A 114246-nucleotide genomic window follows, 5' to 3' on the forward strand; every position below is an offset into this window, starting at 1 on the left:
GAGCGTCGGGATCCACGGGCGCAGCCCCAGCCCGTCGGCCCGCTCGACATCGGCGGAGCGGTCCAGCGGGTGCGCGCGGCCGCGCACGATGACGCTCCACGCGTCGGTGTCGGTGTGGTCGTCGACCTCGAACAGCACTTCGTCGTTGACCGTCAGCTCGAACAGCTTGCTCCCCTGCGCGGTCCGGAACAGCACGCTCTCGCCGTCGACCACGTAGTTGACCGGAAAGATGTCGAGCACCTCTCCGACGTGGGTCACGAGCCGTCCGAGCTCCTGCGTGTGCAGTCTCTCCCAGCACTGCTCGTCCGACAGGGCGACGACGGGGTCGGATGTGTCAGCCATGGCTCCATCCTCGCCCTCCGCGGCGTCGCGCGACACCCCCGGACGGCGGGTCTAGCATTCCGCCATGACTCTCTCGCAGCAGCTGCTCGACGAGCTCTGGGACTTCGCCGATCCGGTCGCGTCCGAGGCCCGACTGCGGCGGGCCGCCGGCGAGGCGGTGGATGCCGGCGGCCGGGCCGAGCTGCAGACGCAGGTCGCGCGCGCCCTGGGTCTGCAGGTCAGGTTCGACGAGGCGGACGCCGTGCTCGACGCCGTGTCGATCGAGGACTCCGCCGTCGCCGCCCGCGCCGCACTCGAGCGTGGACGCGTGCGCAACTCGGCCGGCGACCCGCAGGCCGCGATCCCCTACTTCACGGCGGCGCTGGACGCGGCCTCGCCGCCCGAGCTGGTGTTCGTGCGGGTCGACGCGCTGCACATGCTCGCGATCGCAGACGCCGACCAGGCAGACGAGTGGACCGGGGCCGCGCTTGCGGCGCTCGAGACCGTCGACGATCCGCGCACGCTGCGCTGGCGCGTCGCACTGCACAACAACACCGGGTGGCGGCACCTGGACGCCGGACGCGTCGCGGACGCCGTCACGTCGTTCGAGGCGGCGAGGGATGCCGCCGTCCGGTGGGGCACGCCGCAGCAGGTGCAGTGGGCCGACGAGGCCCTTGTCGAGGCGCGGTTCCGGCTCTGAACCCTCGGCCCCGGCCTCGCCTGCACAACATCGGATCCGCAGGTGAGGATCTCGACGACGACACGCCGGTTCGAGGCATCCCGAACCGGCGTGTCGGCCGCGAACTCCGCAGGTGCGGATCCGATTCCGTGCAGAGCCGCGCGATGGCGGCAGAGGTCGGCGTCAGACCCCGACGCGGATCAGCTTCTTGTTGACGAACTCGTCGGCGGCCAGGAAGCCCATCTCGCGGGCCGTGCCCGAGCGCTTCACGCCGCCGAAGGGCAGCGCGGGCTCGTCGGCCAGCACGACGTTGACGTAGACCATGCCGGCGTCGATCTTGTCGGCGATGCGCGCGGCCTGCTCCTCATCGGTGGTGAACACGTACGAGCCGAGGCCGAAGCTGGTGTCGTTCGCGAGTGCGACCGCGGCGTCCTCGTCGGCCACCTTGTACACGACGCCGACCGGGCCGAAGAACTCCTCGCGGTACGCGTCCATGTCGCTCGTCACGCCGGTGAGCACAGTGCCCGGGTAGTACGCGCCGTCACGGTTGCCGCCGGCCACGAGCGTCGCGCCCTGCGCGACCGCCTTGTCGACCTGCGCGGCGAGGCGCTCCGCGGCCGTCAGCGACGACAGCGGTCCCAGCACGGTGTCGTCGGCGAACGGGTCGCCGACCTTCGCTCCCGCCATCGCGGCCGTGAACTTCTCGAGGAACGCGTCGTAGAGGCCCTCGACCACGATGAAGCGCTTGGCGGCGTTGCACGACTGGCCGTTGTTGTCCAGCCGCGCGGCCACGGCCGCCTCGACGGTCGCATCGAGGTCGTCCGTCGACAGCAGGATGAACGGGTCGGATCCGCCGAGCTCGAGCGCCACCTTCTTGAGGTTGCGGCCCGCGATCTCGGCGACGGCCGCACCGGCGCGCTCCGAGCCCGTCACCGACACGCCCTGCACGCGGCGGTCGGCGATCACGGCGGCCGCCTGGTCGTTCGTCGCGTAGATGTTCGTGTACTCGGCGCCCAGGCCCGCGTCCGCGTAGAGCTGCTCGATGGCCGCGGCCGACTCAGGGCACTGCGGGGCGTGCTTCAGGAGGATGGTGTTGCCCACCACCAGGTTCGGCGCCGCGAAGCGGGCGACCTGGTAGTACGGGAAGTTCCACGGCATGATGCCCAGCAGCACGCCCAGCGGCGAGCGGCGGATCACCGCGGTGCCCTCGCCGTCGATCTCCAGCGGCTGGTCGCCGGTGATGCGATCGGCGTGGTCGGCGTAGTACTGCGTGATGTCGGCGGCGAAGTCGACCTCGCCGAGCGCGGCCTCCAGCGGCTTGCCCATCTCGCGCACGATGATCGCGGCCAGCTCGTCGCGGCGCTCGCGGTGCAGGTCGGCGACCTTGCGGATGCGCGCCGCCCGCTCGGCGACCGAGGTCGTCCGCCACGTGCGGTAGGCGGCATCCGCTCCCGCGATGGCGGCCTCGAGGGCCTCGTCGGTGATGGTCGGATAGGTGGCCAGGGTCTCGCCCGTGGCCGGGTTGACGACGGCGTAGTCGCTCATGGGTGCTTCTCCGATCGAAGGGATGGGGTCAGTCTGCCGGTCAGGGGCGAGCGCGTCGAAGGCTTTCGGGCGCGTCGATACTGAGTGTCTCACCGCGGAAGAACGCCGGACGCTTGATCGCCTGCCAGATCATGATCACGATGCCGACGACGATGATGCCGACGCCGAGCACGAACACCAGGCCCACGCCGCCGATGCTCGACCCGCTGCCGTAGGCCGGGTCCATCGAATCGATGAGCGTGGTGACGAACAGGACCGCGAGGATCGCGCCGCCGACCAGCGGGAACAGGAACGTGAAGAAGAAGCTCCGCGCCGAGTCGAACCACTGCTTGCGGAAGTACCACACGCACGCGAACGCGGTGAGCCCGTAGTAGAAGCAGATCATCATGCCGAGCGAGAGGATCGTGTCGGTGAGGACGTTCTCGCTCACGATGCGCATCACCGCGTAGAACACCGACGCGACGATCGCCGAGACGACGGTGGCGTAGCCGGGCGTGAAGAACCGCGGGCTCACCTTGGCGAACTTCTGCGGCAGCGCGCCGTAGTGGCCCATCGCGAGCAGCGTGCGGGCCGGGCCGACGGCCGTCGACTGCAGCGAGGCCGCCGAGCTCGACAGCACCGCGAGCGACACCAGGAACGCCAGCGGGCCGAGGATCGGGTCCGACAGCGCGAAGAACACGTTCGCCGAGATCTCTTCGTTGGCCAGGCCCAGGCCCTCCGAGCCGACGCCCGCGAACATGATGAGACCGATCGAGAGCAGGAGGTACAGCGAGACCACCACGACGACCGTGACCATGGCGGCGCGGCCGGGAGTCTTGGCCGGGTTCTTCGTCTCTTCGTTCATGGTCAGGACGACGTCCCAGCCCCAGAAGATGAAGATCGACAGCGACAGGCCGGCGGCGAAGGCGCTGAACGACGACACCTCGAACGGGTTGAACCACGTCCACGAGAACGCGGTGGGATCCGGTGCCTCGCCGTCCACGGCCTTCACGATCGCGACGACCGCGAACAGCACGAGCACCACGACCTGGAAGCCGACCAGCACGTACTGGAACTTCTGCGTCGTCTGCATATCGCGGTACGAGATGAGCGTGGCACCCAGCATGAACAGCAGGCACACGACCACGTTGATGATCGGGTTGAACGCCAGTTCGGCGATGTCGGGGTTGCCGCTCAGCTGCGCGATCAGCAGGAAGAGGAACTCCACAGCGATCCCGGCGAGGTTCGACAGCACGATGACGGTGGCGGCGATCAGGCCCCACCCCGTCATCCAGCCGATCCACGGGCCGAACGCGCGCACGCCCCACGTGAACGACGTGCCGGAGTCGGGCATGGCACGGTTGAGCTCGCGGTAGCCGAACGCGGTCAGCAGCATGGGGATGAAGCCGACCAGGATGATCGCGGGCACCTGGGTGCCCACGACTGCGACGGTCGGGCCGAGCGACGCGGTGAGCGTGTACGCCGGGGCGATCGTCGAGACGCCGATGACGACGGCGCCGAGAACGCCCACGGCGCCGGCGCTCAGGCCCTTCTTCGACAGCTCGCCGGCGTGGGCGCCGGAAGAGGGGGCGAGCGGCGCCGCGGCGCCGGTGTCTTGAGCGCTCATCGTGACGCGCCTTCCTGGCGGGTGCGGGGCACCACGACCATCGGTACGGGCAGCTCGTGCAGCATCTTCGCCGCGGTCGAGCCGAGGAACAGGCGCCGGGGCTGGGCCAGCCGGCTGGAGCCGACGACGGCGATCTCGCCCGGCTCCCACCCGAGGTGCGCGACAGCGTCCTCGATGCTGTCCCCGCGGGCGACCACCACGTCGGCCTCGACGCCGTCGGGAAGGGCGTCCAGCGCCTTGCCGAGCACGTCGTCGGCATGGGCGGCGCCCGCGATGCGGATCACGCCGGTGTCGACGCTCGCCGGCAGATCCACCGACACGAGCGACAGCAGCCGCAGCTCGGCGCCGGTCGCCACCGCGAGCGCGATGCTCGCGTCGAGGAGCGCCTCGGCGCCCGGCCGGGTGCCGATCGCGGCGGTGACGCGGGTGACGCCGGTGGCCTCCATGCGGCGCGACCCCTCGGGGGCGAGCACGACCGGCACATCCGACGAGTGCAGCAGCTCGTTCGCCACGGTGCCCAGGCGGTGGCGCCCGCGCAGGCCTCCGTTGGCGGCGCCGACGACGATGAGGGATGCTTCCAGCTCGTGTGCTGCGGCGACCAGGCCCTCGGCGAACGAATCGGCGAAGCGGACGTGCGACCGCGACGTGACGGCATCCGGGATCTTCGCCGTCGCCTCGGCGAGCCAGGTCTCGGCCTGACCCTGCAGGTAGCGGTCGTAGCTCGCGTCGGGCGGCGTGATGACGCTGCGGTCCTCGCCGGGGAGCACGAGCACGAGGTCGAGCTCTGCTCGCGCTGCCGCCGCGAGCCGCGTGCCGAGCGCGACCGCGTCGGCGCCGGCATCCGTCGCGGTGTACCCGACGACGATGCGCGCGGTCATCGACGCGCCGCTTCGAGGACGTTGGCCGCGGCGAAGCGGCCCATGCGGATGGCGCCGTCGACGTGCTGGTAGCCGGCGCCGGCCATGTCGCTGCACGCGAAGTGGATCGGGCCGACGGCGGCGCGCAGGTCTGCGCCGTAGCGGTGCAGGCCGCCCATGTCGAAGCTCGCGGCGTAGGCGCCGCGCGTCCACTCCTCTGAGCCCCAGTCGCTCTCGTAGTACACGACGGGGTTCTTCGCCTCGGGACCGTAGTAGTGCGACAGCGATTCGAGGATGCGCTCCTTGCGCTCCTCGGCCGAGAGGGTGAAGAGGTCGTCGGCGTTCTGGTCGCTGACGAAGCCCACCAGGGTGCCGCGCTCGTCGCCGTGGTTGGTGTTGTCGTAGGCCTCGTGCGACAGCTCGTAGGGGCTGAACGCCGTGCCCGACAGTCCCTGCTCACGCCAGAACGGGCGGTCGTAGACGGCGTGCACCTTGATGACGAAGCCCATCGACAGGTGCTGGTGCAGCTGGTGCTGACGGCGCGGAAGCGCCGGGACGAACGAGATGCGGTCGTAGAGCACGGGCGCGTGGGCGAGGATCGCGTACCGCGCGTTGACGTGCAGGTCTCCGTCGGCGTGGGCGACCACGCCGTCCTCCGACCATTCGAGGGTGCGCACCGCGTGGCCGAGCAGCACGTCGTCGCCGAGGCGCTCGGCGAGCAGGATCGGCACCTGCTGCAGGCCGCCGACCACGCGCTTGTCGAGGATGAAGTCGGCGTCGACGAGGTTGGAGTACGAGCCCGCCGAGGCCGCCATCAGCAGCGACTGCAGCAGCGAGAAGGCGTGGGTGGGCTTGGTCAGCATCGCCGAGCCGGTCGCGAACGCGAGATTGCGGACGGCCTCGTCGTCGTCGGTCTGCGCGCGCAGCCAGGCGTCCCACGTGATGGAGTCCCACTCGGCGGCGTTCGGGTGCTCCCACGGGCGGTCGGGGTCGATCTCGTCGACCATCGCGTCCAGGCGCTCGGTGATCTCGGCGATGACCTTCTCGGTCTCGGGCGAGACCGGGAACATCTCACCGGTGAAGCGGTGCAGCGTGCCGTCGGGGCCGACGTAGACGCTGTCGCCCTCGCGGTAGCGGCTGAAGGTCTCCAGGCCCAGCTCGGCGATGGTCTCTTTCAGCGCGTCCTGGTCGGGCGAGACCCACTGGCCGCCGATCTCGAGCATGGCGCCGTCGATGACGTCGGTCCACAGGCGCCCGCCCACGCGGTCGCGCGCCTCGAGCACGACGACCGAGAGGCCTGCCTTCTTCAGTTCGTTGGCTGCGGTCGTGCCGGCGGCGCCGGCGCCGATGATGACGACGTCACGGGTCAGCTCGGTCATTCGGACTCCTTTGTCGGGCGCGCCGGCGGGCGCGCGTCTTGCGGTTCTTTACGTCTGCGGGTGGATGCCGCGACCGCCGTGCTGCAGCGGTCGCGGCATCCCGGATCAGTTGTCGGCCAGCGCGGCCGCGACGACGTCCAGGCCCTCGTGGAGCAGGTCGTCGGTGATCGAGAGCGGCGGCAGGAAACGGATCACGTTCCCGTAGGTGCCGCACGTGAGCACGATGACGCCCTGTGCGATGGACGCCTTCGCGACCGCGGCGGTGAGCGCGGCATCCGGCTCTCCCGTCGCGGGGTCGACGAACTCGGCGGCGATCATTGCGCCGTGGCCGCGCACGTCGCCGACGCGCGGGTCGGCGGACTGCAGCGCTCCGAGCCGGGTCTTGAGGATCGCGCCGATCTCGCGGGCGCGCTCGACCATGCCGTCGTTCTCGAACACGTCGATCGCGGCCACCGCGGCCGCGCACGCGATCGGGTTGCCGCCGTAGGTGCCGCCGAGGCCGCCCGCGTGGGAGGCATCCATGATCTCGGCCCGGCCCGTCACGGCCGCCAGGGGCAGGCCCCCCGCGATGCCCTTGGCGGTCGTGATGAGGTCCGGCACGATGCCGAACACCTCGCTCGCGAACATCTCCCCCGTGCGAGCGAAGCCGGTCTGGATCTCGTCGGCGATGAACACCACGCCGTTGGCGCGACACCAGTCGACGAGCGCCGGCAGGAACCCGTCCGCCGGGACGATGAAGCCGCCCTCCCCCTGGATCGGCTCGATGATGACGGCGGCCAGGTTGTCGGCGCCGACCTGCTTCTCGATCATCGAGATGGCCTTCTTGGCGGCCAGTCCCCCGTCCAGGCCGTCGCGGTACGGGTACGACAGCGGCGCGCGGTAGATCTCCGACGCGAACGGACCGAAGCCGCTCTTGTACGGCATCGCCTTCGCGGTGAGCGCCATCGTGAGGTTCGTGCGGCCGTGGTAGCCGTGGTCGAAGGCGACGACGGCCTGCTTGCCCGTGTACTTGCGGGCGATCTTGACGGCGTTCTCGACCGCCTCGGCACCCGAGTTGAACAGCGCGCTCTTCTTGGCGTGGTCGCCCGGGGTGATGCGGTTGAGCGCCTCGGCGACGGTCACGTACGAGTCGTACGGCGAGATCATGAAGCACGTGTGGGTGAACTGCGCCACCTGCTCCTGCACGGCCTTGACGACCTTCGGGTGCGCGTTGCCGATCGTGGTGACCGCGATGCCCGAACCCAGGTCGATGAGCGAGTTGCCGTCGGCGTCGACGACGACTCCGCCACCGGCTGCCACGGCGTGCACGGGCGCGGTGTGCCCGACGCCGGCGGCGACGGCGTCGGCCTTGCGGTCCAGCAGCTCCTGCGAACGAGGACCGGGGATGCTGGTGACCAGGCGACGCTCCTGCGGAAGGGTCGGACCGCCGAGCGGGGTTTCGATGATGGTGTCGGCTGCGCTGCTCATGGTGGGGAGCGTATGTCGCCGCCTCCCGGGGCCGCACCCGCCGCCACGTATATTCTGCATCGCGTGCTGTACGGGTCGTACAGCACGGCACGTACACTCGCAGCATGGACGCCGACGACGCCCCCACGCTGCGCGCACTCCTGGCGCGCCGCGACCTGAGCCTCTCGCTGGCGGTCGACGACGTCGACCCGGCGGCGCTGGACCGCGCGATCCGCTGGGTGCACAGCTCGGACCTCGCCGACCCGACGCCGTTCCTGTCGGAAGGGCTCGTGCTGCTCACGACGGGCACGCAGTTCCCGGACGGGTCCGCCGACGATGCAGGGACGAGCGACGCGGCGGAGGTGTACCGCGCGTACGTGCACCGGCTGGCGGCTCGAGGCGTCGTCGGCCTGGGGTTCGGCACGGAAGTCGTGCGTGACGGCATCCCTCCCGCCCTCGTCGACGCGTGCCGCGACGAACGGATGCCCCTGTTCGAGGTTCCTTATCGCACCCCGTTCATCGCCGTCGCGCGGGCGAACGCCGAGGCGATCGCGGCCGAGGCCTACGCCCGGCGCAGCTGGGCGCTCGCGGCGCAGCGGGCGATCGCCCTCGCGGCGCTGCGGCCCGACGGCCTCGGCGCCACCGTCGCCGAGCTCGCCAAGCAGCTCGACACGTGGGTGGGAATGTTCGACGCGGCGGGCGAGCCGGCGCGCGAGCATCCGCTCGGCGGACTCGCCCCCGAGACCGCGGCGGCGCTGCAGCGCGAGGTCACCGCGGTGCTGCACCGAGGCGCCCGCGCCGGTTCGTCGCTGCGCATCGGCGACACCCCCTTCACGCTGCAGACGCTCGGCCGCGGCGGGCATCTGCGCGGCGTGATCGCGATCGCCGCGGGCGACCTCGACCAGGAGGGACGCGTCGTCGTGACCTCGGTCATCGCCATGGCCGGCCTCGCGCTGGAGCAGCAGCAGGGTCTCGTGCGAGCGCGCAGCGCGCTGCGCGCAGGGCTCGTGCAGTCGCTCCTGACCGGCGATCCGGCGCTCGCGCGGCGCACCTCGCGTGAGCTGTGGGGTCCGCTCCCGGCCGCGCCGGTGACCGTCGGATTGACGGATGCCGCGTCCGCCCGCGTCGACGGCATCGCCGAGCTGCTCGAGCTGTGGGCCGACGAGCGCCGCGGCGCCCTGTTCTTCGGGCGCGCCGACGACGGACTCGTTCTGGTCGTTCCCGCCGGCGACCTGTCGGCGCTGCGCGACCTCGCCGACCGGTTCGACCTGAGGATCGGCCTCTCCGACCCGACCGGGTACGACGGCTTCGCCGCGGCCGTCGGCCAGGCCCGCGTCGCCCGCGACCGCGGGATCGGCCCCCTCACCGCGTTCGCCGACGTGTCGCGCGCCGGCGTGCTGTCCGCCTTCACCGACGAGGCGCGCTCGCTCGCGCGCGCCGAACTCGCACCGCTGTACGAGCACGACGCTGGACAGGGCACGCACCTCGTCGACACCCTGCAGGTGTGGCTCGACGAGGACTGCTCCCACGAGGCCACCGCCCAGGCGCTGGGCGTGCACCGCCATACCGTGCGCACCCGGCTGGCGCTCGTCGAGCGCGTGCTGGGCCGCGACCTGTCGTCGTTCGCGACCCGCGCCGAGCTGTGGGCCGCGCTGCGCGCGCTCGACGCCTGACGATCCGCACGCACCCGTGCGCACTGGCGGCTGAGCGCATTCGGTCGCCTCGCCGGTGCCGGGCATGCCGAAAACCCAGATGAACTTCCCGTTCACAGAGCCCGAATGAACTTCCGTTCACACAGCCCTGGGCCGCTCTCAGGGCGTTCAGGTGGCGCAGATAGCTGCGTCCCGCCCGCCCAAGCGACCATCCGCGCCACCCGAACGCGAGACCCCCTCACGCCCCGAGGCTCAGGTGCCGCAAAGTGCGGCATCGAGGCCTCTGGTCATCGGCCAGACCCTGTGTGAACGGGAAGTTCACCGCCGACAGAGAGGGGGCGCGCACGGAGGGTCCGGCCGCGCCGACATTCGCAACACTCCGTGTCAGCGACCGCGCGAGCCGGCGCGGCAGGATGAGCGCATGACCGAAAGCACGGTGCCCAACGGCGACGTGTCGTGGTGGTGGCGCAGCCTCGGCGGCACGCCCGCGCCGCGCGACCCGCTGCCGGGTGACCTGGATGCGGACGTCGCGGTCGTCGGTGCGGGCTACACCGGACTGTGGACGGCGTACTACCTGAAGCGCGCACAGCCTGACCTGCGCGTCGTCGTGCTCGAGCAGCGCTTCGCAGGCTTCGGCGCCTCGGGACGCAACGGCGGCTGGCTCACCAACTCGGTCACCGGCGGACGCGAGGGGTACGCGGCCTCGCACGGCCGTGACGCGGCGATCGCGCAGCAGCGGGCGCTCAACGACGCCGTCGACGAGGTGATCGCCGTCGCCGCGCGCGAGGGCATCGACGCCGACATCGTGAAGGGCGGCGAGCTCGAGGTCGCGCGCAGGCCCGCACAGCTCGCGCGGCTGCAGGCCTTCGCTGCTGCCGAGCGGGCCTGGCCGCACACCGATGTGGAGACGATGGATGCCGGGGCCACCGCATCCAGGATCCGCATCGCCGGCGCACTCGGCGCCGTGTGGCACCCGCATTGCGCGCGGGTGCACCCGGCGAAGCTCGTACAGGGGCTCGCCCATGCGGTCGAGCGGATGGGCGTCACGATCCACGAGCAGACCCGGGTGATCGGGATCGCACCGGGGCGCGCGGTGACCGACCGCGGCACCGTGCACGCGACGCACGTGCTGCGCGCCACCGAGGGCTTCACCGCCGACCTGCGCGGCGAGCACCGCACGTGGCTGCCGATGAACTCGTCGATGATCGTCACCGAGCCGCTGCCCTCGGGATTCTGGGATGCCGTCGGCTGGGGCGCGCACGACACCCTGGGCGACTTCGCCCACGTGTACATGTACGCGCAGCGCACCGCCGACGACCGCATCGCCTTCGGCGGCCGCGGCGTGCCGTATCGCTACGGCTCGCACGTCGACACCGACGGCGCGACCCAGCAGCGCACGATCGCCTCGCTCACCGGGCTGCTGCGGGAGTTCTTTCCGGATGCCGCGGACGTGGCGATCGCCCATGCCTGGGCCGGCGTGCTCGGAGTGCCGCGCGACTGGTCCGCTGCCGTCGTCCACGACCGCGCGTCCGGACTCGGCTGGGCGGGCGGCTACGTCGGCACCGGCGTCACGGCGACGAACCTCGCCGGGCGCACGCTCGCCGACCTCGTCCTGGAGCGTGACACGGAGCTCACCCGCCTTCCCTGGGTCGGCCATCGCGCGAAGCGCTGGGAGGTCGAACCACTGCGGTGGACTGCCGTGAACGCGATCTACGCGGCGTACCGGATGGCCGACCGGGCCGAGGCATCCACCCGCTCCTCACGCACCGCGTGGCCCGCCCACATCGCCGACTGGGTCGCGGGGCGCCACTGAGGGTCGCACCCCGCCGAGACCAGGAGATCTGGGCGCGGTGCGCCACGGCGCGGTCCCGGGCGACGGGGCCTCACTCGCGGACGAGCGCCTCGATGAGTCCGGGGAACCGCTCGTCCAGCTCGGCCCGACGCAGCTGGATCGCGTGGGTGCGGCCGTTCACGATCGTCCGGGTGAGGCCCGCTTCGCGGAGTGTCTTGAAGTGGTGCGAGAGCGTCGACTTCTGGATGTCGAGACCCCAGACGTCGTAGCCCTTCGAGTGTGGCTCGCCGTCGGCGAGCACGCGCACGATGGCCAGGCGCGCCGGATCGGCGAGCGCTCGCAGCACTCCGACGAGGTCGACGTCGGCGATGTCGGGTGCCGGATACGGGTCGACAGCGGCGGCGGGCGGCTCGGCGGGCACTGCATCCTCCCACAATTGTTTGACGGTCATCGAACGATGCTCTACGGTGACCGTATGACCACGATCGAACAATCGTACCGCGGGGCCGTCGGCAGGCTCATCGTGCTCGCCGGCGCGACCTTCCTGGTGGGCACCAACGCCTTCGTCATCGCCGGACTGCTCCCCCGCATCGCCGGCTCGCTTCACACCACCGAGGGCGCGGTGAGCTACACCGTGACCGCCTACGCCCTCGTCGTCGCACTCGCCGCACCGGCTATCGCGATTCTGCTGCCCCGAGCCCCGCAGCGGGTGCTCATGGCGTGCGGTGCGCTGCTGTTCGCGGCGGGTGCCGCCATCACCGCCGTCGCCACGGGTATCGAGTGGTTCACCCTCGGGCGCATCGTCGCCGCGCTCGGCGGAGCGGCGCTCGTCCCGACCGCCACGGCCGTCGCCGCCCAGCTCGGGCCGGCGCAGCGCCGCGGCCGCTCGCTCGCGATCGTGGGTGCGGGCTTCACGCTCGCCACCGCGCTCGGCGCCCCGCTCGGCACAGCACTGGGCAGCGCCGTCGGGTGGCGCGCGCCCCTCGGGATCCTCGCCGCGGCCGGTCTGGTGTGGACGGCGCCCCTGTTCACGGCGTTCCGCCTGCCTGCCCGCGGCACGGCCGGAACCCTGCGCGAGCGCGTGGCGCCGCTCGCGGACTCCCGCGTCGTGCTCACGCTCGGCGCGGTGGTGCTCACCGTCGCCGCCTTCAACATCGTGTACATCTTCAGCGCCGCCGTCTCGGCGCCCGCCACCGGCGGCTCGGGCACGCAGCTGGCGACCCTTCTTCTCGTCTACGGCGCGGCAGGCGTGGTCGGCAACGCGCTCGCGGGCGGACTGACCGACCGGCTGGGCAGCCGCACGGGGGCGCTCGCCGCGCTGGCCGTGCAGCTCGTCTGCCTCATCGCGATCGCTCCGCTGGAGGGCTCGTACGTCGGGCTGCTCGTCGCCTTCGCCGTGTGGGGAGCCGCGGCCTTCGCCATCACGATCCCGATCCAGCACCGCCTGGTGTCGCTCGCGCCCGCGTCCGCCGGATTCACGATGTCGTGGTTCTCGACGGCGATGTACCTCGGCATCGCGATCGCGCCGCCGCTCGGCAACGCCGCGGACGCGGTGGGCGGCGCGGTGCTCATCCCCCTCGCCGGCGCACTCGCCACAGTCGCCGCGATCATCCTGTTCCTCGTGGCCTACCGCCGTCGCGCGACGCGCCCGGTGACCGCCGACGTGTCGCGCTCGGCGGCCTGACGCCGGCGCCCCGCTGACCGGGCCGGCGAACGGCCCGGGCCGCCGGTATCCGTCCCGAACGCCGGGCCGCTCGTTCGCCAGATCAGGAGATCTCGCGCACACAGGACGATCCCCGCGAAATCGTCCTGTGGTCGCGGGATCTCCTGTTCTCGGTGGCGGGCGAAGGCGATGGGCGCGGGCGGGGCCGCGAGGCTCAGCGGGGGGCGTGCGCCTCGAGGAACTCGTACAGGTCGGTCGTGTCGACGCCGGGGAACGAGCCGGTCGGCAGCGTCGCCAGCAGCGTGCGCGGCGTGCGGACGTTGGGCCACGACTGGTCGCGCCACGAGGATTCCAGGTCGGCGGGAGCGCGGCGGCAGCAGACCTCGACGGAGTGCTTGGAGACCCCGCGGTTCTGGGTGTCGCGGCCGAGGAACCACTTCGTGTCGTCGAAGCGCACGCCCACCGAGACCGAATGCGCGCCCTCGCTCGACATCTCGACGCGGGCGGTGCACCAGTACGTGCCGTTCCCGGTGTCGGTGTACTGGTAGTACGGGTTGAAGTGGTCGTCGACGTCGAACACGACCCGTGAGGTCCACTTGCGGCAGCACATCTGCCCCTCGATCGAGCCGAGGCGGTCGGTCGGGAAGTTCACGTCGTCGTTCTCGTAGACCTTCGTGATGACGCCCGACTCGTGCACCTTGAGGAAGTGCACCGGCAGCCCCAGGTGCACCGTCGCGAGGTTCGTGAACCGGTGCGCGGCGCTCTCGTACGACACGGAGTACGCGTCGCGCAGGTCCTCGATCGAGATGGCGCGGTCGTTCTTGGCGTCCTGGAGGAACGGCACCGCGTGCGCCTCGGGGATGAGCAGCGCGCCGGTCAGGTAGTTGGTCTCGACGCGCTGACGCAGGAAGTCGGCGTACGACGTCGGCTCGCGGTGCCCGAGGATGCGGCTCGACAGCGCCTGCAGCACGGCCGTGCGCGGGTCGCCCTTGGCGGTGAGCCGGCTGGACAGATAGAGGCGTCCGTTCTTGATGTCGGCGACCGACCGGGTCGTCTGCGGCAGATCGGGCACGTAGTGCAGCGTGAAGCCGAGATGGGCGGCGATGTCGGATGCCGTGCGCTGGGTGAGCGGTCCGCCCGGGTGATCCACGGCGTCCAGGATGCGGCGGGCCTGCTCCTCCAGCTCGGGGAAGTAGTTGTTCTGCGTGCGCATGAGCTTGCGCAGCGCCACGTTCGCCCGCCGCGCCTCTTCGGGGGTCGCCGCGCGCTCGTCGCGCAGCCGCTCGATCTCTCCCTGCAGCGCGATCATCGCCTTGAGCGCCTCGGTCGGCACGGTCTTGCCGATGCGGAACGGCGGGATGCCGAGCGCCTGGAACGTCTGCCCGCGCATCGCGCGCTCGAGCGAGATCTCCAGAGTCGCCCGCTCGTCCAGGGGCTCGGACTCGAGGATCGCCTCGATCGAGGAGCCGAGGGCGCGGGCGATGGCCTGCAGCAGCGAGAGCTTCGGCTCGCGACGGCCGTTCTCGATCATCGACAGCTGGCTGGGGGCACGATCGACGGCCGCCGCGAGCTCTTCGAGAGTCATGCCGCGGTCGGTGCGCAGCTGCCGGATGCGGCGGCCGATGGTGAGGGGGTCCACCTCTCCATCGTCGGGTTCTTCCGCTCGGCGATCCGCGGTCAACGTCGTCGTCATGGGTCGATTCTGTCACGAAAACAGAAATCTGCCGAAACTTCACAGTCCATTTGGCCAGTCGAGCCCCCGAACTTCACCGGATAGTGGACACACGAACAACCCCGATCGATCCAGAAACGCGGATCACGGGGATGCCAGGACCCGGACCACACGCCGGGACGAGGCATCCCTCCCCACTCGCAAAAGCAGTCGCTCACAGGAAGGCAGGGACATGACACCTGCAACCGCCACCCCGATGCGCATCCGCACCGGACCGATCCCCACCCAGACCCACCAGCCGATGCTCGAGATCGCCGGCCACCTGGGCCCGCGCTACGACGAGATCCTCACTCCTGAGGCCATCGTCTTCCTCACCGAGCTGCACCAGCGCTTCGGCGCCCGCCGCCACGACCGTCTCGCCGACCGCATGCGCCGTCGCTTCGAGATCGGCAACGGCCACGACCCGCAGTTCCGCGATGACACCCGCCACATCCGCGAGGACGCCACCTGGCAGGTCGCCGGCGCCGGTCCCGGCCTGGAAGACCGCCGCGTCGAGATCACCGGTCCGACGGACCCCAAGATGACGATCAACGCGCTGAACTCCGGCGCGAAGGTGTGGCTGGCCGACCAAGAGGACGCCACCAGCCCGACCTGGAAGAACGTCATCGAGGGCCAGCTGTCGCTGCGTGACGCGATCCGCGCCGAGCTCGAGTACACCAGCCCCGAAGGCAAGCGCTACGAGGTCACCGCGACCGAGACGCCCACGATCGTCATGCGCCCGCGCGGCTGGCACCTGCCCGAGCAGCACCTGCGGTTCACCGACCGCACCGGCCGGACGCTGGCCGCGTCGGGCTCGCTCGTGGACTTCGGGCTGTACTTCTTCCACAACGCCGAGCAGCTCATCGCGAACGGCCGCGGCCCCTACTTCTACATCGCCAAGCTCGAGTCCAGCGAAGAGGCGAAGCTGTGGGACGACGTCTTCACGTTCAGCGAGCAGTACATCGGCATCCCGCACGGCACCATCCGCGCGACCGTGCTCATCGAGACGCTGCCTGCCGCGTTCGAGATGGAGGAGATCCTCTTCGAGCTGCGCGATCACGCGGCGGGCCTGAACGCCGGCCGCTGGGACTACATCTTCTCGATCATCAAGAACTACCGCGGCCGCGGTGCCCGCTTCGTACTGCCGGACCGCAGCGAGGTGACGATGACAGTGCCGTTCATGCGGGCCTACACCGAGCTGCTCGTGCAGACCTGCCACAAGCGCGGCGCGTTCGCGATCGGCGGCATGAGCGCGTTCATCCCGAACCGCCGCGACCCCGAGGTGACCGCGCGGGCGTTCGAGAAGGTCGCCGCAGACAAGAAGCGCGAGGCCGGCGACGGCTTCGACGGCACCTGGGTGGCGCACCCCGACCTGATCCCCACCGCGCGCGCCGAGTTCGACGCCGTGCTGGGCGACCGCCCGAACCAGCTCGACCGCCAGCGACCCGAGGTGTCGGTGACGGCGGCCGACCTGATCGACGTGCACATCGGGCGCCCGATCACGGCGGCGGGCGTGCACGCCAACGTGTCGGTGGCGATCCGCTACCTCGAGGCGTGGCTGCGTGGCCTCGGCGCCGTCGCGATCGACAACCTCATGGAGGATGCCGCGACCGCCGAGATATCGCGGTCGCAGGTGTGGCAGTGGATCCACCAGGACCGCACCACAGACGACGGCACCCCGATCACCCGCGACTACGTCGAGGGCCTGATCGGCCAGGTGCTCGGCGAGGTCGAGCGCAACGACGGCGACCGGTTCGACGACGCGGCCGAGATCTTCCGCGAAGTCGCACTGGGCCAGGAGTTCCCGGCGTTCCTGACGCTCCCCGCATACACCCGCTACCTGGCCGAGTCCGAGTGACCGACCGCACGAGACTGCACCGACGCAACGAGCAAGGAAGAGACATGACCTCCTACCACGACGACATCGAAGCCATCCGCGACCTCAAGGAGCAGAACGGCCCGAGCTGGGATGCCATCGACCCCGAGTCGGTCGCTCGCATGCGCGCGCAGAACCGGTTCCGCACGGGACTGGAGATCGCCCAGTACACCGCCGACATCATGCGGGCTGACATGGCCGAGTACGACGCCGACTCGTCGGTCTACACCCAGTCGCTCGGCGTGTGGCACGGCTTCATCGGCCAGCAGAAGCTGATCTCGATCAAGAAGCACCTGAAGTCGACGAACAAGCGGTACCTGTACCTGTCGGGCTGGATGGTCGCCGCGCTCCGCTCGGAGTTCGGGCCGCTGCCCGACCAGTCGATGCACGAGAAGACCGCGGTGCCGGCGCTGATCGAAGAGCTCTACACCTTCCTGCGTCAGGCCGACGCCCGCGAGCTCGACCTGCTGTTCACGAAGCTCGATGCCGCCCGGGCCGCGGGCGACGAGACGGCGGTCGAGTTCATCCAGTCGCAGATCGACAACCACGAGACCCACGTGGTGCCGATCATCGCCGACATCGACGCCGGCTTCGGCAACCCCGAGGCCACGTACCTGCTCGCCAAGAAGATGATCGAGGCGGGCGCCTGCGCCATCCAGATCGAGAACCAGGTGTCGGACGAGAAGCAGTGCGGCCACCAGGACGGCAAGGTCACCGTCCCGCACGAGGACTTCATCGCCAAGCTGAACGCCGTCCGCTATGCCTTCCTCGAGCTCGGCATCGACAACGGCGTCATCGTGGCCCGCACCGACTCGCTCGGCGCCGGGCTCACGCAGAAGCTGGCCGTCACGCGCGAACCGGGCGACCTCGGCGATCAGTACAACGCCTTCCTCGACACCGAGGAGATCGACGGCGCCGACCTCGGCAACGGCGATGTCGTCATCAAGCGCGACGGCAAGCTGCTGCGCCCGAAGCGCCTGGCCAGCAACCTGTACCAGTTCCGTGCCGGGACCGGCGAGGAGCGTGTGGTGCTCGACTGCATCACCTCGCTGCGCAACGGCGCCGACCTGCTGTGGATCGAGACCGAGAAGCCGCACGTCGAGCAGATCGCGGGCATGGTCGACAGGATCCGGGAAGAGATCCCGAACGCCAAGCTGGTGTACAACAACAGCCCGTCGTTCAACTGGACGCTCAACTTCCGCCAGCAGGCGTACGACCAGCTGGTCGCGCAGGGCGAGGACGTCTCGGCCTACGACCGCGCCGACCTCATGAGCATCGCGTACGACGGCACCGAGCTGGCGAAGCTGGCCGACGAGAAGATCCGCACGTTCCAGCGCGACGGTTCGGCGCGGGCAGGCATCTTCCACCACCTCATCACCCTGCCGACCTATCACACGGCAGCGCTTTCGACCGATGACCTCGCCAAGGGCTACTTCGGCGACGAGGGCATGCTGGCGTACGTCAAGGGCGTGCAGCGCCGCGAGATCCGCGAGGGCATCGCCACCGTCAAGCACCAGAACATGGCAGGCAGCGACATCGGCGACAACCACAAGGAGTACTTCGCCGGTGAGGCCGCCCTCAAGGCCGGCGGTCAGCACAACACGATGAACCAGTTCTGAGGATGAGGTGGATGCCGGGGCCACAAGCCCCGGCATCCACTCGTCCTCACCCCAGCCGGGCCAGCGCCCAAGACCAGTCGATGCGTTCCTGCTCCAGACGCACCGACGGGCCGAACCGGTCCGTGACGAGGTCGTCGTAGACCGCCTGGTCGCCGGCATCCAGCCGCGACAGCGCGGCGTTCGTCGGCGTGCCCTCGACAACCCACCGCTCGCGGTGGGCGAGCAGGGTCTCGCGATCCATCAGCACCGACTCGACCTGCGGCAGCCACGCCTTGACACGGTTGAGGATGCCGAAACCGTGCGTGTCGAGGTCGCCCCAGTAGCTCACCGGCACGTCGGCCAGCCATTCCAGCGACGCCGGCTGATCGGCGTCGTAGCCCTTGCCCCACAGCACCACGCCACCGGGCGGCACGGGCACGCTGAGATAGGTGATCTCGTTCTCGACGACGAGCGCGCGCGACGGTCTTACACGCAGCGTCCGCAGTTCGTCGACGCGGAAGGATGCCTCACTGAGCACCGACGGAAAGCCGAACACCGCAGGGTCGAACCGCAGCCGCACCGTCTGCGGCTTGGCCGCGAGCCCGAGATCCCGCACGAACCTCGGCGCGGCGCTCGATACGCCGAGCATCTCGGCGAGCGGCTTGCGGTGACGCTCCACGAACTTGGTGTCGACGGACCGTGCGGTGATCTGCCGCAGGTACAGGCCCGATCCGCGGTGCGCATCCAGCCACCGGAACGCCGACAGCATCCGACCCCAGTCGTCCGCGAGCGCGATCGTCGCGGTCGGATGCGCGAGCGCCCAGGCGCGTGGAGCTTCGTCATCGTCCGACGCCTCCACGACCCGTCGAAACGTCTGTGCCTCCTGCGCGGCGCCCAGCAGCTCCCACGCCTGGTCGTGACTCTCCACGACGGCGCGAGCCGGGACCTCGGTGGCTCCGCTGATCCGTCCGCCGATCCGGTCCCGCTGTAGGCGGTAGGCGCGGCCGCCGCGCGAACCTCGGACGACGGCATCCACCCACGCCCTCGCCGCGTCGAAGTGCTCGGCCAGATCCGCAGCGGAGGGATGCCGCAACGCCACGTCGATCGGCGTGAACTCTTCACGCAGCGCGAACGCCCGCAGCAGCGACCCGTCGTCCCAACGGCGGCGCACCACGGCACGGACACCCTCGACACCGGTCCACCGGGACGGATCAGTCATGTCCGGGCCGCCGCTGCGACCGCGGCCGCTCGCTGCTGCTCGCGGAACTCCTCGATCGTGAGCGTCCGGACGCGGGACGCCGCACCGGTCGGGTTGTCGACGAACCCGATCGCGCTCACGTATGGCTCGATGACGTGCACCTTCTGCAGCGGCGTGACGATGAGCAGCTGCAGCCCGAGCTTCGCGAACAGCTCGAGCGCATACCGGGTCGAGGCGTCGGAGCCGCGGCCGAACGCCTCGTCGATCACGACGAAGCGGAAATCGCGCGACGCCGCGGCACCCCACTGCAGCTTGAACTGGTACGCGAGCGAGGCGGCCAGGATCGTGTACGCGAGCTTCTCCTTCTGCCCGCCGGACTTGCCGTCCGAGTCGGTGTAGTGCTCGAACTCTTCGCCGGTCTCGCGGTCCTGCTCGCTGGCGGCGAAGGTGAACCAGGTGCGCACGTCGGTGACGCGGCGCGTCCACACCCGGTCGCTGTCGGCGTGCCCGTCGCGGCCCTTGAAGCGTTCGATGATCGCGCGGATCTGCGCGAACTGCCGCTCGGGATCACCGCCGTCGGTCGCCAGCGCGTCCGAAGTCGCCTCCCGCAGATCGGAGCGGAACTGCCGCACCTCTTGGTTGACGGTCGGCTCGGCGTCGAGCACGATGATGCGGCCCGGGTTGTAGTCGATCGCCTGCAGCGCCTGGTTGATGGTCTCGATGCGCAGCTTGATCTCGTCGGCCTGCTTGCGCAGCCAGGCGTGGAAGCCGACCAGCTCGCGCACCGCGTTGGTGTTGAGCTGATGCCGGAACTCGCTCTCGAATCGCGGCAGGTCGTCGCGCTGCACCCGGTCGTGCAGGGCCCGGAACTCGCCGACCGCCCGGATGTCGGCATCCATCTCATCGCGCAGCGCCGGCCATTGCCGCAGGAAGTCGGCCATCTTGTTCTGGATGCTCGTGGTGTAGCCGAGCATCTCGCGCTGCGCCGCGTCGATGGCGCTGGTGAGCCCCGAGATGAGGGTCTGCGACAGCCGGTCACAGCCGTCGATGGTGCGCAGGTCACGGCGTCCGGCACGCTCAGACAGACTCGGGTACAGCGCGCGGGCGCGCGTCAGCACGTGTTCGTCGAGCGATGCCAGTGTCTCGGTCTCGCGCCGACGGCGGGCGTCGAGTCCGTCGCGGGTCGTGCGCAGGGCGCCGATGGCGCCGATCGTGTCGTCGTATTCGTCACGCAGGCGGGCGTCCTCGGCGTCGAGCCCGGCCAGCCGCTCGTCGATCGCCGCGAGCCGGCTGGAGCCGGCGATGAGCGTGCGGCGCTCTTCTTCGAGGCCGCCCAACAGTGCGGCTGCCGCGGTCACATCGAGCGCCTGCCAGCTCGGGTACTGCCCGAGCGCGGCCAGCGCCTGACCTCGCGCGGCAAGCGCCCCGGCATCCGTATCGATCGCCGCGAGCGCGCGCTCGATCTCGACGAGGGCATCGTCGTGACCGGCGACCTCGGCTTCGAGCGCGGCGACCTTGTCGGCCCGGCTGCCGCCGAGAACCCATGAACGCGGGTCGGTGACGGCGCGGCGGTCGTCCTTCTCGTGCCGGTCGCGGTCGCGGATCAGCCCCTGCACGGTGACGGCGCGGTCCTCGCGCTCAAGCTGATCGACGGATGATGCCAGCACATGATCTGCGCGGCGTTCGAGCTCGGCGCGCAAGAACTCTTCGAACGCACCGCGCTCGACGGCGACGGCATCCATCAGCCGCGGTTCGGAATGCGACACAGGGAGTGTCCGCACCCGGCGCTCGGGAACCCGCAGGTACACGAGGCGGGCGTTGAGCCGGTTGTCGTTGATCCATCGCGAGGCTGCCGCATAGTGTTCCTGCGGCACGAGCAGCGACAGTGCGAACCCGCGCAGCACGCGTTCGGCGGCGCCCCGCCACGGTGCGAACTCGTCACGGACGTCAAGCAGCTCGGCCGCGAACGGCAGGTCGGTCTCGTCGAGGCCGAGCGCTTCGCCGACCGCCCGGCGGACGCGGTCGAGGTCGGCGGGCAGGCTGTTGCGCCGCGTCGCGAGCGACTCGAGCTCGTTCGCGACGACACGGCGGGCGTGGCGCACCTCGGCGCGGCGGTCGAACAGCGGATCCTGCCGCTCGCGCAGGGCGGTGCGCTCGTCGTCGAGCCGAGCACGCAGCGCGCTCGCAGCTTCGGCGCGGGCGCGGAAGTCGATCTCGGTCTCGACGGGGTCGAGGCCGAGCACCTCGAGTTGCGCGCTGTACGCCCGGAACCGTTCGACGCGGTCGTCACGCGTCGACCGCGCTTGCGGGATCTCGACCTCGAGAGCCGCAAGGCGGTCGCCGCCCACGCCGGCGCGCTCGAGCACCAGGCGGTCGCGCTCGGGCACGAGCGCCTGCCGCGCGTCGGCGAGCTGCTGCTTGCGGGTCTCGGCTGCCCCCAGCTGTGCCTCGGCATCGTCGATCGCCGCCACGGCCAGCTCGGCCACGCGCTCGGCGATGAACGGCACGACGGCCGAGCGCTCATCGCCCAGTTCGGTATGGCGCGTGGCGGCAAGGCCGTACTTGTCGGCGGCCGCCACGAGAGGCCCGAGCACGGCCAGCTGCTCGGTCGCGGTACGAACGGCCTCGTGCGCGGTGACGAGGTTGTCGTAGTGATCGACGATCGCGCGCACCTTGCCCGAGGCGTCCATGGGCTCGAGCATGTGGTCGCGCACGAAATCGTTGAGATTGCCGACCGACTTCATCGACACGGTCTGGTGGAACAGCTCCATCGCCTGCTCGGAGGGGATGCCGAGCAGGCGGCGGAGGCGCCGGTGGTACTCGGGGAACGTGTTGTCGATGTCGGCCCCGCGCGAGCGCAGCTGCGCGCGAAGCGCCTTCAGGTCGGACCCGAAGCGGCTGAAATCGGGATCGATCTTCAGCGGCACGGAGGCGGTCACGAAGAAGCGCTCGGGCTGCCCCGTCCGGTCCTTCTGGTGGAACACCTGCGCGACGGTGACGGTCTCGCCGAACCCGACGTTCGTGAAGCGCCCGAGGATCACTGAGTACGCCGTGTGGTCGCGCAGACCCACGGGCCGCGACGCACCCGTCGCTTCGTTGCGCTCGGACTTGTAGTGCCCCTCGACGTAGCTGCGCAGTGTCCGCTCCTTGGCGTCGGCGCCGGCCGCCTTGTTGTACGCGATGCGGTGCGCGGGCAGCAGCAGCGTCGTGATCGCGTCGACGAGGGTCGACTTGCCGCTGCCGATGTCGCCGGTGAGCAGTGCGGTCTGTCCGTCGGGAGTGAGTGACCACACGCTGCGGTCGAAGGTGCCCCAGTTGTACACCTCGACCTGACTGAGGCGATAGCCGGCCCGCGCGATGGCAGGACCGTCCACCTCGAGGGCCGAGAACAGGGCGTCGCTCATGAGTCGCCCTCCGATTCAGAGGTGTCGGGTACGGTCGGGACGAGGGATGCCTCGGCCTGGCCGTTCGGGGGCGCCCCGGCGTACGCCGCCAGCCGCGACGCGAAGTCGGCGAGCGTCTGCGCGTCGACGTACGCCTTGAGGATTCGGCGCACCTCCCACGCGCCGCGCTGACCGCGGAGTTCCCGCAGGAAGCCCAGATCGGCGACCTGCGCGATGGTGCGATCGGCCTGCTCGACGATGCGCGCCTCGTTCGTCGACGACGCCTGGAAGACGCGCAGCAGCTCGACGATCTGGTCTCGCGTGAGCACGAGTTTGCCGGCCTCGCCCGACGCCTCGAACTCGACCATACGACGGCGCAGCAGCACGAGCAGCAGGCTCACGTTGTAGGTGAGGCTGCGGCGGCGCACGAGCCGCGGCAGCGCATCGTCCCCCTCTTCGGGCTCACGGGTGCGCAAGAACGCGTATCCCTCGTTCTCGTCGACGATGACGTCCACGCCGATGGCGGCGAAGTGGTCGGCGACGGCGGCGCGATGGCGGCCCAGCGCCTCCCACACCGGCTCGTGGGCTGGGGTGTCGCGGTACACGACCTCGCGCATCAGCGCGATGATCGCCGTGGCGACGGCCTGTTCGTCGGGGCTTCTCATCGGCGCGTCACCGTCACCTGGGGCATCCTCACCCGGCGCGGCGTCCCCGCCGCGTCGACATAGTCGATCGTCGTCTCAGGACCGTTCTCGGCGACCGCGATCGACAGCTCTTCGTCGTCGAGGGTCAGATAGCCGAGGATCTCGGCCGCCCCCTCCTGCACCGGGTACAGCGCGACGATGTCGTCGAGGGTGACCGTCGCGCGCGGCGGCACGATGGCGCGGATGTTGCCGATGAGGCGCGCGGTGTCGATGACGTGCTGCGCGAACAGGCTGTCGAACTCGACTTCGTCGACCGCCTGCGGCGCCGGCATGCTGTCGACCACGACATCAGGCTGCGGGTCGTAGAGGGGCCGCTCGAACACCAGCGCGATCGGCAGCCCCGGCTCGTCGACCTGCACGCCGATATCGGCGGGCGGCCGGTCACGCACGGCCAGCGCCGACGCTTCGACGGCGCGGACGAGATCGAGCACTCGCCGGTTCTCGACCCACACCTGGTCGTCGAGGAAGCGCCGCAGCTGCTCGGAGAGTCCGCGGACCGTCTGCTGCGTGCGCTCGGCGGCGTCGGCCCAGTCGTGGTGCACGCGCCGCACGCGACGGTCGGCGCCGAGCTGCGGCATCCCGATCACGGCGTCGAGCAGGTCGGACAGTTCATCCTGCCGCCCCTCCGAGAGCAGGAAGTCGTAGAACGCCTGAAAGCTGCGGCCCTGGTCGGACGAGGCGATGTCGGTGCGGCTGCTGACGAGCTCTTCGAGGAGCGCGCCCTTGCCGCCGTCCCAGCCGGCGATCTTCTCGCGCGCCGACCGGTCGAGGGCGCGGAAGTTGTCTTCGACCTCGCGGAAGTCGCCCAGCAGCTCGCGCGCCGTGCCCGCGAACTGCTGATACCGCTCGCGCAGGGCGGTGTCGTCGAGCACGGCGACCCGGCCCTCCCGGGCATCGGCGAGCTCGCGCTCGATCGCGTCGCGGCGGCGTTCGAGCTCGGCGACGCGCTCGGCCGGGTCGGCCTGCGCGCCGTGGACGATCTGCCGCAGCAGCTCGACGAGGGTCTGCAGCCGCGACTCGGTTCCGACGAACGAGCGCGAGCGCAAGCCCTCGACCCAGCGGTACGCCTTCTCCAGCGCGGGCGTCGCCTCGACGTGCACCTCTTCGGAGCCCGCAGGGTAGAACCGGCGCAGCAGCCCGGCCTTCGGATCGGACCAGTCGTCGACATAGGCCGCCGCATCCTGCGGATACCGGTCGGGCGTCGCGCGATGCACCGCGAACAGTTCGTCATCGAGCGCGGACACGAGCTCGCCGAGCGGCACGGCCCCGCGGTTGTCGTCGATGAACCGCCGCCCGAGGAACGACAGGATCAGCGGCGCATTGTGCGCGCGCAGCACCCGCCACGCGGGATGCCGCTCCCAGAGCCGGTCAAGTTCGTCGAGGTCCATCGCGTCCCAGGGTACGAGAGTGCGCCGACAGCGGCGAACCGGAGATATGAGCGCGCGCAGGGGCGGGTTCTCGAGAGCTTCTCGCGACGTTTCGTCTTCGCTCATGCCTCGCTCCGCGGGGCGACCAGATGTCGGGAGCTCAGCGAACCAGGAGGATCTCGCAGTCCGTGGCGTCGCGCACACCGCGCGCGAGCTTCTCGTCGGCGGTGATGAGCTGTGCACCGAGCGCTTCGGCCAGTGCGACATACGTCGCGTCGTAAGCCGTCGCCACGTGTCGCAGGTCCCAGATCCGTTCGAACAGCATGTCGGCGGGCCAGCGACGGGCGGGAAAGTCGCGGAGATCGACGAGCGCCTGCGCGCCCCGGTCCGGGGTGAGGATGCTGCCGGCCACAAGCCCGCGAACGACAGACAGCGTCTCGACATCTGCGAGATGCGGCACGTGGAGGTCGCCCGCGGACACCGCTACCGCATCGACTGCGCGCTGTCCGCGCGGGCTCATCGTCAGGAGCTCGACGAGCACCGACGCGTCGACGACCGCCGTCACGCGGCGTCGCGTTCTGCCCGGAGGATCTTCTGCGCCGCATCCCCGAGATCGACCGACCCACGCACGCGCACGCGGTCGAGCAGCTCATCGAGCGTCGGCCGCTCGGCCTCGCGCTGGATGATCTCGAGCACGTACTCCGAAAGGCTGCGTCCCGACGCGGCGGCGCGTGCCTTCAGCACACGGTGCACGTCCTCGGGAACATCCCGCACCTGCAGATTCGACATGCACTCAGGTTACTCCCATGCATAACGCATGCAAGGGCTCAGGCGTCGCTGCGATAGCGACGGGGCTTGCCCTCACCGAGGTCGGCCAGCCGCTCGACGCGCTCGACGTCGAGCGGCTGATCCAGCAGCGCCGCGAGCGCCCGGCGCACGGCATCCAGATCTCCCCCGGCGATGCGCGCGCGCACCGCACCCGTGGCATCCTGCTCGACGCTCCAGCCGCGCGCCCCGTGCGTCTGAAGCTGCTGCGTGAGGTCCACGCACGGCACGCGCGTGCTGTCGCCGCGGACGAACACGGTGTGCTCGCGCCCCTCCAGGTCGGCGATGCCGATACCCCCGTCGGGCAGCGTCACCAGCCGGCCGAAGTCGCCGGTGCGGTAGCGCACGAGGGGCAGCAACGGGTTCTCACCCGCGGTCACGGTGATCTCGCCCACCTCGCCGGCAACGACCGGCAGTCCGTCTGCGCCGAGCGTCTCGACGAGCACCCGCCGGTCGAGCACGCGGAACGGCCCGTCGTCGGTGCGCACCGCGATCGGGCGTGTCTCGTGCAGGCCGTAGACGTCGAACACCGGGCAGGCGAACGCGTCTTCGAGGTCAGCGCGCAGCGGCGCCGACAGCGCCATCGCGCCCGAGAACAGCGCGAGCGGCTTCACGACGGCACGCAAGTCGGGCGCGAGCAGCTCGGCGAGGCTCGTCGGGTTGCCCGAGATCGCCTGCGGTGCGGCATCCCGCAGGAAATCGGAGCGATCGGATGCCGCAGCCCACGCGCTCCCGTGCAGATTCACCCGCGCCATCGCGCGCTGCGCGAACGAGCTGACGAGCGACACGTACGTGAACGCCTGTCGCTGGTGCACGACGTTGACGAGCGCGAGCCGCTCGCCGTCGGGACGCCAGTCGACCGCCGCCTCTCGGGCGAGCGATACGAGCAGGTGGAAGCCGCGCGCGACCTCTTCCACGTCGTCGGGGATGAGCAGGGCGGCGCCGGTCGATCCCGAGCTGGAGCCGCGCAGCATCCGGTCGAGATCGGCGTCGAGCGGCACGAACCCGGCGAGATCATCGACGAGGTCCGCGCGGCTGATCGGCGGGAAGTCGTGCAGCCGGTCCAGTCCCGGCATGCGGCGGTAGCGCAGCAGCCGGCGCGCGGTGTCGAGGTGCGCGTCCAGCCAACCGTCCGTCGGCAGCGGCTCGCGCACGCGATCGACGGCGTCGGCCGTGAGGCGGTCCCCCGTCTCGTGGACCCAGCGCGGGGCGGAGGGATGCCTCCGCCACCGCTGCAGGCGGGCCGCGCCCTCGGCATCCATCGTGGGCCAGCGCTCGGCATCCGTCAGGACCGCGGCGTCGCCGGGCACGTACTCGGCGAGCGCGAGCGGATCGTCCGGGTCACTCACTCGAATACCTCGCCGCGGCCTCGCGGGCGCGGGCCTCGGCGAGCCGGCGCGCGATCTCGGCCCGATGCGCGTGCTCGGCGTACGCCTCGGCGAGGGCCGCGTTGCGGCGCAGCGAGTCGCGGGCGTCGAGCAGCGAACGCGCCGTGTGGGCGTCCTCGCCGGCAGGCAGCAGGCCGCACCACAGCAGGAACGTGCGCGCAGCCTCTTCGCGGCGCTCGTCGTCCGACAGCCACTCCAGCGGAGCGGCCACCGGCGCGAGCCGCAACGCGAGGGCGTCGACGGCGAGCGCACGCCCGGCCGTGGCCGGTGGCGGGTCGAACGGCTCAATGACGTCCTCGCTCGCGATCAGCCACAGGGCGATCGCGGCACCCTGCCGCACCCGCTCGTCGTCGGCGTGCGCCGTCGCCGTGACGCCGCGGCCGAGGATGTCGCCGGCCAGGGCCGCGATCGACACGTGCTCATCGAGGAACGGCTTCGGAACGCTCGACAGACGCGCCGCGACGGCGGCGAGCGAGGGACCGGGCTGCGCACCCGCCCACTGCGCGTCGACGGAGGGAGCGGATGCCGCCCACACCCCGAGGACCTCTTGCGCCTCAGCCATGCAGCACCTCCGCGAGTCGCGCGCACGCGGCGGGCGCGTCGTCCATCTTCGTCACGTAGAGCATCGCGTACCCGGCAGCGGTGGCGAGCGCCTCGACCCGCCGTGCCGAGTCGAGGACGACCAGCGAGCCGGTCGTGAGCTTGCTGCGCACCCGGGCGGCGACATCGGCGTACGGCTCGTTGCCCACGCCGAACATCGAGGTGAGCCCGTCGTCCGACAGCACGACGAGATGGCGACGGATGCCGGGGTCCGAGGCGCCCTCTGGACCCGACACTGCGGGCAGCGGGTCGTAGCGGCGCGCGAGCAGATCGAGCGGGAACGATGTGCCGCCGCCGAAGTACAGGGCCAGGTCGCCCACGATGCGGACGTGGTCGCGGCTGAAGCCGTCCGACCCTGCCGCCTGTCCGGGACCAGAGAAGCTGGTGACGCGCACGCGGCCGCCGCCGCGCAGCACCGAGAGCGCGAGGATCGTGCCGGCGAGCACGGCGGCCGAGCCCCGCGACGGATGCGGCATCGAGCCGGACGAGTCGATGTACAGATCGAGCTCGATGCCGGTCTCGGTCGGCGTGGGCTCGTCGTCGAGGTACGACCGCCGCCGCGTCGTGACGCCGGGCACGACGACCGGCGCCGCCTGCAGGGTCGCCGACCAGTCGAGGTCGGCGAGGTCGTCCCCCACCCCCCACGCCTCGAGCGGTCCGGGCAGCTCGGCGACGGGCAGCGCGGGGCTGCGCTGGGTGAAGGGGCGCACCCACCGGGCCGCCTCGGCGCGGTACCACGCCGCGAGCACGGCGGCGGCATCCGACCCCTCGTACAGCGCGAGGGTCTGGGCGACGCCGAAGCCCTGGCCGCCGCCCTCCGCTGCGGCGTCGGCGTCCGACGGCGCGGTGCCGCCGGCGGCGCCCGGATCGCCCGCCTGTACACGTGAGGGCACCTCACCGTGCAGACGGCGGTCGGCGAGCACGCGACCGAGCTCGTCGGGCGTCGCCGGCGCCGAGTCGGCCGCGCACGCTCCGGCGCCGCCGGGCAGACCCGACCCTCCCGGCCGGCTCGATCCGCCCGGGCTGCCGGCGCCGCCGGCCCCGACGCGGGCCGAGCCCGCGCCCGCCGACGTCCGCTGCCGGGCGCGCTCCTCCGCGACGACGTACGGGGCCATGATCACGCCGAAGCGCAGCGCGCCCGAGACGGCGTCGCTCGCGAAGGCGCGCACGAGGCGCGCGACGTCGTCGGCGTCGACCGCGGGATGCGTGGTGACGGCGGCTTCGAGTTCCGCGGCCACGCGCTCGGCGGCGCGGCGGGCTTCGCGAAGGGCGGCCTCGCGCTCACGGAAGCGCTCCGGCACCTGGTCGAGCGGCCGCTCGCGGGCGGCTTCCGACTCGGACGGCGCCTGCGGCGCCACCGCCACGGCCGGGGCCGTGAGTGCGCACAGCTCACCCGCCGGCAGGTTCCACAGCAGCTCGTACGCCCGCAGGTACACCCACCACAGCGGCCGCGTCGTCTCGTGTCCGCCGCGGTACATCAGCCGCGAGGTGCGGATGATCCCCGCCTCGCCACCGGTGGCACCGACGCCGCGCGCGGCATCCCGCCGGCGCTGCAGCAGCGCGACCCGGGTGTTGACCAGCAGGTCGGTCCACAGGTTCGACAGCAGCGAGACGTCGTCCTCGCGCAGGGTCTTCACGCCGGCGGCGACCAGTGCCCGCGCGAGCTGGTGCCGGATCTTGAGCTGATCGATGCGAGTGCTGGGCGCGAGGGCGTGGTGGCCGAGCTCGTGCGCGAACACGCTCTCCAGCTCGCCGTCGGCGCCGAGCTCGTGAAGCATCGCCGGATCGACCGCAATCGCCGGCGGAAACGTGAACCACGCCGCCGCACCGCGCTCGGCGCCGGCGCCGGGCAGCAGCTGCGCATCGCCCATGTGCACGCCCCACAGATCCTGGGCGCGCACCCACGCCTCGCGCGCCGGTCCCTCCAGCACGGCGTGCGCCGGCGCCGTCGCCGTCCGCGGCGAGCTCATGCGGCATCCTTCACGTGCACCCATGCCAGGTACGAGTCTTCGAGACACACGATCGACGTTCGGGAATCGGATGCCGCCGCCCGCGGCTGCTCGTCGAGTCTGACGAGCCGCGACCCGAACACGTCGGCATCCAGCCGCCACCAGTCGGCTCCGGAGCGGATAGCGAAGACGCCGTCGTCGCCGAGAGACCGGCCGGCGTCGGGCGGGGCCGTCCATGCGCCGCCCAGTCCGCGGAACCCGCCGACCGCGCACACATAGCCGCGCGCCTCCGCACGCCCCGGCCACCAGAAGCGATCCGACGCCTGGCGCTCGGCGAACTCGTCGACCGCGTCCTCGGCGAGGAACAGCGCGGCCGCGACGGCGCGCCGCCCTGCCGCGTCCGCGCGCAGCACGTCGAGCCGCGCGAGCGCGTCGTCGCGCAGGGCCAGCGCGCCGGCGCGCCAGGCCGCGATGCCCGCGAGCGAGACAGCGTGCTCGGGTGCGGCATCCAGCCGCTGCGCAGCCGCGAGCGACGCGCCGAACCGCCCCGCGTCGCCGCCGGCCGCTCGCACGTTGTGCGCCGCGAGCGCGAGATCCACGCCCGGCACCTGCTCGGGGGCACCCGAGGCCGGCACGTCGCGATTCGCGAGGTGCCCGGGCCGGCGGATCATGCCCGGCGCTCCGCCCAGCGCAGATACGCCGTGTAGCGCTGGTGCAGGTACTTCAGGCTCGTGAGGTCGTCGAAGTCGCGTCCGTAGAGCTTGCCGGTGGCCGAGATCGTGCGCACGCGCGCCTCGATCTCGGTGAGCCGGCGGGATGCCTCCACCGCCGTCACGCCGTCCAGCCCCGCATCCAGCTGTGCGAGCAGCTCGCGCACCGGGTCGTCCTGATCCCGGCCGAGGGCGTCGTACTGGCGGCAGGACTCGGCGAACAGGTCGGCGAGCCAGCTCACGACATCGGTCGCGAGCTCGTGCTCGGCGCCGATGTCGAACCGCGGGTGCGTGGGGTTGGGCAGCAGCTTGCCGCGCAGCACGAACGGCAGCATGGCCGCGACATCGTCGATGCCCACGGCGGGCCGCCCGCGGAACCACGCCACGGCCTTGGCGTACACGATGAGGGTCTGCAGCGCCCGGACCGACAGCCCGTTGAGGGTCTGCGCACCGAGGTCGGCCGTGAGATCGGCGCCGGAGTTGCCGTCGATGACTTCGGCGACGCGTCCGCCGGCCGTGGTGACGGTGTCCTTCGTGCGGTACTCGAACCGGCGCCCGCCGCCCTGCACGAACTCGAAGTGGCTGAGGAAGAACTCCAGCCGACGACGCACGTCCGGCGGCATCGGCACCGCGCGGATCTCGTCGCGCATGCGTGCGTGCTCGTCGGGCGCGAACACCAGCTCGGCGGGAACGTGCTCCTCGGGCTTCTCGCCGGCTTCGACGCGGGTGACCAGCTCGTCGAGGAAGCGGCTATTGAAGCTCGCGGCCTGTACCGTCACGTCCATGCGGTCGCGCAGCGCCTGGATCACGGGGAACGTGCCGCCGCCGGCATCGTCGTTGGCCGTGAAGAACCAGCTCTCGACGCCGCGATCGGGGTTGGTGCGGTGCATCTGGTCGTGGCTCTCGACGTAGCCTTCGGCGACCATCGTCAGCAGCGCGGACTGCGTCTTGGTGGGGATGCGGTTGTACTCGTCGACGATCTTGACCGGACGCGTCAGCCATCCCCGCCACGCGATGCCGATGTCGGTGAGGCTCGACGCGTTGATGAGGTCGCGCGGCAGCGGGATGCCGACGAGGTCGCTGATCGTCAGCTGCGGCTGCCCCTGCTGCACGCCGCGGCGCACCTCTTCGGCCGACGAGCCCGACAGCACGCCCATGATGACCGCGACGGTCGTCTTGCCGCGGCCTGGGCCGCCGATCAGCAGGCACTTGCCGCCGACCGCGAACGAGAGCAGCGGCAGCAGCACGTTCGACGAGAACGACGCGTCGGTCGGCACCGTCAGCACGGCCCCCGCGTCGCCCAGCGGAAAGCTCACCGGGGCGCCGTGCGAGAACTCGATGTCGTAGTACGGCGAGATGACGGCGCGGTTGACGATCCAGTAGTAGGTGCGGCGCAGCTTCTCGTCGAGCGGCACGTGCGCCTCACCGGGAGCCGCGACGCGGAACAGGTCCTCGGCGGTGAGCGGCTCGATGCCCTCCGCGGCCGCCAGCGTGGTGGGTGACTCCGAGACCTTGTGCCAGCGATCCGCCATCGCGCCAGCCTAACCGCGACCCGCGACAGCGCCCGCCGCGGCGGCCTGCAGCGCGAGCTGCTCGTCATGCGGACGGCCCTCCAGCGGGGCTGCGAACGAGAGCCGGCGTGCGATCGCGGCGTCGATGAGCGGGAGGGATGCCGCCACCCGCGCCGCGACGTCGCCTCGGACCTCTGCCCACGGCGCCGGCTGCGCCGCGAGTTCGTCGCGGAAGCGCTGCTGCATGTCATGGCGGATGTGCTCACCGTCGCGCGTGCCGTCCTGCACGAACGGGATCTCGTCGCCGGTGAGCAGGTAGAGGTCGGGGCGGTGCGTCCGCGCACGAGCCAGCAGCCGCTCGGTCATCGCCGGGGCATCGGTCGCGTCGACGTATCGCTCGTGCCACAGCGCCGTCGCGAGCACATCGGTGTCGCACACCAGCAGCGGCACGGGGACGCGACGCAGGGCAGCATCCTCCAACGCGATCTGGCGATCCACGATCAGGTCGAACTCGTCGCTGCGCCACGGCGCTTCCATGCCGCCCTCGCGGGTGAGCGACAGCTCGCGCCCGTACTCCGGCACCCACGCGGTGCGGTAGGCCTCGGCGAGTGCCTCGGCCAGCGTCGTCGACCCCGTCGACTCGGCGCCGAGCACCACGATGCGGGCGGCGAGCGACGCCCGCACCGCCGGCGACAGCTCGTGCCAGTGCGCGGCGGGGTCGGCGCGGATCGCGGTGCCCGACACCGGGTTGCGTTCACGGCCGGGGTCGACCTGCACCCACTGCACGCCGAGGCGACCGGCGAGCTCCGCGCCGTACGCGTCGGACGTGAACACCGCATCGACGGGGCGGTCGAGCAGCCCCGCGATGACCGCCGTGTGCGCGTCCCATGCGTCGGCGCTGTCGAAATCCACGGGTGCATCGTCTATCGCCGCGACCACGTGCGCGGTCGGGTGCTCCTCGCGGATCCAGTCGGCGCGCGTGGCCAGCGGGATCGATTCGACGGATGCTGCCAGCACCTGCACCGTCACACGGTCGCTGGCGCGCAGCGCCTCCCGGATCAGGTGCGAATGACCGGCGTGCAGCGGATAGAACTTGCCGATCACGAGCCCATGGCGGAAACGGCGCTCACGCACGGGCGGCCTCAGGTGCGGCATCCATCCCGCTCTTCTCCCCCTCGACCCCCGCGCGCTCGACCGCGCGCCACGACCGCCAGCCGTACACGCACAGGCCGATGAACAGGGCGTAGAGGGCGGCGATGATCCACAGGCCGGTCACGATCGCCAGTGCGACGAACGCGATGTCGACCCCGATCCAGACGAACCAGTTCTCGATCCACTTGCGATTCAGCATGTACTGCGCGACGAGGCTCGCAGACGTCGTCGCGGCGTCCGCGAGCGCGACCTGCGAATCGGTGAACGTCGCGAGCACCCAGGTCAGCACAGCCGCGCCGACGACGCCCGCGGCGATCAGCCAGCCGATCGCGCGGCGCGGCGTGCGGGCGATGTAGCCCTTGTCGTGCTCTTCGCCCCTGGTCCAGCGCACCCAGCCGTGCACGCCCAGCGCCAGGTACACCAGCTGGAGTCCCGCGGCGGCGTACAGGCCCGCCGGGACGAACACCACGAGGAACACGATGTTGTTCGCGATGCCGAGGGGGTACGTCCACACGTTGCGACGGCCGGCGAGCAGCACGCACGCGGCGCCGGTCGCGAAGCCGAGGATCTGCGTCCACTCGGCGAGAATCCAGTCGATCACCCTGCGAGCCTACGGAACGTCCGGTGGTCCGAACGCGTCAGCCTGCGGCGCCGTCCGCGCGACCCGTGCGACCGGTGCGACCCGTGCGACCCGTGCGACCGGCGACGACGCCGGCGGCGATGAGCCAGACGGCCGCCCACGCCACGCCGAGCAGCAGCATCCCCAGCGGCAGCACCAGGACCATGTACCCCATGTCGCCCTGCAGCACCGCGCCCAGCAGCACGGCGCCACAGGCGATCACCCCGGCGCCCGCGACGATGCGCAGCACCCCCGGAGTGCGCACGGGCCGAAGCGTGCGCGCTCCCCACACCACCAGCGCGATCCCACCCGCTGCGAGCAGCACGATCGGCAGCAGCAGCATGATCATCGCGAGCACCATGCCGCCAGGCTAGCCGCGGCGCGGGCCCGCGCCCATGGTGAGAATTCCCCATCTGCGTCGCGTCAGGCGCGCCGTCTCACGTCAGCAGGCCGCGCTCCATCGCGAGGGTCGCCGCGTGGGTGCGGTCGGCGGCCCCGAGCTTGTCGAACACCTTGAGCAGGTGCGTCTTGACGGTCGACTCGCCGATCCCGAGGCGCGCGGCGATCTGCTTGTTGCCGTGGCCCGTCGCGACCAGGCGCAGCACGTCGAGCTCGCGGGCGGTGAGCACCGTCTCGGGCTCGGGCCGCCGCATCCGCTCGACGAGGCGCACCGCGACCTGCGGCGACAGCGCGGACTGCCCCGCGGCGACCGAGCGGATGCCCGCGACGATCTCGGCCTGCGGGGCCGCTTTGAGCAGGTACCCCGCCGCGCCCGCCTCGATCGCGGCGAGGATCTGGTCGTCCGACTCGTACGTCGTGAGGATCAGCACGCGCGGGGGCGGATCGCCCGCCTCTCCGCGCGCGATCCGCGCCGTCGCGGTCACGCCGTCCACGAGCGGCATCCGCAGGTCCATCAGCACGACGTCCGGACGCGTCGCGGCGGCGAGGCGCACGGCTTCGTCTCCGTCGGATGCCTCGGCCACGACCTCGAAGCCGGGCTCGTCCGACAGCATCCCTGCGAGTCCCGCACGCACGACGGGGTGGTCGTCCGCGATCAGCAGGCGGATCATTCCGCGCTCCTCTCGGCGGGGACCGGAGCGGGCAGCCGCACGCGCAGCGTCGTGCCGGCGCCGAGCAGGGACGACACATCGAGATCGCCGCCGGCGAGGGCGACGCGGTCGCGCATGCCCTCCAGCCCGAATCCCGCCGCGGTCGCGGCGGGATCGAACCCGTGGCCGTCGTCGGCGACGGTGAGCGCTGCGCCGCCGTCGGCGTCGGACGCGATCCGCACCTCGACGCGCGATGCCGCCGCGTGCTGCGCCGCGTTCGACAGCGCCTCCTGCAGGCAGCGCAGCAGCACGACCTGCCCCTCGCGGTCGAGGGCGGGCTCGCCGTCGACGACCAGCACGATCCCTGCGGCGGCATGCGCACGGAACCGCTCGATCAGACGTTCCACGGCGGCGTCGAACGCCGGCTCGGCGGGAACCGCGGCGGTGCGGGCGACGAGCGCCCGCGCCTCGGCGAGCGCCTCGCGTGCCACCTGCTCGACCGTCGCGATCGTCGCGTCGGCGGCATCCCGCTGCCCGTTCCTCGACTGCCGACCTGCGCGCTCCGCGAAGATCACGAGGCCCGCCAGGGTCTGGGCGAGGGTGTCGTGGATGTCGCGGGCGAGCCGCTCGCGCTCGGCCGAGGCGCCGCGCTCGCGGCTCAGCGCCTCGATCTGGCCCTGCGCCGCGGTGAGCTCCGCGAGCAGGCGCGCCCGCTCGTCGCCCCACGCCGCGATGCGCGTGACCCACAGGCCGAGTGCCGCAGAGAGCGCGAGCGAGAAGACCGCCGTCGTGGCACCCGCGACCGCGGAGTCGGCGTTCGCGCCGTACCCGATCCACACGCCGGCGAACAGACCCGCGGCGATCACGGCCGAACCCCACAGACCGCGACGGCGGGAATCGCCGATGATCCACACGACGGGGTAGGCGAGCGTCTGCAGGATCGCGACGAACGGTGCGGCGCCGGCACCCACCCCGACGGCCACGGTCGCCACGGCGAGCATCGCCGGGTAGCGCCAGGCGTCGCGAGGCGGCTCCATCGCCGCGCGTCCGATCAGCAGGTAGCCGACGGCGAAGAGCGCGATCGCGCCGAGGGCGACCGCCATGCGCACCGCATCGACCGGCGGGAAGAACAGGGCGAGCGCGCCGGCGATCACGACCGACACCACCGTGACGACGACGTCCCATCCGCGCGTGCTCAGCATGAGTCTCCTGTGCGTCAGGCTACGCGCCGAGCCGCGTCCACCGGAACGTCGCCCGTGCCAGCACCGCGCCGACGACGAGCCACACCGCGAGCGCGATCGCGACGCCGGCGAGGTTCCACTGGCCGTTCTGCTCCAGCGCGGCGTAGGAGTCGGGCAGGAAGGCGGCGCGCATGCCCTGTGCCATCCACTTGAGCGGGAAGAGGCCGGCGACGTTCTGCAGCCACTCCGGCAGCTGCCAGAACGTCAGGTAGACGCCCGACACGAACTGCAGGATCAGCGCGATCGGCACCACCACCGCCGTGGCGCTCTTGGCGCTGCGCGGCAGCGACGAGAGGGCGACGCCCAGAAGCGCCGAGGTGGCGATGCCGAGGACGAACACCCACGCGAACGTCAGCCAGGCGACGGCGTCCGTCGGCAGCGCGACGCGCAGCACCGTGCCCGCGAACACCAGCAGCAGCGCGGTCTGGATGACGCCGGTCACCGCGACCTGCCCGAACTTGCCCGCGAAGTACCCGGCCGGCGAGAGCGGCGTTCCGCCGTAGCGCTTCAGCATGCCCTCCGAGCGCTCCACCGCGATATCGAGCGCGAGGTTCTGGAACCCCGACAGCAGCATGCCCGACGCCAGCATGCCGGGCAGGAACACGGCCGCGACCGAGAGTGGCGGCATCCCCGGTCCTGGTTCGACGTCGCCCGACGCGCCGAACGCGACGGCGAACAGGCCCAGCATGAACACCGGGAACAGGAACGTGAAGAACATCGTGTCGCCCGCGCGCACGTACTGCAGCAGCTCGAAACCGGCCTGACGGACACCGACGGCGAGGAGGCCGCGACGCGGAGCACGGGCGCGACGCGAGGGCGCCACGGCGGCGGCGGTGCTCATCGCACTGCTCCTTCCGTTTCCGTGACGACGGGGCTGGCGGCGATGTCGTCGGCAGCCTCGCCGGCCGCATCGCCCACGAGGTCGAGATAGATGTCCTCCAGGCGGGGCCTCACGATCTCGATCTCGTCGGGCGAACCGCCCAGGCGCTGCGCGACCGAGTCCGCGAGGGCGAACGGGTGGCGCGTGCGCTCCTCGCGCGTCCGGCCGCCCTCGTGCCACCGTACGATCGGCAGGTGCGCCTCGGGACCGCCGAAACCCGATACCGGGCCGATCGCCCTGAGCCGACCCGCGGCGATCACCGCGACCCGATCGGCGAGCTGTGCGGCCTCGTCGAGCTGGTGAGTGGTGAGAAGGATCGTGGTGCCGCAGTCCTTCAGGCACCGGATGAGGTCCCAGAACTCCCGTCGCGCGTGCGGGTCGAACCCGGTGGTGGGCTCGTCGAGGAACAGCAGCTCGGGTTGCCCGACGATGCCGAGGGCGACGTCGACCCGCCGCTGCAGGCCGCCCGACAGCTTCGCCATCCGCCGACGCGCGTGCGGGGCGAGGCCGACCGCGGCGATCAGCTCGTCAGCGTCGCGCGGATGCGGGAAGAGGCCGGCGAACTGCCTGATCAGTTCGCGCACCGTGAGCGGACCGGTGCGACCCGTCGACTGGGCCACGACGCCGACACGCCCTCGAAGGGCGGTGTCGGCCGTCTCGGGGTCGGCGCCGAGCACCTCGACAGTCCCCCCGGTGCGTCGCCGGAACCCCGCGAGGATCTCGACCGTCGTGGACTTGCCCGCCCCGTTGGGCCCGAGCAGGGCCAGCGTCTCGCCGCGGGCGATGTCGAACGACACTCCGTCCACGACCGTCCGGTCGCCATACGTCTTGTGCAGGCCCTCGACCCGCACCGCTTGTGTGTCCATGCCTCCAGCGTCGCGAGGGAGGGATTCCGCTCCCAGCCGTCATCCGCAGGACCGGGCATCCCCCATCCGGTGGATGCGGCATCCACCTCTTCGAACGTTCCTGGGGATAAGGACATGCGAACCGTCCTTATCCCCAGGAACGACCGACACTCATCGGTCCAGAGAATCCGGATCGGCGCCTGACCCGCGCCCGCGCGCCGACTACGCTCGAGGCGTGACCGAACGCGCACCGCTCTCCCGCAAGCCCAAGCTTTCCGACAAGCTCAGTGCCATCGCCGAGTCCGCGACCCTGAAGGTCGATGCCAAGGCGAAGGCGCTGCAGGCCGCCGGCCGCCCCGTCATCTCGTATGCCGCCGGCGAGCCCGACTTCGCAACGCCCCAGTTCATCGTGGATGCCGCCGCCGAGGCGCTGCAGAACCCGGCGAACTTCCGCTACACCCCCGCCGCGGGCCTTCCCGCGCTGCGCGAGGCGATCGCGGCCAAGACGCTGCGCGACTCGGGGCTGGAGATCGACCCCTCGCAGGTCATCGTCACCAACGGCGGCAAGCAGGCCGTGTACCAGGCCTTCCAGACCGTGGTGAACCCGGGTGACGAGGTGCTGCTGCCTGCGCCGTACTGGACGACCTACCCCGAGGCGATCGCGCTGGCCGACGGCACGCCCGTCGAGGTCTTCGCCGGCGCCGACCAGGACTACAAGGTCACCGTCGAGCAGCTCGAGGCCGCCCGCACCGACCGCACGGTCGCCCTCGTGTTCGTCTCGCCTTCGAACCCGACGGGCTCCGTCTACACGCTCGAGGAGACCAAGGCGATCGGCGAGTGGGCCGTCGAGCACGGCATCTGGATCATCTCGGACGAGATCTACCAGAACCTCGTCTACGAAGGGACCAAGGCCGTCTCGATCGTCGAGGCCGTGCCTGCCGCGGCCGACCAGACCATCCTCGTCAACGGCGTCGCGAAGACCTACGCGATGACCGGCTGGCGCCTGGGCTGGATGCTCGGCCCCAAGGACGCCATCAAGATCGCCGGCAACCTGCAGTCGCACCTGTGCTCGAACGTCAACAACATCGCGCAGCGCGCGGCGCTCGCGGCGCTCACCGGCCCGCAGGACGAGGTCGAGCAGATGCGCCAGGCCTTCGACCGCCGCCGTCGCACGATCGTCGCCGAGCTGTCGAAGATCGACGGCGTCGAGGTGCCCACGCCGCTCGGCGCGTTCTATGCGTACCCCGACGTGCGCGGCCTGCTCGGCCGGGAGTGGGCGGGCGTCACCCCGACGACCTCGCTCGAGCTCGCCGACCTGATCCTCGAGAAGGCCGAGGTCGCGGTCGTCCCGGGCGAGGCCTTCGGCCCGTCCGGCTACCTGCGCCTGTCGTACGCCCTCGGCGACGACGCGCTCCTGGAGGGCGTGCAGCGCCTGCAGCGCCTGTTCGCCTCCTGACGCGCGACCCTTTCGGAACGTGGATGCCTCGGCCCGAGGCATCCACGTCTCTCTTTGTGCGGGGACTACAGCTCGACGTTCACCAGGACGGGCTCGGGCTGCAGGATCAGACCGAACTCGGACTGCACGCGCCCCTGGATGAACCGGGCGAGCTCGGCGAGCTCGGCGGCGGTGGCGTTGCCGCGGTTGGTGAGCGCCAGCGCGTGCTTCGTCGACAGACCGGCCCGCGACCGCGGCAGCTTGAAGCCCTTGCGGACGCCGGCGTGCTCGATGAGCCAGCCGGCGCTGACCTTGACGTCGGACTCGACGGGCTGGGGCGCGGGCACGTAGCCGTCGAAGCTCTCCAGGGGGATCACGAGCACCGGGTCGAGATCGGGGTGCACCGGCCAGCGCGGGCATTCGTCCGGCAGCGTGCGGGCGAAGGATGCCGACACGACGGCGTTCTGGAAGAACGATCCGGCGCTGTACGTGTCGGGGTCGTCCGCGTCGAGCACCATGCCCTTGCTGCGGCGGGTCTCGAGGATGCGGTCACGCACCCACGCGAGGGTGACCTCGTCGTCGGGTCCGAGCCGCAGCGCCGTGCGCAGCTGGTCGCCCGCGATGCGGCGGGCACCCGACCCTACCTCGGGCAGGTCGAGCGTGACCGAGAGGATCACCGCACGCCGCGCCGGCACCGAGCCGTAGTGCTGCTTGAGCACAGAGGTGCGGAACCCCAGGCCGAGCTCGGGCGCCGGCACCCGCGACACGTCGCCGGTGGACTCGTCGAGCAGCTCCACTTCGCTGAGCGTCTGCACGATCTCCTGGCCGTACGCGCCGATGTTCTGCACCGGCGCGGCACCCACGGTCCCGGGGATTCCCGACATCGCCTCGATGCCGCCGAGTCCCTCCGCGACCGCGTACGCGACGACCGCGTCCCAGTCGTGGCCGGCCTGCACGCGGAGGCGGGCACGGCCGGGGATGGGCGACGGCATCCGTTCGATGCCGTTCGTGAGCACCCGCACGACGGTCCCCTCGAACGGGTCGTCGCCGACGAAGAGGTTGGAGCCGCCACCGAGCACGAGCCACTCGTCGCCGGACGCCCACACGTCACGCAGGGCGGCGACGAGCTCGTCGGTCGTGTGCGCGTCGATCATGCGCTCGGGCACGCCGCCGGTGCGCAGCGTCGTGAGCCGCGACAGCGGGATGGGTTCAACGTCGGGCATGCGTCAGCTGGTCCGGACGCGCACCTGCGCCTTGACGAGCACCGTCGTGCCGTCGAACGACACGGTGAGGTCGATGCGCGCGGAGTCGTCGTCGACGGCGCCGACCTTGGCCACGACCGTGACGTCAGCACCCGTCTCGGGGTCGACGACGACGGGCTTGGTGAATCGCACCCCGTAGTCGAGGATGCGGCCGCTGTCGCCCTCGCCCCAGGAACGCAGCCAGGGCTCGATCGTCCCGATCGCGAGGCCCATCGTGAGCATGCCGTGCGCCAGCACACCGGGAAGACCCACGGCGGCGGCGACGTCGTCACGGTAGTGGATCGGATTGAAGTCGCCGGACGCCCCGGCATAGCGCACCAGGGACTCTCGGGTGAGGTGGACGGTGCGCTCGGCGACGACGTCGCCCACGGTCAGGCCGCTCATGCCTCGCCCTCCCCCACGAGCAGCACCGACGTCGTGGTGACGACGTGGTCTCCGGCGGCGTCGGTGATCTCGGACTCGCTCGTCACCATCGCAGCGGCGCCCATGGCGCGGATGCCGGTCACCGACAGCTTCGCCGTGAGTTCGTCGCCCGCGACGATCGGCCGCGAGTAGCGGAACTTCTGCTCGGCGTGCAGCACGTTCTTGAGCACGATGCCGGAGTCGGGCTCCGACAGCAGCTGCTGCAGCGTGGCATCCGTCACGACGATCGCGAACGTCGGCGGCGCGACCACGTCGGCATAGCCGAGAGCCTGGGCGGCGGTGAGGTCGGTGTGCTGCGGGTCATCGGCGAAGACGGCGCGCGCGAACTCGCGCACCTTCTCACGACCCACGAGGTAGGGGGTCGTCGGCGGGAAGTCGCGGCCGACGAGCTCGGGGTTCACTGGCACCCTGCCATCCTACCGAGCGCCCGCGCCGCCCCTCCGGCGAGGTTCAGGCCGGGCGACGGCGTCCTCGCCAGGCGCGCAGCCCCATCTGCACCGCGATGAACGCCAGGTACAGCGCGAACAGCACGTTGCCGACGAACGGGTCGATGAGCGTCGCGATCCAGGCGCCGAGCGCGGTCGTGGTGCAGGCCGCGACACCGACGACGGCCGCGGCCACGAGGTCGACGTTGCCGCGGCGGATGTTGCCGACCGTGCCCGAGATCGCCGCCGGGATCATCATGAGCAGCGATGTGCCCTTGGCGACGAGGTCACTGGTGCCGAACAGCACCATGAGCACCGGAACCACGATGATCCCGCCGCCGACGCCGATGAGACCCGAGAGGATGCCGGTCCCCACACCCACCACGACCAGGGCGAGTCCGCTCCACCACGTGAGGATCAGCTCGGCGTCGCGCGACGGGATGACGAGGAACAGGCTCACGATCACCGCGGCGAGGAACCCGACGAACGCCCACCTCAGCACGGTGAGCGACAGGCGCGGCAGCAGCCACGTCCCGATCTGCGCGCCGACGACCGCGCCGGCGGCGAGCAGCAGGGCGGGGATCCACGCGACCGACCCGGTCACCGCGTACGAGATCACCCCGACCGTCGCGGTCGGCACGATCGCCGCGAGAGAGGTTCCCGCCGCGAGCCTCTGATCGAAGTGCAGGAACAGCACGAGGAAGGGCACGATCACGGTGCCGCCGCCGACGCCGAACAGGCCCGACAGCACGCCCGCGACCAGGCCGATCCCGACGCAGGTCAGGAAGAAGCGCGCGTCACGTGGGCGGCGCTGCGTGCCGGAAGCGCTCATTCGTCTTCGTACGAGAGGTAGTCGATCGCCCAGGCGCCGTCGGACTCCACCACCGTGTAGTGCACGACCGCCGCGCCCTGCGACGGATCGGCGGGCTCGCCGTTCTCATCGACGAGGAGCGTGTACGTCTCGTTCGTCGTGATCTCGATGCCCTCGTCGGTCGTGTCGATCGCGGTGACGGCGAGCGTGTAATCGTCGAACGTGTCGTCGAAGGCGGCGGCGTCGCTCTGGAACCCTTCGCAGTCCGTGTAGTCACTGAGCTCGCGGAACTCCTCGGTCGTGGCCGAGACGAGCTCGTCGCAGTCGCCGGTCTGCCACGCGTGGTCGTACGTCTGGACCGCGGTGACGGCGGCCTTCTCGTCGTCCGTCTGTGCGCCGCCCGGCGCCGAGAGGTTGAGGATCAGCAGCGGCACGAGCACCGCCACGGCGATGACGATGCCGAGCAGCACGACACCGAGCACGACCCACACGATCCAGAGCTTCGACCTGCGCGGCTCGGTGGCAGCGGTGAACGCACCGCCCGCCGGCGCGCCCGGGTAGACCGCCGGAGCATACGCCGGCTCGGCGACCGGCTGGGCGGCGACGATCTGGGCCTCGGTCGGGGCCGGCGACGGCTCCGGATCGGGCTGCGCGACGTGCTCGGTCCACTGGGCGCCGTCCCACCAGCGCAGCGCGCCGTGTCCGTCGTCGTACCAGCCGGGAGGAGTCGTCGTCATCCTCAAACCCTATCCCCGCAGGTGGACGGGAATGGATGCCGCAAGCCGCGGCCCGGGGAGCGCCCGGGCCGCGGCATCCATCGCTCCGATCAGCGGTCGAGCACTGCCCGGACGCTCGCCTCCGGCGTCAGGTCCAGGCGGCGCAGCAGCTGCGCGTTGAGCGCGACCACGACCGTCGACAGCGACATCAGGATGGCGCCGACCGACATCGGCAGGACGAACCCGATCGGCGCGAGCACGCCCGCGGCGAGGGGGACCGAGATGAGGTTGTAGCCGGCGGCCCACCACAGGTTCTGCGTCATCTTGCGGTAGCTCGCGCGCGACAGCTCGATGACCGACAGCACCGACCGCGGGTCGCTCGAGGCGAGGATCACCCCGGCCGAGCCGATGGCGACGTCGGTGCCGGCGCCGATCGCGATGCCGACGTCCGCACGGGCGAGCGCGGGGGCGTCGTTCACGCCGTCGCCGACCATCGCGACCTTCAGCCCCTCGGCCTGCAGCGCGGCGACCTTGGCCGCCTTGTCTTCGGGACGCACGCCGGCGAACACCCGGTCGATGCCGAGCGCGGCGGCGACGGAGCGGGCGACGGGCTCGGCATCACCCGTGATCATGACGACCTCGACGCCGAGCCTGTGCAGCGCGTCGACGGCCTCGCGGGACTCGGGGCGGATCTCGTCGGCGAGCGCGAGACCGCCGATCACCTGCCCGTCGCGCACGACGTGGAGCACGATCGATCCCTGCTCGCGCCAGGCCCCGGACTCGACGACGTCCGCGCCGCCGACCTCTTCGAGCAGACGCGGTCCGCCGACGCGGATCACGGCGCCCGAGACGGTCGCCGTCACGCCCACCGCGGGCGAGGACTGGAATCCGGTCGCGGGGGCGATCGAGAGGCCGCGCTCCTGTGCCGCCCGCACGATCGCACGAGCCAGCGGGTGCTCGCTGTCGGCTTCGGCGGATGCCGCCAGCGCGAGGATCTGGTGGGCGTCCAGGTCCGCGACGGCAGCGATGTCGACGACGGTCGGCTCGCCCTTGGTGAGCGTGCCGGTCTTGTCGAAGAGCACGGCGCCGATCGTGCGCATGCTCTCCAGCGCGAGGCGATCCTTGACGAGCACGCCGCCGCGCGCCGCACGCTCGGTCGCGATCGAGACGACCAGCGGGATCGCGAGGCCCAGCGCGTGGGGGCAGGCGATCACGAGCACCGTGATCGTCCGGATGACCGCTTCGTCCGGCATCCCGATCGCCGACCACACGACCGCCGTGACCGCGGCCGCGCCCAGCGCGAACCAGAACAGCCAGCCGGCGGCGCGATCCGCCAGGCGCTGCGCGCGGGACGTCGAGCTCTGCGCGTCGGCGACGAGGCGACGGATGCCGGCGAGCGTGGTGTCGTCGCCGGTCGCGGTGACCTGCACGCGCAGGCCGGAATCGGTCGCTACCGTGCCCGCGGTGACCTGGTCACCCACGGCGCGGGTGACGGGGCGCGACTCGCCGGTCACCATCGACTCGTCCATGTCGGCGCCGCCGTCGACGATGCGACCGTCTGCGGGCACGCTGCCGCCGGGGCGGACGACGACCACGTCGCCGACGCGCAGGTCGGACGGACTCACCGTCTCCACGCCGGCTGACGTCACCCGCTCGGCCTCGTCAGGCAGCAGCGCGGCCAGCGAGTCCAGCGCGGAGGTGGTCTGCGCCAGCGACCGCATCTCGATCCAGTGGCCGAGCAGCATGATGACGATCAGCAGCGCCAGCTCCCACCAGAACTCCAGCTCGTGGTGCAGCAGGCCCAGGCTCGCACCCCACGAGGCGAAGAACGCCACCGTGATCGCGAGGCCGATGAGCAGCATCATGCCGGGCTTGCGGGAGCGCAGCTCCGAGACGGCACCGGTGAGGAACGGCCAGCCGCCCCAGAAGTACATGACCGTGCCGATGACCGGCGCGACCCACGGCACCCACGGCAGATCGGGGAGCGTGTAGCCCAGCACCATCGCGAACATGCCCGAGAACGCGACGACGGGCACTGCAAGGATGAGGTTGATCCAGAACAGCCGGCGGAACCGGGCGACGTGATCGGCGCCGTGGCCGGCGTGGCCCGCATGGCCGGCGTGGCCGGCGTGCTCGGTTCCCCGAGCGGCATGCGAGGCGTGCGGGCCGTGCGCCGACGCCTCGTCGTGGGCGGAATGGTCGTGGGCGGAGTGGTCGTGGGCGGAGTGGTCGTGCTCGCTGTGGCCGGCCGGATGCGCGTGCGCGGCGTGATCGTGGCCCGCGTGCTCATGGCCGGCGTGCGTCGCGGTCGACGGGCGGGCGCCTGCGCCATGGTCGTGGTGGTCGGGGTGCGGGTCGGTCACAATGGCTCCTCGTCGACGGTACGTTCTCCGTTATACCCCCTAGGGGTATCAGGGTCAATGCGCATTCGGGGCGTCGTATTCCCGCTCGGAGCCCCTCTTCCCCGATGTCGGAGGCCCGCGCCACACTGGCGTCATCCCGACACGTCGAAGGAGCCGAAATGGACATCATCCTGGTCGCGGGTCTCTGGATGGGCGGATGGGCGTGGTACGAGGTCGCGCCCGCCCTCGAGGCCGCGGGGCATCGCCCGGTCCCCGTGACGCTCCCGGGGATGGGATCGGTGGATGCCGATCGCTCGACGATCTCGCTGGCCGACCATGTGGCCGCCGTCGTCGAGGCGATCGATTCCGCACCCGGCGAGCAGGTCGTGCTGGTCGGACACTCCGCGGCCGCCGGCATCGTCTATGCGGCCGCCGACGCCCGGCCCGACCGGGTCGCGCGGCTGATCCTGGTGGGGGGCTTTCCGACGGCCGACGGCGACCCGCTGCTGCGCGGTTACGAGCCGGTCGGCGCCGAGCTGCCGCTTCCCGACTGGAGCGAGTTCGACGACGCGGATCTGCGCGACCTCGGCGAGGGGGGAATGGCGGCATTCGGCGCGTACGCCGTGCCGTCGCCCGCGGGCGTGGTCACCGGCATCCAGCAGCTCCGCGATGAGAGAAGGCTCGACATCCCGGTCACCGCGGTGTCGACGGAGTACTCCAGCGACGATCTGCGCGAGTGGATCGCCGCGGGCGAGGCGCCCGTGCAGGAGTTCACGCGCCTGCGCGACGTCACCTACGTCGACCTGCCCACGGGGCACTGGCCGATGCTCACGCGCCCGCAGCAGCTCGCCCGCATCATCGTGGCACAGCCTCCGATCGGGGACGGCACGATCGCGCCCGAGATCGAGATCATCAGCTCGAAGGCGTTCCATGCGGCCGAGGGTGTCGAGGACTGGCGCGTGCTCTACGGCGGCGCCCACGCGTTCTTCCGCACCGAGTCCCTCGGCGACGGCGCACGGCTGGTGGCCGAGGTCGTCGCCATCGCCGAGGAGCAGGGACACTTCCCCGACGTCGACCTGCGCCCTGAGGGCGTGTTCGTCAAGACGTTCAGCCACCGGAGCGGATCACTGAGCGCAGCCGATGCGCGGCTCGCCGCGGCGGTCTCGGCTGCCGCGCGACGGCTCGGCCTCGAACCCGACCCCTCGGTGCTGCGGGTGCTGGGGATCGCCGTGGTGCAAGGCCCCGACGCCCACGTGCGCCCGTTCTGGACCGCTGCGCTGGGGTACGAGCCGATGGGCGCCGACGACGCCGTCGATCCGCTGCGCCGCAGTCCTCATCTGTGGTTCCAGACGATGGAGCCGCCGAAGTCCGGCCGAGGCCGCACGCACATCGACGTGTCGGTGCCCCGCGACCGCGTCGACGCCTACGTCGCGGCTGCGCTCGAGGCCGGCGGGCGCCTCGCCGACGACTCGCACGCGCCCGAGTGGTGGACGCTCGCGTCGCCCGACAACCACGGCGTCGACCTCGCCGCGTGGAGCGACGACACAGATCAGGCGTACTGATGCCGGGTCAGCGCACCATGCGGGCGTCGGTGATGGACGGCGCGCCCTCGTCGACCACCTCGACACCGTCGAACTCGAAGCCGTTGCGCCGGTAGAACGCGATGGCCCGCGGGTTCTGCTTCGCCACCCACAGCATGGCGGGGCCGTCCCCGAGCACGCCGTCGATGAGCGCCTGCCCTGCTCCCCCGCCGTGCGCGGCGGCCGCGAGGTACAGCATGTACAGGTGGCGGTCGCGCGGCGCCTCGTCGGCGAACGGCCCGATCGGACGCCCCGACACCGCGAATCCGATGATGTGCCCGTCCTCTTCCGCGACGCGGACGATCACGTCGTCTCGCGGCGCTTCGACCAACCGGGTCCACATCCGGCGGCGCCCGTCGAGGAACGCCTCGTCGAAGAACCCGTCGGGAAGCAGCTCGGTGTACGTCTCCTGCCACGTCGACACGTGCAGCGCCGCGAGCTCCTCGACGTCCGCGGGCGCCGGACCGCGCAGGGTGAAGGTCATCCCGTCATCCTGCCAGCCGCCGAGGCATGTCACTGCGGCATGTCGAAGGCGGCCAGGAACCGATCCCTGACGGCATCCATCCGCCACACCGGCGCCGCATCGCCGGGGCGCAGCCCGCTCTGCCACCCCCAGTCCCCGATCGCGGCGGCCACGGCCGGGTCGCGGGCGATGAGTGTGACGGGCACGTCTCGCGACGCCGACTCTCCGCTCACGATGGACGCCGGCTGGTGGTCGCCGAGCACGAGCACGACGAGGTCAGGATCGTCGATGTTCCCCAGGAACGACAGCAGCGCGCCGAGCGAATACTGCACGGAGAGTCCGTAGTACTTCTGCACCGCGCGCGGACTCTGCCAGACATCGCTCGCCGAGTCGCTCCGCGCGGGCTGGCCGTCGAAGACCGAGCCGTCGCCGAGTTCGTCCCACGACACGAGCTGCGGCAGCGGCGCCCACGGCGTGTGCGACGACACCAGGTCGATCTCTGCCATCACCGGGTCATGCGGACCGGCGAGCTCGGTGTCGGCGAAGTGCTTGAGCGTGTACTGGTCGGGCACGCGCGCGTACCCGAACTTCGGGCCGCGGTAGCCGACATCGTCGGCGCCGAGAAGAGTGTCGTAGCCGTAGAACGAGGTGCCGACGTCCCACTCTCGGATGTTCGAGGGCACGTCGGCCACGGTGCGCCACCCGGCGCGGCCGAAGGCCCCGGTCAGTGTGAGCCGATCGCTGTCGACGAGCTGCTCGTAGTCCGCCTGGGTGTCGATCCAGACGCCGCTCTGCAGCGTCGAGTGCGCGAGCCAGCTGCGTCCTCCGAAGGTCGGCGAGGTCAGCCACGCGCTGCGGGCGATGTAGCCGTCCGCCGCGAGCTGAGCGTCGCCGCCCTGCAGCACGTCGATCACGCCCGGCGAGACGGCAGGATCCTCCAGCGCGACGCGCCCGTAGCTCTCGACGAACACGATGAGCACGTCCTTGCCGCGCAGCGCGGTGAGCAGCCGGTGCGCCGGCACTCCGGCGAACGGGTCGCCGGCGATGTCACGCGCGACCGCGGCCTGCTGCTCGAGCGCCGACACCGTGCGCGTGACCGCCGTGCCGACGGAACCGACGGAGGCCGCCGCCGCGACGGGGTCCGTCGTCCGCAGCGGCGGCGCCACCGCGGCGGCGGCGATCCACACGCCGGCCACCGCGGCGAGCGCCACCCGTCCGTCGGCACGCCGCCGCACGAGACCGCCGATCCGCAGCGCGGCCCAGGCGAGCCCGACGACGCAGGCCCCGATCACCGCCACGACCCCCGCGGCCATGAGATTCGCAAGACCGGGGCCGGCGGCATCCACCACCACGCCGTAGGCGTCGCCGAGCTGCGGCCAGTCCAGCGGGATGAAGTGGATGCCGAGCACGGACTGGTAGCCGCGGTCGATGCCCGCGAGCACCAGAGCGAGGGTGACGAACGCCCCGAACACCGCGGCGAGCGCGACCCGCACCGGACGCCACGGCACGATCGCGAGCAGCAGGACGGCCGCGAGCGACTCGACCGGGATCCGTACGCCGCCGGCCCCGTCCGCCGCGGCGAGCGGTCCGGGTATGAGCGGCACCACGACCAGCACGGCGATCGCGGCGGCGGTGGTCGCGATCGCCGACGGCCGCCGACGGCTCGAGGGCGGGAGGCCGGTCATGTCACGTCCCGGTGTCGGGCCGGCCCGCCGCGTCAGTGGTCCGAGGCGCGGGCGCCGCAGCGGAACGCACCGCCGCGACGGCGGATGGCTCCGGCTCAGCAGCCGTCGCATCCGCTGCGGACTCCGGCGCCGCGCCGTCGAGGGCGTCGCAGCGCGCCGACAGCGAGTACCGCAGCAGCACGACGTCGCCGATGCGGCGCGTCTCGGCCAGACGGGCGCGCCGCGCCGCGGTCCACGGAAAGCAGCCCGGCCCGACGACCCGCGGCGCACCCGCCTCGCCCACGAAGAACGGCGCCACGACGAGCTGCAGCTCGTCGACCAGATCGGCCTCGAGGAACTGCGTCAGCACGCGCCCGCCGCCCTCGACCATGAGCCGCCGCACGCCGCGCGCGCCGAGGTCGTCGAGCAGCGCCGCCATCGTGACGCATTCGCCGAGTCCGACCACCGTCGCCAGGCCGCCCAGCCGCGCACGCAGCGCGGGCGCGACGGCTGCGGGCGTGTAGACCAGCCGCGGCGCCTCACCCGTCGTGAAGAACGCGGCATCAGGCGACAGCTCGCCCGAGGCGGTGACGGTGACCTTGGTCGGCGACTCGGGCCGCCCGTACGACAGCCGGCGAGCGCGGCGCACGGTGTCGCGCACGAGCAGCCGTGGGTCGTCGCGCCGCACCGTCGAGGCGCCGACCATGATCGCATCGCTGCGGGCGCGCACCTCGTCGACGCGGTCGAGGTCCTCTGCGTTCGACATCGCGAGTCGCTGCGGTTCGGCGCTGTCGAGGTAGCCGTCGATCGACATCGCGCAGCTGAGCGTCACGTACGGCCGCTCACTCATCTCTGCTCTCCCGCCGCGTGCGCGGGCGACGCCCCGCCAGCAGCAGCAGCGCCCCGGGGGCGACCGCGATCAGTGCCAGCACCCCGAAGGCGGTCGACACCGCCACACCTGAGGCGGCCCCGGCGCCCGCCAGCGCGAACGCGACGCCCGCGACCGCCTCGCGCGGACCCCATCCGCCCACATTGACCGGAAGAGTGGATGCCGCCAGCACGACCGTCCCGGCCGACACGAGTCCGAGGAGCGAGGCGTGGATGCCGACGGCGACCCCCGCCACGACGAACAGCGCGACGAGCGCGGCGACGAAGACCACCGACGACACCACGATCGCGACGACCGCAAGCGGACGAGCGAGGACGGGGCGCAGCATCCGCCATTCCCGCTGCAGCGCGCGACGCGAGCGCGGCACGATCGCCGCGACGGCGGTGGCGGCGACGACCGCCGCCGCCACCACCCCGGCGCCCCACGCGACCGGCGCCAGTGAGGTCCCGAACCCGAGGGAGAGCACGACGACGAGCGTCAGCGCGAGCTGCACCACCTGACCGAGGACGCGTTCCGCAACGACGGCACGGGCCGCGAGCCCGACGCGGGCGTGCGCGCGGCCGTGCGCGTAGGCGCGATGCACGTCGCCGACGACCCCGCCGGGCAGCACCGCGTTGAGGAACTGCGACCGGTAGTACGCCCCGAACGCCTCGCGCCACGGCAGGTCGAGACCGAATCCCGTGGCGACGACGCGCCACCGCCACGCGGCGGCTGCCGTGGCTGCCGCGATGAGGCCGAACGCGGCGAGCACCGCCGGCGGCGACACGGCAGTGAGGCCGTGCAGAAAAGGCCCGAGCCCGACCACGACCGCCGTCGCGACGACGACCGCCACGCCGGCTGAGATCCGCACCACGGCACCGGCTCGTGGGCGGCGCGCTCCCGCTGCGCCCGGGGCGAGTCGCCCCGCCGCGGCCGCTGAGCCCGCCGCATCGGTCAGCGCGGCCATGCCAGCACATCCTCGTGACCGACGTCGACGCGCAGCGTGCCGTCCGCGATCTGAGCCTGACGCCGCGCGACATACGCGCCGGCGATTGCGCCGAGTTCGGGGCGCTGCGCCACGGCGGCTGTCACCCAGCCGTCGAGCCACTCCGCGATGAGCGCTGCATCCGACGGCCCGAGCCGCCACGGCGTCGGCTCACGGCGCACGTGCCAGCCGGCGTCGGCGAAGAGCAGGCCGAGCACCGGCACGGCCTCGGGGCCCAGCATCCGTCGTCCGTCCGCGTCGCGACGCTGGTGGTCGTTGAAGGCGGCTCCGAGACGGGCGTCGTCGCCGTCCGGCGGGTCGAGCGTCACCCGTCCGGTCACCGACAGGCTGAACAGGGCGGGAGCGCGGGCCTCGATGCACGCCGCGACGATGCGGGCGGCTTCATCGCGCGTGAGCACGTCCAGCAGGGCGGATGCCGTCACGCCGGCCGCACCGCGGAACGCTCCAAGCGGCAGGCGGTCGAGGTCTTCGAGCAGGGTGCCGACGATGACCGGTCGGCCGGCATCGTCGACGACCGACCGGAGATCGAGGTGTTCGAGGATGCGCGCGTCGCCGTCGTGCAGCACCCAGCGCTGAGGTCCCGCCAGCCGCGGGGCGAGCCAGCGGGTCATACCGCCGGTGCCTGCGCCGAGGTCGTGCAGCTCGACAGGGCCTGCGGGCAGCAGCTCGGCCAGCGCCGTGGCGAGCGGGCGGGAGCGTGCCGCGTCGTCGGCGACCGCGCGCAGATCGAGCCATGAGGGTGATGCCGTCGAGATCACGTCCGTGCCTCTTCCAGGACCCGCGCGATCGCCGCCGCCGTGTCGTTCCAGCTCGGCAGGCTCTGACGCGCCGCACGGGCCTCGCGGCGCAGGCGCTGTCGCAGCGACGGCTCACTCATCCACGCGTGGAGCGCCGCGGCGAGCACCCCGGCGTCGTCCGGACGCACGAGGATCGCTCCCCCGCCCGCGACCGTATCGGGGATGCCGCCGACATCGGCAGCCACGACCGGGATGCCGCGCGCCCGCGCCTCGGCGATCGCCATGCCCGCGCTCTCGACCCGCGAGGGCGCGACGAGCAATCCGCCGCGTCCGTACTCCGCGGCGAGTGCGGCGCGTCCGAGCACGCCGGTGAGCCGGACCCGGCCGTGGAATCGTGTCGCGTCCCGCCGCACCGCCGCGGCGAACCTCGGCGCAGCGTCAGGCGACCCGACGATCGCGCAGGTCCAGTCCTGTTCGGGCAGCTGCGCGAGCGCCGCAAGCAGCACATCCTGTCCCTTGTGCGGCGCGACCACGCCCACGCACAGCAGGTGCCTCCCGTCGCGGTCCTGACGCATTCCCCCCGCTCCCCCCGCCACGGGAGAAGGGACCTCCGGCACGGGAGAGGGGGCCGCCGCACCGGGCGACGCGATGCTCACACGGGAGGCATCCACGAGTCCGCGGCGCCCGAGCTCGCGGGCCGTCCACGCGCTCGTCACGACCACACGATGCGCCGCGGCCAGCACCGCCCGCTCGGACGCGACCTCGCCCGCGGTCACGTCCGGAAAGGCGGCCGCCACCATGTGCGCGAGCACCACCACGCGCACCCGCTCGGCAGCGTCCTCGACCGCCGCGGGCGCCCACCCGGCGACGAGACCGTCGATGAGCACCGTGGCGCCTGGCGGCGGCTGTCGCAGGGCGCGGGCGGCTGAGGCGGCATCCCTCACCTCCACGGTCGACACGTCCCACCCCGCAGCCCGCAGGCCCTCGCCCACCCGGCGGTCGTACACGTTGCCCCCGCTCACGCGCAGCGGGTCGTCGATACCGTCGGGCACGACGAAGGTCACGGTGCGTTCCGTGGCACGGTTGTCGGTGTCCCGCCGCGCACGCACCGACGGGCCGCTCACAGCGACACCTCGTAGCTCGCCGACGCGATGTGCGACTCGTGCAGGGTCACCGCGATGGCGGTGAGCCGCGAGCCGCCGAGGTCCGGCGCCCGTGCGGCGAGCCGGTCGCCGATGATCTGACACAGTCGCTCGGTTGTGGTGTTGACGCCTCGCAAGTCGGGCTCGTCGTCGAGGTTGCGGTACGACAGCGCCCCGACGATCTCACGCAGTCCGTCGGACGCTCGGCCGATGTCGACGACCACGCCGTCCTCGTCGAGCTCGTCGGCGCGGAAGGTGGCGTCGACGATGTAGGTGGCCCCGTGCAGCTGCTGCGCGGGGCCGAAGACCTCGCCGCGCAGGCTGTGGGCGATCATGAGGTGGTCGCGCACCGTGACGCCGAAGCCCATCACGCGCTCCAGTCGATCGTCTCGCACAGCTCGCCTGCGGTGCCGTCGGCGAGGGCGGCATAGACCTGCGGCAGCCGTCGCCACGACGAGGTGGCGCCCAGCAGCAGGTCGAACGTCGGATCCTCGAGCAGCCGCAGCGCCAGGGTCAGTCGCTCGCGCGTCGTACGCCGCGAGCGACGGTTCGACGCCACCGCGCCCACCTGGCTGGAGCGGATGGACAGTCGCCGCGAGTGGAAGTCCCCGCCGAGCTCGAGCGGCACCGCCTTCGCGCCGTACCAGCTGGCGACGACGACCTCGCCGTCCATCGGCGCGACACGCAGCGCCTGCTGCAGCCCCGCGCCGCTGCCACTCGCCTCGATCACGACGTCAGCGTCGATGTCGGCCTCGGCGAGCGTCTCCGAGGCGAGCGCGAACCGCACCCCCAGGCCTTCGGCCACGCGCCGCTTCGCGGGGTCGATGTCGACGATGGTGACGTCGGATCCCGGGATGCCGGCGGCCAGGCGTGCGATGGCGCAGCCGATCATTCCCGCGCCGACGACCACGACCCGGTCGCCGATCGCCGGGGCCGCGTCCCAGAGCACGTTGACCGCTGTCTCGACCGCGCCCGCGAGAACCGCCCGTCGCGCCGGCACTCCGTCGGGCACCGGCACGAGCGCGTCGGCCGGGGCGACGAACCGGGACTGGTGCGGGAACAGCGAGAACACCGTGCGCCCCTGCAGCGCGGTCGGCCCGCTCTCGACGACACCGACGTTCAGGTAGCCGTACTTGACCGGGAACGGGAAGTCCCCGTCCTGGAACGGGGCCCGCATGCGCTCGCGCTCCGACGTGGGCACCGATCCCCTCGCGATGAGCGACTCGGTGCCGCGGCTGATCCCGGTCCACAGCGTCCGCACCGACGCCTCTCCGTCACGCACCTCGGGCAGCGCCTCCGTGCGGAACTCGCCCCAGCCCGGGCCGACGGTCCACCACGCGGCGGCGGCATCCATTCTCTGGATCTGAACCGAATCGGGCACTCGCGACGTGTCACTCATGACGGCCATGAAGGGAACACGGAGCCCGCATGCGAAAAGTTCAGTGGACGCCCTGGTGGTGGGCCGGCGCCGGCAGCGTGGCCGTCCTCGGCGTCGCGGCGGTCGTGCCGATGCCGCCGGCGGGGTGGGCGGCGGGCCTGGCCTACCTCTTCGTCTCGTCGCTGCTGCTGTCGCGCGGACTCCGCCGCCGGGGCGCGACACGCTTCGGCGCGGCCAACGCCGTGACCGCGACCCGCTCGGCGCTGGTCGGGGTGGCGACGGCTCTCGTCGTCGCGAGTGTCGTGGGCGAGGCATCCCGCGCTCCGCTTCTCGTCACGATCGTGGCGGTCGCCCTCGCGCTGGACGGCGTCGACGGCTGGGTCGCGCGGCGCACCGGCACTGTGAGCGAGCTCGGCGCGCGGTTCGACATGGAGGTCGACGCGTTCCTGCTGCTCGTGCTGAGCGTGTACGACGTGCAATTCGTCGGGTGGTGGGTGCTCGCGATCGGGCTCATGCGGTACGCGTTCGTGGCGGCGGCGTGGCTGCTGCCCTTCCTCGGCCGCACGCTGCCGCACCGGTACTGGCGCAAGGTCGTGACGGCGGTCTGCGGCATCGCGCTCACGACCGTCGCCGCGCAGCTGCTGCCGCCGTTCGCGAACGTGCTCGTCGCCGCGGCCGCGCTCGCGCTGCTGCTGGAATCGTTCGGTCGCGACATCATCTGGCTCGTGCGGATGAACCGTGCGGGCGCGGAACTCGTGTCACCCGAGAAGGCCTCGGCTCGAGACGAAAGCAGGTAGGACGATGGCATCTTCGACCCCCGTGCTCCGGGTCATGCGGATCCTCAGCGCGCTCGCACTGCTCGCGGCAGGCGGCATCCACCTGTTCCTCGTGTTCGACGGCGTGGGCGGCATCCTCGGCGTGATGTTCGTGCTGAACGCCGTCGGCGCGCTCGTGCTCGCGGTCGGGATGCTGCTGCTGCGAGGCCGCTGGCTGCAGCTGGCGACAGTGCTCAGCCTGCTGTTCCTCATCGCGACGCTGCTGGCGCTGATCCTCGCCCTCACCGTCGGACTGTTCGGGATCACCGAGACGTGGGACTTCACGCTCGTGCCCGAGACGGTCATCGTCGAGTCGATCGGCATCGTGATCCTGGCCATCACGACCGTGCTGGCGCTGCGTCCGCAGCCCGTGGCGGCCGGTTAGCACCAGCTCGCAGACACTTCAACCCCCGGGCCCACGCCGGGGTCGGCGGTTAGCGTGAAGGCCTACGAAGGGGGCGAACGCTATGACCGAACGAGTGGATGCCGCCGACACCGGCCGCTACATCCCCACGACCACGCACAGCGAATGGGGCGCGGGGCATCCGCGGCTCATCGTGTCGGGCGCGGACCATTTCGAGTTCCCGCTGGAGGGTGATCGCATCACGATCGGCTCGGGAGCGGACGCCGATCTGCTGGTGGCGGGCACCGAGAAGGCGCACGCCGAGATCCGCCACGACGACCGCGACGAGTACCTCCTGCTGCTGTTCGCCGACGCAGAGACCAACACGACGCCAGAGCCTCGCGACTCCCTCGACGGCGCCGAGGCCATCGTGCTGCGCTCCGGCGCGCAGTTCCGCATGGGCGAGTGGCGTTTCACGTTCGCTCGCGACGAGTACGCCGACCACGGGCGCCCGTCCGGGGGTCGCGAAGGCGGCGAGCTCGCGGACCAGCCGCTCCAGCCGCCGCGCCCCGACTACGCCGAGAACAGCGAGAGAGGGCACGACAGCGAGGCCCGCCGCGACACGACGCCGAGCCCGGGCGACACCGGCGACGCCCGCGACATCAAGCCCGACCGCGCCTGAGGCCTGGGCGTCTCGTCACTCCCCCCGGGCTTCGTCCGCGGCGTCATCGGGGTCGAGCAGCATCTCGTCGACGAGCAGGATCCCGCCGGACGTGTTGGCGGAGTGCGCGAGCTTCTCGATCCACGCGCGGCTCAGTTCGGGAGGGTCGACGTCCTCGAAGACGAACATGAGCGGGATCGATGGATGCAGCCAGATCGTCGAGCGCCCACCGGGACCCTCATCGGGGTGCTGCCACGACAGCGTGAAGCTCTCATTCCGGCGGAGCTTGGTGGCGATCACCACCTTCAGATGCGCGAGCGTCCGATCCTCGATGTGGATCGGCATGTCCTGCGCGCCGTAGTACAGGGTTCCCATACGAGGGACGCTACCCCTCCCCGGACTCGCGGCGTCATGGGTTGTCGCTCTCGGGCGGCTCGCTCGTCGCGCCGGTCGATGGTTCGAACGGCGTCCGGGTGGCGGGTTCGACTCCTCGCGCACGGGCGTCGTCCTGTTCTTCCCCGCCAGCGAGTTCCTGCTCATCGGGCGCGGGGTCCGGTGGAGCATCCTTGGCGCGCGGCGAGCGGCCACTGGCGTGCTCCACGTAGGTGGGCAGCGAGCCCTGATCGTCCACGTCGCTCATGGCACCTCCTGTGCGGCGTCCTGACTGTCCTCCCCTGGACGATACGCACCGCCCGTGCTCACGGCCGAGGGCCTTGACAGCTCGGGCCGACCGCTCCCCGCTAGTCGTCGCGCGGCGTCGAGTGCTGCACCACGATGTCGCGCTGCGGGCCGTAGTGCAGCGGCGAGGCCACGAAGGCGACCGTGGCGACGACAGCGAGCGCCGCGACGAGTACGCAAACGCGGGTCATGACGGTCGGTGTGCGCTCGCCCGCGCCGTGACGCACAGCGAGGAAGATCGCCCACCCGGCGAGAGCGCCCGCTGTGTTGACGATGAGGTCGGTGGTGTCGAAGCTGCCGGTCGAGATGAGGTGCTGCACGGTCTCGAGCGCCAGGCTGGCTCCGAGCGCGGTCGCCCCCGCTCTCCACCATGACCAGGTCGGCGCGAGCGCCCCGATGAAGAGGCCGAACGGGACGAAGAGCACGAGGTTGATCACCAGCTCCGCCAGCATGCTGGCGCCCGCGTCGCCGTTCGCGATGAACGGCACCAGCTTGATCGGCCGGGCCATCCCGGCGGCGTCGCCGATCCACGGCACCTCGAGCTTCCACAGCACCACCCACGCCAGCAGTGCGAGATACACCGCGAACGCGAGGATCAGGATGCCGCGACGGCGGCGTGAGGGAGGGCTTGCAGGCGAGGTCACAGGGCATTCTCCCGTGGGGCGCTGGGAACGACGTGCACGAGCCGAGGCGTCGGCGGGCGGCTTGCTAGGCTCACCGGCGACGCGAGGCCGCTGCCGATGCCTCGCGGTCTTGCTTGCGTCGGAGGTCGTTCCATGTCCCATCCCTCGATCCGCGCCGTGCTCTGGGATGCGGACGGCGTCCTCCAGGACACGCCGTCAGACGTGTGGGGCTTGGCCACCTCGGTCGTGGCGCAGTTTCCGGGTGCGCTCACCGGCGCCCCGATCGATGAGGCGAGCATCCGCCGGGCCGCCGAGACGATGGGCCTCGGCGATCGGGCTGATGACGTCCTGTCGGTGTGGTGGACCTTCGATGTGCTGGCGCCGTCGCTGGCTGCCGTCGCGCGCGTGCGTGCGTCCGGTGTCCGGTGCTACCTCGCTACGAACCAGGACGCCTACCGCGCGGCGTGCATGCGTGAGAAGGCTCCGTACGACGAGGTGTTCGACGGCGCCTACTACTCGTGCCACGTCGGCGCCGCGAAGCCGGCCGCCGCGTTCTTCGAGCACATCGCGACAGACCTGGACCTCGCACCGGAGCAGCTGCTCTTCCTCGACGATCAACCGGCGAACATCGACGGTGCGCGGGGCGCCGGCCTGCACGCGGAGTGCTGGACGCACCGCGAAGGGATCCCGCAGCTGATCGACATTCTCGGTGCCCACGGCATCCGTGTCTGAGGGGGCACGCACATCGGCACCCGTTCGGTGACGGCGCGCGAGACGTGACATCAGCTAATCGGATTCCTCGGGCGGCCCGATGATCGCCTCCGGGGTGATCGCCCGTGTCCGACGGATCCTTCCCGCAGCCCATGCGGCCGTGACGAAGGAGACGATCGCGACAGCGACCGCGATGAGGACCACGGGACCATTCGCGGTGACGGCGAGCCACAGTGCTGCGACGAGAGTCGCGGAAGCGACTCCGAGGACGATCGCAGGAATCGTGTTTCGCACAGCTCACACTCTGCCGTGACATCCGGGTCCGGGCAACGGCGACCGTGCTCGCGAGCCGGCGGCCAACGGGCCCACCTCGGGCATGACGCGTGCATCCACCTCGAACCGGCCGGGCACAGCCGCCGATCCGTCGGGCACCACGGGGCGATTGCTCGTGGCAGCCGCCATCGGCTCCCATCAACGACAAAACCCCCGGAAATCCGGGGGTTTCTGTCTGTAGCAGGAGCGGGGCTTGAACCCGCGACCTCACGATTATGAGTCGTGCGCTCTCACCAACTGAGCTACCCTGCCGCACGCATCCGCGGTCGAAGAGAACGGATGTTGCGAGCCCCGAGTCAGGATTGAACTGACGACCCCTTCCTTACCATGGAAGTGCTCTGCCACTGAGCTATCGGGGCGTGCTGCCTGCCAACAGGCAACTAGAAGAGGATACCAGAGCCGCGGCCCCCTTCCGAACCGAGTCAACCCACGGTGTGGGTTCCGTCTGTGTACGTCTGCAGCCACGGCCACGGGTCGATCGGCGTGGTGCCGTTCTTCCAGATCTCGAAGTGCGTGTGGGCGCCGAACGAGCGCCCGGTGTTGCCCGTGCGGCCGATGATGGTCCCCACGGTGACGTGCTGGCCGGCGACGACCTGGAGCGAGCCGTACTGCATGTGCGCGTAGTGGCTCGACACGAGCTGACCGTCGACGATGTGGTCGATCACGACGTGCACGCCGTAGGCGCCGCCTGACTCCGACGCGATGCGCACGGTGCCGTCGGCGATCGCCTGGACGGGCGAACCGGCGCCCGGCGTGAAGTCGATGCCCTCGTGCATCCGGCCCGACCGCATTCCGAAGCCGTACGACATCGTCACGCCGACCGAGAACGGCCATTGGATGTTCGAGTTCGGGTCGTTGTGGAACAGGTTCGAGAAGTTGCGGATGCCGGCCTCGGATGCCAGCTGCGCGGTGGTGGTCGTGCCGTAGTTCTCGGTGCGGTTGAGCAGATCGCTCTGCACGTCGCCCGGCGCGACATAGGCCTGGATCTCGGACGCATCGAGCGCACCGCCCACGTCGCCCGGCGCGATCACCGAGAGCGTCGACTCGGTGCCGTTGACCGCGGCGACCGCCTCGACCGGCGTGGTCATGCCGACCGCGATCAGGCCGACGACGCCGAACACGCCGACCGAGAACGATGCGGTCGCGACGCGCCGGAAGGCGGAGCCGCGGCGCGTCTGCACGACGCGCGGCGCGGTGTGCTGCGCCTCGGGCTCAGGGGTCGCTTCGGAGGCAGGAGCGTCCGGCGCCGACTGGGTCGGCGTCTCGCCCGTGAACGAGAACAGGCGGGCCGCCGCGGCGAATTCGTCTACGCCGTCAGCCGCGGGTGCCGGAATCGGGCCGGTCAGGGGCTCGACGCGCTCGGTGCGCGGGCGCTCCGAGCGGGTGCTCTCCGCGGCGGGCTGAGGGGCTGCGACAGGCTCGGCGGTCGGTTCCGCGGCACGCACCGCCTCTGCGGCGGAAGATGCCGGCCGCACCGGCTCCGCCGCCGGAGCGACCGCAGGCTCGGATGTCCGCACCGGCTCGGGCGCACGAACCGGCTCGGGCACGGGAACTGCCGCCGCAGGCTCGGGACGCGCGGCCTGCACCGGAGCGACGGGCTCGATGACGACGGGGGCAGGGGCCGGCACCGCCGCCGCTTCGGCCGCCATGAGCTTCGCGAGCGTCTCAGCCATCCAGTCCGACGAGGTCGCGGTTGCCACAGCGCCGGCGACCGGCCGATCCTCCGCCGGGGCAGGCGCCGTGTCGACGATGGGAGCGATGAGTTCGAAGGGCTCCGCGGGCGCGAGCACGGTGTCGCGCACCGCGGGCGACTCGTCGCGCGCCATGACCTCGGCCTCGAACGCGGCGGCCGGACGCACGGGCTCGGCCGGAGCGGCCGGCGGCACCGCGACGACCGCCTGCGCGCCAGTCTGCACGCGACGCGCGCGGCGACTCAGCTGCGTTGGCGCCGGGGACGGAGAAGCGGATGACGCAGACGCTGGGGAGGTGGATGCCGCAGCCGCCGCCTGCGCCGGCGCCACAGGTGCGACGGGCTCGATGACGGGGCTCGATCCCCCGGGCAGCGAGAACGGCGCGGGCGCAGGCGTCGCGGGAGCGGAGGGAACAGAGGCCACAGGCGCGACCGGAGCCACCGGCTCCGCGGGGACGACGGGTGTGACCGCCGTGCCGCCGGCCGGCGTGGCCTCGGGCTTCGGCACCGCAGCATCCGCTCTCTTGAGCTCTGCCGCACGACCCCACACGACCGCGGGACGCTCGGGAGCAGTACCGGCTGCCTGGCGCCGCGCGGTGGCGCGGCTCGCACCCGGGGTCTCCGGCGTCGCCTGGGCAGGCGTGGCGGCGGAGCGACTGGAACGGCGCGTAGGCGCAGAGTCAGCCTGGGGAGCGTCGAAAGGCAAAGCGGCGGGGGGCTCTCGGGTCGTGCCGCGAGGGGGGTGTACGCGGCAAGGCGGTCGTTCGGGCTATGACCACCCTCGCCTTTCGGGAGGCGAAGGTAACGATCGGGTAAACGCTACACCGGAGGCCCTGGGAATGCCATGTACGGCTCGGATTTTGTTCGTGCCTTTTCGTGAGGATTCGATGAGATGCCGGTCACTGAAGTCCCGCGGCGGCGGCGAGTCGGTCGAAGATCGCCGGCGTGGCCGCGACGATGAGCGGCGAGCGTCCCGACCCGTCCGGCTGGTTGCGGCCGTAGCGCCCGCCCGCCTCGGTCACGAGCAGCGACCCTGCAGCGAGATCCCACGGCGCGAGTCCGCGCTCGAAGTAGCCGTCCAGTCGACCGGCGGCGACGTACGCGTGATCGAGCGCGGCCGACCCGCCCCGCCGCAGATCGCGCGCGACGAGCGGCATGACGTGCGCGATGAGTTCGAGGTCGCCGGGGCGCGTGGCGGGGTCGTAGCCGAACCCTGTCGCGAGCAGGGCCCCGGCGGGCCCGACCTCCGCGTTGACCGCCAGCCGCCGGTCGCCGAGCCATGCGCCCTCCCCACGCGCAGCACGGAACATCTCCCCCGCGACCGGCGCGTAGACCGCTCCGGCGACGACCTGCCAGGTCTCCGGCGCCGGCTCGCCGGTCACGGCCGCGATGCTCACGGAGTACTGGGGGATGCCGTACGCATAGTTCACCGTCCCGTCGATCGGGTCGACCACCCACGTGATGCCTGACGTGCCGCGCTCGGCCCCGGTTTCTTCGCCGACGAATCCGTCATCGGGACGCTCGGTCGCGAGGCGCGCGCGGATCAACGCCTCGACCTCACGATCGGCCTCGGTGACGATGTCGGCGAGCGCGGACTTGGTCGCCGCGATCGCGACACCGGCCTCGCGACGCGTGCGGGCGAGGTGGCCCGCCTCGTAGGCGATGTCGACGGCGAGGGGTTCGAGCTCAGAGGCGAGGGTCATGCCTCCACGCTATTGGCCCTGGTGCCCGCTGCGGGTCACGGCTGGTGCGGCGGGAGCGGAGGCGGAGGCGGGTACCCCTCGTATCCGGATGCCGCACCGTGCGTCTGCGGTCCGACCGGCGCCTGCGACGCCACAGGCGCCGACGGCGCAACGGGCGACGGAGCCGGAGCATCCACGACCGAGGGGCCCGGCTGCGCCGGCGCGGGCCACTGCGGAGCGGCCGGGGCGGCTTCGACCTGCGGCGCGTGCTGCGCCGCGGGCACCTGCGGCGCGAGCGGAGCGAACACGTGGGCGCCCGGCGTCGGGTGACCGGTGTAGTACGCGTTCCAGTCGGGCGAGCCGTCCGGCAGCATCGGCAGCGGGGTGACGGCGTCGATGTAGGTCGGCCAGGGCAGCAGCTCGGCGTGGCCCGCGGGCTGCACACCGTATGCGGGCGCATGCACGCGCGGCTTCTTCGGCGCGAACAGCACGTTGACCAGGGGCACGAGGGCCGTTCCCACGGCGGCGAGGATCGCCACCGCGACCGTGATGCGCCAGTACAGCTCGGCCAGGTTCAGCCACTCTCCGAAGGCGAGCGGGATGATCAGCAGCGCGGCGAGCGCGACGACGAGCGAGATCGTGGCGATCGTCACGACGCGGGTGAAGGTCGTCTCGTAGCGGCGGAAGGCCTTGAGGAACAGCCGCACGTGCAGCAGCACGAGCTGCAGGATGAGGACGATCAGCAGGAACTGGATGAACCGCGAGAACCCGAGCCACGGATAGCGGTCCGGCATCCAGATCATGATCGCGCCGAGCAGAAGCGCGATGATCCAGCTGCCGAGGCTCGCCAACGCGTACCAGGCGGGGCGCGACGGAGCCAGATGCGCGTCGAGGATCGCGACGCCGGCGAAGGCGACGAGCAGAAGGATCGTCAGGAATGCGCGGCCGATGATGCCGTTCTGCGAACCGACGAGCACCCACACCACGCACACCAGGGCGGCGGCGATGAGGGCGCCGATGGCGACCCAGATGGCGGCACGCAGCAGCGGCGAGATCGAAGACTCCGGGCGGGCGGGCGGCGCCGGCGCGTAGGGAGACGACGCGTACGGGTCGGGCACGGTCATGGCGTTCCTCTCGTGTCGCGGGCCGACGACCCGCTTCCCCAATCCTGACACGCCCACGGTGCGCGTGCAGAGGCGATCCCGCCCGCCATGGCGACGGCATCCGTCCCTCCGTCCACGCGATGCGCGCGGCTAGCATGAGCCGATGCAGAGCGCACGGTCGCGCGACGTCGATGTCGCCATCGTCGGCGGCGGCCACAACGCCCTCGTCGCCGCCGCCTATCTCGCCCGCGCCGGGTACCGCGTGGCCGTGCTGGAACGGCTGGAGCACGTCGGCGGAGCCGCGGTGTCCGAGCGCCCGTGGACCGGCGTCGACGCGCGGGTGTCGCGCTACTCGTACCTCGTGAGCCTGCTGCCTCGTCGCATCATCGACGACCTCGGGCTCGACGTCCGGCTGCGCCGACGACGGATCTCGTCGTACACCCCCGACCCGGATGCACCCGAGCACGGACTGCTCGTCGACACCGCCGATCCGACGGCAACGGCAGAGTCGTTCGCCCGTGCGACCGGCGACGAGCGCGAGGCCGGGCGGTTCGCGGCCTTCTACGAGCGGCTCGCTCCCCTCGCGCGCACGCTGTTCCCGACGATGACCGAACCGCTGCCGCGCGCGGCCGACGTGCGCGCGGCCGTGGGCGACGACGCCCTGTGGAGCGCCGTCGTCGAGCAACCGCTCGGCGTGCACCTGCGCGCGTCGCTGCGCACGGAGCTGGCACGCGGGGTCGCGCTGACCGACGCGCTCATCGGGACGTTCGCGACCGCCGACGACCCGTCGCTGCGGCAGAACCGGTGCTTCCTGTACCACGTCATCGGCGGCGGAACCGGCGACTGGGACGTTCCGATCGGCGGCATGGGCCAGGTGTCGGGTGCCCTGCGCGATGCCGCGCTGTGCGCGGGCGCCGAGCTCGTGACCGGCGCCGAGGTCACGGCGGTCAGCCCCGACGGCGAGGTGTCGATCGGCGACGGCGAGTCGGTCGTGCGTGCCCGGCTGGTGCTCAGCGGCGTCGGCGAGGCGGTGCTGAAGAGACTGATGGATGCCGCCGGCACCGGCTCCTCGGCGGATGCGGCCGCGGCGCCCGAGGGCGCCCAGCTCAAGGTCAACATGCTGCTCTCGCGGCTGCCGCGGCTGCGCGACACCTCCGTGGATGCCGCTGCGGCGTTCTCGGGAACCTTCCACATCAACGAGACGATGACCCAGCTCGACCGCGCCCACGACGATGCCACCGCCGGTCGCGTGCCGTCCCCGCTTCCGGCGGAGGTGTACTGCCACTCGCTGACCGACCCGTCGATCCTCGGCGGCGCGCTGCGCGCCTCCGGCGCGCAGACGCTCACGCTCTTCGGCCTGCAGGTGCCGCACCGGCTGATTGCGGGTGCCGCCCCCGACGCGCGCCGCGCCGAGCTGCTCGCTGCGGCGGAGGCAAGTCTCGACTCGGTGCTCGCGGAGCCGCTGCGCGACGTGCTGTTCCGCGCACCCGACGGCGAGCCGTGCCTCGAGGCGCGCACGACCCTCGACCTCGAGCGGTCTCTCGGCATGGTCGGCGGCGACATCTTCCACGGCGGGCTGGACTGGCCGTGGGCCGGCGACGACGAACCGCTCGACTCCCCCGCTCGCGCGTGGGGCGTCGCGACCGCGCACGAGCGCGTCCTGCTGTGCGGTTCCAGTGCCCGTCGCGGCGGCGCCGTCAGCGGCATCGGCGGCCACAACGCCGCGATGGCGGCGCTGGCCCTGCTGGCGCGCTGACTCGGATCCAGCCCGGAGACCACGAAACGCCCCACGAGGGGGCGTTCACGTTGGTGGCGAGTGAGGGATTCGAACCCCCGAAGTCTAAGACGGCTGATTTACAGTCAGATCCCTTTGGCCGCTTGGGTAACTCGCCAGGTGCGCACCCGCCCGGCTTTTCCAGTCGATCGGAGGCGCGATCCACAATCTTACGCGTAGATCGGCGAGGTCAGAAATCGAGCCCTCTCACGTGCCCAGCAGGTCCAGATCCATACCGCTCAGCGCGCTCGGCGTGCGCAGCAGGGCGCCTTCGAACCGGCACGTCGCGGCGGCGGCATCCATCGCGGTCTGCAGCACCGCCTCCCACGCCTCGTCGTCCGCGGGAGCACCGGCGACCAGGGCGGCGACGGTCGCCGCGAACGCGGCGTCGCCGGCCCCCATCGTGTCGACGATGCGCCCGGGCAGGTTCGAGATCGGACGGGTGACCACGACCTCACCTGCTTCGAGGGTGGCGCCGGCGGCGCCCTCGGTCGCGAGCACCGACTTCGCCCCGAGGTCGATCAGTCGGGCCCGCAGCACGTCGAGGCGATCGCCGTAGAGCAGGTCGGCGTCGTCCTCGCCGACCTTCACCAGCGCCGCCCCGGCGGCGAGCGCCTCGAATCCCCGGACGAACTGCGCCCTGTCGTGCATCATTCCCGAGCGCGGATTGGGGTCGAGGGCGAGTCGTGCGCCGGATTCGGCGATGGCGTCGGCGAGTTCGGCCGTCTGCTCGTCGTCGTCGAGCGCGACGCAGCTGACGACCACGAAGTCGGCAGTCGACATCGCCGCACGCTCGGCCTCGCCGAACCGGATGCGACGCCTCTGCGCGGCCTCGTTGAAGACGTAGCTCGGCTCGCCGCGTCCGGTGCGGGTCGACACGGCGCGGGCTGTGCCGAACAGCGAGGGCGTCGCGATGAGGCTCACGCCGTAGTCGTCGAGGTAGCGACGCACGCGCGACGCCGGCTCGTCGTCGCCGAGCATCGCGATGAGCGTCGCCGGGATGCCGAGCCGCGACAGGCCGACCGCGACGTTGAGCGCTGCACCGCCGACGAACTCGCGCACGCCGTGGTCGTCGCGCAGCTCGTCGATGAGCGCATCGCCGACGACCACGACGGTCATCGGCGGACGCCCGCCGTCTCGAGCACGCGGCCCACGAACGCCTCGGTGCGCCGCCTCGTGCCGTCGATCTTGAGGTCGACGCTCGCCCGCACCTCGTTGGGCGCGAGCGGGGCGGCCAGCCGCACGTTCTCGTGGCACGACAGGTCGGCGCAGATGTACGTGCCGACGCTGTCGCCGTGGGCTCCGGCATCCCCGGCCCTGCGCGCCGTGTACATCACGACCTGATCGGCGGGCTGCATCGTGTGGCACAGGTTGCACATCGCGGCACGCGCATGCGACGACCCCTCGGCGGCGCGCATCACGATGCCGGCAGGGCGACCGTCGATCTCAGCCACGACGTAGCCGCGGCCGCGCGTGCGCGGATCCCGCCACGCCAGGAAGTCGAGGTGATCCCAATCCGTCAGGACGAAATCGGCCGGCAGGGCGACGAGTCTCAGCTCGTCGGGTGAGGCGTTCACGAACGACGAACGCACGTCTTCTTCGGTCAGCGGGCGCATGGCACCTCCTCGCCGCCCCAGTCTACGAACAGCGATCCTCGCCGCCACCTTTTTGCGCCGGCTCGCGAGACCGGGGTCAGGCTCCGGGCACCACCACGCCGGGCAGCGCCCACACCGCGAACGCCGGGCCCTCGGCTGACAGCACGACCGATCCGTCGTCGCCGACGCCGAGCGTCGCGTCCCCGTACACGGCCTCGGCCGCCACGGCACCGGGCAGCGCGCCCGCGGGGACGACGGCATCCACATCGCCCTTCGCCGCCAGCACGAGCAGCGTCTCGTCGGCGGACTCGCGCACGAACACGACGCTGTCGTCGTCGACGTGCACCCACCGCAGGCCGCCGGTCGACAGCGTCGGATGGGCGCGGCGCAGCGCGATCAGGTCGCGGTACAGCGCGATCCGCTCCGCCACCGCCGGAGCAGACTCGGTACCCCACGGCATGGGTGTGCGGCTGGCTTCCCCGTCGACGCCGACGAGGCCGAACTCGTCACCGGCGAACACGACGGGCAGACCCGGCAGCGTCATCATGAGCCCCGCCGCGACCGGCACCGCGCCGGGTGCCGCGTTGGTCGCGAAGCGGCCGGTGTCGTGCGTGTCGAGCGGCTGCATGTTGCCCAGGCGCACGCGCCACGGGATGCCGGCGGTGAATCGCACGACGGCATCCACGAACTGACGCGCGGTATAGCGAGGGATGCCGCCGATCGGCTGGGTGAAGAACCAGGGTTCGGTCTGCGTGGAACCGTCCCATGCGACGTAAGGCGCGTGCGTGGGCTCGGACAGCCAGCCCCACACCGGGCGCGTGAACGACGGATAGGTCATCGCGCCGTGCCAGCCGTCGCCCTGCAGATCGCTCGCGGCGTCGTTCGTCGACTCGCCGAGCAGGATCGCGTCGGGGTTGATCTCGTGCATGCGCCGGCGCAGCAGGTCGCGCACCTGCGCGTTCAGGTCGACCGCTCCCAGGCGCCCGGTCATGTTGGCGACGTCGATGCGCCAGCCGTCGATCGAGAACGGCGGCTGCAGCCACTTCGCGACCACCGAGTCGGGCGCCTCGACGAACCGGCGGCGCAGCTCCTGCGACGACCAGTCGAACTTGGGGAGCGTGTCATGGCCGAGCCACGACTCGTACGCGGTGTTGTCGTCGTTGGTGAAGTAGTAGAACTCCTGCTCGGGCGCCCCCGGGTTCCCGTACGCGGCGCGGAACCACTCGTGACGATCGCCGGAGTGGTTGCTGGTCAGATCGCCGATGACGCGGATGCCGCGAGCATGCGCCGCCTCGATCAGCCTCAGATACGCCTCGTCGCCGCCCAGCAGCTCGTCGACGCGGTCGAAGCTCGACGCGTCGTAGCGGTGGTTCGAGGCCGCAGGGAAGATCGGGGTGAGGTACAGCAGGTCGACGCCGAGCGCGACGAGATGGTCGAGCTTCTCGACGACGCCGTCGAGGTCGCCGCCGTAGAACTGGTGGGAGCGGGCCGGCACGACCGGGTTCACCGGCTCGTCCCACGCGGCAGGCATCGCCCAGTCCGGGGTCGGCCGGTCGTCGGCCTGCGCGGACCGCGCGAACCGGTCGGGGAACACCTGGTACATCACCGACGAGGTGAGCCAGGCCGGCGGGGCCGGGGTCGCGACCAGCGCGAAGTCCTCGGCGTCGAGCGTCTCGATGCCGTGCAGGCCGGTCTGGTTCAGCCACTCGACACGGCCGTCCTCATGAAGAAGCACCCAGCGGTAGCCGTGCCTGGGGTTGCGCACCGTGACCGGCGCCTGCCACCAGTCCCAGGCGCCGTCCGAGCCGAGCAGGACGGCATCCGTCCACTCCGGCTCGTGATCGGGGTTCGACCGCGTCCGCACGGCGGCGAGCGGGCCGTAGCCTGCCGGCACGCGCAGGCGCACCTGCACCACGTCGCCGAGAGCGGGCGCCGCGTCCGACACATACAGCGGGGATCCGTCGTGGTGGGGCTGCAGACTCGTCATGCGCCGACCTTTCGTGAGGGTGTCATGATCGCACGCACCTGCGACACGCGGATGAACGCGGATGCCGCATCCCGGGCATGCCGGATGCGGCATCCGATCGATCAGCCCTTGGTCGCCCCGGCCGTCAGGCCGCCGACGATGTACTTCTGCAGGAACAGGAACAGCACGACGACCGGGATGGCCGCCATCACGGCACCAGCCGAGAACGCCGCCCAGTCCGAATAGCGGGGGTTCGACACCAGCTTGGTGAGACCCACGACAAGCGTCTGCTTGTCGGAGTCGATCAGCATGACGCTCGCGATCATGAACTCGTTCACGATGCCGATGAACGCCAGCAGGCCCACGACCGCGAGGATCGGCGCGACCAGACGCAGGATGATCGTGAAGAAGATGCGGGCGTGACCGGCGCCGTCGATCTTGGCGGCCTCGTCGAGCTCTTTGGGGATCGTGTTGAAGAAGCCGTACATGAGGTAGGTGTTCACGCCCAGCGCGCCACCCAGGTAGATCAGGATCAGTCCGCTCAGTGTGTTCAGGCCGATCGCGGGGAACCAGTCGCCGATCGCGCTGAACATGAGGAAGATCGCGACGACGGCCAGCAGCTGCGGGAACATCTGCACGACGACGATCGTGACGAGGCCGACGCGCCGTCCGGTGAAGCGCATCCGCGAGAACGCGTATGCGGCCAAGGCGCCGATGAACACCATCGTGAATCCGGTGACGAGCGCCACGATCATAGTGTTCAGGAACCAGGTCGGGTACGGCACCGACGGATCGGTCAGGATGCGCACGTAGGCGTCGAACCCGACCTGCGAGAACAGCGCATTGCTGCCGATCAGGGTTCCGTTCGGGTTGAGCGACGCCGACAGCACATACAACAGCGGGAAGATCGCGAACACCGATACGACGATCGCGACGACGTGGCGCCAGCCGGTGTCGGCGAACCACCGGCCGAACGACCGGCGACGAGCCGGGCGCTCTGCGGGAGCGGACGGCGTCATCCCCGCCGTGGCCGTCTCGAACTGTTCGGCGGTGCCGCCTGCGAAGACGGCGAGCGTGGCGTTCTGCGCCACCGTCTTGTCCGGGTGCGGGAGTCGGTCCTGTTCGTCAGCCATGTCAGTTCAGCTCCTCAAGGGCCTTGGTCTTACGGAAACTGAGGATCGCGATCGCCGCGACCACGATGAAGATCAAGATCGTGAACGCCGACGCGAGTCCGTAGTCGCGGTTCTGACCGGTGAACGCCACCTTGTAGACCATCGAGATCAGCAAGTCCGTATGTCCGACCGGAATCGACACGTCTTCGAACCGCGGTCCGCCGCCGGTGAGCATGTAGATCAGGTTGAAGTTGTTGAAGTTGAACGCGAAGGATGCGATCAGCAGCGGCGTGACCGTCACCAGCAGCAGCGGCAGCTTGATGCGACGGAAGATCTGCCACGGGTTCGCCCCATCCATCACCCCGGCTTCGTTGACCTCTTCGGGGATGGCCTGCAGCGCACCCATGCACACCAGGAACATGTAGGGGAAGCCGAGCCAGAGGTTCACGATCAACACCGACACCTTGGCCAGCACCGGGTCGGTCAGCCAGGGGATCTCGGCTCCCCCGAGCAGCACCTGGTTGATGAAGCCGAAGCTCTTGTTCATCATGCCGGCCCAGATCAGCGCGGAAAGGAACGCGGGGAACGCGTAGGGCAGGATCATCATGATTCGGTAGCCGTTCTTGAACCGCATGCGCTTGTTCTGGAACACCAGCGCGAGCAGCAGTCCGAGGAAGAACGTGGTTGCGACCGACAGTGCGGCGAACACGAAGGTCCATGCAGTGACGGCCAGCAGCGGACCTCGGATCGAGGCATCCGTCACCGCACGCACGAAGTTGTCGAAGCCGACGAACACCTGCCAGCCGGGCATCAGCTGCTCACCGGTCTCGGAGGTGAACGCACCTTCGCCGGTGTCGGCGTAGACCGTGCCGGTGGTCAGATCGGTCATCGTGTCGGCGTCGGCGTCGTACGCGAGAGTCGACGTGTACAGGTAGCCCTTCTGTCCGTCCTGTGTGCGGATCGCCCCGTCGTTGGGGTCGTCGCTGAACGGAACCGCGAGCTGTTCCACTTCGCTGCTGCGCCGCAGCACGTCGGCGAAGGTCAGCGTGGCCCATCCGTCGACCGTGTCGTCTGCGGTCACATCGACCGGCTCGAGCGGCTGAGTGTTCGTCCCGAGGGACACTTCGCCGTCGGTCGGGTCGGTGACGAGCAGGCCGAGCTCGTTGAAGCGCTCGACCACGCTCACGTCGTAGGTGGGTGAATCCTCGACCCGGACCAGCGACGAGCGCATGAGCGACGCGATCGCCTGGTCTTTCGACCCGTTGTGGCCGGTGCCGTAGTTGGTGAAGCCGATGTAAGACGTGTAGACGAGAGTGAAGATCTGGAATGCGACGAGCAGGATGATGCCGGGCGCAAGGTACTTGGCGGGAATCCGCTTGCGTGAGAAGTAGATCCAGTTGACGACGATCGTGACTGCCGCCACGACGGCGAGCACGAGCCACTCGTTGTGCAGGAAGAGCACGAAGACGGCGTAAAGGGCGACGGCGTCGACGATCGCGAGCAGCGCGATCTTCAGCACGAGCCAGCGGGTCTTGCCGCTCGCGGCGTCGGCGATGCGTGCGGCGCTGCGCTCACGCGGCGTCTGTGGCGGCGTCTTCTCGCCAGTCTCAGAGGCGACGGTGTCGGTCATGGGGCGTCCTCATCATCGGGACCGGGACGGATGCCGGCGGCATCCGTCCCGGTCGCGTTCGCGGTCGATGCGACCGCAGTGACTTACTTGTTGATTGCGGCCGTGACGTCGTCCGTGAGCTTCTGCCACGTCGTCGTCGGGTCCGCGCCGTTGATGATGGCGGCCTCGGCGATGCCCCAGTACTGCCACACCGAACCCATGGCCGGGATCGCGGGCATCGGGACCGCGTCGGCACCGACCTTCTGGAAGCCGGCGACGATCGGGTCGGCAGCAGCGGTGTCGGCGGCAGCCTTCAGCGCCGGAAGGACGTTGCCAGCCTTGAACAGGTCGAGCTGGACGTCCTCGGTGCCGATGTAGTTGACGAGGAAGTCGTTCGCTGCGACCTTGTTCTTCGACTCCGAGCTCACGAAGAAGCCCTTGACGCCGGCGAACGGCGAGGCGACCTCACCGGTCGGGCTGGGGATCTGGTCGATAGCGACGTTGACGCCGGCGTCGGTGGCCGCGCTGACGTTCCACGGGCCGGTCAGCCAGAAGGCAGCCTCGCCGCCGAGGAACTTGGTCTTGGCGATGTCGGCGTCGACGTCGGTGTTGAGCGTGCCTGCGGCACCCTGCGCACCCAGCCAGTTGGCGAACTCGAAGCCACCCTCGTTGCCGATCTGCAGGTCGGTCGGGTCGTAGTTGCCCTCGGCGTCGGTGCCGAACACCGGTGCGCCGAACGCGGTCTGGAACGGGTACAGGTGGTACGGGTTGCCCTCGACACCCTGCTCGACCACGAACGGCGTGGCGAGGCCTGCGGCGGTGCCCTTGGCGATCATGTCATCGAAGCTGGTCGCAGGCTCGGGGATGAGGTCCGCGTTGCGCAGGATCGCGATGTTCTCGACCGCGTACGGAAGCATGTAGGTCGTGCCTTCGTAGGTCGACGCCTGCAGCGCGACGGGCAGGTAGTCCTCGGCCGAGTCGCCGAGTTCGATCGGCGCGACGATGCCGTTGGTCGTCAGCTCGCCGAGCCAGTCGTGCGCACCCATGACGACATCCGGCCCCTTGCCCGTGGGCACCTGCTGGATGAAGTCGTCCTTGATGTCGGCGTTGTCCTTGCCGACGAGCTTGACCGTGACACCGGTCTTGTCTTCGTAGGCCGCGACGGCGCCCTTCATGGCGTCGACGCGCTCGGTGTCGACCCAGACGGTCAGCGTCGTCGTGTCGGAGTCGTCCTTGCTGCTGTCGTCCGACGCGTTGCTGCTCGAGCAGCCCGCGAGGATGATCGACGCGACGGCGATGCCGCCGATCGCGAGCCAGCTCTTCTTGTTCACCTTCATCGGTGCAGTGCCTCTCTGGAGTACTGAGTGAGTCCGGCCGCACTGCCGGGGCGCGACAGTGCGGGGTTCGACTCGTTTCGCTGCGATTGCAAGCGCTTACATTCTGCATCGACAGGCGATATATGGCAACACCGGCCCTCGATCGATATCTCGCCGTGACTTTGCGCACGCTCATGGAACCGCTTGCATGCCCATGTCTGCGTGGAACCGCTTGCAGCGGCATCCACCTCTCCCCCACTTCCCGCGCACGGTCCGACGCCCGCGGATAGAATTCCCGGCATGGCTGACAGCTCCTTTGACATCGTCTCGAAAGTCGACCACCAGGAGGCCGACAACGCTCTGAACCAGGCCCGCAAGGAGGTCGAGCAGCGCTACGACTTCAAGGGCACGAACGCCTCGATCGAGTGGAGCGGCGAGGCTGTGCTCATCAAGGCCAGCACCGAGGAACGCGCGAAGGCTGTGCTCGACGTCTTCCAGTCGAAGCTCATCAAGCGCGGCATCTCACTGAAGAGCCTCGAGTCCGGCGATCCGGTCGCCGGCAGCAAGGAGTACCGCATCACCTCGACGATCAAGGACGGCATCTCGTCCGAGAACGCGAAGAAGATCTCCAAGATCATCCGCGACGAAGGCCCGAAGTCCGTGAAGTCGCAGATCCAGGGCGACGAGCTGCGCGTGCAGTCCAAGTCGCGCGACGACCTGCAGGAGGTCCAGCGCCTGCTCAAGGCGGCCGACCTGGACGTCGATCTGCAATTCGTCAACTACCGCTGACGGAGACCGCGAGGGAGTGGATGCCGCGAGCCGCGGCATCCACTCCCTCGGTCATCTGCGGTGAACGAGCCGTCAGCACCACAACTCAGCTGTCGCTTGAGGGCTCGATGTCGCCGGGCTTCCAGCTGCCGTCGAACCAGGGCTCCAGGGGCCCGTATAGCCGCAGCAGCACGAACCATCCCTTGCCCGGCACGGTCTGCACCCAGTTGTCGCCCGCCCCTTCGGGCGCCTGCGGCGCGAACACGATGTCGACCGAGCCGTCGTCGTTGTACGTGAGCGCATCGCGCTTGCTGTTGCGACTCGGCAGCGCCTGACCTGTCTGCAGCTCGGAGCGCGTCTGCGGGTCGTACACGACGACCGACCAGAAGTCCGCGGCCGGCGCATTCGCCGGAATGCGCAGGCGGTACGTCTTGGCGCCGTCCAGCGGATCGTCGTTCACGTCGAGCGTCGCGAGCGCGTACTGGGAGCCTTTGCCCACCATCTTCAGCGCCATCGCCGGCGTGTTCACCGTCGCGAGGTAGAAGAACGTGGTGCGCGCGTCGAGGAAACGGCCGTCCTCGCCTCCGTTGCGCAAGAAACGGTAGTCGCCGCCGGGGAAGGGGTTGACCCACCGTCGGTCGTCGTAGATGAAGAAGTCCGCCTCGCGCGAGCGGAACCCCATGGCTCGAGCGGTGCCGTTGCCGACGGCGGCCGCGTCGGTCAGGATCCGGCGCATCCGGTCATCCGGCGCGAAGGCCCCGCCCTTGGTGATCCCGATCGCTGCCAGCAAGCCGCGGGTCTCAGGATCGATGAGATCGACCGGCTCCTTCGCGATGACGTGCGCGACCTCTTCGAAGAAGCTGAAGTCGTTGGAATGCACCGTGTTGACGACCTCGCCCGAGATGGAGGTCCACTGCATCGGGGGCTGATCGTCGCGTGCCGAGAACGGATACACCTTGACGCCGTTCTCGAACAGCTGCACGGCGGTGTCAGGCTTGCCGTCGACGAGGAACCCGCGCAGGATCACCAGGTTGACGGCGCTCGGCGATTCTGCGACGAACCAGCCGTCGGGACGTTCCCCGTCGTAGCCCGGCGGGACGATGAGGTACGTGCCGCCCGCACCGCGGTCAGGACCGGGGGCGCCGAGGTCGACCACGAAGCGGAACCACGCGTCGTCGACGGTGCCGGGGCCGCTTCCCGGCGGCACCTCGATGACGGTGGGTCCGTCACGCTCGATGTCGAGCATCAGGATCGCGTACACCGTGTCGGTGTTGCCGGTGAGGAACAGCGGGTTGGAGTCCAGCATCCGATCCGTGATGGCGCCCTTGTGACAGGCGTCACCGGCCGAGGCGACCACACCACGCCGGAGAGCCTCCAGCGACGCCGCGGGGATGCAGTTGAGGAAGACCTCGACTCCGCGCAGGAAGTCCAGGTGGTCGAACAGCCTCGTCGTGGTCTCAGGCGTCGGCACGCCGTCGGCGAAGTCGAGGTCGCCGATCCGGGTCGAGACCCGATCCGGGGTCGTGATCTGCGCAGGTACGGGCGTGTTGTAACCAGGCTCGATGCCGGTGCTCATGGGGTCTCCTCGATCGGCTCGCCGGGCTCGGCCACGACGAAGAATGCCCCGGGCGAGGAGCAGGCGCCGTGCAACGGCATCGCGTTCCTCGCCCGGGCTTTGCTGTGTCAGCGGCGCTCGCGCCGATCCTGTCTGCGATCCTGACGGCGGTCGACGCCGTTCGACACGACCTTCGCCGTCCCGACGACGGCTGCTGTGCGCGCCACCGGCCGGCCGATCATGCCGACGCGGCCCACGCGTCCGATTCCGATGGGCATGTCATTCTCCTTCGTTCGTCATCGATGCGATGAGCGCCTGGGTCGGGATGCGGCCCGAAGCGATCAGCTGTCCGCCGTTGCGACGCACCGCCACGGCGAACGGCGCGGCCCAGGTGTTCTCCCACACCAGAACAGCGGCGGCGCTCCCGGGATCCATCGCGGCGGCGATGTCGATCAGGTCCTGTTCCGCGAGCACCTCCGCCAGCGTGGCCTCGATCTGAGCGAGTTCGCCGAGGTCGTCGATGTCTTCGACCTCGTCGACTTCGATCGAGCCGTCCTCGGCCTTGTACACGATCATCAGATCGAGCACGCGAATGGTGTTGCTCGCGGCGAGAGCAGCAAGCTCTGCGGCAGCCTCACCGGTCAGGCGGGTCTGCCCGGCAGGAAACTCCACCACGATGTAGTCGATCGGGCCGAGCTCGTCGCCCAGCTGGTCATCCAGATCAGTCATGTCTCGGTCCGTTCAGGCGTTGTGACGGGCGCGGAGTTCGCGTCCATGGACGGTAAGGGCGTAGATCACGAGGATGTCGAGCACGAGCACCGTGATCGACAGCCACGGCTGCACGGCCATCAGCGTGAGCTGGCCGATCGCATTGAGGATCACGAGGATGATCGCGACGACGCGCGCCCACGTGGCGCCGGCGAGCAGCGCGATGCCCACGAGGATCAGCAGCAGACCCGAGATGAGGTGCCACCAGCCCCAGCTCTGGACGTCGATCGAGAACAGGCCGGACTCTCCGAGGAAGTACGCGGTGTCGGGACCGATGAGGGCCTGAAGGCCGTGCAAGAAGTCGAAGAAGCCGGCGATCAGCAGGACGATGGCGGCGAAGACGCCCCAGCCCACCCAGCCGGTCACCGTGGTGTCGTTGTTGCTCACTTTTCTTTCCTCTCGTAGCGCTGATGCGTCAGCCCGAAGCCCACGAAGTCACGACGGCCCGCTGCCGTCGTCCGTCACGGTAGCGACGGCCGCTCCGGGGCCGCATCACTCGATTCGTGTGAACGACCGACATGCCGGCCGGTGCCGGATCACTCAGTCTGTGTGGTGCGGGATCCGGGGTTCCGCCGTGGAATGGCACGGACAAGAACACACCTGCGACCGGAAGAGACACGAGCGAATGGACGCACCAGAGCTGCTGCGGCGCTATTGCATCAACGATCCACGTCTGGCGCGGAACGATCCGGTCCCGCCGACGATGCAGCTCGACTCGCGGACGGCCGCGCTGGTGCGGATCGCCGCGCTGATCGCCGTCGCCGCCCCCGATGCCTCGATGCACGCCGCTGTCGACGACGCCGTGGCGGCAGGCGTCAGTCCGGATGAGATCATCGCCGTCCTCGACGGACTCGTCGGCATCGTCGGCATGCCCCGCGTGGTCGGGCAGGCACCGCGGATCGCCGTCGCCCTCGGCTACGGCGACGACCTCAGCGTCGACGACAGCTGACGTCGACGCTCAGTCGCCCAGCAGCCCCAGCGCGTCGGCCCTCTCGACGGCCTGGCTGCGGGACGTCGCGGAGAGCTTCCGGTAGATCGAGCCCAGCTGCGAGCTGACGGTGTTCCGCGAGACGAAGAGCCGATTGCCGATCTCAGCGATCGTGAGGTGCGTCTGCAGGTAGGGCAGGAGCCGCAGCTCCGCGGGAGTGAGCGGAATGGATCCGCCCTTCATCGGCTCGACGGCCAGCCGCACGCGCAGCTCCTCGACCTGCGCACCGGCCGTCCCCAGGTCGGGCCGCATCCGGAGGATGTCGTCGCTCTCCCGCAGCAGGTGCGCCGCCGCGGCGCGATCGCCCAGCATAAGGTGCACCCTCGCGAGCTGGACCCGCACCCGGACCGACACGTAGGGCATCAGGTGGGTGCATCCGATCCGAGCGCGCATCCCTCGTGCCAGCAGGCGCACACCCGCGGCGCGGTCGCCGCCGTGCAGCGCGACCCGGGCGGCGACCGCGAGAGCCAGCGCCGTCGTGGGGTAGCCCTCCATGTGACTCGCGTCGATCGCATCGAGGCCTCGCTGTGCATGGTCTGCGGCGACGCTCCAGCGCCCCGCGTCGATCGCGATCAGCGCGAGCTCGGGCTCGCTGAGGATGACGGTATCGGGGTTGCCCATCGCCGTCGCGAGCGGCACGGCGTGCTCGAACGCGACGCGCGCCGTCTGCTCGTCACCGGCGAGGAGGGCCGCCATGCCGTACAGGTGGAGCGCCTGATCCCGCCATGGGCTCTTCACTGGCTCGTGTTCGAAGGCGAATGCGGCGTCCACGCCCACCTTCTTGTAGCCATGCTCGCACATGGCCGCCCGGACCATCGCCCGTGCGGACTCGAACAGCAGCCGGTCGTCGTCGGGAAGGTCTTCCGCGCGGACGTCGTCGAGGGCTCCCGCCCATCGCTCGCCCGCGCGGACGTCGCCCAGCAGGATCGCCGTCCAGGTCATCGAGATGATCAGCGCGGGATGCGCCAGCAGGACGTCGTCACCGAGCTCGTGCAGCCATCGGCGCACCGTGGCGACCTGCCCGGTCCCGTACAGGCCCAGGCCCAGATCGGCCACCAGACCGCTTGCGCGCTCGTGCTCGCCGGCTCGGATCCAGTGCTCGACGGCGAGGATCGGCGCCTGATGCGCTTCATGCCACGACGCCGCACGTCGGTGCAGCTCCGCGACTGCTGCGGCGCCCTCGGCGCGTTCCAGCTCCGCGAGGAGGAACTCGCGGAACAGCGCGTGGAATCTGAACCACTCCCCGTTCCGGTCCGCGCGGCCGAGAAACAGGTTCGCCGTCTCGACCCGATGGATCAGTGCGCGCGCGTTCTCGACGCCGAGCACGGCGTTGCAGACCTCGGGTGAGAGCTGATCGAGTACCGAGCTGCGACGGAGGAACGCCTGCAGTTCCTCCGGAAGCCGGGCCAGGCACTCGCGGTAGAGGTAGTCGGCGACGTATCGATCGCTTCCCGCGGCCGATACCGGTCCCGCCGACGACCGCGAGACCAGGGCGCACAGGAACAGGCCGGTCGGCCAGCCCTCGCACCGTTCCACGACCTCGGCCAGGGCGTCGTCCTCGACGTCGGTGACGCCGGCGGCCGTGAAGACGGCTCGAGCCTCCGCCTGATCGAACACGAGGTCGGCGGCGGACACGTCCCATGCGTCGCCGGTGCCGCGCAGCCGGGCGATGAGCGGCGGCTCCTGCCGACTGGCGAGGACGACTTGCGACCCGGGCACGATACGTGAAAGCACCACCTCGAGCGCATCCTGGCATTCTTCTGAGGCGACCAGGTGCGCGTCGTCGATGAACAGCACGAAGCTCACCGGGGTCGAGGCGAGGGCTGCCGCCAGCATCGGCGCCGAGCGCCCGAGCGCGCCCGCGCCGACCCCGCGCATGTCCGCCACGACCGCCTCCGCCAGCGGCGAGAACGGCGAGCAGGCTGCGGCGATGAGCGGCAGCAGCAGCGCAGGGTCGTCGTCAGTGCGGTCCAGTGAGACCCATGCGACCTGACGGCTCTCCGTCGCGGCCCACTCGGTGAGCATCGTCGACTTGCCGTAGCCCGCAGGAGCGGCCACCGACACGACGCGCGCACCGCTGTCACGCGCCGCGCTGATCTGGCGTGTTCGCGTGACAGCACTCGACGTGGGATGTGGGATTTCGGTCTTGCTCTCGAGCAGAACCGTTTGCAGATCGCGTCCCCCCAGGACCGATTCGCGGAGCGTCTCCGGCACTCACCGCATCGTAGGGGGTCGTCGTGAACTCCGACAACCGCCCTCGCCGTTCGACGAGCGATCCGCACCCTAAGCTCGGGTTCATGCGCTTTCTCCGGGCCGTGCTCTCGGCCGCCGCCGCGACCCTGCCGGTGCTGGTCCTGCTGCTGATCCCGCAGTTCGTGCACGGCGGCGCGGGTGATCCTGGGCTCGCCGCACTCGGAGGTCCGTGGCTCAACGCCCTGTTCCTCGCGGCCATCATCCTGATCCCGAAGATCAACGGGGCGCTCGACCCCCAGGTGCCGGACTGGACCTCGTCCACGGCCATGGCGTCGACCGGTCGCGTCTGGCGCACCCGCATCTGGTTCGCGATCCTGGCGGCGCTCGCCCTGCTGGCGGTCTTCGCAGCAGGCCAGACGGCCGCCTACTTCGTGGGCGTCGCCTCACCGGCAGTCGTGGACGGCGCGCTCGACTACAGCCGCTTCCTGGTGCAGGAAGTCGTGGTGTACGTGTTCGGCTACGTCCTGTCGCTCACCGTCTACACGCTGATCATCCGCGCGCTCGTCCGACCCGAGCCCGACGCGCGCAAACGCTGAGCGGAGTGGATGCCGGGCGCCCGGCATCCACTCCCCTGCTCTGAGCGCAACGTAGAAGGCCCCGGGTGCTGGGGACACCCGGGGCCTGGCGTCGCGGGCAATCACGCTCGTCCACCCCCCGGCGAACGGCACCACGCGACGGTGGGAAGGTTTCTTGGGGAGGTCCCTTCCCTGAGGCGCTGGGGACGCCTCGCGACAAGCTTAACCCGATTGGTACAACCAAGTCTGTCCCCTCTTCGGGGGACAAGACTGCACGCTTCAGTGGTGCGCGATATAGCCGTCGGACCAGCGACGCAGGGCCGCGAAGGCGTCCGCCCGAGGCTTCGGACGCGACAGGAACACGTCGTGGATCGCGCCGTCGATGCGCGCGATCGTGACGCCGCGGCCGATGAGGGTGGCCGCGCGGGCGATGTCGTCCACCCACAGCACGGAGTCGGTGGACGTCATCGACTCCTTCCACGAGATCGGGGTCGTGTAGTGCGCTGACAGCAGCACGAACGCCGGGCACGCGACGTCGATGCCGGCCGCGATCCGGCGGTGGCCGTCCATCACGGCTGCGAGCCAGCCGGGCGCCGTCGGGAAGCCGCGATCGGGACGCCAGATCGCGCGCTGAGGGTCCGTCGGCAGCGACCCGATCTCTTCCTGCGCACGGGTGTAGAACCCGAAGTCGACCTCGGGCTGGGCTCCGCGGGGGTCGATCTTCGCGCGCATCTCGACGAGCGGCGCCAGCGCGTGCCGGCCGATCGCGCCGAGCTGCAGCTCCAGCCACGGGCTGTTGAGCACGAGCGCAGCCGCGCGACCGGGGTGTCGTGAGGCCCACAGCGTGAGCGTCAGGCCGCCCGTGGAGTGCCCCATGAGCACGAGGCGACGCGCGGATGGCGCATCCGGCGTCCCCTGGCCCATCGCGGCGAGCGCGGCCTCGATGTCGACGTCGTAGTCCTCGAGGGCGTCGATGTAGCCGGGCGTCATGCCCTCGCGGAGGCTCCGTCCGTAGCGGCGCAGGTCGAGAGCGTAGAAGCGGGCGCCCCGGCTCGTCCAGAACTGCGCGACATCGCGCTGGAAGAAGTAGTCCGACCAGCCGTGGATGTACAGCACGTCGACATCGCGCAGCGGCGCGAACAGCGACAGGAGCGGATTCGGGATGCTGCGCACCAGTGTCGCGACCAGCTCGCCCTGTGCCCCCTGGACGCCGAGGGGCATCGTGAGCTGCTCGAACGGCTTCCCCAGGATGTCGGGGACCCATGCGTGTGAGGGCCCTGCCATGGCCTCAGCCTAGGTGCCGGGATGCGCGTGCGACGAGAGGCTCAGCGACCGGCCGCCGGAGCGGTCACTCCCCGCGCGAGATCGTCACCATCTCGTCACGCGGCACGACCTTGATGCGCGCCCGCTCGTGCGGGGCGCCCAACGCGATCTCGTGCTCGTCGAGGCGGTGCCAGCCGTCGAGGTCCGTCCACTTCACACCCCGCTCGGCGAGGAGGGCGGGGATCGCCTCTTCGGACGGATCGGCCGGCTGCCACCACGTGCCCTGATCGTTGATCAGGTGACGGACCGTCTCCATCGCGTCCGACTTGGTGTGGCCGATGAGTCCGACGGGGCCGCGCTTGATCCAGCCGGTCGCGTAGACGCCGTTGACGCGCTGGTTCGAGTCCTTGCTGAGCACCTGGCCCTCGCGGTTGGGGATCACGCCGTGCTTCTTGTCGAACGGCACGCCCGGCAGCGGCGAGCCGAAGTAGCCGACCGCACGGTACAGCGACTGGATGGGCACCTCGCGCAGCTCGCCCGTGCCGACCACGCCGCCCTCGCCGTCCGGGCGCGTGCGCTCGTAGACGAAGCCCGACACGCGGCCGTCGGCATCGGTCTTGACCTCGACCGGCTTCGCGTAGAAGTGCAGGTGAAGGCGACGTGATGCCGTCCCGCCGGCGTTGTTGACCGAGTCCCGCTTGCGCCACGACTGCAGCACGCGGTCGATCACCATGACCTGCTTGTTGCTCGCGATCGCCGCCTGCGAGGCCTCGTCGTAGTCGAAGTCCTCGTCGTAGACGACCATGTCGACGTCGCGCAGCTCGCCGAGCTCGCGCAGTTCGAGCGGCGTGAACTTGACGTTCGCCGGCCCGCGGCGTCCGAAGACGTGGACGTCGGTGACCTGCGAGGCGGCGAGGCCGGCGTGGACGTTGTCGGGGATCTCGGTGGGCAGCAGGTCTTCGGCATGCTTGGCGAGCATGCGGGCGACGTCGAGCGCGACGTTGCCGTTGCCGATGACGCCGACGGATGCCGCGTCCAGCGGCCACTCGCGCGGCACATCGGGGTGGCCGTCGAACCAGCTGACGAAGTCCGCGGCACCGTACGACCCGACGGCGTCGATCCCGGGGATGTCGAGGGCGGTGTCATGGATCGCGCCGGTCGCGAAGATCACGGCGTTGTAGTGGTGCTTGAGGTCGTCGAGCGTGATGTCCTCACCGAACCGCACGTTGCCGAAGATGCGGATGTCACCGCGGTCGAGCACCTCGCGCAGGGCCGTGATGATGCCCTTGATGCGGGGGTGGTCGGGAGCCACGCCGTAGCGGACCAGCCCATAGGGGGCGGGCAGCTGCTCGAACAGGTCGATCGAGACGTCGAACTTGCGCTCGGCCTTGAGCAGGATGTCGGCGGCGTAGATGCCCGCCGGGCCCGCGCCGACGATCGCCAGTCGGAGCTTGGTCATGGGGGTTCCTTTCACGTACCGGTCCGCCCGGGCGCCCCGGTCCTTGAGCGAGCGAAGCGGGACGAAACGCAGAGAGAGCTAGCTGGAGCGGTCGGCGACGGCCTGCGCGAACCGTGTCAGGGCCTCGCGCACGGCGCCGTCCGGCAGGGGCGCGAGGGCGTCGATCGCCTCGTGCGACCAGGTGTTCGCAAGGTCGAGGGTGGCTTGGGTCGCGTCATGGTCGCGCAGCTGCGCGAGCGGTTCGTCGAGAAGGGCCGGATCGGCGCCGTCGGCGATCTGCGCGACGCCTTCGTCGATGCGGGTGCGCAGCGCGACAGCCTCGGAGTCCGTTCGCTGCGCGAGCACGAGGTACGGCATCGTGGGCACGCCGGCGCGCAGGTCCGTACCGGGCACCTTGCCGGTCTCACCGGGATCGGCCGACAGGTCGATCACGTCGTCGAGCAGCTGGAAGGCGACGCCGGCCTTCTCGCCGAAGGTCACCATCGGCTGCTCGAACTCCTCGGGACCGTTCGAGAAGATCACGCCCGCCTGGGCCGCCGCCGCGATGAGCGAACCCGTCTTGTCGGACAGCACCTGCAGGTAGAACGCGACGGGGTCGTCGTCGTCGGACGGGCCGACGGTCTCGTGCATCTGACCGAGCACGAGGCGCTCGAAGGTATCGGCCTGCAGGCGGATGGCGCGGTCGCCGTTGCGGGCCATGATCTGGCTGGCCCGCGAGAACAGCAGGTCGCCGGTGAGGATCGCGATGCTGTTGCCCCAGACCGCGTGGGCACTGGGCACGCCGCGGCGTTTGTCGGCGGCATCCATCACATCGTCGTGGTACAGCGAGCCGAGATGCGTGATCTCCAGCGCCGTGGCGCCCTGGATGACCTCGTCGGTCGCGCCGTCGCCGAGCTGGGCGGTCAGCAGCGCCAGCATGGGGCGCACACGCTTGCCGCCGGCGTCGTACAGGTAGCGGCTGGTGGCATCGGCCAGGGCGTCCGTGGCGTGCAGTTCGTTCTCGAGGGCGAGGTCGACGCGCTCGAGGCCCGCCTCGACGGTCTTGCGCAGGCCGCGCGAACGCGCGCCCGCGAAGACGCGGTCGGTCAAGCCCAGCTTGCCCGCGATGCGCGAGCCCGGCACGGTCGGTGTCACCCTGCCAGCCTACCGGGGCCCGCCGCCGGGCTTCACGGCGCGGTGCAGGGCCACGATGCCGAGCGTCAGGTTGCGGTACGCGACCTCGGTCCACCCCGCCTCGCGGATCCACGCCGACAGCCGGCGCTGGTCGGGCCAGTCGCGGATCGACTCGTTGAGGTAGTCGTACGCCTCGGCGTTGGAGCTGACCGCCCGCGCCGCCACCGGCAGCACGCGGTCGTTGTAGAAGCGGTACAGGCCGTGGAAGAGCTTCGACGGCGGCTGCGAGAACTCGCACACGACCAGCCGACCACCGGGCTTGGTGACGCGCAGCATCTCGCGCAGCGCCTTCTTCGGGTCGTCGACGTTGCGCAGCCCGTACGAGATCGTGACGGCGTCGAACTCGTCGTCGGCGAACGGCAGGGCCGTCGCGTTCGCCTCGACGAAGGAGAGATTCGGGATGCCGCCACCCGGCGCCTTCGGACCGTAGCGCTTCTCGCCCTCGGCGAGCATGCCGGGCGAGAAGTCGGCGGCCACCACCTCGGCGCCGCGACCGGCGAGCGCCGCACTCGACATCGCGGTTCCGGCGGCCAGATCGAGGACGCGCTCGCCCCGCCGCGGGTCGACGGCCCGCACCATGGCGGCCCGCCAGAACCTGTCGTTGCCGAGGCTGAGGACGGTGTTCGTGCGGTCGTAGCCGGCCGCGACCTGGTCGAACATGCCGCTGACGCGCGACGGGTCCTTGTGCAGGTCGGCGCGGTTGGCGTCGTGATCGGAGGGGTGCGCTGCCACGGTTCGAGTCTAGGCGGCGGGGTCGGCGGGGTCGGCGGCGGTGGAGTCGTCGTGCACGGGCGCGGTGTCGGGGAACGTCACGCGTTCCGGCGACTCGACCGGAGGCAGAGCGGCGAGCGCGGCCAGCCAACCGGCGGCGGTCGCGTCGTCGAACGGCGGCTCGGCGGCGCGGACGCGGCGTTCGAGGTCGACGGCGACGGCCTCGAGCCTGTCGACCAGGTCGAGCGGGTAGCCGTAGGCGACACGGTGCTCGTCCCACTCGTCGCGGTCCTCGATGTAGACATCGCCGGGGTTGCGCAGCACGCCCTCCCTGTCGACGTAAGGCTCTGCCGGCTCGCGCCGCACGACGTCGAGGTCCATGTCGATGCCCGTCGGGACGCCGGCATCCCATCTGACATCCCACGCGACGTCGATGTACACGCGGGTCGGGTGCGGAGCGGCGTTGTGCGTATAGGCGTACTCGCCGCTCGGCGGCATCAGCGTGACGCTGTCGTGCTCGGCGGGGAACTCGCGGCCGGGGCGCACGTTGCGCCACCCCGCCGGCTGACCGAGCCAGTCCCCCCAGCGGTCGCTGCCCAGGTAGATCTCATCGCCGACCCAGTGGGGTCCGCCGTCCCACTTGCGCCACCGGAACTGCAGCGGCGTGCCCACCGCGGGCCGATCGGAGCGGGGCGGGCGGGGCTGTGCGTCGGCGGCGTCGGTCACCCGGCGAGTCTAGGGTGGAGGGGTGACATCTGCGCGCCGCCCGCCCCAGCTGGTGGTCGAGACCCGCGAGATCGAGCACGTCGACGACCTGCTCGCCTACGCCTCGCCCGATGAGCCGCTGGCATGGCTGCGCCGCGGCGACGGCATCGTCGGCATCGGGTCTGTCGGCGGGTATGAGAACGGACCTCATCTGCCCCCCGGCATCGACCGCGACGGGATGCCGTCACCCGCGGACGCATGGCGCCACATCGCCGCGACCGCCGAAGTGGACGATCCGGTGGGGCTGCCCGGGTCGGGCCTGGTCGCGTTCGGGACGCTCGTCTTCGACGAGCGATCCTCGGGCACGAGCCGCCTGATCGTGCCGCAGGCCGTCGTCGGCCGCCATCGCGGACGCTCCTGGATCACCCGCATCCGCTCCTCCTTCGACCTGCCGGAGCCCTCGGTCGAGCCGACGCCGTACGGTCCCCACTGGTCGGCGACGCTCGGCCCGGGCACGATGGATCCCGCCGCGTATCAGACGGCGGTGCGCGCGGCCGTCGACGCGATCCGCGCCGGCGAGCTCGAGAAGGTGGTGCTCGCGCGCGACCTCGTCGGCACGATCCCGGCGGGCGCCGACCTGCGGCGCCTGGTCCGTGCCCTCGCCCACGACTACCCCGACACCTGGACCTTCGCCGTCGACGGGATGATCGGCGCGAGCCCCGAGACGCTCGTCACCGCGTCGCGCGGAGTCGTGACGGCCCGCGTGCTCGCCGGGACCATCCCGCGCGGGACCGACGCGCACGACGACGCCGCGGCATCCACTTCCCTCTCCCACAGCGACAAGGACCTCGGCGAGCACCGCTTCGCCGTGCAGAGCGTGCTCGACGCGCTCGGCCCGCACACGAGCCACCTGCGCGCCGACCCCGAGCCGTTCACGCTCAAGCTCCCCAACCTGTGGCATCTCGCGACCGACGTGGCCGGCGACCTCGCCGACCACGCCTCGTCGCTCGACCTGGTCGCGGCGCTGCACCCCACCGCAGCGGTGGCGGGCACCCCGACCGCGGCCGCCCTGGACGCGATCCGCCGGCTCGAGCCCTTCGACCGCGGACGCTACGCGGGCCCGGTCGGCTGGGTGGACGGCGACGGCAACGGCGAATGGGCGATCGCGCTGCGCTGCGCACAGGTCGGCGCGGCGCCTGCCCGGCGGTATGCGGAGTACTCCGACACGATCCCCGTCGTCGCGCACGCCGGGGCGGGAATCGTCGCGGCGAGCGACCCCGAGACCGAGCTGCTCGAGACGCGCGTGAAGTTCCGCCCCATCGTCGACGCGCTCGCCTGAGCCCCGGGCGAGCGGATGCCGGGCGCCCGGCATCCGTCCCGTCAGCGGGCGAGCAGGGCGCGCAGCGGCTCGAGGCCCATCGGGCCGAGAGCGAGCGCGTCGCGATGGAACTCGCGCAGCGAGAACGCCTCGCCGAGCCGCTCGCGGTGCTCCGCGCGGGCGTCGTTCCACAGGCGGGCGCCGACCTTGAAGGCGAGCGCCTGGCCCGGCCAGCCGAGGTAGCGGTCGACCTCGAAGCCGGCGAGCGCGGGCTCGACGAGCGCCAGGTCGACCAGCAGGTCGCGGGCGAGCTCGGGGGTCCACTCCCCCGCAGGAACCAGCGCGTTCGGTGGGACAGGGCGCCCGGTGTGCAGCCCGATGTCGGCGACGATGCGCACCGACCGCCAGATCTGGCCGAGGATCAGCCCGAGCCGTTCCGCCGGGTCGCGGATCAGGCCGAGCTCGTCGGCCAGCTGTTCGGCGTAGTGCGCCCACCCCTCGGCGTAGCCGTGGATGTGGCACAGGTGCCGCTGCCACGGGTGCAGCTGCGGGTACGAGGCGGTGAGCGCGAACTGCAGGTGATGCCCCGGCACGCCCTCGTGGTGCACGCTCGTGACCTCTTGCCAGCTCGCCGCGACGGGAACGCCGCTCGGGATCGTCCACACCACCTTGCCCGGCGTCGACCCGTCGGGTGCTCCCGGCGTGTAGTACACCACCCCCGTCGCCGCCTCCGAGACCAGGCATTCGACGGCGCGCACGGCTGCGGGCAGATCGAAGGCGGCCGCGACGGCGTCGATCGTCTCGTCCACGCGCTGCGTGAGCCATGCCTCGATGGCCGCGACGCCGTCCAGCCGGTAGCGCGGATCGGCGTCGAGAAGGGATGCCGCCGCCCGCACGGGTTCTTCTCCCGAGCCGCCGAGCTCTCGGGCGAGGTCGCGGGCCTCGCCGACGAGGCGCTCGAGCTCTGCCCAGCCGTACGCATAGGTGTCGTCGAGGTCGATGCGGGCGCCCAGCATGCCGGCGGCGAGGTCCGCGTACACGGCCTCGCCGACGCCGTCGACGACGGGTGCGACGGGTCGAAGCTCGTCGCGCAGGACGGCGACCAGCTCGGCGAGCGCGACCGCGGTCTCGTCGGCCGCGGCCCTCGCGCGGGCGCGGGTGGCGGCATCCACATCGTCCGCGACCGGCAGTCGGCCGAACCAGTCCGCGTCGATCCACATCGCGACCTGCGCGGCCAGGGTGTCGAGCTGGCGCACGGGGACGACGCCGCCGCCGGTGAAGCGACCGCCGTGGTCGCGCGCCCACCGCAGCGCGCGGCTGTACTCGCGCACGGCGTTCGGCGCGGCCTGCAGCTTCGCCAGCACGGCCATGCCCGCGGCATCGCTCGTCAGGACCGTGCCTTCGAGCGCATACCGCACGAGGTGCACGGGTGTCGCGAGCCCGGCGACCAGGCGGGGCGTGAACCCCGTGTCGAACAGCAGCCGCTCGCTCTCGAGGCGCTCGCGGAGCGCGGCGCGCAGCACCTCGTCGCCCGCACCGGCCGCGTCGAGCTCCGCGAGGACCGCTCCCTGCAGCTCGTACTTGGCGACGAGCCATTCGGGCGACAGATCGGGCAGCGCACGCGCGACGAGCCCGAGCGCCAGGGCGGCGTCGGGCTCGTGGGCGGCGAGTTCGCGGACGTAGGCGTCCGCGATGTCACGGACCGGGTCAGAGCTCACCGGTCCACCCTAGAGTCGCTCACTCACACTGAGCGCTGGTAGGCGCGGATCGAGCGCACCGCCCAGAAGAACGCGAGCGCCGCGAGCACCACCAGGCCCGCGGTCTGCCACCAGCCGTTGTCGGGGTACGTGCCGGAGAGGCCCCCGCGGCCGAGCTCGACGGCCCACGTCATCGGGTTCCAGCGCGAGACGTCCTGCACCCACTGCGGCATGAGATCCGCGGGCATCATCGTCGTCGACAGGAACGTCGCCGGCAGCACGATGAGCTGCGACAGGCTGATGAGCGCGATCTGACTGCGCGCGGTGAGCGCGACCGCCGTCGACGCGCAGCAGAAGATCGTCGCGAGCAGGGTCGCCACCGCGAGCGCCACGAGCATCCCGCCGATGCCGCCCGGGTAGCGGGCGCCGGCCAGCCAGCCGATGCCCAGCACCACGAGCGACTGCGCGAGGTTGATGATGAGCTGCTGCACGAGCTGCCCCGTGATGATGGCCGACCGCGACACCGGCGAGGTCAGGTACTGGTCCATGACGCCGGAGTTGATGTCGTCGATGTAGCCGGTGCCGGCCCACGCGCCCGAGTACAGCACCGTCATCATGAGGATGCCGGGCACGAGGTAGTCGATGTACCCCTCGCCGCCGAACTGCGGCAGCGCGCCCAGCGAGTGGAACACCTGTCCGAACAGCACGATCCAGATGACCGGCTGGATGAGCGACATCACCGGCCCCCACACCTGGCGCACGGTGGCGATGAGCCACCGGCGCAGCACCTGCCCGGTCTGGGTGAACCAGCCGGCGCGCGACGGCGCGGCGATACCGGGGGTGAGAGCGAGAGAGGTCATGCTGCGACTCCGTCCGGAGCTGCGTCCGCGGTCGCGTCGCCGAAGGTGTGACCGACGAAGTGCAGGTACACGTCGTCGAGGGTGGGGTGGGATGCCGCGACCTGGCCGAAGCGGATGCCGGCGGCATCCAGCGCCCCGATGACGGCGCCGACGGCCGCAGAGGCGTCGTCGGTGCGGGCGGCGAGGACGCCGTCGACGCCGGACGCCTCGATGACGACATCGCGCAGGCCCGGCACGCGGCCTATCGCGGCGCGGACGGCCGCGGGGTCGGGCTCGACGAGCGAGACGCGCAGCGAGTCGCCGTGCAGCGCGGCCTTGAGCTCGTCGGGCGTGCCCTGCACGACCGCGCGGCCCTTGTTGACCAGCAGCAGCTCGTCGGCGAGGCGGTCGGCCTCTTCCATGTAGTGCGTGGTCAGCACGACGGTGAGCGGCTCTCTTCCTTCCTGGGCTGAGGGCTCCTCGCCCGACAGCCGGCGGATCTCGGCCCACATCGCGGCGCGCGCCTCGGGGTCGAGCCCGGTGGTCGGCTCGTCGAGGAACAGTACACGCGGCCGGTGCACGAGCGCCGCCGCGACATCGAGCCGGCGCCGCATGCCGCCCGAGAACGATCCGACGGGACGAGTGGATGCCTCGGCCAGCCCGAACTCGTCGAGCAGCCGGTTCGCGCGGCTACGGGCGTCCCCCGCGCTCACCCCGCGCAGGCGCGCGGCGATCTCGAGGTTCTCGCGGGCGGTGAGGAGCGGATCGGTGCTCGCGCCCTGCGACACGAAGCCGATCGAGGCGCGGACGGCTGCAGGGTCCGCGGCGACGTCGTGGCCCGCGACCGTCGCACTGCCGCTCGTGGGACGCGACAGCGTCGTGAGGATCTTGGTGGTGGTGGACTTTCCGGCGCCGTTGGGGCCGAGAAGGCCGAACACGCGGCCCGCGGGGACCTCGAACCCGAGGCCGTCCAGCGCCCGCACGGCGGGCCGGCGGCCGCGGCCCGGGTAGACCTTCACGAGCTCGCGGGCGACGATGGCGCTGGCTTCAGCAGAGTTTTCAGGCATGGCGAAGCATCCCTTCCTTCGAATGGGTGAGTATGCGCCGAGGGGCCGATGCGCGGCCCCTCGGGTCAGGACTTGTTGTCGGATTTCTCGGGCGCGAACAGCATCCGAGCCAGGAGCAGCATCATGAGCGCGAATCCACCCACGAAGGCGACCGGCGCCCACCACCAGCCGACCGTGAACACCAGCACCGCGATGACGGCGAAGGTGACGAGCCAGATGGCGGCGGTGTAGACGCCGAATCGTGCGGCGGTGTCGGGCTCGCGCTCGAACCGGTTGGGCGGGGTGGCCGCGGCGAGCTGACGAGTCCAGGCCTTGTGGCGGTTGGTCTGCGTCGCGCCGAGGAACGAGAACAGGATGATGGATGCGATCACGCCCAGCGCCGCGAACACGATGCCCCACATCGGCATCGACCCGAATGCGACGAGGGCGACGAAGCCCAGACCGAAGGCGCCGAGCAGCGTCGCGAGGAAGTACCCGGCCGCCCGGTTCTGCGGCATCGGGTGGTTCGTGGTGGTCTCTTGCGAGAGCGAGTCGCCGACGAGGAGTGCGAGGCCCGTCGACGCCATGCCGAACAGCCCGATCTGGGTGCCGAGCGGGAGCGGGAGGACGCCGCTCGCGCCGAGGATCGCCAGCGTGATCCCGACGACCGCCGCGATCGACCACACCACGGCCCGCACCACGAAGCCGGGCTTCGGGCGCACGCGATGGCGTTGCATGAGCGCGACATACGGGTCGGTGGGGCGGCGGGATGCGGCATCCCCCACTCGATCGTCTGCCGTCTCTTCGAGAAGCGCACGGACGTCGCCGAGCTCGGCGATCGCCTGCTGCGCGGCGTCGCCCGGCGCGACGCCGGCCGCCTCGAGCTCGTCGGCGCGGGCCATCAGATTGGCACGGACCTCTTCTTTCAGATCCTGGGCGTCGGGCGTCATGTCGACGCCGTGAAAGGCCTCGTCGAGAAGGCGATGGATGTCGGTGTTCACTTCTGGCTCTCTTTCACGTCGAGCAGTTCGTCGATGATGCGGCGCGTCGCGGTCCACGCCGCGACGTTGCCGCGGAAGACCGCACGGCCGGCGTCGGTGATCCGGTAGTACTTGCGGCGGCCGCCCTGGGACTCGTCGCCCCAGTAGGACTCGACCAGTCCGTCCTTCTCGAGGCGGCGGTAGGTGGCGTACAGCGTCGCCTCTTTGATCTCGTAGTCGCCGCCGGTCGCGTCGCGGATCGCCTTGTAGATCTCGAAGCCGTACGCGTCGCCGCGCCGCAGCACGCCGAGCACGATCGTGTCGGTGTGCCCGCGCAGCAGGTCGGCCGCGAACGCGTCGTCTTGTGTCATGTCAAGTACTGTATCACATCAAGTACTCGTCGGTATCAAGTACTTTGCCAGACCGATATCATCCGATCGGCTATCGACGTCGAGCCGACCCGGCGATGCGGCGGGCACGCACGCCGCGCAGAATCGAAGGACTCCCGACTCGAAGGACCGTCATGCGCCGCTCCCCGCTCCTGCTCGCCATCGCCGCCGGCCTCACCGTCGCGTTGGCAGCGTGCACGGCGCAGAATCCGGATGCCGGCGGTCCCGCCCCGTCCGGCGGCGCGAGTTCTCCGGCGCCCGAGCCCGAGCTCGCGCCGCTCGATGACGACCTGATCGACGCCGCCTGGGCGAACGACGTCCCCCGGGCGGCCGAGCTCATCGCCGCAGGCGCCGATGTCGACGCCCAGGACCGCACGCAGCAGTCGGCGTACCTCATCGCGACGAGCGAGGGCTACCTCGACCTGCTGCGCCTCACGCTCGACCACGGCGCGAGCATCGACGACAAGGACAGCTGGAACGGCACCGGGCTCATCCGGGCGGCCGAGCGCGGGCACGGCTACGTCGTGGGCGCGCTGCTGCAGGCGGGGATCGACCGCGACCACGTCAACCGCATCGGCTACCAGGCGATCCACGAGTCGATCTGGCTGGGCGACGACACGCTGGAGTATCACACGACGGTGCGGGCGCTGGTCGCCGGCGGGGTCGAACTCGACCGGCCGTCGGGCTCCGAGGGCCTCACACCGCTGCAGATGGCTGGGGAGCGCGAGTTCCCGACGGCGGTGCAGACGCTCACCACCGCGCTGTCATCGGCCGCGCCGGCCGATCCCGATGAGGCCCTGCTCGCCGCCGCGCAGAGCGGAGACGCGGATGCCGCGGCCCTCGCGCTCCGCGCCGGCGCCGACCTGGAGGTGCGCGACGCCGAGTTGCAGCGCACGCCCCTCATGCACGCGGTGATGGAGGACCACGTCTCGGTCGCGCAGCTGCTGGTCGCGATGGGCGCCGATCCCGACGCGTTCGACTACCGTCAGGACACCCCGTGGGTCATGACCGGTGTCACCGGCAGCGTCGCGATGCTCGAGGCGCTCCTGCCCGGGCAGCCCGACCTGTCGATCCCCAATCGCCGCGGCGGCACGCCGGCCCATCCCGCCGCCGAGCGCGGACACGTCGAGTACATCCGTCGCGTCGTCCAGGTACCGGGCGTCGACCTCGACCGCGTCAACCTCAACGGCTGGACCGCCCTCTTGGAGGCAGTCGTCTTCGGCGACGGCGGGGCGGACCAGCAGGAGATCGTGCGACTGCTGCTCGCCGCGGGCGCAGACCCCGGCATCCGTGACGCCGCCGGCCTGACGGCGCGCGAAGAGGCCGAGCGCCGCGGCTTCCCCGAGCTGGCCACCCTGCTGCCCGACTGACGGGCTGACGGCGAAACCGGTCAGCTCGCCGCGAGCCGCGCCTTCTCGGCGGCGACGTCGAACGTCGCCGCGGGCCAGTGCGGGTCGATGGACTCCAGCGCCTCCAGCAGCAGGTGCTGCACCGCCAGGCGCGCGTACCACTTGCGGTCGGCGGGCACCACGTACCACGGCGCGTGATCGGTCGAGGTGCGCTCGAACACCGTCTGGTACGCGGCCATGTACGACGGCCACAGCTCGCGCTCGTCGACGTCGCCGGGGTTGTACTTCCAGTGCTTGTCGGCGCGGTCGAGCCGCTCCATGAGCCGCTCCTTCTGCTCGTCCGGCGAGATGTGCAGCATGACCTTGACGATGCGCGTCCCCGACTCCGACACGCGCTTCTCGAACTCGTTGATCGCCCCGTAGCGGCGCTCGATCTCTTCGGCCGGCGCGAGCGAGCGCACCCGCCCGATCAGCACGTCCTCGTAGTGCGAGCGATCGAACACGCCGATGAGCCCCGGCTCGGGCAGGCGCTTCTCGATGCGCCACAGGAAGTCGTGCTCCAGCTCTTCGGGCGTCGGCTTCTTGAAGGCGGCGAGCGCGATGCCCTGCGGGTCGGTCGACCCGACGACGTGTCGGATGATGCCGCCCTTGCCCGCGGAGTCCATGGCCTGCAGCACCAGCAGCACCGAGGCATCCGTCGCGTCGACGCGGCTCTGCGCGAACAGGCGCTCCTGATACTCGTCGAGCTGCGCGGCGCCGGATTTCAGGTCCTCGGCGGCCGCGTGCTTGTCGTGCTCGTATCCGGGGGTGGAACGGGGGTCGACGTCGGCGAGGACGAATCCTCCACCGACGCGCAGGAGCTCGGCGACGTCGCCGCTCCAGTGCTTCTGACTCAAGGCGATCATGCGCCCATCATGGCGTGCTTCGGGATGCTGCACGCGCAACGGCTCCAGTTCGGTGTTGCGGCGCACCAGATCTGTGGCGCCTCGACAGCGAAGTGCAGCCCTTCGCCAGGAGGTGGTGGATGCCGGCGCTCAGCGCTCGAGCGGAACCTCGATGAGCTGGCGGCCGCCCACGGGCGACGTGAGCGCCTGGTCGAGCGCGGATCGGGTCGTGACGCGACGGTACTCCCACCCGTAGGCGAGAGCGAGCTGCTCCAGCCGCACCGTGTGCGGCGTGTAGAGCACGCGGTCCATCGCCTCGGCACCCGCAACGGCGGCCACCTCGAGCCCGTCGAAGATCGTGCCGCCGCCGTCGTTCCCCACGATGAGCTGGAGGCGGGGCTCATCCTCGTGCGGCGGCAGCAGCAGCGCGCCGACATCATGCAGCACCGCCAGGTCGCCGAGCAGCACGCGGGTGACGCCTGCCCCGGCGCCGGACTGGCTCGCCAGGGCGATGCCGGTCGCGGTGGCGATGGTGCCGTCGATCCCCGCCAGGCCGCGGTTGGAGTGCACCGGCACCTTCTTGCCGGGCAGCACCTCGTCGGCCACGCGCACGAGCCGCGACGACCCGAACACGAGCCGGTCGTGCGGCCACGTCGCGCGCCACACCGCATCCACCAGTGCGACACGATCCAGCGGCGCGCGGATCACCTGCAGCTCGGCGGCGATCGCCCCGAGCCGTTCGGCGGGTTCGGCCGACGACAGGCCGTCGGCGTCGGGCGCCGGCGGCGTGAGGTCGACGGCCGCGGCACGGGAGGCCAGCATCCATTCGCCGAGCCAGGCGCGGTCGGGGTCGCCGGTGGCGACGGCGATGCGGTCGACGGCGATCGTGGCACCGTTGAGGTTGAGCGGCTCGCCCGGACCCCGCACCGCGATCACCTCGACGTCGGGGGCGGTCAGCAGCCGTGCGGCCTCGCGGCTGAGCGTCGGGTGTCCCAGCACGATGACCCGCTCGATCCGGCCGCCCAGGCCGGGCTCGCGCAGCAGGGTGCGGTAGCCGTGGACGAGCTGCCTGCCGAAGCGCGCGCCGCTGACGATCTCGGCGATGAGCGGCCACCCGCCGGCGTGCGCCAGCTCCTCTGCGTCGGGGCCGGCGTCGGCGCCCGCGAGCACGACGGTGCACGGGCCGCGTTCGAGCACGAACGGTGCGTCCTCGGGCTCGGTCGGGACGTCGGACTCGCCGATCCCTCCCCCGCCCTGGTACAGGGCTCCGGACGGCTCGTCCTCGGGCTCGGCGTCGGCCGGCGGCCCGTCGGGGTCGGGCGCCGTGTACAGCTCGGCCGCCGGAACCCCGAGCCACGACGGCAGGGAGCCGGCCAGCGGCTCGCGGTACGGCAGGTTCAGGTGCACGGGCCCGGGCGACCAGGTTCCCTCGCCGAGAGCCGCCGCGAAGGCCGCCTCCGCCACCGAGCGCAGCATCGCGCTCTGCTCGTGCGCGCCGTCCGGGTCGACCGCCTCGGGCACGGGCAGGTCGGCCTCGAATCGCACGGTGGGGGCGAACATCCCCGGCTGGCGAGTGGTCTGGTTGGCGCCGACGCCCCGCAGCTCGGGCGGACGGTCCGCGGTCAGCAGCAGCAGAGGCACTCCCGCGTGATGGGCCTCGAGCGCGGCCGGCAGCAGGTTGGCGACCGCCGTGCCGGACGTGCACACCACGGCCGCCGGCATCCCCGACTCCCGTCCGATGCCGAGCGCGGTGAAGCCGGCGACGCGCTCATCGAGCCGCACATGCAGGCCGATCGCGCCGCGACGTTCGAACTCCGCGGCGACCAGAGCGAGGGCCTGCGAGCGCGACCCGGGACTCACCACGACGTGGCGCACGCCGAGCTCGACGAGGCGGCCCAGCAGCGCCGCCGCCGCATCGGTCGCGGGCGCGGCTCTTCTCGCGCGCTCGGCGCTGTGCGGGTCGGTCACGTCAGCCGATGGCTCCGCGCTGACCACGGGCGTCGTCGTCGCCGTCGGCGGGGCGGGCAGGCGGCGTCGCCGGCGGAGTGCCGCCCGTCGCGGCGGCACCAGGGGTGGCACCGGCTGCGGGATCCTCGGATGCCGCCGGCCGGGCCGGACGGTTCCACTTCGGGTCGTCGTCCTCGGAGTCCAGCGCCGCGAGCTCTTCCTCCAGGCGACGGATGCGCTCATCCTGGTCGCTGATGGGGCCCAGCGTGCCGAGGAACTCGGGGTCGTCGTCAGGAGCACGACGCAGCACCGCGACCGAGCCGCGAGCGCGACCCACCGCCAGCCACAGGATGCCGCCCAGCACAGGCAGCAGCACGACGATGAGCACCCAGACGGGCTTGCTCACACCGCGGTGACGGATCGGAGGCTGGATGGCACAGTCGACGATGGTGAAGACCCAGAACACTGTCGCCACCAGGGCCAGAATGAGCAGCCCACGAGCCATGGCTCCATCCTAGGCTGGCGCGGCCGATCACGGGCGCCGGAGGGCCGCTCCGTGACGCAAACGTAGGATGGACGGGTGAAAGCACGCTCCGCCATCGTCTACTCGGTTCTGCGACTGCTGGCGTTCCTCGTGCCTTTCGGCATCATGATGCTGTTCCCGATCATGCGCGAGTACTACTGGCTCTCGGCGATCTTCGCGGCCCTCATCGGGCTGAGCCTGTCGATGCTGTTCCTGCGCAAGCCGCTCGACGACGTCACGACCGGCCTCGCCGACCGCCGCGCCAAGTCTCGCGCGGCGGCGAGCGACGAAGAGGCTGAGGACGCGGCCGCCGACGCCGCCGGCACCGACTCTCCCGAGGCTCCCAAGGCCTGAGGCCCCGGACGGGTCTTCGGGGCGAGTGGATACCGGGCCCGGCATCCACTCGCGCCTTCTTCGCGACTCCGAATATCGGACGATCGCGCCGTTTCCGGAGTCTTGGCGCCCGCGAGCTCCGGAAAACGCGCAGAACTCCGATATTCGGAGCGCCGTGAGCGGCGTGCGAACGGTGCGACGACGGGATGCCGGGCGCCCGGCATCCCGATCACGCAGGTGTCAGCCGATGAAGGCCCACATGAGGAAGGCGCCGTAGGCGACGGACGTCAGCGACGTGAGGCCGAGGGCGACGACGAGCTCGCGAGGATCGCGGTAGGTCCAGACGATGAGCATCGCCGGAAGGCCCGCGAGCAGTGCGAGGAGGGTCAGCCACGCGATCGGGTAGCCGATCCAGGCGAGGAACACCGCGATGAGGAACGCGATCACGAGGAACACCGTGAACAGCACCTGCGTCGCACGGCGGCCGATCAGCACCGTGAGGGTCTTCTTGCCGGCCTTGCGGTCCTGGTCGATGTCGCGCAGGTTGTTCGCGAGCAGCACGGCGCACGCGATGAGGCCCGCGCCGACCGCGCCGAACCAGGCCTCCTGGGGCAGGGCGAGCGCCTGCACCCACGTGGTGCCGAGGGTTGCGACCAGGCCGAAGAACACGAAGACGAAGAGCTCGCCGAGGCCGTAGTACCCGTAGGGGCGCTTGCCGCCGGTGTAGAACCAGGCCGCGATGATGCACACCGCGCCGACGGCGATGAGCCACCACTGCTGCGTGCGGATCGTGATGGCGAGCCCCGCCAGCGCCGCGATCGCGAAGAACGCCAGCGCGACGATCAGCACCGTGCGCGGCTTGGCGCGGCGGCTGGCGGTCAGCCGCGACGGGCCGACCCGGAAGTCGTCGGTGCCGCGGATGCCGTCGCTGTAGTCGTTCGCGTAGTTGACGCCGATCTGCAGCGACACCGACACGATGAGGCAGAACAGCGCGATCACCCAGTGGAACACGTCCGCCACGATGATCGCGGCACCCGTGCCGATCAGGATCGGGGTGATCGCGAGCGGCAGCGTGCGCAGGCGCGCAGCGCCGATCCAGTCGCGCGCCGTCGCCTTCTCGACGTGCGCGGGGTCGCGCGAGACGTGCGACTTCTGCGGGTTGCCGCGCGGGTGCTGCTTCTTCGGGCCCGCGGTCTTGCGCTTCTTGCTCGGGGTTCCTGCCACGAGAGCACATCATAGGGCTCCGGTTTGTGTCAGCCGCGGCATCCACTCCTCTCGTTCCTCGATTGAGGACGTGGGCCGGGATGCGGACTGTGGGGCGGTGTGTCGGCCCTCAGCCCGGCAATCCTCCTCAATTGAGGAGCGCCGCCGCTCCGCCCCCTGCGAGCGTCAACCCCCTGGCCGGCCAGGCGGCGCGCGTCGCAGGATGGTCGGCATGCTGAGCATCGGATCCATCGTCCTGACCGTCGAAGACATCGGCCGCGCCGGCGACTTCTGGCGAGAGGCTCTCGGGTACGTCAACAGGAGTGAGCCGAGCGAGGACTGGGTGATCCTCGACCCGCCGGGCAAGGCGCACTGGGCGGCGCCGGGCGCCAGCCTCGCCTTGTCGGTCACGGGCTATCCGCAGCACTATCCGCCCCGCATCCACCTCGACCTCTATGCCGAGGATCAGGCGGCCGAGATCGAGCGCCTGCTCGCGCTCGGCGCCCGCGAGGTCGACTGGGACCATTACCCCGAGGGCGCGGACTGGGTCGTGCTCGAAGACACCGAGGGCAACCGGTTCTGCGTGGTGCAGACAGGCCCGTACCCGCAGCCCTGAGCCCCGAGGGACACGGGCCGCGTGCGCTGAGCGCTGACGGGCGCACTGCGGTGTCGGCGATGGGTGAGACGCCGCAGAGATGCACGAGCCGCCGCACGATGGTGTCGGCTTTGCGGCGTCTCGTGACGCACTGCGGCATCTCAGCGAAGCGCGGGCCCGGACGCGAGTCAGCGTGCGGCGTCTCGCGCCGGCGGGCGGCGCCTCGCACGCGCGACCGGGGCGCGTCAGTGCAGGGCGGCGACCGCGCGGCGGATGGCCTCGCGGTCGGGCTTGCCCGAAGGCAGGGTCGCGAGCTCGTCCACCAGCACCAGGCGAGCGGGCCGCGCGTGCGGTCCGATCTCGGCCTGCACCGCCGCCCGCGCCTCGTCGAGCTGCACGGCCTCGCTCCGGCGCAGCGCCTCGCCGCGCGACGCGACGATGACGGATGCCTCACCCCAGCGCTCGTCCGGAACACCCACGACGACGGCGGTGTCGAGGCCGGGCACCGACCGCACGATGCGCTCGACCCGGTCCAGCGAGATGTTGACCCCGCCTGAGACGATCACGTTGTCGATGCGGCCACGGATGCGCAGCACGCCGTCCTCGAACAGGCCGGCATCGCCCGTGCGGTACCACCTGCGACCGTCGGGCTCGCGGAGGAAGACCGCGTCGGTGAGCTCGCGGTCCCCCAGGTAGCCGTCGGCGAGCGTCGGCCCCGACACCTGGACCTCCCCGCGCTCGATGCGCACCTGGACGCCCCGCAGCGGCACCCCGTCGTACACACATCCGCCGCTGGTCTCGGTGGACCCGTACGTCCGGGCGATGCGGACTCCCGCCGCCTCTGCGCGTTCGAATGTCGCAGCGGGCAACGCCTGACCCCCGATGAGGATGCGCTCGAACGAACGCAGTGCGGCGAGGGTCCGCGCGTCGTGGTCCGCGGCATCGAGGAGCTTCGACAGCTGCGCCGGTACCAGAGAGGTGTACGTCGGCACACGTTCGCCGCCCACGGACGACGCCATCGTGAGCGCCGCCGCGGTGAAGCTCTGCGGGGTGAACGCGCCCGAGAGGATCGCGGGCTCGCGGTCGGCGACCAGCGAGCGGACGAGCACCTGGAGTCCCGCGACGTAGCTCGCCGGCAGGGCCAGCAGCCACGCGCCGTCGCCGATGCGGTCGGCCGTCGACAGCGCGCTCGCTGTGAGCGCGTCACGGCTGAGCACCACGCTCTTGGGCACGCCCGTCGAGCCCGAGGTGGTGACCACGACCGCCGTGCCCGGCCGCACCTCCGGCGGGAACCCGTCGACCATGCCGAGGCCCAGCGCGGGGCCGGCGCCGTGCAGTGCGCCGCGGAGCGCCCGCAGGATCTCACGCGGGTCGTCGCCGACGACGGGTTCGAGCTTCATCGCACCTTCCCGGTCAATAGTGCCAGGGGTAGGGCGACCAGTCGGGATCGCGCTTCTCGAGGAACGAGTCCCGCCCCTCGACCGCCTCGTCGGTGCCGTACGCCAACCGGGTCGCCTCGCCCGCGAACACCTGCTGCCCGACCATGCCGTCGTCCACCGCGTTGAAGGCGAACTTCAGCATGCGGATCGCGGTCGGCGACTTCGTGAGGATCGTCCGGGCCATCGCCACCGCCTCCGCCTCCAGCGAGGCGTGCGGCACGACCCGGTTGACGGCGCCCATCTCGTACGCGCGGTGCGCCGAGTACTCCTCGGCGAGGAAGAACACCTCACGCGCGAACTTCTGCCCGATCTGCCGCGCGAAGTAGGCGGAGCCGTAGCCGGCGTCGAACGAGCCCACATCGGCGTCGGTCTGCTTGAAGCGGCCGTGCTCGGCCGAGGCGATCGACAGGTCGCACACGACGTGCAGCGAGTGCCCGCCGCCGGCAGCCCAGCCCGGGATCACGGCGATCACGACCTTCGGCATGAACCGGATGAGCCGCTGCACCTCGAGGATGTGCAGGCGCCCGGCGCGGGCCTGGGCGTCGGCGCCGGGCGACGCCTCGGAGTCCGAGTACTTGTACCCGTCGCGGCCGCGGATGCGCTGGTCGCCGCCCGAGCAGAACGCCCAGCCGCCGTCCTTGGGACTGGGGCCGTTGCCGGTGAGCAGCACGACGCCGATGCGGGGGTCCTGTCGTGCGATGTCGAGCGCACGGTAGAGCTCGTCGACGGTATGCGGCCGGAACGCGTTGCGCACCTCGGGCCGGTCGAACGCGATGCGTGCGATGCGGCCGTCGCTCGAAACATGGGACGTGATGTCGGTGTAGCCGCCGTCGGGAGCACCGGCCGCCGGCATCCACAGATCTTCGTCGAACAGTTCCGAAACGCTCACCGCCCCAGCCTACGGCGGGCCGACGGCGCACGTCATACGGGCGTCATGCGGAACCGGACAGTGGATACCGCCGACTACCCTTGATCGGTGACCTCGACTCTTCGCACCCTGGCCATGGCCGCGGCGTCCGCCGCACTGCTGCTCACCCTCGCCGCCTGCTCGACTCCGGCGCCCGACCCGACGCCGACCGACGCCGCGACCGGCGACCAGAACGCGGTCGTCGCCGTGAAGACCCCGTGCGAAGGCGACGAGGGTGTCACCGTCGTCGTCGACGCGAGCGCACTCGGCGACGCGGACGACGTGTCGGCCACCTGGTGCGTCAGCACGGACGAGGCGATCGTCGCGGCGGACGCGTTCCTCGCCGCGGACGTCACCACCGAGGGCACCGACCAGTACGGCGACCAGGTCGTGTGCCGCGTCAACGGCGTCCCCGCCGAGGACGAGGCGCTCCCCGCCGAGGACGGCTCGGACTACTTCGAGAAGTGCGAGTCGATGCCCGCCGCGTTCGCGTACTGGTCGCTGTGGGTGAAGCCCGCCGACGGCGAGTGGGCGTATGCGCAGGAGGGCCCGGCCACCCAGCAGCTCGAGCCCGGCGAGTCCGTCGAGCTGCTGTTCACCCTCAACGGCGAACCCGCCGCGCCCGCGTCATGATCCTCCGGCCCGGGCCCCTGCGGGCGGCGGCGGTTCTCGCCGCCGGCTTCGTGGGCGCCCGGGTCGTGTACCGAGTCCTGTTCCACGGAGCCGACGGCTCCGGACAGGTCCTGCTGCCACTGCCCGAGGTGCGCCTCGCGCCGCCGTTCGCCCACGTCGTGCTGCTCGGTCCCGTCACGACGGACGGACTCGTGGATGCCGCGGCCAGCGCACTCCCGATCGCCCTGGCGATCCTCGCCTTCGGGGTGCTGAACTCTCTCGTCGACCTGCACCGGGTGTTCGCGCGGGCGTCACGGCGCGGACCGCTGCGCGGTGTCGCGCGAGCCCTGGCGATCGCGTGGGCGACGCTCCCCTCCCTCGCGGACGGCGCGCGCGCCGTGCGGTTCGCGCAGCGGCTGCGCGGCGAGCGCGGGGGCGTGCGGCTGCTGCTTCCCGTGCTGCAGCGCACGCTCGAGCGGGCCGGGCACGTCGCCGCCGCCCTCGAGCTGCGCGGCTTCGCCGGGCGCGGGCTCGACGGCGACTGCCTCGCACCGGTCGAGGCGCACGGCGTGTCGGCCGGCTTCGGGACGGACGCCGCGCCCTCTCCCTCACAGGGCTCCATGCAGCGCGGGGCGATGCCGGCAGAGGACGCGAGCGGCATCCGCCTTCCGTCCTTCTTCGCCCTCGAGGCCGGGACGCTCACCCTCGTGTCCGGCGCCACCGGGTCGGGCAAGTCGACACTCCTGCGGGCGATCGCGGGGCTCCACACGCACACCGACGGCGGCTGGATGACGGGATCCCTGCGGGTCGTCGGGCACGACCGCGCGGAGGTGCCCCCGCGAGACCTCTCGCAGCGCGTCGGGGTCGTGCTGCAGCATCCGCGCGAGGCGTTCGCGACCGAACGCGTGCGCGACGAGATCGGCCTGACGCTCGAGCTGCGCGGCGTCGCCCGCGTGATCGTCGAGGCCCGGGTCGCCGAGGTCGCCGAACGCGTCGGCATCACGCGCCTGCTCGATCGCCCGACGCGCGGGCTGTCCGCCGGCGAGGCGACGCTCGTGGCGATCGCCGCGGCCATCGTCGAGCAGCCGATCCTGCTGCTCGTCGACGAGCCCCTCGCCGACCTCGACGCCGCCGCCCGGGTGCGGATCTCGGACCTGCTGGGCGCGCTCGCGCACGAGGCCGGCATGTGCGTGGTCGTGGCCGAGCACCGGGTTGATGCCCTCGCGGCCGTCGCCGACGAGGTGCTGCGGATCGACGGCGGGGTGGTGGCCCGGGTTGCAGTGGCTGTGGCCGGTGCGCATGCCGAGGCTGGGGCATCCGTCCCCTCCGCCGTTGGGCCGAAACCGCAAGACAGCACCGTGGCCGGGGCCGTCTCGGTGCGGTCGTGCGGTCTCGGCGCCCCGGCCGACGCCGCGCGCCCCACGGTGCTGCGGGCACGCGGCGTGACGGTGCGGCACGGCGAGGTCACCGCCGTCGCGGGCGCCGACCTCGAACTGCGGGCCGGTGAGATCGTCGCGCTCACCGGTCCCAACGGCGCGGGCAAGTCGAGTCTGCTCGCCGCGCTGGCGCTGCCCGCGCGCGGCATGGAAATCTGGGCGGCCGGGCGGGTGGCGCTGGTTCCGGATGCCTCGGACGACCTGTTCGTGTACGACACCGTCGCCGCCGAGTGCGCGCGGGCCGATCGCCGCGCCCGCCGCGCCGCTCATGGCATCGCCGCGCCCTCGGCGGTGCCGGCACCCCCACCCCGGGTTCATCCGTCACAGATGTACGCGGTTCCTGAGGTTTCACGTACATCTGTGACGGATGAACCGGGAGGAGGAGGCGGTCGACGGGACGGCGCGGCGGTGGAGGCGACGGCAACGGACGGAGCACCGACGGCGATGGGAGCGACGGGGGTGACGGCGGCGCGCTTCGCGGGGTTCCTCGGCCTCGACCCCGGCGGTCCGGTGTTCGCGGCGCGGCTGGCGCGGCATCCCCTCGACCTCTCCGCCGGCGAGCGGCGGTGCCTCGTGCTCGCGATCCAGCTCGCGACCAGCCCTGCCGTGGTGCTCGTCGACGAGCCGACGCGCGGCCTCGACCCCGCAGCCCGCGCCGTCGTGTGGACGGCGCTGATGTCGCTCGCCGACGAGGGCACCGCCGTGCTCGTCGCGTCGCACGAGCCCGAGATCGCCGCCCACGCCGACCGCGTGCTCGAGATGCGGGACGGGATGCCGGCGGCCCCGGCCCGGGCTGTGCCTCTGCCTGATGGCCCCGCGGCGGCGTTCATGCCTCAGTCCCCCGGATCACCGGACGCGCACGCACCGCGTCGATCCGGGGCTTACGGCACGCCCCCACAAGCGGGGCCTGAATTCCGGACGCCGCCGGCGACGGACGGCTCCGCGGCGGCACCTCCGGCCCCGGAGTCCTGGACGCCCGCGCCCCGGACGCCCGCGCCCCGCACACCGGCACTGCGGACACCACGGCCCCCTCGCACGGCGCGGCCGCCGGCATCCCGTCGTCCGCTGCTCCCGGTCGCGGCGCTCGTCCCGGCGAACCTCGTCGCCATCGGTGCTTTCTGCTGGCCGCTCGTCGCGACGGCCGTACCCGCGCAGGCGTACGCCGCCGTGCCGGTCGCGGCCCTCGCGCTCGCCCCGCTGGCGGTGCTCGTCGTGATCGCGACGCTGGACGGCACGGTGAGGTCGGCCCACATGCTGGCGCTTCTCGGCACGCTCGCCGCGATCGGCGCAGCGGTGCGCATCGCGAGTACCGGCGTCGGGGGCGTCGAGGCGGTGTTCGTGCTGCTGATCCTCGCCGGTCGCGCCTTCGGCGCACGGTTCGGGATGCTGCTCGGCATGGCGGCGATCGCCCTGTCGACCCTCGTGACCGGCACGTTCGGCCCCTGGACGCCGTTCCAGATGTTCGCCTGCGCGTGGGTGGGTGCGGGCGCGGGGCTCCTCCCCCGGCTCCGCTCGCACGCGGCCGAGATCGCGATGCTCGCGGTCTACGGTGTCGTCGCCTCGTACGCCTTCGGGCTCATCATGAACCTCTGGTACTGGCCGTTCGCCGTGGGCTACGGCACCGGCATCTCGTACGACGGCTCGGCGCCGCTGGGCGTCAACCTGTCGAGCTTCCTGCTGTACTCGCTGGTCACCTCGACGCTCAGCTGGGACACCCTGCGGGCGGTCACCACGGTCATCGGCCTGGTCGTCATCGGGCGTCCGGTGCTCGCCGCGCTCCGTCGCGCCAAGCCCCTGCAGCAGCCGCCGTGGACGGGCACGCCCGTCGGGCGCCGTGTCGCGGCGACGGCGCCTGCTCGCCGCTGAGACCGGGCTCGGTCCGCGCTGTCGAAATCGGCATCCGCGCCAGAACACAGCGACAGCGCATGACGGTTTCGACAGCGCGAAAGGCCAGGTCGGCGCAGAAGCTGCAGCGCGTGCCGATCTCGGCAGCGCAGGCGTGCCGCCAGCGGCGCTCACAGCCTGGGAAGAGTGGATGCCTGGGGTCCTGGCATCCACTCCCCCACGCGCCGGCTCAGACCGAGAAGTACTTCGCCTCGGGGTGGTGGAAGACGAACGCGTCGGTGGACTGCTCGGGGTGCAGCTGCAGCTCGTCGCTGAGCTCGACGCCCATGCGCTCGGGGCGCAGCAGCTCGACGACCTTGCGGCGGTCCTCCATGTCGGGGCATGCGGGGTAGCCGAGAGAGAAGCGGGCGCCGCGGTACTCGAGCTTGAACAGGCCCGCGGTGTCGGTCGGGTCCTCGGCCGAGAAGCCGAGCTCGGAGCGGATGCGGGCGTGCCAGAACTCGGCGAGCGCCTCCGTCAGCTGCATCACGAGGCCGTTGAGCTCGTAGTAGTCGCGGTACTTGTCCTCGGCGAAGAGCTTCGCGGTGACGCTGTCGATCGCGGCTCCCGCGGTCACCAGCTGCACCGGCAGCACGTCGACTTGCCCGGACTCGCGCGAGCGCACGAAGTCCGCGAGGTTCAGGTGGCGGTCGCGGCGCTGGCGCGGGAAGTGGAAACGCAGGCGGTCGGTGCCGATCGGGCCGCCGCTGCCGCCGTCGGGCGCAAGCAGGCCGGGCACGCCCAGCACGCCGGTCGGATCGTCGGCGTGATGCAGCACGACGACGTCGTCGCCCTCCGACACCACCGGGAAGTACCCGTATGCAACCGACGCGTCGAGCATGCCCTCGGCGAGGATGCGGTCGAGCCAGTACCGCAGCCGCGGGCGTCCCTCGGTCTCGACGAGCTGCTCGTACGACAGGCCGTCCTCGCAGCGGCCGGGCTTCAGCCCCCACTGCCCCATGAACGTCGCCCGCTCGTCGAGGAATGCGGCGTAGTCGTGCAGCGCGATGCCGCGGACGATGCGGGTTCCCCAGAACGGCGGCGCCGGGACCGGGTTGTCGGAGGCCACGTCCGACCTCGCGGGCATGGCTTCGGGCTCGGTCAGCGTGAGCTTGGAGCCGGCGGCGTGGCGGCGCTTCTTGAGCTCGGGCAGGCCGACCGATGCCGGGTCCGCACCGCGCGCGATCTTGACGAGCGGCTCCATGAGCGCGAGGCCCTCGAACGCGTCGCGCGCATAGCGGACCTCGCCGTCGAACAGGCCGGCGAGGTCGTCTTCGACGTAGGCGCGGGTCAGCGCCGCACCGCCCAGGATCACCGGCCACTTCTTGCCGAGACCCCGGGAGTTCAGCTCTTCGAGGTTCTCCTTCATCACGACGGTCGACTTCACGAGCAGTCCCGACATGCCGATGACGTCGGCGTCGTGCTCCTCGGCGGCGGCGATGATGTCGGCGATCGGCTGCTTGATGCCGAGGTTGATCACGTCGTAGCCGTTGTTCGTCAGGATGATGTCGACGAGGTTCTTGCCGATGTCGTGCACGTCGCCGCGCACGGTCGCCAGCACGATGCGGCCCTTGCCCGAGGCATCCGATTTCTCCATATGGGGCTCGAGCAGCGCGACGGCGTTCTTCATGACCTCGGCGGACTGCAGCACGAACGGCAGCTGCATCTCTCCGGCGCCGAACCGCTCGCCGACGACCTTCATGCCCTCCAGCAGGTGGTCGTTGATGATCGCGAGCGGCGCCATGCCTTCGGCGCGCGCGAGGTCCAGGTCGGCCTCGAGCCCCTTGCCCTCGCCGTCGATGATGCGGCGCTGCAGGCGCTCCCCCGTCGGCAGCGCGGCGAGCTCGGCCGCCCGCTGGTTGCGCAGCGCGGCCGTATCGACGCCCGCGAACAGGTCGAGCATGCGCGCCAGCGGGTCGTACGTGACGTTGCCGTCGGCGTCGTACTCGCGACGGTCCCAGACCAGGTCGAGCGCGACCTTGCGCTGCTCGTCCGAGATCGAGGCGAGCGGCACGATCTTGGCGGCGTCGATGATGCCGCTCGTGAGGCCCGCCTGCACCGCTTCGTGAAGGAACGCCGAGTTCAGCACGCTGCGCGCGGCCGGGTTGAGGCCGAACGACACGTTCGAGACGCCGAGGGTCGTGTTGATGCCCGGATACTTCGCGGTGATGCGGCGGATCGCCTCGATCGTCTCGATGGCGTCGCGGCGGGTCTCTTCCTGTCCCGTCGCGATCGGGAAGGTCAGGCAGTCGACGATGATGTCGCTGACCCGCATCCCCCAGTCGCCCACGAGCTCGTCCACGAGGCGCGACGCGATGCGCTCCTTGTCGTCGGCAGTGCGGGCCTGGCCGTGCTCATCGATCGTGAGGGCGATGACGGCGGTGCCATGCTCTTTGACGAGCGGCATGATGCGACCGAATCGGGATGCCGCACCCGCCCCGTCCTCGTAGTTCACCGAGTTCACGACCGGGCGGCCGCCGATGAGCTCCAGGCCCGCGCGGATCACGGCGGGCTCCGTCGAGTCGACGACCAGCGGCAGCGTGGAGGCCGACGCGAAGCGCGAGACGATCTCGCGGATATCGGCGACGCCGTCGCGGCCCACGTAATCCACGCACACGTCGAGCAGGTGCGCGCCGACGCGGATCTGGTCGCGGGCGATGTCGACACAGTCGTCCCAGCGGCCCTCGAGCATCGCCTCGCGGAACGCCTTCGAGCCGTTCGCGTTGGTCCGCTCGCCGATCGCGAGGTACGAGGCATCCTGATGGAACGACACGTGCTGGTACAGCGACGCGACACCGGGCTCGATCGCGGGATGCCGCTCGCCCTCGGCGCGCAGCGGGCGCAGCCGCTCCACGACCGCCGCGAGGTGCTCGGGGGTCGTGCCGCAGCATCCGCCGATCAGGCCCAGGCCGAACTCGCGCACGAACTGCTCGTGCGCGGTCGCGAGCTCGGCGGGCGTCAGCGGGTAGTGGGCGCCGTTCGCGCCGAGCACGGGAAGGCCGGCGTTCGGCATGCACGCGATCGGCACGGTGGCGTGCTTCGAGAGGTGGCGCAGGTGCTCGCTCATCTCGGTCGGGCCGGTGGCGCAGTTGAGGCCGATGGCGTCGACGCCGAGCGGCTCGATCGCGGTGAGCGCGGCGCCGATCTCGGAGCCCATGAGCATGGTGCCGGTGGTCTCGACGGTCACCTCGACGAAGATCGGAAGCCGGATGCCGCGGCTCACGATCGCCTGACGACAGCCGTTGATGGCGGCCTTGGTCTGCAACAGGTCCTGGCTCGTCTCGACGAGGAACGCGTCGGCGCCGCCGTCGATGAGGCCCTCGGCCTGCAGCGCGAACGTCTGCTTCAGGTTGTCGTAGGTGGTGTGACCGAGGCTCGGCAGCTTCGTACCGGGTCCCATCGACCCGAGCACCCAGCGCTCCCGTCCGTCGGCGGCCTCAGCCGCCTCGACCCGCTCCCGCGCGATGCGGGCGCCGACCTCGGCCAGCTCCGAGATGCGGTCGACGATGCCGTAGTCGTCGAGGTTGGACCAGTTCGCCCCGAACGTGTTCGTCTCGACGGCATCCACCCCCACCTCGAGGTACGCGTCGTGGATCGCGCCGACGACGTCGGGCCGCGAGACGTTGAGGATCTCGTTGCAGCCCTCGAGCCCCTGGAAGTCGCCCTCGATCGTGAGGTCGTACCGCTGGAGCATCGTGCCCATGGCGCCGTCCGCGATGACGACCCGGTGACGCACCGCGTCGAGCAGGCGCTCGGCGCGCTCGGGGCGCGGGACGCCGTCGATGTCGAGGGCGAAGCGGGGCGCGGAGGTAACGGCAGTCACCCCGCGATTTTAGTCGCGGCGCGCCGCCCCGGCCCCGTTCGTGACGAGGCGCCGCGGTCGGCCTGGGCCCCCGGCATCCCGTCGATAACGCGGTTTCTCGCCGAACGACCACGTCGATGACGGCGACAACGTGGTGTCTCGGCGAGAAACCGCGTTGCGGACAAGAAGGGGTGCGAGCACATGCAGGCGGCCGCAGGCGGCCGCGGGATCAGGCGTTCTTGGCGTCGCGCCAGCGCAGCCACTCCTCGACGAGCTCGAAGTCGAAGTCGGGGCCCTTGAAGGCGAACGTGATCAGACGCGCGCCCGCCGCGTACAGGGCGTCGGCGTGCTCGACGCCGTGCCCATAGACCTCGTTCGAGATGACGAGGTGCGAGGTGTCGCGCTCTTCGCGCTCGGCCCAGCGCTCGATGACCTCGACCTTGCGGGCGATCTCGTCGGGGGCCACGAAGCTGTGCCAGATGTCGGCGTGGCGGGCGACGAGGCGCAGCGTCTTCTGCTCGCCCTTGCCGCCGATCATGACCGGGATCCTGCGGGTGGGCGCCGGGTTGAGCTTCGCCCAGCGGGCCTCGATGCGCTCAAGCCCTGCGGCGAGGTCGTCCAGGCGCGAGCCCGGGGTGCCGAACTCGTAGCCGTACTCGTCGTAGTCGCGCTGGAACCAGCCCGCGCCGGTGCCGAAGATGAAGCGACCGGTGTCGCCGCCCTTGGCCGAGATGTGGTCGATGGTGCGGGCCATGTCGGCCTGCAGATCGGCGTTGCGGTAGCTGTTGCAGTTGACGAGGGCGCCGAACTCGACCCGCTCGGTCTGCTCGGCCCACGCGCCGAGCATCGTCCACGACTCGAAATGCAGTCCGTCGGGCTCGCCGGACAGCGGGAAGAAGTGGTCCCAGTTGAAGAGGATGTCGACGCCGAGGTCTTCGAGCCGGCGGACGGCGTCGCGGATCCCGTCGTACGGGGTGTGCTGGGGCTGGATCTGCACGCCGAAGCGCACGGGGGTATCGAGGAGGGGCATGGGGAAAGACTAGGGCCGTGCCGAGGGGTGCTTCCTCGATTGAGGGGATCTGCCGGACTGCGGACCCGATCACGCGATCGGGTCCGCAGCTCGGCTGCGATCCTCAGCTGAGGACACGGGTCAGGCCTGGCGCGACCGCACCGCCTTCAGTGCGGCATCCGTCGTGTCCCAGATCGCGACCGCGACGATCACGAACCCGACGATGGTCGCGACGATGTTCTGCACCGTCTCACCGTCGGCGCCGTCGATGATCGACGGGAAGAAGTCCGGGTTGATCAGGCGACCCTGTGCCAGCAGCCACAGCGCCGGCACCGCGATGATGAGATTCAGGATGCCGTCGGCCACGGCCAGCGGCACGGTCCAGCGCCCGACGCCGTACACGGCGATGGCCAGCACGGCCTCCAGGGCCATCACCAGGAACAGCGCCATGATCCACCACGGCCACAGCCCGTCGTCGAGGAACGACAGCCCGGGCTCGGTCGGCACGAGACCGATGAAGTGGTCCCAGAGCACGACGCCCGCCATGATCAGCAGGAACCCGATCGACGCGATCATGTCGCCGAGGCCCGCACCGCGCTGCCGCGGTTCGGGAAGCCGGTCGGGCGTCCAGGGACCGGCATCCATCGTCTCGTGGCCGGTGCGCTCCAGCACGACGAACACGAGCGTGGTCCAGAAGGCGATGTGCAGCGCGGCCGTCAGCACGGCGACGACTGCCGACCCGATCGTCTCGCCCACTGTCGCACCGCTCAGCACCTGCCCGAGCGCGACGCCGAACGCGACGCACGGCAGTACGATCCACAGCAGCAGCTTCAGCAGGCGCCACCAGTCGAGGTAGTAGCGCGGACCGATGAGGTGCAGCTGCCGGCCGGTGTACCCGGCCGCGAGCACATCGGGGTCGCCGAGGTCGGTGAGAACGGCGCGTTCGGCGGACTCGGCATCGGCACCGTCGGCGATCCGCGCCTCGATCTGGTCGTCGATGGATCCGCGCAGCTCGGCGGCGAGGTCGGAGCGCTGGTCTTCGGGGACGGTCCGCATCGCGGCGTCGACGTAGCGGTCGGTGAGGCTTTCTGTGATGGTCATGGCGTTCTCCGTGTGTCAGAGGTCGTTGTCGAGTCCGTCGATCGCCGTGGCGATCGCCCGGAAGTCGTCGGTGAGGGCGCGGGCCAGGCGCTGCCCGGCATCGCTGGTGCGGTAGAACTTGCGGGGCCGCGCCTCGTCGGTGTTCCACTCGCTCGTGAGGTACCCCTGCTTCTCGAGCCGGCGCAGCAATGGGTACAGGGTGTTGGCATCGGTGGGGAACCCGTGGTCCCCCAGCTCTTCGAGCAGCCCGTAGCCGTACCCCGGCGTCTCGAGCAGGCGCAGGCAGGCGAGCACGACGGTGCCGCGCCGCAGCTCCTGCAGGTGCGTCTCGAGGATCTCGGTTTCGCTCATGTCTCACACTTTACTGTGCGTCACACACTATCGTCAAGGACACATTGTTCTGAGGTTCACTTGCGCTGTTCGTACGCCGAAACGCGGATTCTGCGTACAAACAGCGCAAGTGAACGGGGGTGGGAGGCAGGATGGACGCGTGAGCACCGACACGCCGCTGCCCCCGCTGGACGACATCCTCGGGTCTGCCCGCGTGGTGGCATTGCCGCTCGCGACGCGGTTCCGCGGCATCGACGTGCGCGAAGCCCTCGTCTTCGAAGGCCCCGAGGGCTGGTCCGAGTTCTCGCCGTTCACCGAATACGACGACGACGAGGCGTCGACCTGGCTGGCGGCGGCGATCGAAGACGCGTGGATGCCGCGGCCCGCTGCCGTCCGCGACACCGTCGGCGTCAACGCGACCGTGCCCGCCGTGCAGGCATCGGCGGTGCCGGGCGTGCTCGCGAGGTACGACGGATGCCGCACCGCCAAGGTCAAGGTCGCCGAGGCCGGCCAGCGCCTCGCCGACGACATCGCACGCGTGCGGGCCGTGCGCGAGAGTCTCGGCCCCGAGGGCCGCGTGCGCATCGACGCCAACGGCGGCTGGAACGTCGACGAGGCCGAACGCGCCCTGCACACCCTGGCCGAGTTCGACCTGGAGTACGCCGAGCAGCCGTGCGCGAGCGTGGACGAGCTCGCCGAACTGCGCCGTCGCGTGAAGTACATGGACATCCCGATCGCGGCCGACGAGAGCGTGCGCAAGGCCGCCGACCCGCTCGCGGTCGCCCGCGCCGGCGCCGCGGACCTGCTCGTGATCAAGGTGCAGCCCCTCGGTGGCGTGCGCCGCGCGCTCGAGATCGTGGCCGAGGCAGGACTGCCCGCCGTCGTGTCGAGTGCGCTCGACACCTCGATCGGCCTGTCGATGGGAGTCGCGCTGGCAGCATCCCTCCCCCACCTCGACTACGACTGCGGACTCGGCACGGCGTCGCTGTTCCTCGCGGACGTCGCCGACCCGCCGCTCGTGCCGAGGGAAGGGATGCTGGCGGCCGGGCGCGTGACGCCCTCGCCGTCGCTGCTGGCCGGGCATGCGGCGCCGGCGGACCGGCGGCAGTGGTGGCTGGACCGGGTGGCGCGGTGCTACGAGGTTCTCAGCGCGGCGGCGTGAAGCCGGGGCGTCAGACGGGGTCGACGAGCGCCGTGGCCAGGCGTGCGGTGCGCTCGTTGACCAGCGTGTGGGTCTCTTCCGGCCCGAGGCCGCTCATCACGGCGAACGCCGCGGTGTCCTCCCACGTCTGCAGGATGAGCCCGGCGAATTCGGCCGCCGGCACACGCAGACGGAACCCGTAGGTCTGCGCGAGGTTCTCGATGAAGGAGCCGACGCGCTCGACCAGGCCCGTCTGCCATTCGATGTACGTCTTGGCCAGCCGAGGGTCGCGCATGGCCCGGGTGCGGATCTCGCTCGTGAGGAGGATGCCCTCCTTCTTGTCGAACGCCACGTCCAGCAGGCGCCGCACCAGGTCACCCGGCTCAAGCTCCTCGCCGCGCGCCTGCAGCGCCGCGACACGTTCGGCGACCTCGTCGATCTTCTCGCCGGCGACCCGTTCGGTGAGGGCGAGCATCAGCTCGTCCTTCGTCTCGAAGTTGGAGTAGAACGCGCCGCGCGTGAAGCCGGCCCGCTCGCAGATCGCCTCGACGGAGGCGGCATCCACCCCGACCTCGGCGAAGACGAGCGCCGCGGCATCCAGCAGCTTCTGCCGGGTCGCCTCACGACGGGGGGACGTGACGGCGGTGTCTGCCGTCTGGGTGTCGGTCATCGGTTCTCCTCTCCGCCAGTCTCACACGGACTACTCAGGTTCGGGCGGCGAACCCGCCTTACGATACACTCATGTATCCGATACAGCGCTGTATCGACAGTTCCCGAACCTCTCACACCTAGTCCCGGAGGAAGCGCTGTGTCGACTGTCCTGTATGCGCTCGGCCGCTGGTCGTATCGTCACCCGTGGCGCGTGCTCGTCTCCTGGCTGCTGCTGCTCGCTCTCGCCGGCGGCGGCGCCCTGGTGTTCATGAAGGGCACCGACAACGCGTTCACGATCCCCGGCACCGAGGCCCAGGAGGGCATCGAGCTGCTGGACCGCAGCTTTCCGCAGGCGAGCGGCACGAGCGCGCAGATGGTCGTGGTCGTCGCGGACGGCGACGACGTCACGGCCGACCCGTACAAGACCGAGATCGGCGACGCCGTGTCGCAGTTCGAAGACATCGACGGCGTCATCGCGGTGACCGACCCGTATGACGAGATGGTCAGCGGCATGGTGGCCGAGGACGACTCGGCCGCGATCGTGCGCCTGCAGTTCGACGGGCAGTCCACCGATGTCTCGGACGAGACCAAATCTCAGCTCGAAGACGTCGCGGCGGACCTGCGCGACACCCTCCCCGCCGGGTCGCAGGTCGCGATGGGCGGCGACCTGTTCTCGATGTCGGTGCCCGCACTGTCGATCATCGAAGCGGTCGGCGTGCTCATCGCCCTCTTCGTGCTCATCGTGACGTTCCGCTCGTTCGCGGTCGCGTGGTTCCCGCTGGTGTCGGCGCTCATCGGCGTGGGCCTGGCGATCGCCCTCATCTACGTCTCGACGGCGTTCGCGTCGATCTCGTCGACCACCCCGATGCTCGCGATCATGCTCGGGCTCGCCGTCGGCATCGACTACGCGCTCTTCATCGTCGCGCGACATCAGGACCAGGTGCGCGCCGGCGAAGAGCCCGAGGAATCCGCCGCGCGCGCCACCGGCACCGCGGGATCCGCCGTCGTCTTCGCGGGCGTGACGGTGCTGATCGCGCTCATCGGCCTCGGCTTCGCCAACATCCCGTTCCTCACCACGATGGGCATCGCCGCCGCCGTCGCCGTCGCGATCGCCGTCGTCGTCGCCATCACGCTGACCCCGGCGCTGCTCGGGTTCGCCAAGGGGCGCGTCGCGGGGTGGGGGCACGGCCGGAAGCGCCTCGGGATGCCGCTCCCCAGCCGTCGCCGGAGGGCCGCCGTCGACGCGGCCGAGACCGCGAACGGGGATGCCGCGGATGACGCGGATGACGTGGCGCACGACGGGCCGCCGGCGCCGGCCGCCAAGACGCCCAACCGCTGGGTGATGCTCGTGACGAAGCATCCCCTCATCACCACGCTCGCGGTCATCATCACGCTCGGCGTCGTGGCCGTCCCCGCGGCGAGCCTCGCCCTCGCGCTGCCCAACGCCGGCCAGCAGCCGGAGTCGAGCCAGGCGCGGCAGGCTTACGACCTCACCGCCGAGCACTTCGGGCCCGGCGCGAACGGCCCGCTCATCATGACCGGGACGATCGTCACCTCGACCGACCCGCTCGGCCTCATGGCCGACCTGAAGGCCGAGATCGAGAAGGTGCCGGGCGTCAAGGAGGTCGCGCTGGCGACCCCGAACGAGACGGCCGACACCGGGCTCATCCAGATCGTGCCCGAGACCGCGCCGGACGACCCGGCGACCGCCGACCTCGTGCGCGCGCTGCGCGACCTCGCGCCGGAGCTCAAGGACGAGTACGGCGTCGATCTGCTCGTCACCGGCTTCACCGCCGTCGGCATCGACATCTCGGATCTGCTGGGCGCGGCGCTGCTGCCCTTCGGCATCTTCGTCGTCGGGCTGTCGCTCATCCTGCTCATGATCGTGTTCCGCTCGATCTGGGTGCCGCTCACGGCGGCACTCGGGTACCTGCTGTCGGTGCTCGCCGCGTTCGGCGTCGTCGCCGCGGTGTTCGAGTGGGGCTGGGGTGCCGACCTGCTGCACGTCGACAAGACGGGCCCGGTCATCAGCTTCATGCCGATCATCCTGATGGGCGTGCTGTTCGGCCTGGCGATGGACTACCAGGTCTTCCTCGTCAGCCGCATGCGCGAGGACTATGTCCACGCGCGCCGGGGAGCGGCCGGTCACGCCACGCGCAGCAACCGCGACATCGCGATCGGCGCCGTCCGCTCGGGCTTCACCGCCTCGGCCCGCGTCGTCACCGCCGCAGCCGTCATCATGTTCGCGGTCTTCGCCGCGTTCGTCCCCGAGGGCGACTCGTCGATCAAGCCGATCGCACTGGGACTGGCCGCCGGCATCGCGATCGACGCGTTCCTCGTGCGCATGACGCTCGTGCCCGCGGTCATGGCCCTGCTCGGCGACAAGGCGTGGTGGATCCCCCGCTGGCTGGACCGCGTCCTGCCCCACTTCGACATCGAGGGCGAAGCGGTCGAGCGCGAACTCTCGCTCGCGGAGTGGCCCGAGCCGGACACGACCGCGGTCGTCGTCGGCGAGCTTGTCGGCGTGCAGGCAGATGGCGGACGCGCACTCGGCGACGTCGCGCTCTTCGACCGCGCGACCTTCCGGGTCGAACCGGGCGGCACGCTCATCGCGACCGGCGATCCTCGCGCGACCCGGGCCTTCGCCCTGGTGGCCGCCGGCCGCCTCTCCCCGACCGATGGACGGCTGCGCGTCGCCGGGCACCTGCTGCCCGAACGCGCCGCCTGGGTGCGCGCGCACGTCGGCCTCGCGCTGCTGGGCGACGCAGAGGACCGCATCGACGGTCTGCGCCGCGCACTGGCAGGACGCGCCGAACTCGTCGTGATCGACGGGGTCGACGCACTGGACGCGGCCGAGCGCGACC

Annotated in this window: 102 protein-coding genes and 3 tRNA genes (2 of these 105 only partly in view); 24 read left to right on the top strand and 81 right to left on the bottom strand. The window is 71.3% G+C overall.

Annotated elements, in window-relative coordinates:
• Window positions 1-342, bottom strand: the 5' portion of a protein-coding gene (locus IF188_RS00825) for a pyridoxamine 5'-phosphate oxidase family protein (RefSeq protein ID WP_191169889.1). It extends 96 nt beyond the left edge of the window; 342 of the gene's 438 nt are visible here — the first part of the coding sequence; the start codon lies at window positions 340-342; its stop codon lies off the left edge, out of view.
• 64 nt (window positions 343-406) lie between these two features.
• Here IF188_RS00825 and IF188_RS00830 point away from each other — a divergent pair, with 64 nt between their 5' ends.
• A complete protein-coding gene (locus IF188_RS00830; protein ID WP_191169890.1) occupies window positions 407-1021 on the top strand; it encodes a hypothetical protein in 615 nt (204 codons plus the stop codon).
• Between the two features lie 162 nt (window positions 1022-1183).
• On the opposite strand, the gene IF188_RS00835 is transcribed toward IF188_RS00830, so the two are convergent.
• The 5 genes from IF188_RS00835 to gabT all read right to left on the bottom strand — a co-directional run bounded on the left by IF188_RS00835 (window position 1184) and on the right by gabT (window position 7854).
• Window positions 1184-2545 carry an NAD-dependent succinate-semialdehyde dehydrogenase gene (locus IF188_RS00835; protein WP_191169891.1) on the bottom strand — a complete coding sequence of 454 codons (1362 nt, stop codon included), beginning with the start codon at window positions 2543-2545 and terminating at the stop codon, window positions 1184-1186.
• A gap of 40 nt (window positions 2546-2585) precedes the next feature.
• The gene (locus IF188_RS00840) at window positions 2586-4151 is read right to left on the bottom strand and encodes an APC family permease (protein ID WP_191169892.1); all 1566 of its coding nucleotides are present in this window, start codon (window positions 4149-4151) and stop codon (window positions 2586-2588) included.
• Entirely contained in the window at window positions 4148-5029 is an 882-nt protein-coding gene (locus IF188_RS00845) for a universal stress protein (RefSeq protein WP_191169893.1), read from the bottom strand. The genes IF188_RS00840 and IF188_RS00845 overlap by 4 nt, the downstream gene beginning before the upstream one ends.
• A complete protein-coding gene (locus tag IF188_RS00850) occupies window positions 5026-6387 on the bottom strand; it encodes a flavin monoamine oxidase family protein (RefSeq protein ID WP_191169894.1) in 1362 nt (453 codons plus the stop codon). Before IF188_RS00850 ends, IF188_RS00845 begins: the two co-directional genes overlap by 4 nt.
• A gap of 105 nt (window positions 6388-6492) precedes the next feature.
• Complete coding sequence (gene gabT / locus IF188_RS00855) at window positions 6493-7854, bottom strand: 4-aminobutyrate--2-oxoglutarate transaminase (RefSeq protein ID WP_191169895.1); 1362 nt, start codon at window positions 7852-7854, stop codon at window positions 6493-6495.
• 104 nt (window positions 7855-7958) lie between these two features.
• Between gabT and IF188_RS00860 the strand changes: the two genes are divergently transcribed.
• Window positions 7959-9506 carry a PucR family transcriptional regulator gene (locus tag IF188_RS00860; protein WP_191169896.1) on the top strand — a complete coding sequence of 516 codons (1548 nt, stop codon included), beginning with the start codon at window positions 7959-7961 and terminating at the stop codon, window positions 9504-9506.
• A gap of 400 nt (window positions 9507-9906) precedes the next feature.
• Window positions 9907-11298, top strand: coding sequence for an NAD(P)/FAD-dependent oxidoreductase (locus tag IF188_RS00865; RefSeq protein WP_191169897.1), 1392 nt, complete (start codon window positions 9907-9909; stop codon window positions 11296-11298).
• Window positions 11299-11368: 70 nt separating this feature from the next.
• On the opposite strand, the gene IF188_RS00870 is transcribed toward IF188_RS00865, so the two are convergent.
• Window positions 11369-11728: an ArsR/SmtB family transcription factor gene (locus tag IF188_RS00870; protein ID WP_191169898.1), complete on the bottom strand. Its 360-nt coding sequence runs from the start codon at window positions 11726-11728 to the stop codon at window positions 11369-11371.
• A 24-nt stretch (window positions 11729-11752) separates the two neighbouring features.
• Here IF188_RS00870 and IF188_RS00875 point away from each other — a divergent pair, with 24 nt between their 5' ends.
• Window positions 11753-12961 (top strand): MFS transporter, encoded by a 1209-nt coding sequence (locus IF188_RS00875; RefSeq protein ID WP_191169899.1) that lies wholly within the window; start codon window positions 11753-11755, stop codon window positions 12959-12961.
• 193 nt (window positions 12962-13154) lie between these two features.
• On the opposite strand, the gene IF188_RS00880 is transcribed toward IF188_RS00875, so the two are convergent.
• Window positions 13155-14633, bottom strand: coding sequence for a helix-turn-helix transcriptional regulator (locus tag IF188_RS00880; protein ID WP_224751271.1), 1479 nt, complete (start codon window positions 14631-14633; stop codon window positions 13155-13157).
• A 235-nt stretch (window positions 14634-14868) separates the two neighbouring features.
• On the opposite strand from IF188_RS00880, the gene aceB reads away from it, so the two are divergent.
• Window positions 14869-16509: a malate synthase A gene (gene aceB, locus IF188_RS00885; RefSeq protein ID WP_191170284.1), complete on the top strand. Its 1641-nt coding sequence runs from the start codon at window positions 14869-14871 to the stop codon at window positions 16507-16509.
• A gap of 44 nt (window positions 16510-16553) precedes the next feature.
• On the top strand, window positions 16554-18146 hold the full coding sequence (locus IF188_RS00890; protein ID WP_191169900.1) for an isocitrate lyase: 1593 nt from the start codon (window positions 16554-16556) through the stop codon (window positions 18144-18146).
• 46 nt (window positions 18147-18192) lie between these two features.
• Here IF188_RS00890 and IF188_RS00895 read toward each other — a convergent pair whose 3' ends face one another.
• The 18 genes from IF188_RS00895 to IF188_RS00980 all read right to left on the bottom strand — a co-directional run bounded on the left by IF188_RS00895 (window position 18193) and on the right by IF188_RS00980 (window position 37567).
• Window positions 18193-19344 (bottom strand): Wadjet anti-phage system protein JetD domain-containing protein, encoded by a 1152-nt coding sequence (locus IF188_RS00895; RefSeq protein WP_191169901.1) that lies wholly within the window; start codon window positions 19342-19344, stop codon window positions 18193-18195.
• Window positions 19341-22727: an ATP-binding protein gene (locus tag IF188_RS00900; protein WP_191169902.1), complete on the bottom strand. Its 3387-nt coding sequence runs from the start codon at window positions 22725-22727 to the stop codon at window positions 19341-19343. The genes IF188_RS00895 and IF188_RS00900 overlap by 4 nt, the downstream gene beginning before the upstream one ends.
• A complete protein-coding gene (locus tag IF188_RS00905; RefSeq protein ID WP_191169903.1) occupies window positions 22724-23371 on the bottom strand; it encodes a DUF4194 domain-containing protein in 648 nt (215 codons plus the stop codon). The genes IF188_RS00900 and IF188_RS00905 overlap by 4 nt, the downstream gene beginning before the upstream one ends.
• Window positions 23368-24798 (bottom strand): DUF3375 domain-containing protein, encoded by a 1431-nt coding sequence (locus IF188_RS00910; RefSeq protein ID WP_191169904.1) that lies wholly within the window; start codon window positions 24796-24798, stop codon window positions 23368-23370. Before IF188_RS00910 ends, IF188_RS00905 begins: the two co-directional genes overlap by 4 nt.
• 139 nt (window positions 24799-24937) lie before the next feature.
• Window positions 24938-25342 (bottom strand): type II toxin-antitoxin system VapC family toxin, encoded by a 405-nt coding sequence (locus IF188_RS00915; protein WP_318152691.1) that lies wholly within the window; start codon window positions 25340-25342, stop codon window positions 24938-24940.
• The gene (locus tag IF188_RS00920) at window positions 25339-25566 is read right to left on the bottom strand and encodes a FitA-like ribbon-helix-helix domain-containing protein (RefSeq protein ID WP_191169905.1); all 228 of its coding nucleotides are present in this window, start codon (window positions 25564-25566) and stop codon (window positions 25339-25341) included. The genes IF188_RS00915 and IF188_RS00920 overlap by 4 nt, the downstream gene beginning before the upstream one ends.
• Before the next feature lie 38 nt (window positions 25567-25604).
• On the bottom strand, window positions 25605-26951 hold the full coding sequence (locus IF188_RS00925) for a phenylacetate--CoA ligase family protein (RefSeq protein WP_191169906.1): 1347 nt from the start codon (window positions 26949-26951) through the stop codon (window positions 25605-25607).
• The gene (locus IF188_RS00930) at window positions 26944-27552 is read right to left on the bottom strand and encodes a phosphohydrolase (protein WP_191169907.1); all 609 of its coding nucleotides are present in this window, start codon (window positions 27550-27552) and stop codon (window positions 26944-26946) included. The genes IF188_RS00925 and IF188_RS00930 overlap by 8 nt, the downstream gene beginning before the upstream one ends.
• On the bottom strand, window positions 27545-29560 hold the full coding sequence (locus IF188_RS00935; RefSeq protein WP_191169908.1) for a VWA domain-containing protein: 2016 nt from the start codon (window positions 29558-29560) through the stop codon (window positions 27545-27547). The genes IF188_RS00930 and IF188_RS00935 overlap by 8 nt, the downstream gene beginning before the upstream one ends.
• Complete coding sequence (locus IF188_RS00940; protein WP_191169909.1) at window positions 29557-30210, bottom strand: potassium transporter Kef; 654 nt, start codon at window positions 30208-30210, stop codon at window positions 29557-29559. The genes IF188_RS00935 and IF188_RS00940 overlap by 4 nt, the downstream gene beginning before the upstream one ends.
• Complete coding sequence (locus tag IF188_RS00945) at window positions 30207-31781, bottom strand: AAA family ATPase (RefSeq protein WP_191169910.1); 1575 nt, start codon at window positions 31779-31781, stop codon at window positions 30207-30209. Before IF188_RS00945 ends, IF188_RS00940 begins: the two co-directional genes overlap by 4 nt.
• A 9-nt stretch (window positions 31782-31790) precedes the next feature.
• A complete protein-coding gene (locus IF188_RS00950; RefSeq protein ID WP_318152692.1) occupies window positions 31791-32894 on the bottom strand; it encodes an AAA family ATPase in 1104 nt (367 codons plus the stop codon).
• Window positions 32887-33513, bottom strand: a complete 627-nt coding sequence (pnuC, locus tag IF188_RS00955) for a nicotinamide riboside transporter PnuC (RefSeq protein ID WP_191169912.1) — start codon at window positions 33511-33513, stop codon at window positions 32887-32889. Before pnuC ends, IF188_RS00950 begins: the two co-directional genes overlap by 8 nt.
• A gap of 37 nt (window positions 33514-33550) precedes the next feature.
• Window positions 33551-33892, bottom strand: a complete 342-nt coding sequence (locus IF188_RS00960) for a hypothetical protein (RefSeq protein ID WP_191169913.1) — start codon at window positions 33890-33892, stop codon at window positions 33551-33553.
• Between the two features lie 76 nt (window positions 33893-33968).
• A complete protein-coding gene (locus IF188_RS00965; RefSeq protein ID WP_191169914.1) occupies window positions 33969-34601 on the bottom strand; it encodes a response regulator in 633 nt (210 codons plus the stop codon).
• The gene (locus IF188_RS00970; protein WP_191169915.1) at window positions 34598-35782 is read right to left on the bottom strand and encodes a sensor histidine kinase; all 1185 of its coding nucleotides are present in this window, start codon (window positions 35780-35782) and stop codon (window positions 34598-34600) included. Before IF188_RS00970 ends, IF188_RS00965 begins: the two co-directional genes overlap by 4 nt.
• A 19-nt stretch (window positions 35783-35801) precedes the next feature.
• Window positions 35802-36662, bottom strand: coding sequence for an ABC transporter permease (locus IF188_RS00975; RefSeq protein ID WP_191169916.1), 861 nt, complete (start codon window positions 36660-36662; stop codon window positions 35802-35804).
• Window positions 36659-37567 carry an ABC transporter ATP-binding protein gene (locus IF188_RS00980; protein WP_191169917.1) on the bottom strand — a complete coding sequence of 303 codons (909 nt, stop codon included), beginning with the start codon at window positions 37565-37567 and terminating at the stop codon, window positions 36659-36661. Before IF188_RS00980 ends, IF188_RS00975 begins: the two co-directional genes overlap by 4 nt.
• A gap of 214 nt (window positions 37568-37781) precedes the next feature.
• Between IF188_RS00980 and IF188_RS00985 the strand changes: the two genes are divergently transcribed.
• Entirely contained in the window at window positions 37782-39002 is a 1221-nt protein-coding gene (locus IF188_RS00985; RefSeq protein ID WP_191169918.1) for a pyridoxal phosphate-dependent aminotransferase, read from the top strand.
• A 65-nt stretch (window positions 39003-39067) separates the two neighbouring features.
• Here the strand turns inward: IF188_RS00985 and IF188_RS00990 are convergent, their stop codons facing one another.
• The 6 genes from IF188_RS00990 to IF188_RS01015 all read right to left on the bottom strand — a co-directional run bounded on the left by IF188_RS00990 (window position 39068) and on the right by IF188_RS01015 (window position 44981).
• Window positions 39068-40204 carry a UDP-N-acetylmuramate dehydrogenase gene (locus IF188_RS00990; RefSeq protein ID WP_191169919.1) on the bottom strand — a complete coding sequence of 379 codons (1137 nt, stop codon included), beginning with the start codon at window positions 40202-40204 and terminating at the stop codon, window positions 39068-39070.
• A gap of 3 nt (window positions 40205-40207) precedes the next feature.
• On the bottom strand, window positions 40208-40627 hold the full coding sequence (locus IF188_RS00995) for a MaoC/PaaZ C-terminal domain-containing protein (protein WP_191169920.1): 420 nt from the start codon (window positions 40625-40627) through the stop codon (window positions 40208-40210).
• Window positions 40624-41073 (bottom strand): FAS1-like dehydratase domain-containing protein, encoded by a 450-nt coding sequence (locus IF188_RS01000; RefSeq protein WP_191169921.1) that lies wholly within the window; start codon window positions 41071-41073, stop codon window positions 40624-40626. The genes IF188_RS00995 and IF188_RS01000 overlap by 4 nt, the downstream gene beginning before the upstream one ends.
• 43 nt (window positions 41074-41116) lie before the next feature.
• Window positions 41117-41923, bottom strand: a complete 807-nt coding sequence (locus tag IF188_RS01005) for a sulfite exporter TauE/SafE family protein (RefSeq protein ID WP_191169922.1) — start codon at window positions 41921-41923, stop codon at window positions 41117-41119.
• A complete protein-coding gene (locus tag IF188_RS01010; RefSeq protein WP_191169923.1) occupies window positions 41920-42639 on the bottom strand; it encodes a DUF2510 domain-containing protein in 720 nt (239 codons plus the stop codon). Before IF188_RS01010 ends, IF188_RS01005 begins: the two co-directional genes overlap by 4 nt.
• Window positions 42640-42728: 89 nt before the next feature.
• Window positions 42729-44981, bottom strand: coding sequence for a heavy metal translocating P-type ATPase (locus tag IF188_RS01015; RefSeq protein WP_318152693.1), 2253 nt, complete (start codon window positions 44979-44981; stop codon window positions 42729-42731).
• Window positions 44982-45139: 158 nt separating this feature from the next.
• On the opposite strand from IF188_RS01015, the gene IF188_RS20445 reads away from it, so the two are divergent.
• Window positions 45140-46522 carry an alpha/beta fold hydrolase gene (locus IF188_RS20445; RefSeq protein ID WP_318152694.1) on the top strand — a complete coding sequence of 461 codons (1383 nt, stop codon included), beginning with the start codon at window positions 45140-45142 and terminating at the stop codon, window positions 46520-46522.
• 7 nt (window positions 46523-46529) lie between these two features.
• On the opposite strand, the gene IF188_RS01025 is transcribed toward IF188_RS20445, so the two are convergent.
• The 8 genes from IF188_RS01025 to IF188_RS01060 are packed head-to-tail and all read right to left on the bottom strand — an operon-like array spanning window position 46530 to window position 53801.
• Window positions 46530-47024 carry a GNAT family N-acetyltransferase gene (locus IF188_RS01025; RefSeq protein ID WP_191169924.1) on the bottom strand — a complete coding sequence of 165 codons (495 nt, stop codon included), beginning with the start codon at window positions 47022-47024 and terminating at the stop codon, window positions 46530-46532.
• Between the two features lie 29 nt (window positions 47025-47053).
• The gene (locus IF188_RS01030) at window positions 47054-48688 is read right to left on the bottom strand and encodes a hypothetical protein (RefSeq protein WP_191169925.1); all 1635 of its coding nucleotides are present in this window, start codon (window positions 48686-48688) and stop codon (window positions 47054-47056) included.
• A gap of 1 nt (window position 48689) precedes the next feature.
• Window positions 48690-49517, bottom strand: coding sequence for a RibD family protein (locus tag IF188_RS01035; protein WP_191169926.1), 828 nt, complete (start codon window positions 49515-49517; stop codon window positions 48690-48692).
• A complete protein-coding gene (locus IF188_RS01040) occupies window positions 49510-50502 on the bottom strand; it encodes a lysylphosphatidylglycerol synthase transmembrane domain-containing protein (protein WP_191169927.1) in 993 nt (330 codons plus the stop codon). Before IF188_RS01040 ends, IF188_RS01035 begins: the two co-directional genes overlap by 8 nt.
• Window positions 50490-51299: an SAM-dependent methyltransferase gene (locus IF188_RS01045; protein WP_191169928.1), complete on the bottom strand. Its 810-nt coding sequence runs from the start codon at window positions 51297-51299 to the stop codon at window positions 50490-50492. Before IF188_RS01045 ends, IF188_RS01040 begins: the two co-directional genes overlap by 13 nt.
• Window positions 51296-52402 carry a glycosyltransferase family 4 protein gene (locus IF188_RS20450; protein ID WP_318152696.1) on the bottom strand — a complete coding sequence of 369 codons (1107 nt, stop codon included), beginning with the start codon at window positions 52400-52402 and terminating at the stop codon, window positions 51296-51298. The genes IF188_RS01045 and IF188_RS20450 overlap by 4 nt, the downstream gene beginning before the upstream one ends.
• Complete coding sequence (locus tag IF188_RS01055) at window positions 52399-52815, bottom strand: 6-pyruvoyl trahydropterin synthase family protein (protein ID WP_318152697.1); 417 nt, start codon at window positions 52813-52815, stop codon at window positions 52399-52401. The genes IF188_RS20450 and IF188_RS01055 overlap by 4 nt, the downstream gene beginning before the upstream one ends.
• Complete coding sequence (locus tag IF188_RS01060) at window positions 52788-53801, bottom strand: zinc-dependent alcohol dehydrogenase (RefSeq protein WP_318152698.1); 1014 nt, start codon at window positions 53799-53801, stop codon at window positions 52788-52790. Before IF188_RS01060 ends, IF188_RS01055 begins: the two co-directional genes overlap by 28 nt.
• A 47-nt stretch (window positions 53802-53848) precedes the next feature.
• Here IF188_RS01060 and IF188_RS01065 point away from each other — a divergent pair, with 47 nt between their 5' ends.
• The 3 genes from IF188_RS01065 to IF188_RS01075 all read left to right on the top strand — a co-directional run bounded on the left by IF188_RS01065 (window position 53849) and on the right by IF188_RS01075 (window position 55638).
• Window positions 53849-54595 carry a CDP-alcohol phosphatidyltransferase family protein gene (locus tag IF188_RS01065; protein ID WP_191169929.1) on the top strand — a complete coding sequence of 249 codons (747 nt, stop codon included), beginning with the start codon at window positions 53849-53851 and terminating at the stop codon, window positions 54593-54595.
• A gap of 4 nt (window positions 54596-54599) precedes the next feature.
• On the top strand, window positions 54600-54998 hold the full coding sequence (locus IF188_RS01070; protein WP_191169930.1) for a hypothetical protein: 399 nt from the start codon (window positions 54600-54602) through the stop codon (window positions 54996-54998).
• Between the two features lie 82 nt (window positions 54999-55080).
• Complete coding sequence (locus tag IF188_RS01075) at window positions 55081-55638, top strand: FHA domain-containing protein (protein ID WP_191169931.1); 558 nt, start codon at window positions 55081-55083, stop codon at window positions 55636-55638.
• Between the two features lie 15 nt (window positions 55639-55653).
• On the opposite strand, the gene IF188_RS01080 is transcribed toward IF188_RS01075, so the two are convergent.
• The 3 genes from IF188_RS01080 to IF188_RS01090 all read right to left on the bottom strand — a co-directional run bounded on the left by IF188_RS01080 (window position 55654) and on the right by IF188_RS01090 (window position 56939).
• Window positions 55654-55992 (bottom strand): DUF7882 family protein, encoded by a 339-nt coding sequence (locus tag IF188_RS01080; RefSeq protein ID WP_191169932.1) that lies wholly within the window; start codon window positions 55990-55992, stop codon window positions 55654-55656.
• Window positions 55993-56026: 34 nt separating this feature from the next.
• On the bottom strand, window positions 56027-56257 hold the full coding sequence (locus tag IF188_RS01085) for a hypothetical protein (protein WP_191169933.1): 231 nt from the start codon (window positions 56255-56257) through the stop codon (window positions 56027-56029).
• Window positions 56258-56357: 100 nt separating this feature from the next.
• Entirely contained in the window at window positions 56358-56939 is a 582-nt protein-coding gene (locus tag IF188_RS01090; protein ID WP_191169934.1) for a VanZ family protein, read from the bottom strand.
• 132 nt (window positions 56940-57071) lie between these two features.
• Here IF188_RS01090 and IF188_RS01095 point away from each other — a divergent pair, with 132 nt between their 5' ends.
• Window positions 57072-57650, top strand: a complete 579-nt coding sequence (locus IF188_RS01095; RefSeq protein WP_191169935.1) for an HAD-IA family hydrolase — start codon at window positions 57072-57074, stop codon at window positions 57648-57650.
• Between the two features lie 490 nt (window positions 57651-58140).
• Here the strand turns inward: IF188_RS01095 and IF188_RS01100 are convergent.
• The 5 genes from IF188_RS01100 to IF188_RS01120 form a co-directional block, all read right to left on the bottom strand.
• A tRNA-Met gene (locus IF188_RS01100) sits at window positions 58141-58214 on the bottom strand.
• Between the two features lie 35 nt (window positions 58215-58249).
• A tRNA-Thr gene (locus IF188_RS01105) sits at window positions 58250-58321 on the bottom strand.
• A 63-nt stretch (window positions 58322-58384) separates the two neighbouring features.
• The gene (locus IF188_RS01110; RefSeq protein WP_318152699.1) at window positions 58385-60160 is read right to left on the bottom strand and encodes a peptidoglycan DD-metalloendopeptidase family protein; all 1776 of its coding nucleotides are present in this window, start codon (window positions 60158-60160) and stop codon (window positions 58385-58387) included.
• A gap of 391 nt (window positions 60161-60551) precedes the next feature.
• Window positions 60552-61355: an inositol monophosphatase family protein gene (locus IF188_RS01115; RefSeq protein ID WP_191169936.1), complete on the bottom strand. Its 804-nt coding sequence runs from the start codon at window positions 61353-61355 to the stop codon at window positions 60552-60554.
• Window positions 61356-61390: 35 nt separating this feature from the next.
• Window positions 61391-62458 (bottom strand): hypothetical protein, encoded by a 1068-nt coding sequence (locus IF188_RS01120; protein WP_191169937.1) that lies wholly within the window; start codon window positions 62456-62458, stop codon window positions 61391-61393.
• Window positions 62459-62600: 142 nt separating this feature from the next.
• On the opposite strand from IF188_RS01120, the gene IF188_RS01125 reads away from it, so the two are divergent.
• Entirely contained in the window at window positions 62601-64193 is a 1593-nt protein-coding gene (locus IF188_RS01125; protein WP_191169938.1) for a phytoene desaturase family protein, read from the top strand.
• Window positions 64194-64244: 51 nt separating this feature from the next.
• Here the strand turns inward: IF188_RS01125 and IF188_RS01130 are convergent.
• From IF188_RS01130 to IF188_RS01160, 7 genes are all read right to left on the bottom strand, one after another.
• Window positions 64245-64329: transfer RNA gene (locus IF188_RS01130), tRNA-Tyr, on the bottom strand.
• Between the two features lie 89 nt (window positions 64330-64418).
• A complete protein-coding gene (locus tag IF188_RS01135; RefSeq protein ID WP_191169939.1) occupies window positions 64419-65330 on the bottom strand; it encodes a PfkB family carbohydrate kinase in 912 nt (303 codons plus the stop codon).
• Entirely contained in the window at window positions 65327-65827 is a 501-nt protein-coding gene (locus tag IF188_RS01140; protein WP_191169940.1) for an FBP domain-containing protein, read from the bottom strand. Before IF188_RS01140 ends, IF188_RS01135 begins: the two co-directional genes overlap by 4 nt.
• A 76-nt stretch (window positions 65828-65903) precedes the next feature.
• Window positions 65904-67793, bottom strand: a complete 1890-nt coding sequence (locus tag IF188_RS01145) for a glycoside hydrolase family 13 protein (protein WP_191169941.1) — start codon at window positions 67791-67793, stop codon at window positions 65904-65906.
• A gap of 101 nt (window positions 67794-67894) precedes the next feature.
• A complete protein-coding gene (locus IF188_RS01150; protein ID WP_191170292.1) occupies window positions 67895-68791 on the bottom strand; it encodes a sugar ABC transporter permease in 897 nt (298 codons plus the stop codon).
• Window positions 68792-68906: 115 nt separating this feature from the next.
• Window positions 68907-70514: a maltose ABC transporter permease MalF gene (gene malF / locus IF188_RS01155; RefSeq protein WP_191169942.1), complete on the bottom strand. Its 1608-nt coding sequence runs from the start codon at window positions 70512-70514 to the stop codon at window positions 68907-68909.
• A gap of 83 nt (window positions 70515-70597) precedes the next feature.
• Window positions 70598-71830: a sugar ABC transporter substrate-binding protein gene (locus tag IF188_RS01160; protein WP_191169943.1), complete on the bottom strand. Its 1233-nt coding sequence runs from the start codon at window positions 71828-71830 to the stop codon at window positions 70598-70600.
• 279 nt (window positions 71831-72109) lie between these two features.
• On the opposite strand from IF188_RS01160, the gene IF188_RS01165 reads away from it, so the two are divergent.
• The gene (locus tag IF188_RS01165; protein WP_191169944.1) at window positions 72110-72598 is read left to right on the top strand and encodes a YajQ family cyclic di-GMP-binding protein; all 489 of its coding nucleotides are present in this window, start codon (window positions 72110-72112) and stop codon (window positions 72596-72598) included.
• Window positions 72599-72683: 85 nt separating this feature from the next.
• Here IF188_RS01165 and IF188_RS01170 read toward each other — a convergent pair whose 3' ends face one another.
• The 4 genes from IF188_RS01170 to IF188_RS01185 form a co-directional block, all read right to left on the bottom strand.
• A complete protein-coding gene (locus IF188_RS01170) occupies window positions 72684-74153 on the bottom strand; it encodes a DUF1254 domain-containing protein (protein ID WP_191169945.1) in 1470 nt (489 codons plus the stop codon).
• Between the two features lie 107 nt (window positions 74154-74260).
• Complete coding sequence (locus IF188_RS01175) at window positions 74261-74410, bottom strand: hypothetical protein (RefSeq protein ID WP_191169946.1); 150 nt, start codon at window positions 74408-74410, stop codon at window positions 74261-74263.
• Between the two features lies 1 nt (window position 74411).
• On the bottom strand, window positions 74412-74861 hold the full coding sequence (locus IF188_RS01180) for a DUF6325 family protein (RefSeq protein WP_191169947.1): 450 nt from the start codon (window positions 74859-74861) through the stop codon (window positions 74412-74414).
• Between the two features lie 12 nt (window positions 74862-74873).
• On the bottom strand, window positions 74874-75287 hold the full coding sequence (locus tag IF188_RS01185) for a DUF7144 family membrane protein (protein WP_191169948.1): 414 nt from the start codon (window positions 75285-75287) through the stop codon (window positions 74874-74876).
• A 238-nt stretch (window positions 75288-75525) separates the two neighbouring features.
• Here IF188_RS01185 and IF188_RS01190 point away from each other — a divergent pair, with 238 nt between their 5' ends.
• A complete protein-coding gene (locus IF188_RS01190; protein WP_191169949.1) occupies window positions 75526-75849 on the top strand; it encodes a carboxymuconolactone decarboxylase family protein in 324 nt (107 codons plus the stop codon).
• A gap of 9 nt (window positions 75850-75858) precedes the next feature.
• On the opposite strand, the gene IF188_RS01195 is transcribed toward IF188_RS01190, so the two are convergent.
• Window positions 75859-77946 (bottom strand): LuxR C-terminal-related transcriptional regulator, encoded by a 2088-nt coding sequence (locus IF188_RS01195; protein ID WP_191169950.1) that lies wholly within the window; start codon window positions 77944-77946, stop codon window positions 75859-75861.
• A gap of 239 nt (window positions 77947-78185) precedes the next feature.
• Between IF188_RS01195 and IF188_RS01200 the strand changes: the two genes are divergently transcribed.
• Window positions 78186-78677: a hypothetical protein gene (locus tag IF188_RS01200; protein ID WP_191169951.1), complete on the top strand. Its 492-nt coding sequence runs from the start codon at window positions 78186-78188 to the stop codon at window positions 78675-78677.
• A gap of 258 nt (window positions 78678-78935) precedes the next feature.
• Here IF188_RS01200 and IF188_RS01205 read toward each other — a convergent pair whose 3' ends face one another.
• The 5 genes from IF188_RS01205 to IF188_RS01225 form a co-directional block, all read right to left on the bottom strand.
• A complete protein-coding gene (locus IF188_RS01205) occupies window positions 78936-79940 on the bottom strand; it encodes an alpha/beta hydrolase (protein WP_191169952.1) in 1005 nt (334 codons plus the stop codon).
• Between the two features lie 64 nt (window positions 79941-80004).
• A complete protein-coding gene (locus IF188_RS01210) occupies window positions 80005-81378 on the bottom strand; it encodes an FAD-dependent oxidoreductase (protein WP_191169953.1) in 1374 nt (457 codons plus the stop codon).
• 78 nt (window positions 81379-81456) lie between these two features.
• Window positions 81457-82512: a polyprenyl synthetase family protein gene (locus IF188_RS01215; RefSeq protein ID WP_191169954.1), complete on the bottom strand. Its 1056-nt coding sequence runs from the start codon at window positions 82510-82512 to the stop codon at window positions 81457-81459.
• A gap of 9 nt (window positions 82513-82521) precedes the next feature.
• Window positions 82522-83283, bottom strand: coding sequence for a demethylmenaquinone methyltransferase (locus tag IF188_RS01220; RefSeq protein WP_191169955.1), 762 nt, complete (start codon window positions 83281-83283; stop codon window positions 82522-82524).
• A 9-nt stretch (window positions 83284-83292) separates the two neighbouring features.
• A complete protein-coding gene (locus IF188_RS01225; protein WP_191169956.1) occupies window positions 83293-83988 on the bottom strand; it encodes a DUF402 domain-containing protein in 696 nt (231 codons plus the stop codon).
• A 22-nt stretch (window positions 83989-84010) separates the two neighbouring features.
• On the opposite strand from IF188_RS01225, the gene IF188_RS01230 reads away from it, so the two are divergent.
• Window positions 84011-85306, top strand: a complete 1296-nt coding sequence (locus IF188_RS01230) for an isochorismate synthase (RefSeq protein WP_318152703.1) — start codon at window positions 84011-84013, stop codon at window positions 85304-85306.
• A gap of 41 nt (window positions 85307-85347) precedes the next feature.
• Here the strand turns inward: IF188_RS01230 and IF188_RS01235 are convergent, their stop codons facing one another.
• From IF188_RS01235 to IF188_RS01255, 5 genes are all read right to left on the bottom strand, one after another.
• Window positions 85348-87003 carry a DUF885 domain-containing protein gene (locus IF188_RS01235; RefSeq protein ID WP_191169957.1) on the bottom strand — a complete coding sequence of 552 codons (1656 nt, stop codon included), beginning with the start codon at window positions 87001-87003 and terminating at the stop codon, window positions 85348-85350.
• A 23-nt stretch (window positions 87004-87026) separates the two neighbouring features.
• Window positions 87027-87842: an ABC transporter permease gene (locus IF188_RS01240; RefSeq protein WP_191169958.1), complete on the bottom strand. Its 816-nt coding sequence runs from the start codon at window positions 87840-87842 to the stop codon at window positions 87027-87029.
• On the bottom strand, window positions 87839-88888 hold the full coding sequence (locus tag IF188_RS01245) for an ABC transporter ATP-binding protein (protein WP_191169959.1): 1050 nt from the start codon (window positions 88886-88888) through the stop codon (window positions 87839-87841). The genes IF188_RS01240 and IF188_RS01245 overlap by 4 nt, the downstream gene beginning before the upstream one ends.
• A 65-nt stretch (window positions 88889-88953) precedes the next feature.
• Window positions 88954-89868, bottom strand: coding sequence for a permease prefix domain 1-containing protein (locus IF188_RS01250; RefSeq protein WP_191169960.1), 915 nt, complete (start codon window positions 89866-89868; stop codon window positions 88954-88956).
• Window positions 89865-90218 carry a PadR family transcriptional regulator gene (locus IF188_RS01255; RefSeq protein ID WP_191169961.1) on the bottom strand — a complete coding sequence of 118 codons (354 nt, stop codon included), beginning with the start codon at window positions 90216-90218 and terminating at the stop codon, window positions 89865-89867. The genes IF188_RS01250 and IF188_RS01255 overlap by 4 nt, the downstream gene beginning before the upstream one ends.
• Window positions 90219-90370: 152 nt before the next feature.
• Between IF188_RS01255 and IF188_RS01260 the strand changes: the two genes are divergently transcribed.
• A complete protein-coding gene (locus IF188_RS01260; RefSeq protein ID WP_191169962.1) occupies window positions 90371-91606 on the top strand; it encodes an ankyrin repeat domain-containing protein in 1236 nt (411 codons plus the stop codon).
• Between the two features lie 20 nt (window positions 91607-91626).
• On the opposite strand, the gene IF188_RS01265 is transcribed toward IF188_RS01260, so the two are convergent.
• The 3 genes from IF188_RS01265 to IF188_RS01275 all read right to left on the bottom strand — a co-directional run bounded on the left by IF188_RS01265 (window position 91627) and on the right by IF188_RS01275 (window position 94921).
• On the bottom strand, window positions 91627-92490 hold the full coding sequence (locus tag IF188_RS01265; RefSeq protein ID WP_191169963.1) for a polyphosphate kinase 2 family protein: 864 nt from the start codon (window positions 92488-92490) through the stop codon (window positions 91627-91629).
• Between the two features lie 129 nt (window positions 92491-92619).
• Window positions 92620-94437 (bottom strand): 2-succinyl-5-enolpyruvyl-6-hydroxy-3-cyclohexene-1-carboxylic-acid synthase, encoded by a 1818-nt coding sequence (gene menD, locus IF188_RS01270; RefSeq protein ID WP_191169964.1) that lies wholly within the window; start codon window positions 94435-94437, stop codon window positions 92620-92622.
• A gap of 1 nt (window position 94438) precedes the next feature.
• Window positions 94439-94921, bottom strand: coding sequence for a PLDc N-terminal domain-containing protein (locus IF188_RS01275; RefSeq protein ID WP_191169965.1), 483 nt, complete (start codon window positions 94919-94921; stop codon window positions 94439-94441).
• A gap of 75 nt (window positions 94922-94996) precedes the next feature.
• On the opposite strand from IF188_RS01275, the gene IF188_RS01280 reads away from it, so the two are divergent.
• Window positions 94997-95293, top strand: coding sequence for a DUF4229 domain-containing protein (locus IF188_RS01280; RefSeq protein ID WP_191169966.1), 297 nt, complete (start codon window positions 94997-94999; stop codon window positions 95291-95293).
• Between the two features lie 219 nt (window positions 95294-95512).
• Here the strand turns inward: IF188_RS01280 and IF188_RS01285 are convergent, their stop codons facing one another.
• Window positions 95513-96496, bottom strand: a complete 984-nt coding sequence (locus tag IF188_RS01285) for a 1,4-dihydroxy-2-naphthoate polyprenyltransferase (RefSeq protein ID WP_191169967.1) — start codon at window positions 96494-96496, stop codon at window positions 95513-95515.
• Between the two features lie 211 nt (window positions 96497-96707).
• Here IF188_RS01285 and IF188_RS01290 point away from each other — a divergent pair, with 211 nt between their 5' ends.
• Window positions 96708-97091, top strand: coding sequence for a VOC family protein (locus tag IF188_RS01290; RefSeq protein ID WP_191169968.1), 384 nt, complete (start codon window positions 96708-96710; stop codon window positions 97089-97091).
• Window positions 97092-97315: 224 nt separating this feature from the next.
• On the opposite strand, the gene IF188_RS01295 is transcribed toward IF188_RS01290, so the two are convergent.
• Together IF188_RS01295 and IF188_RS01300 are read right to left on the bottom strand one after the other, a co-directional pair.
• Window positions 97316-98470, bottom strand: a complete 1155-nt coding sequence (locus IF188_RS01295) for an AMP-binding protein (RefSeq protein ID WP_191169969.1) — start codon at window positions 98468-98470, stop codon at window positions 97316-97318.
• Between the two features lie 13 nt (window positions 98471-98483).
• Window positions 98484-99398, bottom strand: coding sequence for a 1,4-dihydroxy-2-naphthoyl-CoA synthase (locus tag IF188_RS01300; RefSeq protein ID WP_191169970.1), 915 nt, complete (start codon window positions 99396-99398; stop codon window positions 98484-98486).
• Between the two features lie 87 nt (window positions 99399-99485).
• Here IF188_RS01300 and IF188_RS01305 point away from each other — a divergent pair, with 87 nt between their 5' ends.
• Both IF188_RS01305 and IF188_RS01310 read left to right on the top strand, forming a co-directional pair.
• Window positions 99486-100049, top strand: a complete 564-nt coding sequence (locus IF188_RS01305; protein WP_318152704.1) for a hypothetical protein — start codon at window positions 99486-99488, stop codon at window positions 100047-100049.
• Entirely contained in the window at window positions 100046-103330 is a 3285-nt protein-coding gene (locus tag IF188_RS01310; protein ID WP_191169971.1) for an ATP-binding cassette domain-containing protein, read from the top strand. Before IF188_RS01305 ends, IF188_RS01310 begins: the two co-directional genes overlap by 4 nt.
• Before the next feature lie 208 nt (window positions 103331-103538).
• Here the strand turns inward: IF188_RS01310 and metH are convergent, their stop codons facing one another.
• The 4 genes from metH to IF188_RS01330 all read right to left on the bottom strand — a co-directional run bounded on the left by metH (window position 103539) and on the right by IF188_RS01330 (window position 109611).
• Window positions 103539-107171: a methionine synthase gene (metH, locus tag IF188_RS01315; protein ID WP_191169972.1), complete on the bottom strand. Its 3633-nt coding sequence runs from the start codon at window positions 107169-107171 to the stop codon at window positions 103539-103541.
• A 208-nt stretch (window positions 107172-107379) separates the two neighbouring features.
• Window positions 107380-108180, bottom strand: a complete 801-nt coding sequence (locus tag IF188_RS01320) for an LLM class F420-dependent oxidoreductase (protein WP_191169973.1) — start codon at window positions 108178-108180, stop codon at window positions 107380-107382.
• 120 nt (window positions 108181-108300) lie between these two features.
• Entirely contained in the window at window positions 108301-109260 is a 960-nt protein-coding gene (locus tag IF188_RS01325) for a permease prefix domain 1-containing protein (RefSeq protein ID WP_191169974.1), read from the bottom strand.
• 15 nt (window positions 109261-109275) lie between these two features.
• Window positions 109276-109611 carry a PadR family transcriptional regulator gene (locus IF188_RS01330; protein WP_191169975.1) on the bottom strand — a complete coding sequence of 112 codons (336 nt, stop codon included), beginning with the start codon at window positions 109609-109611 and terminating at the stop codon, window positions 109276-109278.
• Between the two features lie 139 nt (window positions 109612-109750).
• Between IF188_RS01330 and IF188_RS01335 the strand changes: the two genes are divergently transcribed.
• Window positions 109751-110752, top strand: a complete 1002-nt coding sequence (locus IF188_RS01335) for an o-succinylbenzoate synthase (protein WP_318152706.1) — start codon at window positions 109751-109753, stop codon at window positions 110750-110752.
• Between the two features lie 10 nt (window positions 110753-110762).
• Here IF188_RS01335 and IF188_RS01340 read toward each other — a convergent pair whose 3' ends face one another.
• Window positions 110763-111401 (bottom strand): TetR/AcrR family transcriptional regulator, encoded by a 639-nt coding sequence (locus IF188_RS01340; protein WP_191169977.1) that lies wholly within the window; start codon window positions 111399-111401, stop codon window positions 110763-110765.
• A gap of 138 nt (window positions 111402-111539) precedes the next feature.
• On the opposite strand from IF188_RS01340, the gene IF188_RS01345 reads away from it, so the two are divergent.
• A protein-coding gene (locus IF188_RS01345) for an MMPL family transporter (RefSeq protein WP_191169978.1) crosses the window boundary here: on the top strand, window positions 111540-114246 show its 5' portion. The gene runs 209 nt beyond the window's last position; 2707 of the gene's 2916 nt are visible here — the first part of the coding sequence; it begins with the start codon at window positions 111540-111542; its stop codon lies beyond the right edge, outside the window.

The organism is Microbacterium helvum (genome assembly GCF_014779795.1).
Taxonomy (GTDB): Bacteria; Actinomycetota; Actinomycetes; order Actinomycetales; family Microbacteriaceae; genus Microbacterium; species Microbacterium helvum.

What these genes read in the sequence shown, in the direction of transcription:
- IF188_RS00830 (WP_191169890.1), top strand. Translation starts at nt 407, where the DNA reads ATGACTCTCTCGCAGCAGCTGCTCGACGAGCTCTGGGACTTCGCCGAT.
- IF188_RS00835 (WP_191169891.1), bottom strand. Translation starts at nt 2,545, where the DNA reads ATGAGCGACTACGCCGTCGTCAACCCGGCCACGGGCGAGACCCTGGCC.
- IF188_RS00840 (WP_191169892.1), bottom strand. Translation starts at nt 4,151, where the DNA reads ATGAGCGCTCAAGACACCGGCGCCGCGGCGCCGCTCGCCCCCTCTTCC.
- IF188_RS00845 (WP_191169893.1), bottom strand. Translation starts at nt 5,029, where the DNA reads ATGACCGCGCGCATCGTCGTCGGGTACACCGCGACGGATGCCGGCGCC.
- IF188_RS00850 (WP_191169894.1), bottom strand. Translation starts at nt 6,387, where the DNA reads ATGACCGAGCTGACCCGTGACGTCGTCATCATCGGCGCCGGCGCCGCC.
- gabT (WP_191169895.1), bottom strand. Translation starts at nt 7,854, where the DNA reads ATGAGCAGCGCAGCCGACACCATCATCGAAACCCCGCTCGGCGGTCCG.
- IF188_RS00860 (WP_191169896.1), top strand. Translation starts at nt 7,959, where the DNA reads ATGGACGCCGACGACGCCCCCACGCTGCGCGCACTCCTGGCGCGCCGC.
- IF188_RS00865 (WP_191169897.1), top strand. Translation starts at nt 9,907, where the DNA reads ATGACCGAAAGCACGGTGCCCAACGGCGACGTGTCGTGGTGGTGGCGC.
- IF188_RS00870 (WP_191169898.1), bottom strand. Translation starts at nt 11,728, where the DNA reads ATGACCGTCAAACAATTGTGGGAGGATGCAGTGCCCGCCGAGCCGCCC.
- IF188_RS00875 (WP_191169899.1), top strand. Translation starts at nt 11,753, where the DNA reads ATGACCACGATCGAACAATCGTACCGCGGGGCCGTCGGCAGGCTCATC.
- IF188_RS00880 (WP_224751271.1), bottom strand. Translation starts at nt 14,633, where the DNA reads ATGACGACGACGTTGACCGCGGATCGCCGAGCGGAAGAACCCGACGAT.
- aceB (WP_191170284.1), top strand. Translation starts at nt 14,869, where the DNA reads ATGCGCATCCGCACCGGACCGATCCCCACCCAGACCCACCAGCCGATG.
- IF188_RS00890 (WP_191169900.1), top strand. Translation starts at nt 16,554, where the DNA reads ATGACCTCCTACCACGACGACATCGAAGCCATCCGCGACCTCAAGGAG.
- IF188_RS00895 (WP_191169901.1), bottom strand. Translation starts at nt 19,344, where the DNA reads ATGACTGATCCGTCCCGGTGGACCGGTGTCGAGGGTGTCCGTGCCGTG.
- IF188_RS00900 (WP_191169902.1), bottom strand. Translation starts at nt 22,727, where the DNA reads ATGAGCGACGCCCTGTTCTCGGCCCTCGAGGTGGACGGTCCTGCCATC.
- IF188_RS00905 (WP_191169903.1), bottom strand. Translation starts at nt 23,371, where the DNA reads ATGAGAAGCCCCGACGAACAGGCCGTCGCCACGGCGATCATCGCGCTG.
- IF188_RS00910 (WP_191169904.1), bottom strand. Translation starts at nt 24,798, where the DNA reads ATGGACCTCGACGAACTTGACCGGCTCTGGGAGCGGCATCCCGCGTGG.
- IF188_RS00920 (WP_191169905.1), bottom strand. Translation starts at nt 25,566, where the DNA reads ATGTCGAATCTGCAGGTGCGGGATGTTCCCGAGGACGTGCACCGTGTG.
- IF188_RS00930 (WP_191169907.1), bottom strand. Translation starts at nt 27,552, where the DNA reads ATGGCTGAGGCGCAAGAGGTCCTCGGGGTGTGGGCGGCATCCGCTCCC.
- IF188_RS00935 (WP_191169908.1), bottom strand. Translation starts at nt 29,560, where the DNA reads ATGAGCTCGCCGCGGACGGCGACGGCGCCGGCGCACGCCGTGCTGGAG.
- IF188_RS00940 (WP_191169909.1), bottom strand. Translation starts at nt 30,210, where the DNA reads ATGATCCGCCGGCCCGGGCACCTCGCGAATCGCGACGTGCCGGCCTCG.
- IF188_RS00945 (WP_191169910.1), bottom strand. Translation starts at nt 31,781, where the DNA reads ATGGCGGATCGCTGGCACAAGGTCTCGGAGTCACCCACCACGCTGGCG.
- IF188_RS00960 (WP_191169913.1), bottom strand. Translation starts at nt 33,892, where the DNA reads ATGGTGCTCGCGATGATCATGCTGCTGCTGCCGATCGTGCTGCTCGCA.
- IF188_RS00965 (WP_191169914.1), bottom strand. Translation starts at nt 34,601, where the DNA reads ATGATCCGCCTGCTGATCGCGGACGACCACCCCGTCGTGCGTGCGGGA.
- IF188_RS00970 (WP_191169915.1), bottom strand. Translation starts at nt 35,782, where the DNA reads ATGCTGAGCACGCGCGGATGGGACGTCGTCGTCACGGTGGTGTCGGTC.
- IF188_RS00975 (WP_191169916.1), bottom strand. Translation starts at nt 36,662, where the DNA reads ATGAGCACCGCCGCCGCCGTGGCGCCCTCGCGTCGCGCCCGTGCTCCG.
- IF188_RS00980 (WP_191169917.1), bottom strand. Translation starts at nt 37,567, where the DNA reads ATGGACACACAAGCGGTGCGGGTCGAGGGCCTGCACAAGACGTATGGC.
- IF188_RS00990 (WP_191169919.1), bottom strand. Translation starts at nt 40,204, where the DNA reads ATGCCCGACGTTGAACCCATCCCGCTGTCGCGGCTCACGACGCTGCGC.
- IF188_RS00995 (WP_191169920.1), bottom strand. Translation starts at nt 40,627, where the DNA reads ATGAGCGGCCTGACCGTGGGCGACGTCGTCGCCGAGCGCACCGTCCAC.
- IF188_RS01005 (WP_191169922.1), bottom strand. Translation starts at nt 41,923, where the DNA reads ATGAGCGCTTCCGGCACGCAGCGCCGCCCACGTGACGCGCGCTTCTTC.
- IF188_RS01010 (WP_191169923.1), bottom strand. Translation starts at nt 42,639, where the DNA reads ATGACGACGACTCCTCCCGGCTGGTACGACGACGGACACGGCGCGCTG.
- IF188_RS20445 (WP_318152694.1), top strand. Translation starts at nt 45,140, where the DNA reads ATGGACATCATCCTGGTCGCGGGTCTCTGGATGGGCGGATGGGCGTGG.
- IF188_RS01025 (WP_191169924.1), bottom strand. Translation starts at nt 47,024, where the DNA reads ATGACCTTCACCCTGCGCGGTCCGGCGCCCGCGGACGTCGAGGAGCTC.
- IF188_RS01030 (WP_191169925.1), bottom strand. Translation starts at nt 48,688, where the DNA reads ATGACCGGCCTCCCGCCCTCGAGCCGTCGGCGGCCGTCGGCGATCGCG.
- IF188_RS01035 (WP_191169926.1), bottom strand. Translation starts at nt 49,517, where the DNA reads ATGAGTGAGCGGCCGTACGTGACGCTCAGCTGCGCGATGTCGATCGAC.
- IF188_RS01040 (WP_191169927.1), bottom strand. Translation starts at nt 50,502, where the DNA reads ATGGCCGCGCTGACCGATGCGGCGGGCTCAGCGGCCGCGGCGGGGCGA.
- IF188_RS01065 (WP_191169929.1), top strand. Translation starts at nt 53,849, where the DNA reads ATGCGAAAAGTTCAGTGGACGCCCTGGTGGTGGGCCGGCGCCGGCAGC.
- IF188_RS01070 (WP_191169930.1), top strand. Translation starts at nt 54,600, where the DNA reads ATGGCATCTTCGACCCCCGTGCTCCGGGTCATGCGGATCCTCAGCGCG.
- IF188_RS01075 (WP_191169931.1), top strand. Translation starts at nt 55,081, where the DNA reads ATGACCGAACGAGTGGATGCCGCCGACACCGGCCGCTACATCCCCACG.
- IF188_RS01080 (WP_191169932.1), bottom strand. Translation starts at nt 55,992, where the DNA reads ATGGGAACCCTGTACTACGGCGCGCAGGACATGCCGATCCACATCGAG.
- IF188_RS01085 (WP_191169933.1), bottom strand. Translation starts at nt 56,257, where the DNA reads ATGAGCGACGTGGACGATCAGGGCTCGCTGCCCACCTACGTGGAGCAC.
- IF188_RS01095 (WP_191169935.1), top strand. Translation starts at nt 57,072, where the DNA reads ATGTCCCATCCCTCGATCCGCGCCGTGCTCTGGGATGCGGACGGCGTC.
- IF188_RS01115 (WP_191169936.1), bottom strand. Translation starts at nt 61,355, where the DNA reads ATGACCCTCGCCTCTGAGCTCGAACCCCTCGCCGTCGACATCGCCTAC.
- IF188_RS01120 (WP_191169937.1), bottom strand. Translation starts at nt 62,458, where the DNA reads ATGACCGTGCCCGACCCGTACGCGTCGTCTCCCTACGCGCCGGCGCCG.
- IF188_RS01125 (WP_191169938.1), top strand. Translation starts at nt 62,601, where the DNA reads ATGCAGAGCGCACGGTCGCGCGACGTCGATGTCGCCATCGTCGGCGGC.
- IF188_RS01135 (WP_191169939.1), bottom strand. Translation starts at nt 65,330, where the DNA reads ATGACCGTCGTGGTCGTCGGCGATGCGCTCATCGACGAGCTGCGCGAC.
- IF188_RS01140 (WP_191169940.1), bottom strand. Translation starts at nt 65,827, where the DNA reads ATGCGCCCGCTGACCGAAGAAGACGTGCGTTCGTCGTTCGTGAACGCC.
- IF188_RS01145 (WP_191169941.1), bottom strand. Translation starts at nt 67,793, where the DNA reads ATGACGAGTCTGCAGCCCCACCACGACGGATCCCCGCTGTATGTGTCG.
- IF188_RS01150 (WP_191170292.1), bottom strand. Translation starts at nt 68,791, where the DNA reads ATGACGCCGTCCGCTCCCGCAGAGCGCCCGGCTCGTCGCCGGTCGTTC.
- malF (WP_191169942.1), bottom strand. Translation starts at nt 70,514, where the DNA reads ATGACCGACACCGTCGCCTCTGAGACTGGCGAGAAGACGCCGCCACAG.
- IF188_RS01160 (WP_191169943.1), bottom strand. Translation starts at nt 71,830, where the DNA reads ATGAAGGTGAACAAGAAGAGCTGGCTCGCGATCGGCGGCATCGCCGTC.
- IF188_RS01165 (WP_191169944.1), top strand. Translation starts at nt 72,110, where the DNA reads ATGGCTGACAGCTCCTTTGACATCGTCTCGAAAGTCGACCACCAGGAG.
- IF188_RS01170 (WP_191169945.1), bottom strand. Translation starts at nt 74,153, where the DNA reads ATGAGCACCGGCATCGAGCCTGGTTACAACACGCCCGTACCTGCGCAG.
- IF188_RS01175 (WP_191169946.1), bottom strand. Translation starts at nt 74,410, where the DNA reads ATGCCCATCGGAATCGGACGCGTGGGCCGCGTCGGCATGATCGGCCGG.
- IF188_RS01180 (WP_191169947.1), bottom strand. Translation starts at nt 74,861, where the DNA reads ATGACTGATCTGGATGACCAGCTGGGCGACGAGCTCGGCCCGATCGAC.
- IF188_RS01190 (WP_191169949.1), top strand. Translation starts at nt 75,526, where the DNA reads ATGGACGCACCAGAGCTGCTGCGGCGCTATTGCATCAACGATCCACGT.
- IF188_RS01200 (WP_191169951.1), top strand. Translation starts at nt 78,186, where the DNA reads ATGCGCTTTCTCCGGGCCGTGCTCTCGGCCGCCGCCGCGACCCTGCCG.
- IF188_RS01205 (WP_191169952.1), bottom strand. Translation starts at nt 79,940, where the DNA reads ATGGCAGGGCCCTCACACGCATGGGTCCCCGACATCCTGGGGAAGCCG.
- IF188_RS01210 (WP_191169953.1), bottom strand. Translation starts at nt 81,378, where the DNA reads ATGACCAAGCTCCGACTGGCGATCGTCGGCGCGGGCCCGGCGGGCATC.
- IF188_RS01240 (WP_191169958.1), bottom strand. Translation starts at nt 87,842, where the DNA reads ATGACCTCTCTCGCTCTCACCCCCGGTATCGCCGCGCCGTCGCGCGCC.
- IF188_RS01245 (WP_191169959.1), bottom strand. Translation starts at nt 88,888, where the DNA reads ATGCCTGAAAACTCTGCTGAAGCCAGCGCCATCGTCGCCCGCGAGCTC.
- IF188_RS01255 (WP_191169961.1), bottom strand. Translation starts at nt 90,218, where the DNA reads ATGACACAAGACGACGCGTTCGCGGCCGACCTGCTGCGCGGGCACACC.
- IF188_RS01260 (WP_191169962.1), top strand. Translation starts at nt 90,371, where the DNA reads ATGCGCCGCTCCCCGCTCCTGCTCGCCATCGCCGCCGGCCTCACCGTC.
- IF188_RS01265 (WP_191169963.1), bottom strand. Translation starts at nt 92,490, where the DNA reads ATGATCGCCTTGAGTCAGAAGCACTGGAGCGGCGACGTCGCCGAGCTC.
- IF188_RS01275 (WP_191169965.1), bottom strand. Translation starts at nt 94,921, where the DNA reads ATGGCTCGTGGGCTGCTCATTCTGGCCCTGGTGGCGACAGTGTTCTGG.
- IF188_RS01290 (WP_191169968.1), top strand. Translation starts at nt 96,708, where the DNA reads ATGCTGAGCATCGGATCCATCGTCCTGACCGTCGAAGACATCGGCCGC.
- IF188_RS01295 (WP_191169969.1), bottom strand. Translation starts at nt 98,470, where the DNA reads ATGAAGCTCGAACCCGTCGTCGGCGACGACCCGCGTGAGATCCTGCGG.
- IF188_RS01310 (WP_191169971.1), top strand. Translation starts at nt 100,046, where the DNA reads ATGATCCTCCGGCCCGGGCCCCTGCGGGCGGCGGCGGTTCTCGCCGCC.
- IF188_RS01320 (WP_191169973.1), bottom strand. Translation starts at nt 108,180, where the DNA reads ATGCCCCTCCTCGATACCCCCGTGCGCTTCGGCGTGCAGATCCAGCCC.
- IF188_RS01325 (WP_191169974.1), bottom strand. Translation starts at nt 109,260, where the DNA reads ATGACCATCACAGAAAGCCTCACCGACCGCTACGTCGACGCCGCGATG.
- IF188_RS01330 (WP_191169975.1), bottom strand. Translation starts at nt 109,611, where the DNA reads ATGAGCGAAACCGAGATCCTCGAGACGCACCTGCAGGAGCTGCGGCGC.
- IF188_RS01340 (WP_191169977.1), bottom strand. Translation starts at nt 111,401, where the DNA reads ATGACCGACACCCAGACGGCAGACACCGCCGTCACGTCCCCCCGTCGT.